General features: G+C 62.6%; 85 protein-coding genes, 2 tRNA genes and 1 rRNA gene (1 of these 88 only partly in view). 59 read left to right on the top strand and 29 right to left on the bottom strand.

Annotated features, from left to right (window positions below):
* Together rrf and EA462_RS12765 are read left to right on the top strand one after the other, a co-directional pair.
* Positions 1 to 103 (top strand): 5S ribosomal RNA (gene rrf, locus EA462_RS12770); the annotation flags it as partial.
* Between the two features lie 204 nt (positions 104 to 307).
* Positions 308 to 383 (top strand) — tRNA-Cys (locus EA462_RS12765).
* Between the two features lie 90 nt (positions 384 to 473).
* Here the strand turns inward: EA462_RS12765 and EA462_RS12760 are convergent.
* From EA462_RS12760 to EA462_RS12750, 3 genes are all read right to left on the bottom strand, one after another.
* Positions 474 to 737 carry a hypothetical protein gene (locus tag EA462_RS12760; protein WP_124178950.1) on the bottom strand — a complete coding sequence of 88 codons (264 nt, stop codon included), beginning with the start codon at positions 735 to 737 and terminating at the stop codon, positions 474 to 476.
* On the bottom strand, positions 715 to 1,317 hold the full coding sequence (locus EA462_RS12755) for a hypothetical protein (protein ID WP_124178949.1): 603 nt from the start codon (positions 1,315 to 1,317) through the stop codon (positions 715 to 717). The genes EA462_RS12760 and EA462_RS12755 overlap by 23 nt, the downstream gene beginning before the upstream one ends.
* Before the next feature lie 652 nt (positions 1,318 to 1,969).
* A complete protein-coding gene (locus EA462_RS12750) occupies positions 1,970 to 4,162 on the bottom strand; it encodes a VWA domain-containing protein (protein ID WP_124178948.1) in 2,193 nt (730 codons plus the stop codon).
* Positions 4,163 to 4,196: 34 nt separating this feature from the next.
* Between EA462_RS12750 and cobN the strand changes: the two genes are divergently transcribed.
* From cobN to EA462_RS12680, 14 genes are all read left to right on the top strand, one after another.
* On the top strand, positions 4,197 to 8,087 hold the full coding sequence (cobN, locus tag EA462_RS12745; RefSeq protein WP_124178947.1) for a cobaltochelatase subunit CobN: 3,891 nt from the start codon (positions 4,197 to 4,199) through the stop codon (positions 8,085 to 8,087).
* Positions 8,088 to 8,146: 59 nt separating this feature from the next.
* Positions 8,147 to 8,866 carry a precorrin-8X methylmutase gene (locus EA462_RS12740; protein WP_124178946.1) on the top strand — a complete coding sequence of 240 codons (720 nt, stop codon included), beginning with the start codon at positions 8,147 to 8,149 and terminating at the stop codon, positions 8,864 to 8,866.
* Positions 8,863 to 9,663 carry a cobalt-precorrin-7 (C(5))-methyltransferase gene (locus tag EA462_RS12735; RefSeq protein ID WP_124178945.1) on the top strand — a complete coding sequence of 267 codons (801 nt, stop codon included), beginning with the start codon at positions 8,863 to 8,865 and terminating at the stop codon, positions 9,661 to 9,663. The genes EA462_RS12740 and EA462_RS12735 overlap by 4 nt, the downstream gene beginning before the upstream one ends.
* Before the next feature lie 140 nt (positions 9,664 to 9,803).
* Positions 9,804 to 10,442, top strand: a complete 639-nt coding sequence (gene cbiT, locus EA462_RS12730) for a precorrin-6Y C5,15-methyltransferase (decarboxylating) subunit CbiT (protein WP_124178944.1) — start codon at positions 9,804 to 9,806, stop codon at positions 10,440 to 10,442.
* Positions 10,439 to 11,254, top strand: coding sequence for a cobalt-factor II C(20)-methyltransferase (locus EA462_RS12725; protein WP_124178943.1), 816 nt, complete (start codon positions 10,439 to 10,441; stop codon positions 11,252 to 11,254). The genes cbiT and EA462_RS12725 overlap by 4 nt, the downstream gene beginning before the upstream one ends.
* Positions 11,251 to 12,231, top strand: a complete 981-nt coding sequence (locus EA462_RS12720) for an SAM-dependent methyltransferase (RefSeq protein WP_124178942.1) — start codon at positions 11,251 to 11,253, stop codon at positions 12,229 to 12,231. The genes EA462_RS12725 and EA462_RS12720 overlap by 4 nt, the downstream gene beginning before the upstream one ends.
* A 2-nt stretch (positions 12,232 to 12,233) precedes the next feature.
* Positions 12,234 to 13,220, top strand: coding sequence for a cobalt-precorrin 5A hydrolase (cbiG, locus tag EA462_RS12715; protein WP_124178941.1), 987 nt, complete (start codon positions 12,234 to 12,236; stop codon positions 13,218 to 13,220).
* On the top strand, positions 13,217 to 14,113 hold the full coding sequence (locus tag EA462_RS12710; protein WP_124178940.1) for a precorrin-3B C(17)-methyltransferase: 897 nt from the start codon (positions 13,217 to 13,219) through the stop codon (positions 14,111 to 14,113). Before cbiG ends, EA462_RS12710 begins: the two co-directional genes overlap by 4 nt.
* A gap of 5 nt (positions 14,114 to 14,118) precedes the next feature.
* Entirely contained in the window at positions 14,119 to 15,006 is an 888-nt protein-coding gene (cobJ, locus tag EA462_RS12705) for a precorrin-3B C(17)-methyltransferase (protein WP_124178939.1), read from the top strand.
* A gap of 27 nt (positions 15,007 to 15,033) precedes the next feature.
* Entirely contained in the window at positions 15,034 to 15,300 is a 267-nt protein-coding gene (locus tag EA462_RS12700) for a ferredoxin (protein ID WP_124178938.1), read from the top strand.
* Entirely contained in the window at positions 15,297 to 16,013 is a 717-nt protein-coding gene (locus EA462_RS12695; RefSeq protein WP_124178937.1) for a cobalamin biosynthesis protein, read from the top strand. Before EA462_RS12700 ends, EA462_RS12695 begins: the two co-directional genes overlap by 4 nt.
* Before the next feature lie 89 nt (positions 16,014 to 16,102).
* Positions 16,103 to 17,329 (top strand): CbiX/SirB N-terminal domain-containing protein, encoded by a 1,227-nt coding sequence (locus EA462_RS12690; RefSeq protein WP_124178936.1) that lies wholly within the window; start codon positions 16,103 to 16,105, stop codon positions 17,327 to 17,329.
* Between the two features lie 31 nt (positions 17,330 to 17,360).
* On the top strand, positions 17,361 to 17,732 hold the full coding sequence (locus EA462_RS12685) for a DUF3209 family protein (protein ID WP_124178935.1): 372 nt from the start codon (positions 17,361 to 17,363) through the stop codon (positions 17,730 to 17,732).
* Positions 17,729 to 19,009 carry an outer membrane protein assembly factor BamB family protein gene (locus tag EA462_RS12680; protein ID WP_394341821.1) on the top strand — a complete coding sequence of 427 codons (1,281 nt, stop codon included), beginning with the start codon at positions 17,729 to 17,731 and terminating at the stop codon, positions 19,007 to 19,009. The genes EA462_RS12685 and EA462_RS12680 overlap by 4 nt, the downstream gene beginning before the upstream one ends.
* A 273-nt stretch (positions 19,010 to 19,282) precedes the next feature.
* Here EA462_RS12680 and EA462_RS12675 read toward each other — a convergent pair whose 3' ends face one another.
* On the bottom strand, positions 19,283 to 19,807 hold the full coding sequence (locus EA462_RS12675) for a hypothetical protein (RefSeq protein ID WP_124178934.1): 525 nt from the start codon (positions 19,805 to 19,807) through the stop codon (positions 19,283 to 19,285).
* A gap of 551 nt (positions 19,808 to 20,358) precedes the next feature.
* Between EA462_RS12675 and glmM the strand changes: the two genes are divergently transcribed.
* The 6 genes from glmM to EA462_RS12650 all read left to right on the top strand — a co-directional run bounded on the left by glmM (position 20,359) and on the right by EA462_RS12650 (position 27,380).
* Positions 20,359 to 21,687, top strand: coding sequence for a phosphoglucosamine mutase (glmM, locus tag EA462_RS12670; protein ID WP_124178933.1), 1,329 nt, complete (start codon positions 20,359 to 20,361; stop codon positions 21,685 to 21,687).
* Between the two features lie 91 nt (positions 21,688 to 21,778).
* A complete protein-coding gene (locus EA462_RS12665) occupies positions 21,779 to 23,014 on the top strand; it encodes a sugar phosphate nucleotidyltransferase (protein ID WP_124178932.1) in 1,236 nt (411 codons plus the stop codon).
* Entirely contained in the window at positions 23,014 to 24,813 is a 1,800-nt protein-coding gene (gene glmS / locus EA462_RS12660) for a glutamine--fructose-6-phosphate transaminase (isomerizing) (protein ID WP_124178931.1), read from the top strand. The genes EA462_RS12665 and glmS overlap by 1 nt, the downstream gene beginning before the upstream one ends.
* 22 nt (positions 24,814 to 24,835) lie before the next feature.
* Positions 24,836 to 25,117 (top strand): hypothetical protein, encoded by a 282-nt coding sequence (locus EA462_RS17355; protein WP_165872063.1) that lies wholly within the window; start codon positions 24,836 to 24,838, stop codon positions 25,115 to 25,117.
* Positions 25,114 to 26,307, top strand: coding sequence for a DUF4350 domain-containing protein (locus tag EA462_RS12655; protein WP_165872062.1), 1,194 nt, complete (start codon positions 25,114 to 25,116; stop codon positions 26,305 to 26,307). The genes EA462_RS17355 and EA462_RS12655 overlap by 4 nt, the downstream gene beginning before the upstream one ends.
* Positions 26,304 to 27,380 carry an AAA family ATPase gene (locus EA462_RS12650; protein WP_124178929.1) on the top strand — a complete coding sequence of 359 codons (1,077 nt, stop codon included), beginning with the start codon at positions 26,304 to 26,306 and terminating at the stop codon, positions 27,378 to 27,380. The genes EA462_RS12655 and EA462_RS12650 overlap by 4 nt, the downstream gene beginning before the upstream one ends.
* A 7-nt stretch (positions 27,381 to 27,387) precedes the next feature.
* Here the strand turns inward: EA462_RS12650 and EA462_RS12645 are convergent, their stop codons facing one another.
* The 3 genes from EA462_RS12645 to EA462_RS12635 are packed head-to-tail and all read right to left on the bottom strand — an operon-like array spanning position 27,388 to position 30,446.
* The gene (locus EA462_RS12645; RefSeq protein WP_124178928.1) at positions 27,388 to 28,347 is read right to left on the bottom strand and encodes a hypothetical protein; all 960 of its coding nucleotides are present in this window, start codon (positions 28,345 to 28,347) and stop codon (positions 27,388 to 27,390) included.
* A gap of 15 nt (positions 28,348 to 28,362) precedes the next feature.
* Positions 28,363 to 28,938: a hypothetical protein gene (locus tag EA462_RS12640; protein WP_124178927.1), complete on the bottom strand. Its 576-nt coding sequence runs from the start codon at positions 28,936 to 28,938 to the stop codon at positions 28,363 to 28,365.
* The gene (locus EA462_RS12635) at positions 28,935 to 30,446 is read right to left on the bottom strand and encodes a DUF58 domain-containing protein (RefSeq protein ID WP_165872061.1); all 1,512 of its coding nucleotides are present in this window, start codon (positions 30,444 to 30,446) and stop codon (positions 28,935 to 28,937) included. Before EA462_RS12635 ends, EA462_RS12640 begins: the two co-directional genes overlap by 4 nt.
* 106 nt (positions 30,447 to 30,552) lie before the next feature.
* Between EA462_RS12635 and EA462_RS12630 the strand changes: the two genes are divergently transcribed.
* Both EA462_RS12630 and EA462_RS12625 read left to right on the top strand, forming a co-directional pair.
* Positions 30,553 to 32,844: a hypothetical protein gene (locus EA462_RS12630; RefSeq protein ID WP_124178925.1), complete on the top strand. Its 2,292-nt coding sequence runs from the start codon at positions 30,553 to 30,555 to the stop codon at positions 32,842 to 32,844.
* A gap of 93 nt (positions 32,845 to 32,937) precedes the next feature.
* On the top strand, positions 32,938 to 33,996 hold the full coding sequence (locus EA462_RS12625; RefSeq protein WP_124178924.1) for a DUF1616 domain-containing protein: 1,059 nt from the start codon (positions 32,938 to 32,940) through the stop codon (positions 33,994 to 33,996).
* A gap of 18 nt (positions 33,997 to 34,014) precedes the next feature.
* On the opposite strand, the gene EA462_RS12620 is transcribed toward EA462_RS12625, so the two are convergent.
* Positions 34,015 to 34,503 (bottom strand): metal-dependent hydrolase, encoded by a 489-nt coding sequence (locus EA462_RS12620; RefSeq protein WP_124178923.1) that lies wholly within the window; start codon positions 34,501 to 34,503, stop codon positions 34,015 to 34,017.
* Positions 34,496 to 34,942 carry a hypothetical protein gene (locus tag EA462_RS12615; protein WP_124178922.1) on the bottom strand — a complete coding sequence of 149 codons (447 nt, stop codon included), beginning with the start codon at positions 34,940 to 34,942 and terminating at the stop codon, positions 34,496 to 34,498. Before EA462_RS12615 ends, EA462_RS12620 begins: the two co-directional genes overlap by 8 nt.
* A 250-nt stretch (positions 34,943 to 35,192) precedes the next feature.
* Here EA462_RS12615 and EA462_RS12610 point away from each other — a divergent pair, with 250 nt between their 5' ends.
* From EA462_RS12610 to EA462_RS12595, 4 genes are all read left to right on the top strand, one after another.
* The gene (locus EA462_RS12610; protein WP_243641411.1) at positions 35,193 to 35,495 is read left to right on the top strand and encodes a PqqD family protein; all 303 of its coding nucleotides are present in this window, start codon (positions 35,193 to 35,195) and stop codon (positions 35,493 to 35,495) included.
* 12 nt (positions 35,496 to 35,507) lie between these two features.
* A complete protein-coding gene (locus EA462_RS12605; protein ID WP_124178921.1) occupies positions 35,508 to 35,990 on the top strand; it encodes a lasso peptide biosynthesis B2 protein in 483 nt (160 codons plus the stop codon).
* A complete protein-coding gene (locus tag EA462_RS12600; protein ID WP_124178920.1) occupies positions 35,987 to 37,876 on the top strand; it encodes an asparagine synthase-related protein in 1,890 nt (629 codons plus the stop codon). Before EA462_RS12605 ends, EA462_RS12600 begins: the two co-directional genes overlap by 4 nt.
* Positions 37,877 to 37,960: 84 nt before the next feature.
* Positions 37,961 to 38,104, top strand: coding sequence for a lasso RiPP family leader peptide-containing protein (locus EA462_RS12595; protein ID WP_124178919.1), 144 nt, complete (start codon positions 37,961 to 37,963; stop codon positions 38,102 to 38,104).
* Positions 38,105 to 38,206: 102 nt separating this feature from the next.
* Here the strand turns inward: EA462_RS12595 and EA462_RS12590 are convergent, their stop codons facing one another.
* The 3 genes from EA462_RS12590 to EA462_RS12580 all read right to left on the bottom strand — a co-directional run bounded on the left by EA462_RS12590 (position 38,207) and on the right by EA462_RS12580 (position 42,400).
* The gene (locus EA462_RS12590) at positions 38,207 to 39,148 is read right to left on the bottom strand and encodes a hypothetical protein (protein ID WP_124178918.1); all 942 of its coding nucleotides are present in this window, start codon (positions 39,146 to 39,148) and stop codon (positions 38,207 to 38,209) included.
* A 114-nt stretch (positions 39,149 to 39,262) separates the two neighbouring features.
* A complete protein-coding gene (locus EA462_RS12585) occupies positions 39,263 to 41,101 on the bottom strand; it encodes an ABC transporter ATP-binding protein (protein WP_124178917.1) in 1,839 nt (612 codons plus the stop codon).
* A gap of 66 nt (positions 41,102 to 41,167) precedes the next feature.
* Positions 41,168 to 42,400 carry a nucleotidyltransferase domain-containing protein gene (locus tag EA462_RS12580; protein WP_124178916.1) on the bottom strand — a complete coding sequence of 411 codons (1,233 nt, stop codon included), beginning with the start codon at positions 42,398 to 42,400 and terminating at the stop codon, positions 41,168 to 41,170.
* A gap of 384 nt (positions 42,401 to 42,784) precedes the next feature.
* Between EA462_RS12580 and EA462_RS12570 the strand changes: the two genes are divergently transcribed.
* The 3 genes from EA462_RS12570 to EA462_RS12560 all read left to right on the top strand — a co-directional run bounded on the left by EA462_RS12570 (position 42,785) and on the right by EA462_RS12560 (position 47,245).
* The gene (locus EA462_RS12570; protein WP_124178914.1) at positions 42,785 to 43,723 is read left to right on the top strand and encodes an NAD-dependent epimerase/dehydratase family protein; all 939 of its coding nucleotides are present in this window, start codon (positions 42,785 to 42,787) and stop codon (positions 43,721 to 43,723) included.
* Between the two features lie 63 nt (positions 43,724 to 43,786).
* Complete coding sequence (locus tag EA462_RS12565; RefSeq protein ID WP_124178913.1) at positions 43,787 to 45,250, top strand: flippase; 1,464 nt, start codon at positions 43,787 to 43,789, stop codon at positions 45,248 to 45,250.
* 783 nt (positions 45,251 to 46,033) lie between these two features.
* Complete coding sequence (locus EA462_RS12560) at positions 46,034 to 47,245, top strand: hypothetical protein (RefSeq protein ID WP_124178912.1); 1,212 nt, start codon at positions 46,034 to 46,036, stop codon at positions 47,243 to 47,245.
* Here EA462_RS12560 and EA462_RS12555 read toward each other — a convergent pair.
* The 8 genes from EA462_RS12555 to EA462_RS17350 form a co-directional block, all read right to left on the bottom strand.
* On the bottom strand, positions 47,242 to 47,997 hold the full coding sequence (locus EA462_RS12555) for a hypothetical protein (RefSeq protein ID WP_124178911.1): 756 nt from the start codon (positions 47,995 to 47,997) through the stop codon (positions 47,242 to 47,244). The genes EA462_RS12560 and EA462_RS12555 overlap by 4 nt on opposite strands.
* Positions 47,972 to 49,192: a glycosyltransferase gene (locus EA462_RS12550; RefSeq protein ID WP_124178910.1), complete on the bottom strand. Its 1,221-nt coding sequence runs from the start codon at positions 49,190 to 49,192 to the stop codon at positions 47,972 to 47,974. Before EA462_RS12550 ends, EA462_RS12555 begins: the two co-directional genes overlap by 26 nt.
* Positions 49,185 to 50,207, bottom strand: a complete 1,023-nt coding sequence (locus EA462_RS12545) for a DUF354 domain-containing protein (protein WP_124178909.1) — start codon at positions 50,205 to 50,207, stop codon at positions 49,185 to 49,187. The genes EA462_RS12550 and EA462_RS12545 overlap by 8 nt, the downstream gene beginning before the upstream one ends.
* Positions 50,204 to 51,277, bottom strand: a complete 1,074-nt coding sequence (locus EA462_RS12540) for a glycosyltransferase family 2 protein (RefSeq protein ID WP_124178908.1) — start codon at positions 51,275 to 51,277, stop codon at positions 50,204 to 50,206. The genes EA462_RS12545 and EA462_RS12540 overlap by 4 nt, the downstream gene beginning before the upstream one ends.
* On the bottom strand, positions 51,277 to 52,620 hold the full coding sequence (locus tag EA462_RS12535; protein ID WP_124178907.1) for a nucleotide sugar dehydrogenase: 1,344 nt from the start codon (positions 52,618 to 52,620) through the stop codon (positions 51,277 to 51,279). Before EA462_RS12535 ends, EA462_RS12540 begins: the two co-directional genes overlap by 1 nt.
* A 453-nt stretch (positions 52,621 to 53,073) precedes the next feature.
* Positions 53,074 to 53,147 (bottom strand) — tRNA-Lys (locus EA462_RS12530).
* A gap of 91 nt (positions 53,148 to 53,238) precedes the next feature.
* Positions 53,239 to 53,901, bottom strand: a complete 663-nt coding sequence (locus EA462_RS12525) for a DUF7119 family protein (RefSeq protein WP_124178906.1) — start codon at positions 53,899 to 53,901, stop codon at positions 53,239 to 53,241.
* A gap of 82 nt (positions 53,902 to 53,983) precedes the next feature.
* Positions 53,984 to 54,121, bottom strand: coding sequence for a hypothetical protein (locus EA462_RS17350; protein WP_165872060.1), 138 nt, complete (start codon positions 54,119 to 54,121; stop codon positions 53,984 to 53,986).
* Between the two features lie 502 nt (positions 54,122 to 54,623).
* On the opposite strand from EA462_RS17350, the gene rimI reads away from it, so the two are divergent.
* The 4 genes from rimI (at position 54,624) to EA462_RS12505 (ending at position 56,737) form a co-directional block, all read left to right on the top strand.
* A complete protein-coding gene (rimI, locus tag EA462_RS12520; RefSeq protein ID WP_124178905.1) occupies positions 54,624 to 55,100 on the top strand; it encodes a ribosomal protein S18-alanine N-acetyltransferase in 477 nt (158 codons plus the stop codon).
* Positions 55,101 to 55,179: 79 nt separating this feature from the next.
* On the top strand, positions 55,180 to 55,641 hold the full coding sequence (locus EA462_RS12515; RefSeq protein ID WP_124178904.1) for a DUF5810 domain-containing protein: 462 nt from the start codon (positions 55,180 to 55,182) through the stop codon (positions 55,639 to 55,641).
* Between the two features lie 25 nt (positions 55,642 to 55,666).
* The gene (locus EA462_RS12510) at positions 55,667 to 56,077 is read left to right on the top strand and encodes a DUF5809 family protein (RefSeq protein WP_124178903.1); all 411 of its coding nucleotides are present in this window, start codon (positions 55,667 to 55,669) and stop codon (positions 56,075 to 56,077) included.
* 57 nt (positions 56,078 to 56,134) lie between these two features.
* On the top strand, positions 56,135 to 56,737 hold the full coding sequence (locus tag EA462_RS12505) for an NUDIX hydrolase (RefSeq protein WP_124178902.1): 603 nt from the start codon (positions 56,135 to 56,137) through the stop codon (positions 56,735 to 56,737).
* A 27-nt stretch (positions 56,738 to 56,764) separates the two neighbouring features.
* Here the strand turns inward: EA462_RS12505 and EA462_RS12500 are convergent, their stop codons facing one another.
* A complete protein-coding gene (locus tag EA462_RS12500) occupies positions 56,765 to 57,451 on the bottom strand; it encodes an HAD-IIB family hydrolase (RefSeq protein WP_124178901.1) in 687 nt (228 codons plus the stop codon).
* 328 nt (positions 57,452 to 57,779) lie between these two features.
* Here EA462_RS12500 and katG point away from each other — a divergent pair, with 328 nt between their 5' ends.
* On the top strand, positions 57,780 to 59,924 hold the full coding sequence (gene katG, locus EA462_RS12495) for a catalase/peroxidase HPI (RefSeq protein WP_124178900.1): 2,145 nt from the start codon (positions 57,780 to 57,782) through the stop codon (positions 59,922 to 59,924).
* 7 nt (positions 59,925 to 59,931) lie between these two features.
* Here katG and glpK read toward each other — a convergent pair whose 3' ends face one another.
* Positions 59,932 to 61,470 (bottom strand): glycerol kinase GlpK, encoded by a 1,539-nt coding sequence (gene glpK / locus EA462_RS12490; protein WP_124178899.1) that lies wholly within the window; start codon positions 61,468 to 61,470, stop codon positions 59,932 to 59,934.
* Positions 61,471 to 61,769: 299 nt separating this feature from the next.
* Here glpK and glpA point away from each other — a divergent pair, with 299 nt between their 5' ends.
* The 5 genes from glpA (at position 61,770) to EA462_RS12465 (ending at position 69,789) form a co-directional block, all read left to right on the top strand.
* A complete protein-coding gene (gene glpA / locus EA462_RS12485; protein WP_124178898.1) occupies positions 61,770 to 63,491 on the top strand; it encodes an anaerobic glycerol-3-phosphate dehydrogenase subunit GlpA in 1,722 nt (573 codons plus the stop codon).
* Positions 63,492 to 64,802, top strand: a complete 1,311-nt coding sequence (gene glpB, locus EA462_RS12480) for a glycerol-3-phosphate dehydrogenase subunit GlpB (RefSeq protein ID WP_124178897.1) — start codon at positions 63,492 to 63,494, stop codon at positions 64,800 to 64,802.
* Positions 64,803 to 64,893: 91 nt separating this feature from the next.
* Positions 64,894 to 66,360 carry an anaerobic glycerol-3-phosphate dehydrogenase subunit C gene (locus tag EA462_RS12475; protein WP_124178896.1) on the top strand — a complete coding sequence of 489 codons (1,467 nt, stop codon included), beginning with the start codon at positions 64,894 to 64,896 and terminating at the stop codon, positions 66,358 to 66,360.
* 28 nt (positions 66,361 to 66,388) lie between these two features.
* Complete coding sequence (locus EA462_RS12470) at positions 66,389 to 67,552, top strand: Cdc6/Cdc18 family protein (protein ID WP_124178895.1); 1,164 nt, start codon at positions 66,389 to 66,391, stop codon at positions 67,550 to 67,552.
* Positions 67,553 to 67,713: 161 nt separating this feature from the next.
* On the top strand, positions 67,714 to 69,789 hold the full coding sequence (locus EA462_RS12465) for a hypothetical protein (protein ID WP_124178894.1): 2,076 nt from the start codon (positions 67,714 to 67,716) through the stop codon (positions 69,787 to 69,789).
* Positions 69,790 to 69,877: 88 nt separating this feature from the next.
* Here EA462_RS12465 and EA462_RS17745 read toward each other — a convergent pair whose 3' ends face one another.
* On the bottom strand, positions 69,878 to 70,012 hold the full coding sequence (locus EA462_RS17745; protein WP_279387011.1) for a DUF7503 family protein: 135 nt from the start codon (positions 70,010 to 70,012) through the stop codon (positions 69,878 to 69,880).
* 350 nt (positions 70,013 to 70,362) lie between these two features.
* Between EA462_RS17745 and EA462_RS12460 the strand changes: the two genes are divergently transcribed.
* The 4 genes from EA462_RS12460 (at position 70,363) to EA462_RS12445 (ending at position 75,310) form a co-directional block, all read left to right on the top strand.
* Positions 70,363 to 70,890, top strand: a complete 528-nt coding sequence (locus EA462_RS12460) for a winged helix-turn-helix transcriptional regulator (protein ID WP_124178893.1) — start codon at positions 70,363 to 70,365, stop codon at positions 70,888 to 70,890.
* Positions 70,891 to 70,990: 100 nt separating this feature from the next.
* Positions 70,991 to 72,250, top strand: coding sequence for a hypothetical protein (locus EA462_RS12455; protein WP_124178892.1), 1,260 nt, complete (start codon positions 70,991 to 70,993; stop codon positions 72,248 to 72,250).
* 4 nt (positions 72,251 to 72,254) lie between these two features.
* Positions 72,255 to 74,300, top strand: coding sequence for a copper resistance protein CopC (locus EA462_RS12450; RefSeq protein WP_124178891.1), 2,046 nt, complete (start codon positions 72,255 to 72,257; stop codon positions 74,298 to 74,300).
* A gap of 80 nt (positions 74,301 to 74,380) precedes the next feature.
* The gene (locus EA462_RS12445; protein ID WP_124178890.1) at positions 74,381 to 75,310 is read left to right on the top strand and encodes a branched-chain amino acid transaminase; all 930 of its coding nucleotides are present in this window, start codon (positions 74,381 to 74,383) and stop codon (positions 75,308 to 75,310) included.
* A 141-nt stretch (positions 75,311 to 75,451) separates the two neighbouring features.
* On the opposite strand, the gene EA462_RS12440 is transcribed toward EA462_RS12445, so the two are convergent.
* Positions 75,452 to 76,162 carry a DUF502 domain-containing protein gene (locus EA462_RS12440; RefSeq protein WP_124178889.1) on the bottom strand — a complete coding sequence of 237 codons (711 nt, stop codon included), beginning with the start codon at positions 76,160 to 76,162 and terminating at the stop codon, positions 75,452 to 75,454.
* A gap of 224 nt (positions 76,163 to 76,386) precedes the next feature.
* On the opposite strand from EA462_RS12440, the gene EA462_RS12435 reads away from it, so the two are divergent.
* From EA462_RS12435 to EA462_RS12410, 6 genes are all read left to right on the top strand, one after another.
* Positions 76,387 to 77,751 carry an aspartate aminotransferase family protein gene (locus EA462_RS12435; RefSeq protein WP_124178888.1) on the top strand — a complete coding sequence of 455 codons (1,365 nt, stop codon included), beginning with the start codon at positions 76,387 to 76,389 and terminating at the stop codon, positions 77,749 to 77,751.
* A 15-nt stretch (positions 77,752 to 77,766) separates the two neighbouring features.
* Complete coding sequence (locus EA462_RS12430) at positions 77,767 to 78,156, top strand: Rid family detoxifying hydrolase (RefSeq protein ID WP_124178887.1); 390 nt, start codon at positions 77,767 to 77,769, stop codon at positions 78,154 to 78,156.
* A 120-nt stretch (positions 78,157 to 78,276) separates the two neighbouring features.
* Entirely contained in the window at positions 78,277 to 79,554 is a 1,278-nt protein-coding gene (locus EA462_RS12425; RefSeq protein ID WP_124178886.1) for an amidohydrolase, read from the top strand.
* Between the two features lie 120 nt (positions 79,555 to 79,674).
* A complete protein-coding gene (locus EA462_RS12420; RefSeq protein WP_124178885.1) occupies positions 79,675 to 80,322 on the top strand; it encodes a hypothetical protein in 648 nt (215 codons plus the stop codon).
* Between the two features lie 404 nt (positions 80,323 to 80,726).
* Positions 80,727 to 82,343 carry a BCCT family transporter gene (locus EA462_RS12415; RefSeq protein ID WP_124178971.1) on the top strand — a complete coding sequence of 539 codons (1,617 nt, stop codon included), beginning with the start codon at positions 80,727 to 80,729 and terminating at the stop codon, positions 82,341 to 82,343.
* A gap of 128 nt (positions 82,344 to 82,471) precedes the next feature.
* The gene (locus EA462_RS12410; protein WP_124178884.1) at positions 82,472 to 83,842 is read left to right on the top strand and encodes an aminotransferase class III-fold pyridoxal phosphate-dependent enzyme; all 1,371 of its coding nucleotides are present in this window, start codon (positions 82,472 to 82,474) and stop codon (positions 83,840 to 83,842) included.
* 72 nt (positions 83,843 to 83,914) lie between these two features.
* On the opposite strand, the gene EA462_RS12405 is transcribed toward EA462_RS12410, so the two are convergent.
* Positions 83,915 to 84,460 carry a CDP-2,3-bis-(O-geranylgeranyl)-sn-glycerol synthase gene (locus EA462_RS12405; protein WP_124178883.1) on the bottom strand — a complete coding sequence of 182 codons (546 nt, stop codon included), beginning with the start codon at positions 84,458 to 84,460 and terminating at the stop codon, positions 83,915 to 83,917.
* A gap of 134 nt (positions 84,461 to 84,594) precedes the next feature.
* On the opposite strand from EA462_RS12405, the gene EA462_RS12400 reads away from it, so the two are divergent.
* Together EA462_RS12400 and gdhB are read left to right on the top strand one after the other, a co-directional pair.
* Entirely contained in the window at positions 84,595 to 85,773 is a 1,179-nt protein-coding gene (locus tag EA462_RS12400; protein ID WP_124178882.1) for a M24 family metallopeptidase, read from the top strand.
* A 30-nt stretch (positions 85,774 to 85,803) separates the two neighbouring features.
* Positions 85,804 to 87,117: a glutamate dehydrogenase GdhB gene (gdhB, locus tag EA462_RS12395; protein WP_124178881.1), complete on the top strand. Its 1,314-nt coding sequence runs from the start codon at positions 85,804 to 85,806 to the stop codon at positions 87,115 to 87,117.
* Positions 87,118 to 87,141: 24 nt separating this feature from the next.
* Here gdhB and EA462_RS17580 read toward each other — a convergent pair whose 3' ends face one another.
* The 4 genes from EA462_RS17580 to EA462_RS12380 are packed head-to-tail and all read right to left on the bottom strand — an operon-like array spanning position 87,142 to position 91,595.
* Positions 87,142 to 87,255, bottom strand: coding sequence for a universal stress protein (locus tag EA462_RS17580; RefSeq protein WP_243641410.1), 114 nt, complete (start codon positions 87,253 to 87,255; stop codon positions 87,142 to 87,144).
* A gap of 5 nt (positions 87,256 to 87,260) precedes the next feature.
* Positions 87,261 to 87,428: a hypothetical protein gene (locus tag EA462_RS17575; protein ID WP_165872059.1), complete on the bottom strand. Its 168-nt coding sequence runs from the start codon at positions 87,426 to 87,428 to the stop codon at positions 87,261 to 87,263.
* Between the two features lie 31 nt (positions 87,429 to 87,459).
* Positions 87,460 to 90,618, bottom strand: coding sequence for an FAD-binding and (Fe-S)-binding domain-containing protein (locus tag EA462_RS12385; protein ID WP_124178879.1), 3,159 nt, complete (start codon positions 90,616 to 90,618; stop codon positions 87,460 to 87,462).
* Between the two features lie 8 nt (positions 90,619 to 90,626).
* Entirely contained in the window at positions 90,627 to 91,595 is a 969-nt protein-coding gene (locus EA462_RS12380) for a D-2-hydroxyacid dehydrogenase (protein WP_124178878.1), read from the bottom strand.
* Positions 91,596 to 91,704: 109 nt separating this feature from the next.
* Between EA462_RS12380 and EA462_RS12375 the strand changes: the two genes are divergently transcribed.
* The 6 genes from EA462_RS12375 to EA462_RS12350 all read left to right on the top strand — a co-directional run.
* Positions 91,705 to 93,018 carry an amidohydrolase gene (locus EA462_RS12375; protein ID WP_124178877.1) on the top strand — a complete coding sequence of 438 codons (1,314 nt, stop codon included), beginning with the start codon at positions 91,705 to 91,707 and terminating at the stop codon, positions 93,016 to 93,018.
* On the top strand, positions 93,015 to 94,283 hold the full coding sequence (gene ilvA / locus EA462_RS12370) for a threonine ammonia-lyase (RefSeq protein WP_124178876.1): 1,269 nt from the start codon (positions 93,015 to 93,017) through the stop codon (positions 94,281 to 94,283). The genes EA462_RS12375 and ilvA overlap by 4 nt, the downstream gene beginning before the upstream one ends.
* 86 nt (positions 94,284 to 94,369) lie before the next feature.
* Complete coding sequence (locus tag EA462_RS12365; RefSeq protein WP_124178875.1) at positions 94,370 to 95,662, top strand: amidohydrolase; 1,293 nt, start codon at positions 94,370 to 94,372, stop codon at positions 95,660 to 95,662.
* A gap of 149 nt (positions 95,663 to 95,811) precedes the next feature.
* Complete coding sequence (locus tag EA462_RS12360; protein WP_124178874.1) at positions 95,812 to 96,495, top strand: hypothetical protein; 684 nt, start codon at positions 95,812 to 95,814, stop codon at positions 96,493 to 96,495.
* A complete protein-coding gene (locus EA462_RS12355; RefSeq protein ID WP_124178873.1) occupies positions 96,452 to 96,769 on the top strand; it encodes a hypothetical protein in 318 nt (105 codons plus the stop codon). The genes EA462_RS12360 and EA462_RS12355 overlap by 44 nt, the downstream gene beginning before the upstream one ends.
* 103 nt (positions 96,770 to 96,872) lie before the next feature.
* A protein-coding gene (locus tag EA462_RS12350; protein WP_124178872.1) for an adenosylhomocysteinase crosses the window boundary here: on the top strand, positions 96,873 to 97,399 show its beginning. The gene runs 763 nt beyond the window's last position; the window shows 527 of its 1,290 coding nt (coding positions 1-527); it begins with the start codon at positions 96,873 to 96,875; its stop codon lies beyond the right edge, outside the window.

Below are 97,399 nucleotides of genomic sequence, written 5' to 3'. Positions count from 1 at the left end.
GGGTTCCTCCCGTACCCATCCCGAACACGGAAGATAAGCCCGCCTGCGTATTCGCAACTACTGGAGTGGGAGACCCTCTGGGAACGTGGATTCGCCGCCACCACTCATACTTCATTTCATTACACTCCTCCGGAGAGCGCGGGCGCTCTCCGGGGAACTCATCCCCATACCCGAGTAGTGACTACGTCGGTCGCTCTCGGTACTCGCGGTGTGAACTCGAGACGGCAGTCTGTTCGTACGGGCGCTGCTCGTGGTGTGCGCCGGGGACCGTAACGGTTATGCGCGCAACTCGTCTACCAACGGGTGCGCCAAGGTGGCAGAGTCCGGCCGAACGCAGCGGCCTGCAGAGCCGCCCACCGCCGGTTCAAATCCGGCCCTTGGCTCTCACACGATACCCTAAAGCCCAAGAAGACTACGTCTTGGCAACGCTTCTTGTTTCGGCACGCTATGTATGGTTCTTGAGAGGAACCTGTCTACGTCGAGTCAGTGTCGGACTCGTCGCTCACTTCGAGAATCTCCGCCGCTACGTCTTTCACGTGCTGCTGGTGAGAAGCCGAAGTCTGGACGCTCTGGGCTGCGTCAAGCTGGTCGTTGACGACCGCGTTCTGCTGTGGCCCCCACGTATCTGGTGGCTCTGACTCGATGTACTCGACCCAGCGTTTGATGCCCTCGATGCGCTGCTCACGGTTGCGTTCGTGCTTCGTGTCGAGGTGTTCACGCGCGTTTGAGTCGCTCATATTCGGCTTCGACGTCGAGTCGCGTTACCCACTCTTCGAGGCGGAACACACTAAGACTTTCCTCGAAAAGGGTATACAGGTGGACCGCATCCTCGATGTCCTTCTGTGCTCTGAGGTGGAGTTTGTAGGCGATCTGGAGCTCCAACGGACCAATGGAGATCGCTTCGCCGCCGATTCGGGCCGTGATTGCGTTTTCGAGGGATGCGCGGTCGAACTCGTCGCGCGCGAACTTGACTTCGAGATGCGGCGTAACCTGGTCCTCTGGAGCGACCCAGATGTTGTCACCGTTGTCGAGCATCTCGTACATCGAAGAAAGCGGCATCGCCGGGCCCCAAAACCCTTTCTCGTCGAGTGTCTCTGCGAGTTCGTCTGCAGTCCCCTCGCCGATCTGTTCGATGAGGACATCGACGTCTTCGGTAGAGCGCGCCCGACCAGCGAGTATGGAAACGTATCCCGCGATGTAGACATGCTTAATGTCGAACTGACCGAGAGTTTCGGAGAACCCAATTGCCAGCTCGTCGAGCTGATTCGGTTCACGTTCGACGACGAGTGTGCCGTTCCGTAGCTCGATACCGCCCATAGAGGATCGTTTGCCGGTGGGCGCGCATAAATTGTCGGGCTGAGCAAACCGAAGGGATTTCGATGTACGGCGAGACCACGGCTGAACGAGCGTAGCGACATGGAGAAGTGGACTCGTTGGAAGTCGATGGTCTTTTGTCCCGCTCGAATACGGGATCAGTACACAGATTTCGGATGGTCTTTTCGTCGATGTTCATCTGTCGAGGAGTACTATGGACCTGAGGTCGTTTTGTTCCCTCGTCGTGTTGGTCACCACCGTCAACCGCCGTCCCCGTACCAGTAATATCGCACTCTTGGGTTGACCCGTATCAGGGCTTGTGATGGGCCTACCCGCCGAAATTAACCTCTTCTCAACTCTTGTACTATATAAAAAGCTGGCTTAACTCGGGCCCTTGGTTCTCAGACGTTACCCTAAAACTCGAGACGACTACGTCTAGGATCTTCTCATCTTTCGACTGCTGCGTCTATCAATACTGATAGATCAACGGGTACTACCTCGAACGACCTGATTTCGGGAACGCCCAAGAAGACCGTTCCACTCCGAATCGTCGTTAAACGTATCACTCGCTCCGTTGTTGGTCCTCGAGGACGAGTCCGAATTCGGTCGTGAGCGTCGATACGGATCGTGATGGGGCGGATGGGGCGACCGTGTGCTATCGATCGACTGCAGCAGCGTCGGTCGTGGAACGGACCGTTTCGACCGAAAGTGATGACAGAGGTACGCGCGTGCCACCGGTTTCGCGAGCCACGAGAGCCGAGAGGCCAGAACGGCTCTCGGTGCCGGCGTCGACGACGAGCACGTCCGAATCGGTTTGTGCGAGCCGACGAGCAGCATCTCGCGTTGCGTCGGTGGGACTGCCGCTGGATACGTTCGCCCGACCGTCGGTAACGAGGACGACGACGGCTGCGTCGGGTTCTGCACGTTCGATGACCGATCGAGTCGTCTCGAGGCCGGCGGGAAGCGGTGTCCGGTCGCCGGACGGGAGGTCCTTGAGGTGGCGTGCGGCGAGGGAGACGCTGTCCGTCGGCGGAAGCAAGACGTCGGCCCCGTCGCCCGCGAAGGCAACGAATGCGACTTCGTCGCGGTGCTGGTAGCTGTCGCGCAGAAGTTCGAGAACGACGCTCTTCGCCTCTCTCATCGCGGGCCGCATCGACGCGCTCGCGTCGACCGCGAAGACGATCGTCACTCGCGTTTCGCCGGCGCGGACGGACTGGCGAAGGTCTGCTTTCTCGACGCTCGTTCTCCCGTGAGCCGCGGCGGAGCGAACCGACGCTGCGGCGTCGATCGACCGTGCACCGGACGCGGGCTCGCTTCTGACGCGAGCCCCCCGGTTGTCGGCGCTTGGCGCCGCACTCGCTCGTGACCCGCCCGCACGGTCGCCGTCGGCGTCCGGGATATCGAGTTCCGGCGCGTTCGAATCACCGGGTTCGACCCGTCGATGGCCGGGAACGAGCGGTCGGGCGGTGTTGTCCTCACCGGCTTCGTCCGACGGTCCCTCTCGGCAGCTCGCGTCGTCGTGTTCGCCGTCGGACGTCTCGGGGTCTGTCGTGTCGACCGAAGCCGACGTCTCGTCCGCGTTCGGCTGGCGTCCGCTCGCGGATGTTCCGAATTCCGGTTCGGAGTCGGTCTCGTCGGGAGGCTTCGATTCCCCGTCGCGGCTGCCGCTGCGTTCGTCCGGCTCGTTCGGATCGCAGCACTCGTCGCCGTTACCACCGTGCTCGTCCCCGTCTCCGGGTTCGGCTTGTCGTTCGCTCTCGAGTCCGTCCGCGCTCGACTCGTCGGAGCCGCCGTTACCGTCGCTCTCGTCGGACGAATCCCTGTCGAACCGATCCTCGAGCAGTTCGTCGAGATCCGGTTCGTCTTCGAACGGCGCGCTCCGGAGGCGGTGGGGAAGCGCGTAGGTGGCCGCCTTGCGGACGTCGGATTGGATGACCGTCGTTCGGCCCTCGAGGGCGGACAGGGTCACGGCGGTTCGTGCCGTCGCGACGTCGCCGCGGTGGCCGTCGACGTCGGCTTCGAGGCACAGTTCAGCGATCTCCGCTTTGAACTCGGTGGGGAGGACGACGCGGGATAGTCGGTCGGTCGCATCGGCTACGGTCTCTCGGAGGCGTTCGACGTCGTCGACGTAGGCTGTGGTCGGGTCTCGGTCGTTGTGTCGCTCGAGGGCTCGATCGATGATCTCGATGCGGTCGTCGACGTCTCGACAGCCCTCGACGCTCGCACGGAGTGCGAACCGATCCCGAAGCTGGGGGCGGAGGTCGCCCTCCTCGGGATTCATCGTCCCGATCAGCGTAACGTTTGCGGGGTGGGAAACGCTGACCCCGTCGCGTTCGACGGTGTTGACGCCGCTTGCCGCTGCGTCGAGGATGACGTCGACGAGGTGGTCCTCGAGCAGGTTGACCTCGTCGACGTAGAGGATCCCGCGGTTCGCGCGAGCCAACAGTCCAGGATCGAAATCCGCCTCGCCAGCCAGCGCGTCCTCGATCGAGAGGGTCCCGAGGACTCGATCGCGGGTCGCTCCCAGCGGAAGCGTCACGAGAGGGACCGGCCGCGTCTCGATCGGAAACTCCTCGGCGTTGCGCTCCCGGCAGTCGGTACACTGCAGGGTCGGATCGTCGGGCGAGCAGCCGAATCGACAGTCGGCGACGACCCGCTGTTCCGGGAGGAGATCGACGAGCGCCCGCACGGCGGTCGATTTTGCGGTTCCCTTCTCACCGACGATCAGCGCACCGTCGAGTGCGTCGTTCGCCGCAACGACGAGCAACACGCGCTTGAGATCCGCCTGTCCGACGATCGCCGGAAACGGGATCGACGACAGCTTTTTGCCTCCAGCGTCTGCAAACATACTTGCTCTAATACAACAGAGATTTAAAAACACGATGACACGGATCGGTTTCTACACCGCGACGGAGAACGAACTCGGCTCGATCGGGCGGGCGGCCGAGCGCCTCGAGGGCGTCGAACTGATCGTGCGATCGGAGAGCGATCTCGAGGACGAGGCCGCGCTCTCTGAGTTCGTCGAAGAGTTACACGACGCCGCGGCGGCGATCTTCTGGCTTCACGGGGCCGAAGACAGCATGCCGGGCTACGACTACGCGACGGGTTCGCTCGAGGAGGCTGGCGTTCCCCTGATCGTCAAGGCCACTGGTGACGCCTTCGCGTTCGAGGATACGACGGTCTCTGCGTCCCATCGCGAGGCTGCCTACGATTACCTGGAGGGGGGCGGAACGATCAACGTCGAAAACCTGTGTCGATTCCTCGCAGCCGAGTACGAGGGCCGCGATATCGAGTACGACGAGCCGATAGCATTGCCGACGGAGGGGGTGTACCATCCGGATCGTCCCGGAATCGAGTACGAGGATCTCCTCGCCACTCACGACCCCGAGAAGCCGACGATCGCGATCTGGTTTTACGAATCTCACTGGACGCACGAGAACACGCGATACGTCGACGCACAGATACGTTCCCTCGAGGAAAGCGGTACCGACGCTCTGGCGATCTTCTGTAATCCGGCGACCGACGCCGACGAACGGGAAGACGCCGAGTGGGTAACCGATACGTGGCTGACCGACGACGACGGGCGCTCGATCGTCGACACCGTCCTCTCTTCGTTCATGTTCTCACTCTCGATGGACGAGCGGGGTCGCAGCGCAGGCGACGAAGGGACCTCCGCCGAGGACGTCTTCCTCGATCGACTCGGTGTGCCGGTGCTTCAGACGGTGACGACGATGCGCTCGCGCTCGCGCTACGAGTCCAGCGACACGGGCGTGATGGGTTTCGAACTGGCCCTCTCGGTCGCGCTTCCGGAGTTCGACGGAAACGTCATCACCCATCCGATTTCGGGGAAAGAACGCACCGCCGACGAGGCGGGAATCGGCAGCGCACCGAAACACCACTTCCCGATCGAAGACCGGGTCGATCACGCGACACGGCTCGCGGTCAACTGGGCGAAGCTGCGATACACGCCGAATAAAGACAAGCACGTCGCGGTCGTGTTGCACAATTACCCGCCGAGTGACGACGGGATCGGGACCGCGTTCGGGCTGGATAGCCCCGAGAGCACGGTCAACCTGCTCGAGGAACTCGACGAGCGAGGATACGACCTCGGGAGCGAGATAGCCGAAGACGGACGGGCGCTCGTAGAGAAACTGACCGCCCAACTCACTCTCGACGATCGGTGGGTCGCCCCGGAAGACGTCCGCGACCTGTCCGTCGACGTGGTCTCTTCGGAGACGTACGAAGAGTGGTTTGTGGACGCCGACGAACGGTTTCAATCGAACGTCGTCGACGAGTGGGGTGAGGTTCCGGATCGTTCGTTCGCGATTCCCGGCGTCGAGTTCGAGAACGTGCTGGTCACCGTCCAGCCTCCGCGCGGGTTCGGGATGGATCCATCGAAGATCTATCACGACTCGGATCTCCAGCCACCCCACGACTACTACGCGTTCTACGGCTGGCTGCGAAACGCGTTCGAAGCCGACGCCATCGTCCACCTCGGAACCCACGGCAGCCTCGAGTGGTTGCCCGGCAAGACCGTCGGACTGGACGGCGAGAGCGCTCCCGATCAACTGATCGACGACGTTCCGAACGTCTACCCCTATATCGTGAACAATCCCGGTGAGGGAACCCAGGCCAAGCGCCGGTCGTACGCGGCAGTCGTCGACTACCTCACGCCGGTCATGCGGGCCGCGGGGACGTACGACGAACTCTCGGAACTCGAGGAACTGGCGAACCAGTACCGCGAGGCCGGGATGAAAGACGCTCGTGCCGACGACGGCGAACACGTCGAGACGCTTCTCCGCGAGAAGGTCGAGGAACTCGATCTCGCAGTCGAGTTGGGAATCACCGGGACGATCGACGAGAAGGCAGCGGTTCGCGGCCCTGATGAAGCCGGTTCGACGCTGTCTCAGGGGGACGTGACCGGTGATGACCTCGAAATCGACGAACTCGTCGAGCGCATCCACGAGTACCTCACGGACGTCAAGACGACCCAGATCCGGCTGGGTCTTCACACGATGTCCGAACCGCCGGCGGGGGAGCGGTTGGTCTCGTATCTGGTCGCGCTCACGCGTCTCGAGAACCCCGGCGCTCCGAGTCTGCGCGAGAGCGTGGCCGGCGTACTCGGCGTCGACTACCGGACGATGCTCGAGTCGCCCGGCGAGTACGACGAGACTCTCGGGATGACCTTCTCCGAGGCTGCCGACGAGGTCTACGAGACCAGCGTCGAACTGGTCGGCACGCTCGCTGAACACGACTTCGACGTCCCCGAATCCGAGCGAGAGACGGGTGCGGACGACGAACTCAACATGAACCTGCTCGTCGTCGACCTCGAGACGATCGGTGACGGACGAGCGAAATCCGGCGCACACGACGACCTCCGGGAGGTGCTCGCCTACATCTGCGAGGAGGCCCAGCCGCGCGTCCAGGGTGCCGAAGACGAGATCCCTCGAACCGCAAACGCGCTCTCGGGGGGGTACGTTCCACCGGGCGGCTCCGGTGCACCGACTCGTGGCGGCGTCGACTTGCTGCCGACCGGACGAAACTTCTATACGCTCGATCCGCGCAAGGTGCCGGCGAGAACCGCCTGGCGAGTTGGGCGCGAGGTCGCGGAGGGCGTCCTCGAGCGACATCGCGCAGAACACGGGGAGTATCCCGAGGAGATCGGCGTCGTCGCCTGGGGGACGCCGACCGTCCGAACCCGCGGCGAGACGATCGCTCAGGTGCTCGCGATGATGGGCGTCGAACCGCGGTGGACGGACGCCGGGCGGATCGACGACGTCGAGCCGATCCCGCTCGAGGAACTCGATCGACCGCGAATCGACGTGACGACCCGCGTTTCGGGACTGTTCCGAGACGCGTTCCCCGCGGCGGCGGGCGTCATCCACGACGCCGTGGATGCCGTCGTCGATCGTGAGGAACCCCACGAGATGAACTACGTCAAGAAACACGTCGAGCAGGATCGGGCCGCACTGGAAGACGAGGAGGGGATCGAGGCCAACGAGGCGCGAACGGAGGCGAAACACCGCGTTTTTACGACGAAACCCGGCGGATACGGTGCCGGAACGAACAAGGCCGTCGACGAGAGCAACTGGGACGATCGGTCGGATCTCGCGGCCGTTTACGTCCAGTGGGGCGGCTACGCGATGGGGTCGAGAGGGAACGTCTCGAGCGCTCACGACGTCTTCGAACGCCGTCTCTCGAGCGTGGACGCGACGGTCAAGATAGAGGAGACGATGGAACAGGACGAATTCGACTCTTCGGACTGGTATGCGTTCCACGGCGGTTTCATCTCCGCCGTGAGCGAGATTTCGGGCCAGGAACCAGCCTCCTACGTCGGTGACACTGCCGATCCGGAGAACGTCGACATCTATACGAACGAGGAGAAAGTTCGGAAGGCGATGCGAGCGCGCGTTCTGAATCCCGACTGGCTGGCGTCGATGGAAGAACACGGTTACAAAGGGGCGGGCGATCTCTCGACGACCGTCGACGTGGCCCTCGGCTGGGACGCGACGACCGGGGTCATTTCCGATACGCTCTGGGCGGACGTCGCTGAGAAGTTCGCCTTCGACGAGGACCGCCAGGAGTGGATGCGCGACGTGAACCCGTGGGCGCTCGAGTCGATCACGGATACGCTGCTCGAGGCGATCGAGCGCGGGCTCTGGAACGCCGACGACGAAACAGTCGATCGACTGCGCGATCTCAACCTCCAGATCGACGGCGATCTCGAGGCGCGGACGACCGACGACGCCCTCGAGGTGACGACCGATGACTGACGGATCGAACGGAGTGCGGTCGATGGTCGAGACACGCGACCGAAAGAGCGTGAGATACCATGAGTGACAGGAAATACGAACGAGAGTACGCGGACCTCGGAGCAACGACTCGAAGCGCCATGGACATCGCCCAGACGAGCATGGATATCGTCCGGCAGTTCGTCCCCGATGAGACGCTGGCCGACCGAATCCGACAGAAGTCGGTCCACTCGATGGGCGACATCGAGTTCCAGCATCTGATCTCGTTCACCGGGTGCGACCGGCAGGGAGACGACGACGATGCGCCGGTCCGCGCCGGCGCGCGGGCCGTCCTCGCGGAGGCACCCATCGTCACGGATATCACGATGTCGAAGGCCGGGATCACGAGTCGTGGCCACGGCTGTCGAAAGCGTACGGCGATCGGTAACGGAAGCGAGCTCGCAGAGGAGACGGGGATGACCCGGACCGCGGCGTCGGTTCTCGAACTCGACAAGCGGGGCGTCTACGACGGGGCGATCGCAACGATCGGCAACGCGCCGACGGCGGCCTTCGCCCTCGCGGACTGTATCGAGAACGGGACTCGTCCCGAGGTCGTCGTCGCGACTCCCGTCGGTTTCGTCAAGGCCGAAGAGAGCCGCGAGCGAATCCGCGACGTCAGCGAGGCGTACGACGTGCCGGCGATCACCAACGTCGGTCGTCGCGGCGGGAGCGGGCTCGCCGCCGCGCTGACGAACGAACTGATCCACGTCGCCAGCGACGTCCGAACCGGCGAACTCGAGCTCGAGGAGGTGGACGAATGACCGACGACTACGATCTCGACAGCGGGCCGGATCCGGCGACGTTCGCGGCGGCCGCCCCGGAGCCGACCGTCGACGAAACGGCGGCCGATCCCGTGTACGTAGTCGGCGTCGGTCCCGGACACCCAGCGTATCGAACGCCACGCGGTGAGCGAGCGATCAGCGAGGCTGACGTCGTCGTCGGCTTCGAGACCGTCGTGGAGCTCGTCGAGGACGTGACGGACGCCGATCTGTTGACCTGTGGCTACAGGGACGAGGCCGAGGCGCTCGCAGCGTTCGGAGAGCGTGTCGCCGCCGGCGAACGCGGAACCGCGGTCGCGATGGGCGATCCCAACCACTCCGGCTACCAGTTCGTCGGAAAGATCCAGGCTGCCGTCGAGCGCGAGGCCGATCGACGGGGGACGGACCCGAAGCCGATCCGCGTGATTCCCGGCATCTCCTCGCTGCAGGTGGCCGCGAGTCGCGCCCGAACGCCGATGGAAGAGACCGAGTTCGTTACGCTGCACAAAAGCGGCGATCTCGATGCCGACATGGATCGACTCGTCGCTGCGGTCGACGATCGGAACCTGCTCGTGTTACCACGGCCGTACGATCGGATGCCCGGCGACATCGCGGCGTTCTTGCTCGATCGCGGGGCGGATCCCACCCTCGAGGCCCTCGTCCTCGAGAAGCTGACCCACGCCGACGAGGCGATCCACCGCTACAGCCTGGCGGAACTGTCCGAACACGCCGGTGGTGATGGCAGCGAGGACACGCCGTTTTCGGATCTGGTCGTACTCGCCGTTCGACAGCCGGTGTAGTTTCCGATTTCGGGAGCGACTCGCTCCGTTCACGAGCGCCTAAACAAGTGTAGTTGTCCTACGGAATGTCGAATTGAGCAATACTACTTGTTCTACACCAAACAAAATTGTTTTAGGGCAGGGCGCCGTTCTCGTGTCTGATGGCACCCATCGCGCTTCCACACGATGCGAAGGCCGGACCGACGAAGCCGGAGGTCCGCGCCGTCGTCCGATCGAAGCTCGCGCTCACGGACGAAGATCACTTCGCGGAGGTCGGTTCCTGTACGGGAGCCGTAACGATCGAAGCCGCACAGCAAGCGGGGCGGGTGACCGCTCTCGAGCGCAAGCCCGGACGCCTCGAGACGACCGAACGGAACCTCGCGGCGAACGAGGAGTCGATACGTGCCGACGTCGAACTCCGTAACGCGGAAGCGCCCGAGGGGCTGCCGGACGACGCCGACGCGCTTTTTCTGGGCGGGAGCCGGAACTTCGAGGCCGTACTCGACCACGCCGTCGAGACCGAGATCGACCGCGTGGTGATGAACGTCTCCCGGCTCGAGACCGCCGGGAGGGCGCTCGAGGCCTTTCGGGACCGGAACGTACTCGAAGAGGTCGTCCAGTTCCAGGTGAGTCACGGCTACGAACTGGCTGGGGCGACGAGTTTCGACTCGGACAATCCGGTCTACACGCTGGTCGGCAGTGCAACGCCGGAGGACGGGAGCGAGAACGGCGGTGAAACAGCCGTCGCTGACGGCGGTCAGGTCACCGACGGAACGACGGCGGGAGGGAAACGCCGATGACGCTGTACGGCGTCGGACTCGGTCCCGGCGAGGCCGATCTCGTCACCGTTCGCGGGAAGGAGGTGCTTCGGAACGCGGATACGGTCTACTCGCCCGGCCGCCTCTCGCGAACCGTCGCGATCGAACACGTCGACGAATCGAAAATCGGGAATCTGGACTTCCCGATGACGAAAGACGAGGAGAAGCTTCGTTCGGCCTGGAAAGAGGCGGCAGCGGCGATCGCACCGAACGCGCTCGACGGCGACGTCGCCTTCGTGACGCTCGGTGATCCCAACGTCTACTCGACCTTCGGTCACCTGCGCCGGACCGTCACCGCCTTTCACCCGGATGTCGATCTCGAGATCGTTCCGGGCGTCAGCGCGGTGACGGCGTTTGCGACCGCACTGGACGTCGAGATCGAAGCCGGCGCGGGACTCTCGTTGCGAGAGGCGGCAAACGGTGTAAGCCCCGCGGGTCCGGATCGGATGATCCTGTTCAAGGTCACCGACGCGCCCGCGACCCACGAGGGACTCGTCGAGGCCGGCTACGACGTGACCTACGGCAGGCGACTGTTCATGGAACAGGGCGAGACGGTCGTTACTGACGATCCGGATGCGATCGACGAACGCGACTACTACACGCTGGCGTACGCCGAGAGGAACGATCTCGCAGAGCAGGCGACGGCCGTCTTCGGACGGGAGACGGGCGACTCCCCCGAGTCGACGAGCGAGGACAGTGCACCGAGCGACACGTCGGCCGCTGACGGCGGAACGGCGGTCGAACTCGAGCGTGCGGAGGGATGTGAACACGGTGATTGCGGGGGGCATCGATGAGAGAGTCCAACGCGAACGAGCCGACAACCGGGACGGACGAGAGAGAGGACTCCGTCGGGTCGCGGTCCGCGACGGCGTTGCGTTCCGACGGCGGCCACCCGCAGGAGGCGATCGACGCCCAGGGAAGCCGCCGTGGCGAGACGCTCGACGCTCGAATCTTCGAACACAACGCCGGCGACGACCAGGAGGGGATTCCGTTCGTCGGTGCCGGACCGGGCGATCCGGGCCTGCTGACGGTTACGGGTTCGAAACTGCTCGAGGACGCCGACCTCGTGGTCCACGCTGGCTCGCTCGTCAACAGCGAACTGTTAGAGGAGTACTGCGATCACGCGGAACTCGTGAATTCGGTCGGCAAGGATCTCGAGACGTTGGTCCCGCTGATGCGGGACGCCTACGAGGACGGTCGGGCGGTCGTGCGCCTGCACAGCGGCGATCCCGCCATCTACGGGGCCGCACTCGAGCAGATGGACGCCCTCGAACACGAGGGTGTGCCGACGTACTTCGTCCCGGGCGTCACGTCGGCGTTCGCGGCCAGCGCTACGTTGCGAACGCAACTGACGCTCAACGAGGTCTCGAACCACGTCGCGTTCACCCGACCGCAGGGAAAGACGCTGACCGAGGCGGACGATCACGTCTCCGACTTCGTCGGGATGGGCGATGTGACGACCTGTCTCTACCTCGGAACACACGCGGTCAGCGAGACGATGGACAGGTTGCTCGACGACGGCCACGATCCCGAGACGCCCGTCGCGGTGATCTACCACGCTTCCTGGCCGGACGAGGACGTGATAGTCGGCACGATCGACACGATCGGGGCGCAAGTCGAGGAGGCGGGATACCGGGCGTCAGCCGTGGTCGTTATCGGCGATGCCGTGACCGCCAGGGGGTACGAACGGTCGTACCTGTACGGCGACTGGGCGAACCGGGGCGACTCGAGCGAGGCGAACGACGCGGAAACGCAAGCTGACGGAGACTGATCATGAGTACGGACGACGCAAACGACGATTCGAGGTCGGACGCGGACGGCGGTCACTGTTCGACGGCCGACAGCGACGGCGAAGTCGCAACGGAGATCGCAATCATCGCGTTCGAGCGAAAGAGAGGGACCGCCGAGGAGATCACGGCGGAGCTCGACGACCGCTACGAGACGATCGACATCATCGAGTACCACGGCGACGTTTTCGAAGAGCACTGGGGCGAGTACGACTGCTTCATCGGCCTGATGGCGAGCGGGATCGCGATGCGAAAGACCGCTCACCTGTTAGAGGACAAGTGGGAGGACCCCGCCATCTGCGTCGTCGACGAGGAACTGACCTGGGCGATTCCGATCACCGGCGGTCACCACGGTGCGAACCAGGTCGCACGGGACCTGGCAACGATGGGTGCCGTACCGGCGATGACCACCGCGAGCGAAGCCGCGGGAAAACAGGGCGTCGAATCGCGCGCAAAGGCGATGGACGCCCACGTTGTCAACGGCGACTCGACCGTGAAGACGAACCTCGCCGTACTGGACGATACCCTCGGCCCCGTCGCCCGACTGGACGGTCCTCGTGCGGTACTCGTGGGTAACGACGTCACCGTCCTCAAGCGCAACAGCGACGACGGATGCGTCATCGGTACCGGGAGCGTCTCCGGCGCGAGCACGGAGTCCTTCATCGCCGCGTGGGAAACGGCCCTCGATCGGACCGAGTACGATGTCGGCGCCGTCGAGTTCGTCGCCACCGCGACCCGGAAAGAAGACGAAGAGGGCCTGCTGGCGGCCGTCGAGGAACTCGATCTCGGCCTGGTCGTCTTCGACAGGGAGACCCTCCTCGAACACGAGGGGCCAACGCCGTCGAAGTCGAAGGAACTGATCGGTTGGCCCGGCGTCTCGGAAGCCTCGGCGATCGCCGGCAGCGCCGAGCGGGAACTCGTCCTCGAGAAGATCGGCTACGAAAACGAGGTTACGGTGGCGATCGGTCGATGAGTTCCGACGCGGACCCGGCCGGTGAGAACGCGAGCACGGACGCGACACCGGGCGGAACTCCTGATGACCACGGGACGCTCTCCGTCGTCGGCATCGGGCCTGGCCTGCCGACCCACATGACGAGGCGAGCAAAGGAGGTCATCGAGTCCGCCGAGGTCGTCATCGCCTCGAGTCTGTACCAGAAATTCCTCCGAGCGGACGGCACACTGGCACCGAAAGCGGAGACGGGCGAGGACGGTATCGCCGTCCGCGACGACGGCGTCGAACAGGAGATCGTTCGCTCGACGATGGGCCGACAGATCGAACTCGCCCGAGCGGCCTTCGACCACGTTCGGGAGGGGAAAGACGTTGCCCACGTGTCCGGCGGCGATCCGTCGGTCTACGGCAAGTCCGACCTGATATTCAAGATGGCCGCCGAGGAGAACGCGACGGACGTGCCGATCGAAATCGTTCCCGGCCTCACCGCAGCGCTTGGGGGCTCGGCAAACGTCGGTGCGCCGCTGTGTAACGACTTCTGTACGATCTCGCTCTCGGACAAGTGGCGCGGCTGGGACGAAATCGAAGAGAAGTTGCGCGCAGCGGCGATCTCGGGGTTCGTGATCGTCCTCTACAACTGCTGGCGAAACTACGAGCGGGCGGTCGACATCGTCCGCGAGGAGCGGACCGACGACGCGTTCGTGGCGATCGTCAACGACGCCGGCCGCGAGGCCGCCGGTCGAAACGGCGAGAGCCAGTTCATCACGACCCTCGGTGAGGCCGGCGAACACGACGACAAGGTGTCCGGAATGGGGACCTCGCTGATCGTCGGAAACCACGAGACAGAGACCTGGAGCAACGACGATCGAACGTACCTCGTCACCCCTCGAGGCGGGCGTGACGTCGACGACTTCTGAAACCAATGACTGACACCAACGCGGACGCCGACGACGAATCGACATCGAACTGCGGCGCATCGAGCGCATCCGGGTCGACCCGAGAGACCGTCGGCGCGACGATCGAGGAGTTCGACGCCGAACCCGGTCAGCTGACCGCGGTCGGACTCGGTCCCGGCCACCCGGAGGGAATGACCGAACGTGCACGGACCGCCCTGCTCGAGGCGGAACACATCGTCGGCTATACGACCTACATCGATCTCATCCCGACCGAGATCACCGAGGAGGCCGATGAGCTGTACGATACGCCGATGTGCGGCGAGGTCTCGCGGACCGAAGAAGCGATCGACCGCACGCTCGCTGGCAACGACGTGGTGATCGTCGGGAGCGGCGATCCAAACGTCTACGCGCTCGCCGGCCTGGCCCTCGAGATCATAGAGTCGAAAGGCGCGACGGCGTCGATGGTCGACTTCGAGGTCGTCCCCGGCGTACCGGCGGCACAGTCGTGCGGGGCTCGCCTGGGTGCCCCCCTCGTGAACGACACGGTTTCGATCTCGCTTTCGGATCACCTCGTTCCGATGCCGGAGATCGAGTCAAGACTCCACGCCGTCGCGAGTGAGTCGTTTACGATCACGGTCTACAATCCCTGGAGCCGCAAGCGCAGGGAGAACTTCGAGAAGTGCTGTGAGATCCTGTTGACCCACCGCGAGGAAGACACACCGATCGGCATCGTCCACGGCGCGGGTCGCGAGGACGAGCAGGTGATGATCACCGAACTCGGTGAACTCGAGGAACTGGGCGAGAGCGAGATCATCGATATGACGACGACGATCGTCGTCGGCAACGAGGACACCTACGTTTGGGACGATCGGATGGTCACGCCGCGTGGGTACGAGACGAAATACGACTACTGACCGGCCGTTCGAATCAGGAGTCAAACAATGCCACGATACGAAGTTACCATCGAGAAGGACGCCTGTGACGGAGTGTTCGCCTGCCTGACCCGCGATCCGCGATTCGTCGAGGACGAGGACGGCCTGGCGACGATCGATCCGGGAGCGGATCCCGTCTACGACTGTGAGGGTGAACTCACGGAGACCGCAGAGCGCGTCGTCGCGACGTTCGACGACGATCGAATCGACGAGGCCAGACGGGCCGCGACGGCCTGTCCGACCGACGCGATCGTCGTCGACGAGGTGGACGAATGAGCGGCGAGCAAGCGACGGCTACGGAGGGTGGCCAACCGTCGAGGATCCAGGTGCCGGCGGACCCGCTCGCGGGTCACCCCGCGACGGCGTACTTCTGGGGCCACGTCGCCGGCAGCGGCGACGTTGCGGCCGATCGCCTCGCGGTCGTCACCACCGACGAGGCGTCGGCACGGGTGCTCGCCGCGGTCGCCGGCGGCGACGTCGAACGCGACGGGACGCGTCGAGAGTACGCCCACGATCGATCGATCACTCGGTCCGAAGACGAGTACACGCTCTCGATCACTCCCGGCGATTCCGCCGGCCTCCTCGGCCGAAACAGCGTGCTCGGGCTACCAGTCGACGGTCGAGGCAACTACCGGTTCGACGCCTTCGCCGGTCACGATCGGGAGCTCCTCCGGGGGCTGTTCGAGGGCTGCGGAACGATCTGTTTCAAGTCCTCGAGTGGGACGGTCGGCGTCTCGTTCGTCCACGACGATCCCGCCCTGCTCGAGTTCGGGCGAGCACTGATCGTCGAGTGTCCGGTAGCCGCTCCGACCGGAGACCTCTCGGAGACCGCGTCGGGCGGCTACTGGTTCGGCGTCGACGACAGTCGTGCGCCGGCGTTCGGACGCTGGCTCTATGAGGACTGCGAGGAGACCGGCCTGTTCGCTCCGAGCCGCCGTCGAAAGCTCGAGCGGAGTCTCTCTCAGGCCGACGCTTACGACGAGACGTAGCGATCGGAACCGAGCCGATCGATGCGATCCGACGAACCGCCACCCGATCACGAATCACGTCAACAGCCACGATCGACACTGAGCACACGATGACCACATCCCACGACACGTCGCCCACGACCGCCTTCGACGACGAGGCGATCCTCCTGATCGGCCACGGCTCCCGTCGAGCGAAGTCGAACGAACAGGTGCGGAAACTGGCGGCCGACCTCGAGACGCGACTGGAGATCCCGGTCGACGCCGCCTTTCTCGAACTCGCGGAGCCGGCGATCGACGAGGCCGTCTCCGAACTGGCGATGGTCACGAGTGAACTCACCGTCGTCCACTGTTCTCTGTTCGCCGCGAGCCACGTCAAAAACGACGTTCCGCTGGCGATCGAGCAGGCTCGTGCGACTCACGATCTGGCGATCAACAACGGCTCGCACCTGGGTATTCACCCGGCGATCATCGACCTGCTCGACGATCGGGCCGGAGCCGTCGAGCGAGAGCTGGGAGTCCGTCGCGATCGAGACGACGTCGCCGTCGTCGTCTGCAGCCGCGGCTCGAGCGATCCGGACGCGAACGGCGACGTTCACAAACTCTCGCGGCTGCTGTACGAGGGACGCGAGTTCGACCGGGTGGAAGCCTCTTTCATCGGGGTCACGGAGCCGACGCTCGAGGAGACGCTCCACGGGCTGTCGAAGCACCGACCGGACGCGATCGTCGTCCTGCCGTACATGCTCGGGGATGGCGTGTTGACACGGCGCGTTCGCGACTGGACCGCGGAGTTCGACGACGACTACCCCTACGTCGACGCTCTGGCCGGCGAGGCGCTCGGTACCGACTCCCGATTGCTCGACGTCTTCGCCGATCGGTGGCAGGAGGCACGAACGGGCAGCGTCGAGATGTCCTGTGACACCTGCAAGTACAAGGTTGACCTCGCGGGCTACGAAGAGGACGTCGGCGGTGCAAGGGCCATGCTGCGAGCGCTCACACACCAGGAATCACACGCCGACCGCACCGATCTCGACGACGAACCGCACGATCACGACGCGCCGAAGAACCACGTCGCCGTCTGTACGAACCGAACCTGTGCCGAGATGGGGTCACCGAGAGTTCTCGAGCGCCTTCGTCAGCAGGCTCGCGATTCCGACCACTGCGACGCGCGCATTACGCGCTCGTCCTGTCTCGGTCGCTGCGGCGACGGCCCCGTGATCGCGGTCTACCCGGACGGCGTCTGGTACGGCGACGTCGGGACGACCGACGCAAAGCGAATCGTAACCGATCACCTGGACCGGGGCCGAATCGTGAGCGAACTCGTCGATCAGACGCTGTGACATCGAACGACACTGAACGAATACGATACACATGAGCTGTCACGAAATCGAAGCGCTACGACTCGGACTGATGACCGTCCTCGGCGTCGGGGACGAGAGCACTCGCGAACACGCGGAGAAAGAACTCGAGGGCCACCTCGAGGGGCCGATCGAGGGGCTTGCAAACGCCGAAACCCTCTCGGAGATCCAGCGCCACCTCGATGCGGCGCTGGTCGATCTGGAGGAGGAAGTCGCGACGATGAACGACGACGATCCGGAGTTCGATTACACGCGCGGTCGACTGCTCGAAGTTCGCAACGGCGAGCGAGCGATCCAACGGCTTGTCACCCACGGCGAGAGCATCGTCGACGGGCTCGGAACGGCTCACGACACGCTCCACGAAACGTTTCCGGTAGAGGAGTGACCGTGCCCACGGACACACACGACGCTCGACGGTACTCCCTTGGCGAGATCGAGAGCGCTCGGAGCCGTCACATGTGGACGCGTTCGACCGTCCACGCCACCGCCGACCGGATCGCCGTGGGGGAGTGGGACGGGACCGTAACGACGCTCGATCCGAACTCCCTCGAGCCCCGGTGGTCGGTCGACCATCCGGACCACGCGGTCGGAATCGAGACGCTCGAGCCCACGGGTACGGTCGTCGTCGCCGGCCGCGGCGAAACCGGATCGATCGTGGCCTACGACGCTGAGACGGGAGAGAAACGGTGGCAATACGATACCGTCGAGGACGTCGGCAGGGCGATCGACGACACGATATTTTCCCAGCCGTACGTGGTCGCGATCGAAACCGACGACGGCGGCGACGACGTCGGCTGTTACGCGGCGGCTCGCCGGTACGAGCGCGACGGCGAGACGCGTCAGTGGCACAGCACCGTCTTCGCGTTCGACTCGGACGGAACCGTCCGATGGCGGTACGAAACCGACGGATCGTCGATATCGATCGATCTCGATGACACCGGCGAACGACTGGCAGTCGGCTACAACCGCTGTCCGGGCGGCCACGATCACGGCCTGGTCGTCCTCGAGACGGCGACCGGCGATCCCGAGTGGGCGTGGGATCCAGGTACGCCCGGCGACCGCCGAGTCGGTGACGTTTCTTTCGACGGCGACTCGATCGCCGCCGCGAGCCACGGGGACAAGCGCGGCTACCTGCTCGGACCGGGCGGGACAGAGCAATGGCGCGTGGACCTCGCGGTCGAAACCGAACTCGACGGAGAGACGCTATATGCGTATCCGAACCACGTGTACGCAAGCGACGGCCGCGTGGCGTTCGTCACCGGCAACACCTATGCGACGGAGAGCCGAGAGACCGAAAACCGTCACCCGAACGAACACCGCCTCATGACGTTCGACGCCGGTGGCGACCGTCTGTGGGACGCCGAGATTCGCGGATTCGCCCACGGTATCGACGCCGACGACGGAACGATCGTCGCCCCCTGCGCCCAGAACTTCCGAGTGCGCGACCCCGAGACACACGCCGTCCGCTGGTTCGATCTCGGAACCGGTGTCGGCGGCATCCAGCGACTAGAGGGTATCGCGACGGCGGCGGCCATCGACGGCAGAACGATCGCGACGATAGAAGAACCCGTCGAATACCACGATGAAACGTGTGTCCGCGGTGACTATGCGCTTCAGCTCACGCCGTTGACCGATCTTCCCGAACCGACTCCAACCCGGTAATGTCCGTCGGAACCGCGGCTGGTTCGCGTGTTCCCTCGAGAATACCGTTGATCTCCCCTTCCGGGTTCTCTGGACGGGGATACTCGAACCGAACTATCGACGACAATCCCCCACACGACCGCGTCGTTCAGCTCCGGTGTATCCGCGACCGTCCGAAGATTATGCCGATAAATCGGTGCTGGAGGCCGTCTCATACGGACTGCTGTACGTCATTTCCGGAGCGACCGGGCACCGTCCCGCGGTCGCTCCGGCAAACAGGTACGGCAATCCGTATCAGTCGTCGGGATAACTCGAGGCAGTGCCGACGTGGGTCCCCTTGTAGTAGAGTTTGACCGTCGCTTTGCCGTCGGGTGCCTTGACCCAGAAGGTTTCGGCGGTGGCGAGGGTATCCCGGACCGTTATCTTCCCCTTTTTGCCGGTCTCGCGGACCTTGTAGGTGAACGTTAGATCCTTGTCCTTCCCGTGGTGCAGGTAGAACTCGGCTTTGTGCTTGGCGGGCTTTGCACCCTCGAAATTGAACGCCACGTAGTTGCTGATATCGTGGCCGCGCTTTTCTTTCCCGTCTTTCTTACCTTTCCCGTCCTTTCTATCTTTACGACGTCCTTTTTCTTTCTTCTTTTCTTTTCGACGGTCTCTTTTGCCTTTTTTACCCTTCTTTTCGCTGTCGTATCCCTTTTTGTCGTTCTTGTCTGTGGCACTGGCTGAGTTGACACCGAGGATGGAGCCGCCGATGAGTGCACTACTCGCTGCGATACCTTTGAGGCTCGTTCGCCGTGAAATTCGATTTTTGTCTGTCATAGCGATCCCCCCAACGCGAACGGTGTCACCGTCCGGATGGCGAGTACCAATCGCTCCACCAGATGTACGTTTTGTTATCAGTGAACTACCCGATTTAACGAAACTACTACGCGATGGACTATCCTCGAGCGACAACACTGATCGAAGGTGAAGTACAGACGCTGATTCCGAAGCTCCTCCTCTGAGAATAAAATCGCCGTCTACTCACGGTATACGGTGCCTCCTGCACCGTCGGAGGTTCTCCGAATCGAGTAGGGCCGCACTCGAGGAGTGCGATCGGTCATCGGTCACCGTCTCTCTAGGTGTACCACTTACCGCGGTCGAAGGCCCGAATTACGCGATCCGAGCGCTCGGTATCGACTGACTATCTGGACGAAACTCGGCGGGCGACGCTGGTGGGATGGAGTATCCGGTATCTATCCCATCGTAACGAGGGTGTACGGCGACGATCTCCGCGACGTCGGATGACTTTCGCCTCTCTACACAGTTTTTATTCTCACATCTCGAATGGAAATATAGTTATATATGTCCGGTCCATGAAGTGCCTGCATATGTTCGGTACCAGTGGAATTCGAGGGACGGTCGGCTCCGAGGTCACCGCGGACCGTGCGCTCTCGGTCGGTCGTGCGCTCGCCTCCGACGGCTACGACCGTCTGGTCGTTGGACGCGACGCTCGAGAGAGCGGTCGATTCCTGACGGATGCACTCACCGCCGGGATCAGAGAATGCGGCGGCGACGTCATCAATATCGGCGTGGCGTCGACGCCGACCGTCGCCCGGAGCGTCGCGCCCCTCGAGGCCGATGCCGGCGTCGTGATCACGGCGTCGCACAACCCGCCGGAAGACAACGGAATTAAACTCTGGCAGCCCTCGGGACAGGCGTTCGACGAGGAGCGACGAAACGCGATCAGCGAGCGCGTCCGCGAGGAACGAGTGTCGCTCGTACCCTGGAACGAGATCGGTGAGCGGACCCGACACGACGCAGAACGGGCACGCCGTCGACATCGGGCGGCGATCCGCGAAAGCGTCACCGCCGCCGGTCTCGAGGAGCTCTCCGTGATCGTCGACGTCGGGAACGGGACGGGCGGGATCACCGCTGACGTGCTGTACGAGCTGGGGTGTTCGGTTCGGACGCTCAACGGTCAGCCGGACGGCCGGTTTCCCGCGCGTCCGAGCGAACCGAACGAGGAGACGCTCGAAACGCTCGAACGAACCGTCGGGGCGACGGATGCGGACCTGGGAATCGCCCACGACGGGGACGCAGACCGAATGGTTGCGGTCGACGAGCGGGGGGAGTTCGTTCCGAAGGACGTACTGCTCGCACTGCTGGCTCGCGAAACGGCAAGCGACGGGGACCGGGTCGCAGCGCCGTTGAATACGAGCCTCGCACTCGACGACGCACTCGAGACGGTCGGTGCATCCGTCACGCGGACGCCGGTCGGTGACGTCTACGTGGCCGAGCGAGCCACCGAGGCGGACGTGGTGTTCGGCGGCGAACCGAGCGGAGCCTGGATCTGGCCCAACGAAACGCTCTGTCCGGATGGACCGCTTGCCGCCTGCAAGCTGGCGTCGCTGGTCGCTCGCCGCGGATCGCTCGGCGAACTCGCGACCGCACTCGAGACGTATCCGATCAGACGCGACTCGGTCCGTGTCGACGATCGAGAGGTGGTGATGGCCGCCGTCGAGGCCGCCGTTCGAGAGCGAGGCGAAGCGTTCGACGCGATGGACGGCGTTCGTATCGATCGCGACGACGGCTGGATGTTGATCCGACCGAGCGGAACCGAACCCCTCGTCAGGATGACCGCCGAATCACGCGATCCCGCTCGCGCGGACGCACTCTTCGAGGAAGCCAAGGAGATCGTTCTCGAGTCGACCCGATAGCAAATCCTTCTCCGATACCGGGTATAATACCAAACTCAAGGATACTAGTATGTACAAATTTAAGTAGTGATAAAAACTCATAGGTACTACCATGGAGTCGCTCTCTGCAGTCGTACTTGCAGCCGGTGAAGGACGCCGACTTCGCCCGTTGACTCGGAGTCGACCGAAACCGATGCTCCCCGCCGCGACGACGCCGGTCCTCGAGCGCGTCCTCGACGAACTGATCGATGCCGGGGTGACGGATATCACGGTCGTCGTCGGATACCAGCGCGAGCGTGTACAGTCTCACTTCGGGCCAACGTACCGTAACGTTCCCCTTACCTACGTACACCAGCGGAGTCAACTCGGCACGGGAGACGCACTCCTGTCGATCCGCGGGGTCGTCGACGGCTCGATGCTCGTCATCAACGGCGACCAGATCGTTGACCGCCGAATCATAGCCGACGTCGTTTCGGCCCACGAGCGAAGCGATTCCGTCGCCACGCTCGGGCTGTTACAGCGAAGTGAGGTCAGCACCTACGGTGGCGTTCTCGTGGATCGGGCTACCGACGAGGAGACGCCGACAGCACCCGTCGTCGAACTCGTCGAGCGACCACGCGACGACCGCGAATACCGACTGAACGCGGGCGTGTACGGTCTCGAGCCCGAAATTTTCGAGGCGATTTCCGAGACAACGCCTCGAACCGGTGAACACTCGTTGATCGACGCGATCTCCTATCTACTCGAGACGGGAAGCGACGGTGTTCCCCCGGTTCGGGGCATCGAGTCGGGAGGGCTCTGGGTCGATGCGACCTATCCGTGGGACGTCCTCGAGGTCGCGATCGAACTGCTCGATCGGGGTCGCGGTGACCGAACCACCAACGGACGAGAACGGCGAACGATCAGCCCGTCGTCGTCCATCCACGGGACGGCGATCGTTCGCGGACCGGTCGTCGTCGACGACAACTGCGAGATCGGACCGGGCGCGATCGTCGGCCCCTATGCCTGCCTCGGTGAGAACGTCACCGTCGAATCAGGAGCAGTCGTCGAACGCAGCGTCCTCGACACCGATACGCGTGTCCGAACTAACGCGACAGTCCTCGAGTGTGTGACCGGTCAGGCCGTCGAGATCGGTGCCGGGACGACCATCCCCGGCGGACCCGGAGACGTTCGCGTCGGTGACCGGATCTTCGAGGAAGCCGCCCTCGGCGCGCTGCTCGCTGATCGCGTTCGCGATGACGGCGGTGTGACGTACACGCCCGGATCGATCGTTGGACCGAACGCGACCGTCCGCGCCGGCACAACCGTTCGCGGGTCCGTCGCGGAGGGAACGGAGGTCCGGTCCTGATGTGCGGGATTATCGGCTACGTCAGCGGGGGGACAGTGGAGACGGACGTCATCGATGTCCTGATGGACGGTCTTTCCGGACTCGAGTACCGTGGCTATGACTCCGCCGGCGTCGCCGTGGCCAACTCGACGATTTCGGTACAAAAGCGCGAGGGAGACATCTCGGCGCTCGAGGCCGCACTCTCGGACAGGACCGTCGGCGGTGCGGCGGGAATCGGGCACACGCGCTGGAGTACGCACGGCCCGCCGTCCGACGGTAATGCACACCCCCACACCGACGAGGACGACCGCGTCGCCGTTGTCCACAACGGGATCATCGAGAACTACCGGTCGCTCCGTGACGAACTCGAAGCGAACGGGTACGTCTTCGAAAGCGATACCGACACCGAGGTCGTCCCTCACCTGATCGCGGATGCGCTCGATGCCGGGGCCGGAGTCGAGGAGGCGTTCCGTCGGGCGGTCGATCGCCTCGACGGAAGCTATGCGATCGCGGCGGTTTACTCCGGCAGTGAGACGGTGTACGCCGCCAGACAGTCCTCACCGCTCGTCCTCGGAGTCGGTGACGACGGCCACTTTCTCGCGAGCGACGTCCCCGCGTTCATCGAGTATACGGACCGGGTGATCTACCTCGACGACGGCGAGTTTGCGACGATCGACTCGACCAACATCGTCGTCACCGAACGCGACGGGACCGTCGTCGACACGTCGATCGAGACGATCGAGTGGGATGCCGAAGACGCTGGCAAGAGCGGCTACGATCATTACATGCTCAAAGAGATCCACGAGCAACCGACGGCGGTCCGCCAGTGTCTCCACGAGCGCGTCACCGAACTCGAGCGACGGATCGACGTCGAGGCGCTCGAGATGCTGTCGGTTCCCACTCAAGTCCAGTTCGTCGCCTGTGGCACTTCGTACCACGCGGCGCTGTATGGAGTGCGGTTACTTCGCGACCGCGGCGTTCCAGCAACGGCGTTTCTCGCGAGTGAGTACGACGCCGGCTCGACCCCCGTCGGCGACGAGACGCTCGTCGTCGGCGTGACACAGAGCGGCGAAACCGCGGATACGATGGGGGCGCTCCGGGGCGCAAACAGCGCTGGTGCGACGACGATCGCCGTGACGAACGTCGTCGGCAGTTCCGCGGCGAGGGAGTGTGATCACGTTATGTACGTTCGTGCTGGACCGGAGATCGGCGTTGCGGCGACCAAGACGTTCGTTTCCCAGCAGATCGCGCTGGTGTTGCTCGCAAGCGAACTCACGGGCGAGTACGACGACGACCTGGCCGCGGCGCTGCGCGATCTTCCCGGACAGCTCCAGACGGTACTCGACGATTCGTCGGCTCGCGAGATCGCAACGGAGTACAGAGGGGCCGACGCCTACTTCTTCATCGGGCGCGGCTACAACGCGCCGGTTTCGCTCGAGGGGGCCCTGAAGATGAAAGAGATCACGTACAAACACGCCGAGGGGTTCGCAGCCGGTGAGTTAAAACACGGCCCGCTGGCGCTCGTGACCGACCGAACACCGGTGTTTGCGCTCGTAACCGGCGGATCGAATCCGACGAAGACGATCGGCAACGTCAAAGAGGTCGAAACGCGCGGTGCGCCGATCGTCGCCGTGACCGACGGCAGCGCCGACGCCGGCCGACACGCCGATCACGTCCTCGAGATCCCCGCCACGCACCCGGCGATTGCACCGGTTCTCGGGAACGTCCAGTTACAGCTGGTCTCGTACTGGGTTGCGAACGAACTCGGCCGATCGATCGACAAGCCACGAAACCTCGCAAAGAGCGTGACTGTCGAGTGATCTCGGGAGGTGGCTCGCGCGGATGACCCTCAGCCGCCGGGATCAGTTCGTTCACTGGCAACTCGCCTGGATGCTCGCGACGGTACTCGCACTCTCGCTTTTCGGAGAGAGTTCTCTCGAGTTGTTCTTCATCTGTTCGCTGATCGGGCTGTTGGTCGTCACCGAACTGACCGCTCCGTTCAACGTGTCGCCGGCCTGGCGGATGCGGTTGCCGTGGCTTATTCTGTTCGGGTTCGTCGTCTTCGGGGCACTCGTCGTCAGGCGGATACTGCTGATCGTTCCTCCGGAGGTGCTGCCGGCGTGAAATCCGGTCCACACGGCCAGTCACCGGGCACGGATGGGGACGAATCCGATTCGTGGCCGGCCGCTGATCTCGCTCTCGAGATCGACTGGTCGCGGGTGCTGGTCTACGCGCTTGGAGCCGCCGTGGTCGCGACGCTCGCCGTCGGTGCTACGGCCTCGACGACGGCGTTCGGGCCGTTCAACTCGGAGTGGGACGGTGGGAGCGAGTTCCGCGAGCGTGTCGCTGACGACCCCGAAACAGACGGCGAGATCCTTCTCAAAACTACCGAGTACGAAGCGCTTTCGGATAGCGAGACGGTCGCCGTTGTCGTCGCACCAGAGGAGGCTTACGCTGACGCCGAGGCGGATCGCGTCCGCGGGTTCGTTGAGCGAGGCGGGACACTCGTCGTCTTCGATGGCGTCGACCACCACGGATCGGATCTCCTCGTGAACGTCGGTGCCCACGCGCGATTCACCGGCCAGCACCTCCGTGACGAGTATCGGTACGACCGTGGGCCGATGATGCCCATCGCCACGCCCGCAACGAATCACACCCTGACCGACGGCGTCGACCGATTGACCCTCAATCACGCGACTGCCGTCGATCCAGACCCGTCCAGTGACTCGGATCGAGCGAGCCGGAACGTAACCGTCCTGTTCGAGACCAGCGAGTTCGCTCGGCTCGAGGAGTCGCGGATGGACCGTGCATCCGAGACGCGAGCGGTGGCCGAACGGAACGACGAGTCTGGGCCTGGCCCGGTTTCTTCCGTCGGATCGTACCCCGTTGCGACCGTCGAACCTGTGGGTGATGGCCGCGTCGTGGTCGTCGGTGACCCAAGCATCACGATCAACGCGATGATCGACCGGCCGGACAACGACGACTTCCTCTCGAACCTCCACACCGGTACAGATCGGGTCGCTCTCGACGTTTCTCACGGAGAGAGTTTGCCCCCGCTCTCGAGTGCCCTCGTCACGCTTCGTCAGTCGCCATCGTTGCAAGCGTTCGTCGGTATCCTTGCCGTCGTCGCCGTCGGACTCTCGAGCGATCGCCGCGTTCGTCTGGCGTTCGAACGCCTGCGGCTTCGGCTGAGAGGACTCATCGAGCGAATCGTCTGGAACGGCGTATCCGGATCACGGGGTGCCCATGGACAGGGAGTAGCATCGAATGAACGGACTGCACGCGATCATCAACCGAGTAATACAGACGAATGAACGAAACGAACGCACCGCGATCCGATCGAACCGAGACTGAACAACGAGCAACGCCGAAACGTGTTTCCGAGACCCTCTCCGAAGAAATCGGGCGCGTTCTCGTCGGAAACGAGTGGATCGTCGAACGGCTCACGATCGCCCTGTTGACCCGCGGCCACGTCCTTCTGGAAGGCGTCCCCGGAATCGCCAAGACGACGATCGCGAACCTCTTTGCGCGGACGACGGGTCTCGAGTACAGCCGAATCCAGATGACGCCGGACGTTCTTCCAGCGGACGTCACCGGAACGGCCATCTACCGCGAAAACCGAGGCGAGTTCGACGTTCATCGGGGGCCCATCTTCGCGAACGTGGTGGTTGCCGACGAGATCAACCGCGCGACGCCGAAGACGCAGTCGGCGCTACTCGAGGCGATGGCCGAACGCCAGGTCACGATCGAGGACGATACCTGTCCGTTGCCGACGCCGTTCCTCGTCGTCGCGACGCAGAACCCGATCGAGATGGAGGGTGTCTTCGAACTGCCCGAAGCCCAGCGCGACCGGTTCCTGTTCAAACTCGAGGTTCCGCTGCCCGACCGTTCGACCGAACGCACGCTGGTGGATCGGTTCGATTCGCTTCCCACTCTCGGCCCGGAAATGGCCGATCCAGTCGTCACGACGAACGAGATTTTGCTGGCGCGTGAGCACGTCCGTGACGTCCACGTCGCACCGTCGGTCAAGGAGTACGTCCTCGATCTGGTTCGAGCGACGCGCACGCACCCGAACGCGACTCATGGTGGATCGCCCCGTGCGACGCTCGCGTTCGTCGACGCGGCGAAAGCCTCCGCCGCCATCGCCGGCCGGGGCTACGTTATTCCCGACGACGTCAAGCGGCTCGCGGAACCGGTACTCGCTCATCGGATCGTGTTGAGTACCGATGCTGATATCGGTGGCGTCGAACCGGCGGCGGTCGTCGCGGACGTCGTCGATTCGATCGAGCCACCGGGCGCTGACGTGATCGACGCTGAATCCGACGCCACGACGGCCACCGACGAGGGTACGAGGAACGGTGAGAACGAGCCTCACTCGACGTCGTGAATCCGACCTACGCGCTCTCGTCGGTCGATGGTCCGTCTCCACCGCGGTCGTCCCCCCATCGGCAGGTCACGAGCCAGTCCGTTCGCTCGCCGGCGTCGGTCACCTCGAGTGAGACGGGCTGCTCGAGCCCGATTGCGAGCCCGGCTGCGAGAAACGAGGCGATCGGATGATCGAATCGGTCGACGTTCCCGAACGCGCTGTCGGTGATCGCGAACGTGACGCGCCTCGAGTCCACGTCCGGTTGGACGCTTCTCGCGAGTTCGAACCCTTCGACGAGAGCGTCGGACAGCTGTTCTGAAAGTCGCTCGGGATCGCTTTCGAGCTCCGTCGTTAGCCCGCGTTCGAACTCCGAAAACAGACGCCTTCCGGTCGGCTCGAGGACCAGTCCACGGGCGTCTTCGTCCGTGACGATCGGTCCGTCGTCCGATTCGGGGACGGCGTACTCTTGATATCGGGGGACGAACAACCGACAGCGTGGAACAGCGTGTTCGGCTGGTGGTTCCGACCGGTTCGGTTCCGGGACGTAGAGTCGCTCGTCTCCGAGACCCAGTGATCCGACCATCGCGCGGTGGTTGGACGCGAGCGCGCTGTAAATTCGTTCACCCACGTCGGCGGATACGACCGTTTCGGGTGCAAGCGTGTAGATCAACACCGCACCGAACAGCCCCGTCGCGCCGAGTGCGACGAGGATGCTCCGGACGTCGGAGAAGACGACCGCGCCGCCGACTGCGATGAGACCGATGGCGACGAGCCCGAGTGCTCGCGTTCGATGCTGGGTCCGTTTCAGGCGGACGTATTCGCGCCGAAGGCGGTCGTTCTCCGTTTCGAGGCGCTCGATTCGGCCGGCGAGTTCGATCCGATCCGAACCCGGAGAACGATCTTCGGTTTCGAGGCCCGATGCGTGGCTGTCGCTCGCTCGCTCGCTCGTGATCGATTCGTCGGTCAGATCGAAATCGTTCGTGCTCATGATCAGTGTTCGTGTTTACGTCCGGTCGGACTCGCGGTCAGAAGCCGTACGGAATCCGTTCGAGTCCCGATCCGTCGCGTCGGTCTCGCCGTTGTGATCCTCGAGCGTCGCTGTCAGGCCGAGCCTGAAGCGCTCGTACCGGTGGACGACGGACGAGACCGTGATCCCGAACACCAGCGTCGCGACGCCCGCGATCCACAGCGAATCGGGCGCGAAGGTGACCGCGAGCCATCCGACTCCGGCGAGTCCCGCGACGGTACCGGATACGGTACGTCCGAACCGAAGCGGCGTCGGAGTTCGATATCCCGCAGCGAGCACCAGAAGTCCATACGCCAGGACGGGGACCCGTACCGTCCCCAGCTCGGCCGTAGACCCGCCCGCGGTGACGGCTGTGAGTCCGACGAAGCCGGCTGCGAGTGCGTACGGAACGCCGAAAGCGTACCACAGCACCGCAGTACCGCCGCCGATCACGCCGCCGACAGGTCCGACGGCGAACCACAGTCCGCCGATACCGATGACGAGCGCTATCACCTCCGGAACCGACCGCACGGACGCGTTCTCGCGTCCGGTCGGTTCGGGTTCGAGACTCACGTTCGATCGCCTCGAGGGCCACCGGCGGAACAGACGCTTGCGAGTCGATCCGGGGGATCGATTTCCAGCGCGCTCACGTCGCTCATCTGCGCGAGATCACGGCGGACGCGTTCGAACTCGCGATAGCGCTCGACCGCGGACTCGCGTTCTAAGACGTCACCGTCTTCGGAGAGGACGCTGGATGCGAGAAAGACCAGCACCTCGGTACCGCGTTCGCGAGCGACCGACACGGTCTCCCGGAGTTCGCTGGGTCGCGAGGCATCCGTAAAGATCGCGATCCGCTGGCGTCGGTGTTTTGCTCTCCGGACTGCTCTTGCGCCGATCGAAAGAGACGTCGCTGCGATTCGGTCGGTTCCACTTGCCCGCGATTCGTAGAGCGGGGCAAGCGTCTCGACGAAGGGATCTTCGCGCGTCTGGGTCGTCGATCCGGTACTCACGAGGTCCGCGAGGCGCTGTCGTGCCTCGTCGCCAGTGAGCCGTCGGTTCGGTTGCGTTCCGACCGGCGTACCGTTCCCGTTTTCGTCCCCGTGTGTCGGCCCGGCTTCGATACCGCGTTCCGTGGCGACCTCGAGGTCGAGCAATCGTCGTCTGAGCGTCCGATACCCGGCTCCTTCGGTCGTCCGCTCTATGAGCGTGCTGATACCCTCGTCGTCGATACAGACGAGCCCGATCGGGTCGCCGCGGCTCACGGCGCGTTCGGCCAGCGAGAGTGCCACCTCGCGAACGTGGTCGAACTGTGTCGATCCGGCCGGTCCGGTGGCGAGCGTCGTTCGGTGGTCGACGATCAGCGTCGTCTGGTGATTCGTCTCCGTTTCGTACTCCCTGACGTGCGTCGTTCCGAGACGAGCCGTCGTTTTCCAGTCGATCGCACCGGCGGTGTCTCCGGGGACGTACTCACGGGGTTCCGCCGGCACCGCTCCCGATCCGAGTCGGCCACGCTCGTGTTCTCCGAGGGCCGTTCCGATCCGTTTGCCGCCGACTCCGATGTGGGTGTCATTGCCCTTCCGTGGCGTGACGGTTACCGTCACCGGATCGTCCACCGGAACGACCTCCCGAAACCGCTCGTCCATTGCAGTGACGGTCGGGTCGTCGAAGTCGTGCTCTCCCGAGATCGGCCATCCGATCGGACGCGAAATCGTCGCTTCCCGTGCGCCGGGCTCGAGCGTTACCGAGAGCGGCGTTGCCGATCGACTGTTGCCGGCGGACGCGACAGTCGGTACGCCCCCGTCTATCGTCAGCCGCAGTTCGGACGGCTGGTCGAGCGTTGCGGTGAGTTCGACCGAGACGGTGTCTCCGGCCTGAACTCCCGCCCGCTCGAGTCTCCGTGTGACTGACAGCGAATCGATCGTTCGCTCGAGTTCGGCCGCAAACGTAACCTGCCACGCGACGATCCACCCCCAGACTGCAATCGCACCGGCGAGTAACAGCGGCTCGTCGATGACGACCGCGAGAGCGACGAGGACGATGGAGAGCGCACCGCTCGACACGAGTGTGGGTCGTGGATACATGTGATCACTCCGTAGGCGGGGCCGACGTGCGGCCAACAGTGTACATGACTGAGTCATCGTTGGTTCGATTCAATAGCTTTTTGATTTTATAGAGAATAGATAAAATGTGAACACGGAGACGTCGGGACTAATACTGTGCGTCGTCGTTTCGGTCTGTCTCCTCGCGGGTGTCGGTCTCGCCGATCCGACAGCGGCGACATCGACGGGCACTCCCGAGGTGTCGTCCGACCGCCTCGTCCCCTCCTCGATCGCGCCGGCGGACTCGAGGTCGGGCGACGTAAACGGGACCACGTCAGAACCGGGGACCGAAACCGAGCCGCAACCGGACGCCCACGTCAACCCCGAGGAGTACGACGAGCCCGGCGACCGCGAGGAGATCCGAGCGTGGTTGGCGGAGTCCCTCTCGAACGAGTTGCGACAGTCCCTCGTTCACCTCGAGCGAGGGGAGTATGACGCCGCAACCGATCGCGTCGATGCCGAATATCGAGACCGCGCTGAGCAGTACGAAACGATCGTCGACGAGACCGGTGGCTCCGACCGTCACGAAGGGACGCTCGACGACTCGATGCCGCCATCCGACGCAGCGTTCGATCGAGCGGGAACGTCCCAGCGGGAGCTGATCGAGGCGGTCGAAACCTACGGCGAACTCGAGCGGGAGTACGAGCGATCGATCGACGCCGGTGACGAGGATGCGGCGCTCGAGTACGCACGCCAACTCGACGTTCTGGCGGCGAACGTCTCCGGGGCGAACGAGAGTTTGCACGTCCAGTTATCGGCTCTCGAAACCGTATCCGACGTCGATACCGAGGCGATGTCATCGCTCGCCGGAGCGATCGATCGGCAGATAGAACGCGATCAGGCCGACGTGAGATCGGATCAGTTCGTCCGGACGGCAGTGACGGCCGAGGCCGCCGACAATTCGGCTACTGTACTCGAACCGGTCGAGATAACCGGAACGGTCCACGTCGAAGACGGAAACGAGAGCGACGACACCGAATCTGGCACCGTCTCCTGGCCCGACGACGAGCCGATCAGAATCGACATCAACGGCGAGGAACACGTCGCCCGTGACCACGAAGACGGCAGATTCTCCGTCGACTACCGACCGGACCCGCTCGCACCGGCGGCCGACGAACTCGAGGTTCGGTACCGTCCGGCACCCGGCGTCGATCACCTCGGGAACGACACGACCGTGCCGGTCTCGGTCGAACCGATCGAGCCGTCGGTGGCCGAACTCGAGGTCGGCGACGAGGTCGCCTACGACGAATCGATCTCGGTCTCCGGCGAACTCCTCGCCGGGGACGTTCTCGTCGACGGCGCCCCAGTTATCGTCTCGATCGGTGGGACTGACCTCGAGACCATCGAGACGACCGACGGTCGCATAGATGGCGACGTCGAAATGCCCGCTTCAGTTCCGGACGGCGACCGCGAACTGACGCTCCGCGTTGACGTCGACGACCGTGCGATCGAATCGACGACCGACCACAGCCGAATCGTCGTCGCTGAGCGGGAGACGGTGCTTTCGATCAGGGCGACGCCGGACGACGACCCTCGTGTGGACGGCGTCCTGATGACTGCTGACGGAACGCCCGTGGCCGATCAGCCGATCGAACTGTCCGTCGGCGGCGAGACCGTCGTCGTAACGACCGCTCCCGACGGTCTGTTCTCCGAGACCGTCTCCACTTCACCGACCGACGAGGAGGTGACCGTCACCGCGACCTACCAGGGGGACGGCTCCAACCTGGCTTCGACAGCGGCGCGTACGACTGCCGGCGGGAACGCCGGTTCCATTTCGTTTCCCGTTTTCGACCGGCGAACGGCTCTGATCGGGTCGGTGGTCGCGCTCGCCCTCGGTGTCGTCTCCGTCGGCGCGTGGCGTCTTCGAGGACGCGTTCGTCGTTGCCGACCGGACCCGGGCTCCGTCCTCGAATCACGCTCACTGTCCGACTCTGACGGATCGTCAGTCGCCGACGGTGACGAACCTTCGTCGGGAGCCGTTTCCGACCGATCCGCGTCTCGTACTCGTTGTGTAGCCGACAGCTCCGGTTCGTTCGATGGTGATCCGGTGACCGAACTCCTCACGCGAGCTTCCGATCATCTCTCGGCCGGCCGACCGAACGACGCCGTCCAGTCGGCATACGTCGCGGTTCGACTGGAACTACAGCCGACTGTCGAGGACGGCCACACGCTCACCCACTGGGAGTTCCAGCGACGCTACACGGGCTCACAGACTGCCGATCTCGAGACCCTCACCGAAGGATACGAACGCGCAGCATTCGGCTACGAACCGTTCTCCGAGGAGACGGCTTCGGACCTACTCGTGGACGCCTACGCGCTGGTAACATTCGCTGACGAGGACGCTTCCGCCGATCTCGACGATATCGTCCTCGAAATCTGAGCATTCGTCTCGGTCACGCGCTGACTATTCTCCGAAGTATCGTACTTCCCATAATCACTTAATTTTTGTATTTGCGCGGAAAACTTTCCGAATATGAACGACGATAGATCTCCGTGGCAGATACTTCCTCGCAGCGTTCGGATCGTTCCTGCTGATCTCACAGCTGTTCTCGCGATAACGGTCGTAACGAACGTCGTCGTTTTCTTTCCGTTCGTCCGAGAATCTCCGCTTCGTCACCTCTGTGGTCTCGTCTTCCTTCTTTTCGTTCCTGGATATACACTCGTTTGCGCGCTGTTTCCAGAGGCGTCCAGGACGGCTGGAAACCTCCGGTCTGATCGATACCTGCGAGACGAGCGGGACGTCCCTCGAGGGGCGGGCGGGATCCGGTCACGGGCTGGAATCGACCTCGTTGAACGCATCGCGCTTTCGGTCGGCAGTAGCCTCATGATCGTTCCCGTGCTCGGATTACTCGTAGACGTCTCTCCGTGGCCACTCGGCCTCGAGTCGATCATGTTCAGCGTCACCGGATTCGTCGTCTGTTCCGGTGGCGCCGCTGCAGTTCGACGCCTGCAACTGCCGCCGGACGCTCGGTTTCGTCCCCGCCCGATCTCCTGGTCGGTAATCCGCCGGAGCAAGCAAGATGAACCCGAGACGAGAACGGATACGCTCCTGAACCTTCTGTTGATCGCCTCGATCGCGTTTGCGGTCGGAATCGTTACCGTTGCCGTCGTTGCACCGGCGGGCGGAGAAGAGTTCTCTTCGCTGACTCTCCTGACGGAAGACGACGACGGTGACCTCGTTGCCGGCGACTATCCGTCCGAGATCCAACGGGATGACGGCGCACCGTTCGTCACCGGTGTTACCAACCAGGAGCACAGAACGACGGCGTACACCGTCGTTGTCGTCGAGCAGCGGGCCCAGCGTACCGAATCGAACGGAACCGTCGTCACAGACCAACGGGAACTCGAGCGCTTCGAAACCGAACTCGGACACGGAGAATCGTGGTACCACGAACACGAGATCAGCCCGACGATGACTGGCGAGGTGCGCGTCGTCTGGTTGCTGTATCCGGGCGACGTGCCGGCCGAGCCCTCCATCGAGAACACCGAGTACCGCGTCCACCTGTGGCTGAATGCGCCCCCTTCTGACTGACCGGCTCCGTGTGATCGTTCACCGTCCTGCTCGTCGTCGAACCGCCCAGAGTACCGCGGCTGCCGTCAGAGTGGCGAGCGCGGGCCAGCGGTCGCTACTCCGAAAGAGACCACCCGACGGCGGCCGATACTCCGTAACCGGCCAGAGAACCGGGAACGCCTCGCCGGACCACGTGATTACCAGCAAATCCAGAAACAGATGGGACGTTGCACCGATCGCGAGGAGCGCGATTACCCGTCTCCGATGACCCGGCGCGACGAGCATCGATCCGAGAAGAATTATCACGACCGATCCACCGACGGTGTGGATCGCCATCCATCCCCACGGAATTCCGAGCAAATCCGAGACCGTTGCGTCGCTCACCAGAAGGTTGATCTTCTTGAAATCGGGAACGAGTGCTCCGATCATAACCATCGTCACGTGGGGCGATCCGGCCCATTCACACCGGAGAACGACGATCGTTCCAATGATGTAGCCGACCAGTACGTGCGTCAGCAGATCAGGCATCCTCGATCCCACGACCGGTCGTGTTCCGCTCCTCCTGTGCAGATCCGGCGGTTTCGGCTTCGCGCTCCGATTCGCTCGCGACGGTTGCTCGTCTGAAAACCCCCGCCGGGGCACACTGGTCTGATCGCGGAACGAACGCGACCCGCTCCCGGTCGAACCGCCAGCCCAGCACGAACCGACTGGCGACCCAGATCCCGGCGACACCGGAGATACCGTACATGTAGTACCGTTCCCACGGCTCCCGCGAACCCGGCCACTCGTCGACCGGAAACGCGTCCTCGAGAACCGGCGTTAGCTGATCGGAGCCTCCGCTCGAGACAACCCCTCCGATCGACGGTCTGCTCGATCCGAACCAGAGGGGAAGACAGACGAACGTCCCGATCAGCACTGCGACGACGAGGAGCCTACCTCGCTGACCGAGCGGTTCCGTTGTCGACATCAATTCACATTACTTTCCGTACGATTATGTGCCATTCGATATCGATCACGAGACAGAATGCGATAATTTAATGACTACTGCTTCCGACCAATACGTCGATATCCGATCGAGTCTCTGGTACCGGTCAGCGGTCGCTCCCGCTCTCGAATCCGGCTGCTCTCTCGCTCGCGCGAGAACGAACTATTCAAACAATAGGAAAAGAAATAAATATTTATACCCGAATAATGTATTCCACACTACTGGAGAAACTATGTCCGAACAGATGCTTTCTGATTCGATGACGGTCGTCGCAACCGACGACCACCTTGCAACGAGCATCGAGTGTGAGACCGTCATTTTGCAACTCGAGTCGGGTACGTACTACGGACTCAACGAGGTCGCATCACACCTCTGGGATCTGCTTCAGGAGCCACGAACCGTCGCGGAACTCCACGACGAACTCTGTACGACGTACGACGTCTCTGCCGAGCGATGTCGCCGGGACGTCGAATCCACGCTGACCAATCTGGCCGATATCGACCTCGTCGAGCTCGAACCGGAACGCAGTGTCTAGCACGTCCTATCAATGGGTCGCTTATCCGGATTCCTGTCGATTTCCGCCGGGGACAAAGTCAGAGTCGTGGTGGCGGCGACGCTCCTCCTGATCGTCCAGTTTGGCTTCGCCTTCGTTTCGTTTTCCTCTCTCAGACGCGTGTTACTCGGTGTGTCAACCACTCTCTCACGGATCGTTCCCGGAATTCCAGCGCCGATTCGCATCGCGTGGGCAGTCGAGGCGACGGACCGAAACGTGCCCGGGAAACGAACCTGCCTGATGCGTTCGCTGACGTCGGAGACGATGCATCGGCTGTACCACCACGATATTATCCACCGCATCGGCGTCGACCCGTCCGGGACCGACGCCGACGATCTCGAGACCGTGACCGTTTCTCGTGGTACGTTCGAGGCTCACAGCTGGATCGAACACGAGGGTGAGATCCTCCTCGGTGATCTCGAGGATCTGTCCCGGTTCGAGCCGTTGCCGCCGTTGAACGGAGCCGATGATCGATGAGTGCGATCGTTGGCCTGTTCGATCGAACGGACGGTCGCGTCGACGTCGAGACGGTCGTACCGATGCACGACCGGCTCTCTCATCGGGGAGCGGACGGCGGCGGACGCTGGGCCGACGACTGCGTCGGGCTCGGACACCAGCTGCTGGCCACGACGCCGGAGGCCGCGTTCGACGACCAGCCAGCTCGGGACGGACGGCTCGTCGTCACTGCCGACGCTCGCCTCGACAACCGCTCTGAGTTACTGGACGCACTTCCCGTTTCGAAGCCTCCGGCAACGATTCCCGATAGCGAATTGCTACGCTCGGCTTACCGACGCTGGGGAGAACGGTGCGTCGAACAACTCGTCGGCGCGTTTGCGTTCGCGATCTGGGATATCGAGAACCGCTCTCTGTTTTGCGCTCGCGATCACGTCGGCGTCAAACCGTTTTACTACTGCCTGACGGACGAGCTGTTCGCTTTCGCAACGGAGCTCAAGGGGTTGTTTCCGGTACCCGGCGTCGGAGCCATCGACGAAACGAAGATCGGCGATTTTCTGGTCGGATCGTTCGACGACGAGACGCGATCGTTCTACGAGTCGATCGAGCGACTTCCCCCCGCTCATGCGATGACCGTTGGAACTGAGTCGGGCGACGTCGACGTTCGCCGGTACTGGGACCTCGACCCCACGCGGACGATCACGCTCGAGTCGGATGCGGCCTACGAGCGGCGATTTCGAGAGCTGCTCGAGGATGCCGTTCGCTGTCGACTTCGAACCGACGGAACCGTCGGCTCCGACCTCAGCGGCGGACTCGACTCCTCGTCGGTTACGGTCGTCGCCAGGGATTTGCTCGATGCCGAGATCGAACGGAACGGAGGTGTATCCCGGTCGCTACACACGTTCTCGAACGTTTATGAAGACGCACCCTCGAGCGACGAGCGTGACTTCATCGAGACGGTGATCGACCGGTTCGAAATCACACCGCACTACATCTTCGACGGTGCGGGTGCACTCGTCGACTATGAGACGATGTGGTCGTATTTCGACCGTCCCCCACACAATACGTTACACTTTGCGCGATGGGAGAAAACCAAACGCGCCAGCGAGATCGGCGTCGACGTGATGCTCGGCGGCGAACTCGGTGACAGCGCGGTCGGATACGGGCTCGGCCTCCTCCCCCAATTGCTACGAACCGGTCGGTTTCGACACCTTCACCGCGAACTCTCCTCGATGGGAACGCTCGTCGGTGCACCGGTGCGCCACCTCCTCGTTCGACACGCCCTGTTCCCTCTGATTCCGGATCCCATTCGGCGTCAGTACCGCCGACTTCGAGGGCGACCAGTACTCGAGGAGGCGTCTAATCCCACGCTCGACCCCGAGTTCGTCGATCGTATCGGTCTGCGGGCTCGATCCAGGCGACACGCAACAACCTCGACCGCGATCAGACGGATCGATCGTGAATGGCAGTATCGGTCCATCACCTCCGGGATGAACGCTGCTAACTTCGAAACGAGCGACCTGATCGCCGGCACGTTCGGAATCGAACCGCGCTACCCGTTTACCGACAGACGGCTACTCGAGTTTTCGCTCGCGATTCCACCCACACAGCGGCTTGCGGACGGGATGACCAGGTCGATCCTTCGACGGTCCGTCTCCGATCTGCTCCCCGCAAAAATCCGCGACCGCCCCTGGAAGACGATGATGAACGAGGCGTTCTACGATGCGCTCGCCACGGAAGACGCCCGGCTTCGAACGCTCGTTACCGATCCAGGACCGCTCGAGGAATACCTAGACGTCACCGCGATGGCGGCTTCCCTGGAACGCTTCGAGGCCGCACCCGCAAGTCGGGACGCCCGCGCGCTCTGGCGAGCCCTCTCGCTTGCGGCGTGGCTCGAGAATCACAGCTGAACAGGTGTGCCGACCGACGTAGAACCTAATAAAATATATTAAACAAGGAAAAATTTATATAATATAGAATTGTATGTTTAGTAGATGTCCGAAGAATCAAACAGCACGTACGAAAGTCCAGCTGTCACCGAATACGGTTCGGTCGAATCGATCACTGAGAACGACAAGCACGGAAACGGCGACGACCAGTACTCGTCCGCGACGTCGCTGACCGGTTCGATCGTATAGACCGATCGACGTTCGAACGACACACCACAATTTCACATATTTTGGGCCGAAATCACCGTGAGGATCTCGAATCGATGGAATCTACCGGCCGATCCGACTCGATCACGAACTCTCGGTAATCGGTGCCTTTTCGAGCGAGCGCAGATCCGCGACGACGAGATCGACCACCTCCGACAGCGAGCGATGCGTTTTCGGTCGTCGAAGCACGCGAAACGGCACCGTTTCCGCAACGGTCGAGCACTGTCGAAAGTTGACCCCCGTGGCGTCGGTTTCCCCGAGCATCCCACCTGTGTACGTCCGTGAGATTAACTGGAACACCCGATCCGGCGGTTCGAGTCGCCCGAATTCGAGGTGGTCCGCTTCCTCGAGGAGGTAACATGCCCCCAGCGGTATCGGCTCGGGGGCCACGTCGAGGTGTTTGTACCGTTTTTTCGAATCAGTATCGGTCTCCGGTTGCGTCGTTCCCGTCACACCGAGCGCATCCACCGCGTCGGGCAGCAATCGAAGCTGTGGAACCCCCGGCAACACGGTCGGCTGTGACTCCTCGAATCGGATTCCAACGACATCGTCTTCGAGGATGGTTCGGCCCGCCGCGTGAAAGGCGGCGGCAGTCGTCGACTTTCCAGCACCCCGTGGTCCGAGAAAGACTGCGCCCGTTCCCTCCACGCTGACTGCACTCGCGTGGAGGACCAGCGCGTTTCGTTGATGTAAGAGCACCCCCATCATCTCGTTTTGCAAGAGTCGTCGGACCACTTTCGGCGGACGTTCTCCCGGCCGTCTTTCGAAGGCTGGACTCGGATCGAACAGGACCCGTTTCCCTTCTTCGACCAGAAACGTCCCGATGGTTTCGTACGACAGTCGACAGACACTCGAATCCGCCTCGATCCGTCTTCCTCCCTCGCCGGGAACGGACGACGGAACCGGGTCGACGTCTCCGAACCGGATGACGACGTCGACCGAGGAATCGCCTCGAGCGCTGATCGGTAACTCCGGGAGGTCGAACGCCGACCGTATCGTCAGTCCGTACGCTGTGTAACAGGTCATCGGCCGATCTATCCACTAATTCATGCTCTTATTACAATTAGTTATCTATTTACAACTATCGCTCGGCTGAGTCGGCTCTCAGTCCGTCGGCGGGGCGATGAGTCGAGCAGGCTGCTACGTCGAGGGCGGCGTCTCGAGCTGTGATTCGTACAGGGATGCGTAGTGTGAGTCGGTGTCGATCAGTTCCCGGTGCGTTCCCGATTCGACGATCTCGCCGTCAACGACGGTGTAAATCCGGTCCGCGTCGCTGATAGCCGACAGCCAGTGTCCGATGACGACTGTCGCGTACTCACGCCCCGTCGCTTGGATTTTCGACCGGATCGCCGCCGCCGTCGGTGAATCGAGTTCACTCGTCGCTTCGTCGAGAATCAGGACGTCCGCTCCCGTTAGCAGCGCCCGTGCGATCGCGACGCGTTGACGTTGACCACCGGAAAGCCGAACCCCGTCGTCACCGAGCCAGGTGTCGAGTCCGTTCGGCAGATCCTCGAGGAACGGTGACACCTGACTGATCTCACAGACCCGTTCGATCGCGGCGTCGGTCGCCTCGGGGTTCCCGATCGCGACGTTGTACCGAAGCGTTCCGGTGAACAGGTACGGATGCTGTGGAACGACTGCCACACGCTCTTGCCAGGACCCGCGATCGATTTCAGCGAGCGACACACCGTTCGCGTAGCGCGCTCCATCGTCGGGTTCGTACGCGCCGGTCAACAACGACACGATCGTCGACTTTCCGGCTCCCGACGGACCGACGAGTGCGACCGTCTCGCCACGCTCGAGATGCAAGCTGACGTCGCTAACGCCGCTCGACCGATCCTCGTTTCCGTCCGCGTTTTCGTCTCCGTGACCGTAGCGAAAACTCACGCCGTCGAACTCGACGCTCGTGACCGGACTGGGTGCCTGCGCGCCGTCTCTGGGCTCGCTGTGTCGCTCGAGCGAGTCGATGAGCGTCAGCGTTCGAACGAGATGCGGGAGTGAGCCGTCGATCGAGTACAGCGTATTGTTGAGCCGGCTAATCAGCGGTGAGAGACGGAACATCGCGAACAGAAAGACACCGAGCGCGGCGAGTGAAAGCGAGAGGAACGAAACCGCGAGATAGACCAGGACGAATACCACGAACGCGTTGAGGAGTTGGTTGATCTTTCCCAACGCGACCCGATTTCGCTCGAGTCTGACCCTGGTATCGACGAGCCGATCGTGTGACCGTCGGTATCGGTCGGTCAGATCCCCGTTCATCGAGAACAGCTTCACCTCGCGGCGTCCTCGAACACCCGCGTTGATGAGCGACTGGATCTCCTCGTTGGCCGTCGCGATTTCGTCTCCGATCCGGTACCCTGGCGTGAGCACGTAGCGCGTGAGGAAGACGACGATTCCGAGCACGACGATCGTCGCCAGAGTCAACGATGGTGAGAGTATCAGCGCGACCGATGCGTAGGCGATCGCGAAGAACACGTTCTCGATTGCACCGAGTACGTCGGTGAGAACGCGTGCGGACCGCTGTGTCTCCGTGACAATCGTGTTCACGACTTCGTCGCCGTCGACGGCATCGACGTGGGAGACTTCCGCCGACAGCAGCGCTTCGTAGGACTGTCGCCTGAGTTCTGCCATGTACCCGGTGGTGAGCGATGCCTGCATCCACCCGAGGAGAAAACTCGTCCCGTACCGGATCGTCATCACGACGGCGAGACCGAAAAGCAGCGTCTCGAGGGTTGCGCTAACGCCGATCACGGCGTACGTGCGAACGAAGACGGCAACCGGACCCGTCCCTTCGCCCGTGAGTTCGCCGTCGGTCTGTGCCGTCTCGATGATCGGGAGGAGAAACGTCAACCCGATTCCCTCGAAGAGTGCAGCGAACAGCTTCAACAGGAGAATAACCGCGGCATACTTCGGTCGATAGCGGATCACCTCTTCTAGGGCGTGGAGCTTTTCCTCTAGTCCTACCTGGTTTTCGCTCATTCGAGTCTCGACCGTTCGTCTTCGAACCCGCGTTCGATCGTTCGTTCGACGATACCGGTGGCATCCTCACTCATTGCGTTTCTCTCCGCACTTCGTCGGAGTTAGAAGCCGATTCAGCGTCGCTCGCCCGATTCGAAAGCACCGAACGAGGGAGTAGAGCGGTACGAGTGGTCGTGGGAGCGAAAGGAGCTCTATCTCTCCCCGGTCGGGTTCGATCGCTCCTTTGATCCAGAACGCAACTCTGTCCCGACGTCGATCGAGCGTCCGCGCTTGATACCGTTTCGTGTCCAGATGCCAGTACGTGGCCTCGTCGAACAGACGATTACGAACGTGGCTGGTAAGCGAATCGATTACCGGGTCCCTGTCGATCGCTCGACGGACGGTCTCTGGAAGCCCGACGCCGAGCAGTTCGTCGGCGACCGCGAGTCCGAGGTATAGCATTCGTTCGCGGCTGTGCCGCCTGGCGCGCTCGAGAACGGTATCCCAGTCGAACGACTGCGTGTTTATATATGCACAGACGTCACACAGCCACATCAGCCGCTCCCATCGATGCCGGGTTCCGTGGACACAGAGCATCAGCAACCGGTCTTCGTGACCGAGGACGGGAACGTCCGTTCCTGCGACCGGAAGCGTCGACCGACGCTCCCAGACGGTGCCGAGGTCGATCGTCGACGGAAACCGCCGTGAAACCACGCGCCAATGTAGTTCAACCTCAAACGGTTCGGTCCGGTGAACGAAGGCGTAGTCGCGGCTGAAACGTGCGTAGGCCCACCGCTGATTCTCGGTCAGGTCGCCTGTCGTCTCGAGAACGTACTGGTGGTCGTATCCGCGCTCCAGAAGAACCGACCTGAGGTCCGGTATCGACTCGCGCGAGACGAGAAAGTCGAGATCACCGAACTCGCGTCGACCGACGGATCCGAAGATAACCTCGCCGGCGACCGGGCCCCGGTAGGGTATCGCGCTTATTCCCTCGTTCTGAAACGCAGCCGAGAGCGTCGCGACTTCCTGAAACAGTCGAAGGTTCCGTTGAGACACGTATTTGGTCCGGTTTTCCAACGTTTGAAGATGACTGTCGGGAACGTTCTGTACCGAGTGCGTCTCGATCGCTGAGACGATCAGAGAGCTGACCCCATGCTTCGTTGCAAGTGCCACGACTCGATCCCATTCCAGGTCGGCGTCGACCCAGTCGAAGCGGCCTCTTCGGTTCCCGATCGCCGCGCGCACACAGTCCACGACGAATCGCTCGGCCGTCCGACCCCGCTCATCTCTCGACCGGTGTTCCGTTTTGCGCTGATCCATGTGGTCGTTCTCACCACTCGCGCTGGGACGCTCGCGAGTCGGCAGCGAACCCCCTTAGTTTGGTTCTCTTTCGTCGATTCATCGAGAATCAGAAACTGGGTACGATACGACCCGTGGAACCCCACACTGTCGACAAACGAGTGCAGGCCGGTCCTTGTGGTGTCCGCGTTCCAACGGTGCGTCACAGTCCGGACAGACCGTTCCATCGCGTATCCTATCTATGTTCACTGTTTCACAACTAGCGCGCGCCAAAATAAATACACCGATAATTCTATTGAATCTACTATACAAAACCTTCTATCAATAACTATTTAGAAACATGCTATAGGAGTAAGTATTAGTGCAACCATAATATCTATAAAACAAAGAGGGGTTCTATCTCGTATGGACCTCTCTGATCGAACGATCCTCCTGACTGGTGGTGCAGGCCTCGTCGGTTCCGAGCTCGCTCGAGAACTCACCGCCGAAAACGACGTTCTCGTAGTCGATGACCTTTCGAACGGGGTTCGAGGATGCGTTCCGTCGTCTGCCGAATTCGTCGAAGGTGACATCTCCGCGGCCGAGACGCTCGAAGGTGTCGTTACATCCGATATCGACGTCGTCATACACTGTGCAGCCGCGGATAAGTACGTAAACAGCGACGAACCTCGTCGACAGTTCGAGTCGAACGTTGGAATGACGCACTCCCTTCTCGAGCAAGTGGACGACGTCGGTATTACTGACGTCGTCTTCACCTCTTCATCGACGGTGTACGGTGAGGCACCGCGACCGACGCCCGAGGATTACGCTCCGCTCGAGCCGATCAGCGCCTACGGTGCAGCGAAACTCGCGGAAGAATCGATACTCTCCGTGTACGCACACACTCGAGACCTCTCCGTCTGGAACTTCAGATTCGCGAACGTCGTTGCTCCTCGGTCCGGTGCTGGCGTTATTCCGGATTTCGTCGAAAAGCTCGAACGTGATCCGGACACCCTCACTATCCTTGGAAACGGTCGTCAGGAGAAGTCGTACATGCACGTCGAAGATTGCGTGGATGCGATTCGGCACGTGACCGAACGTGCACCCCACTCGGCGGGGCCAATGCAGACGTACAACCTCGGGACGAAGACGACGACGTCCGTCGATCGAATCGCCGATATCGTCAGCGAGGAGATGACGCTCGATCCCGCCTACGAGTATACGGGCGGAGACCGTGGCTGGGCCGGCGACGTCCCGAAGATGCGACTCTCGGTCGAGAAGCTTTCTGCGCTCGGCTGGCAGCCGGAATACAGCAGCGATCAAGCGGTTCGCCAGGTTGCGCGAGAGCTCGCCACTGCGCCCTAGCCCAGATACACGGGTTACACTGTCTATGATTCAAACAGTCCGTCGGTCGCTCCGGTTCGATCGATGACCGGAACCGGAACGTTGGTTTCGCGGTTCAAAATCGAGCTCCTCGGTCAACTAGTGGCCGCCGTTTCCGGCGCCCTGCTGTTGGTCTCTCTCGCACGGTTCCTCGAGCCGGAAGCCTATGGTCTGTTGTTCCTTTCGATTTCGATATTCACGATACTGATGGTCGCTACGAAACTCGGAATCGGTCGGTCCGCGGGTCGCTATCTCTCCGAGTACAAAGACACTGATCCAGCGCAGATCCAACACATTATTCTGACGTCGCTTCTGTTGAACCTCTCTACCGTCGTCGTCGTCGGACTCGGACTCCTTCTGGGATACCGTCTTCTCGCCGAACTTCTCGGGGAGCCGGAGTTAGCTCCACTTCTCGCACTCGGTGTCTTGTACGTGGTGTTTGGTACGCTCACGAAGTACGTTCGGTTGGTGCTTCAGGGCTTCGAGGCCATCGAATCGGCCGCGGCTATTCATGCAATCGATCGCGGCGGACGGCTACTGTTTGCTATCGGGCTCGTCCTGCTAGGTTACGGTTCGATCGGTGCACTTGGCGGATACATCCTCAGCTACGTAGTTGCAACGCTAGTTGGACTCGCCTGGATTTACAGCCGCTACTATCGCCCTTTCCGACGGGATGTTCCGATTGAATCCGGGCTTCGACGACGGATCGCGGAGTATACTCTTCCGCTGACGGCGACCAGCACGGCAAACGTTATCGAAAAGCAGGTGGATACGGTGCTGGTTGGGTTTTTCCTCACACCGGTCGCAGTCAGCTACTACGTGATCAGCAAGCAGATCGTCGAGTTCGTAGAAAAGCCGGCGACTGCGCTCGGATTTACGCTGTCACCGACACTCGGTGCCGAAAAAGCGGACGACAATCTCGATCACGCTCGAGACATCATCGAAGTGGCGCTCGAAAAATCCCTGTTACTGTACATTCCCGCCGCGGCCGGGTTGATCGTAGTCGCTGAGCCGACTGTTCTCCACCTTTTCGGAGAAAAATACGCAGATGCGATTCCCGTCCTTCAAATACTGGGTATCTATACTGTCTTTCGAGTCATCACAAATACCGTCGGTCACGGCCTCGACTTCATGGGCCGCGCTCGCGAGCGGGCGATCGTCAAGGGGATTACCGCTGCTCTCAATTTCGTATTAAATATCCTGTTGATCCCGCGTATCGGCGTCGTCGGAGCCGCAATCGCAACGGTCTCGACGTACGGTCTGTTTACTGTTGCGAATCTGTATCTCGTCCATACGGAACTCGGTCTCCGAACCGGCTACCTTCTGAAACAGTTTGTACTTATTAGCAGTATAACGCTCGTTATGAGCGCTATCGTCTTTTTTTCTCTCGCGTACGTCTCCGGGTTGCTAACGCTTTTATCCGTCATCGCTTTCGGCACGTTCGTCTGGGGAACGTTGTCGATCTCAGTTGGTCTTCTCTCTTCCAGAGAGATCCGTTCGCTGTACTAGTCAATACGCGCCTAAAGGACATACACGCCTACTGTCGTACCAACTGTAACGGTTTACATACCCCTCGCGTAGCCGTCGTGCGATCAGATATGCATCGACTATCAGGTGCTTGCTCCGTGCGAAATGAACTGACCTCTCGGATCTGATCTTCACCAATTCCGTAAAATTTACGATCTATAGAGTACGAACAATTGTATGAACTATCGTGGATTAGGGGATGACGAACTCTACAAAACACTAGTTGCGATTTGTTTTGTCCTCAGCGGAGTTGCCGCACTGCTTGCCGTTCGATATCCGGCGACCGGCTATGAACTCAGCGTTTACCGTTCGACCCCCCGCTCGTTCTGGATCCTCCTTTCGCTATCCGTTGTACTTTCTACGTATGTCTCTTTTTCACGCGTAGAGTCGAGCAAACAGAATCGATTGGGGCTCTTCGCGACGACGTATTCTGCCTCCCTCGTCGTTTTCCTCCCTCTCCTTCGCAACTATCACTTTCTCGGGGAGGGTGATATGTTAACCCATCTTGGCTGGACGCGCGAATTGCTGGCTGGAGGCAGAGCGTCGACCGATCTGCTCTATCCCGCAGTTCACCTTCTCGCGAGTATGATAACGCGGACTTCGAACCTGTCCGTTCGAACGTCTCTTATGCTTCTATCACCGATCTTCGTCGGTTTATTCGTTACCTTTGTCTCGCTTTTCGTACGACGAATAGACCACGAAACCGGGGCGACGACGCTGGGTGTTTTTTTTGCGCTTTTTTTGCTCCCGATCAACCACGTCACTTTGCACGTCGAACCCTCTCCCCGAAATCTCGCGTTGTTTGCGGTACCGTTCGTCCTCTTCGCCGTTTATCTCGTTCTGATCGAACAGACGATCCGTACTCGTCTGATCGCTCTGCTTGCATTTTTTGGCTTGCTCGTTTTTCATCCGATGTTCGCGGTCGTTCTGACCGCCTTCCTTTCGGTTGTCGCCGTCGCGATCTGGGTCTTCCAGCACCTGACATCGACCGACGAGTACCGTGCCGGGACGGTATTCCTCCAATCGCTCGTTCTCGGGGTCTGTACGTGGGCCTGGATCCGGTTCGAAAACGTCTTCACCACCTTCGTTTCCGGACTGATCTTCTACGCCCTCGAGGGCGCCGAAACTGCGGGTGACGTCTCTCAGCGCGGAGCTTCGGTCGCTGAAGTCGGCGGAACCCTCGGATCGCTCTTTGTGAAACTCTTCGTCGTCAGTTTGATCGTCAGTATCGTCGTCGCCGCGTACACCTCCGATCGAGCGGTCGCGTTGGTACGTCGAGGACGATCGATCGAGACACCCCACATTTCACGAGAAATCTTGTCGCTGAGTTTCGTATTCGCCCTCGTTCCGATCGGTGCGATGATGTTGCTTTTTCTCGTCACCAACCGAACGACCATGTTTTTCCGATTCGCCGGTTTTGTGATGGTGATTTTCACCATCGTCGGTGCCGTTGCAACGAGACGGTACGCCGTCACGGTCGTTCGATTGGACTCTCGGCTGGTTCTCCTTCCCTGTATTATCCTCCTTTTGGGACTGTCGCTTCTCATCGTTCACCCCTCTGGATACATCCACCAGGATACGGAGCACGTGACTGACGCGGATATGACTGGATACGAGTCGCTCTTCGAGTACGAACAGTTCGACGTTCGACACGATCACGTTCGTTCACATGCGAGTCGGTACGGACATGCGATCAACGGTCCTGCTGAACGCGACCGCCGAGAGTACTATCACGACGGATGGCGACGTGGGGGAGCGCCAGACAACTTTGCGTCCCAGGACCTCCCGACGGAATATCCCTCTGATACGTATCTCACCATCAGTAGTGCTGATGAACGACGCGAGAGTGACCTCTACAGCGGATTCCGATTCACCGACGACGATTTCGAATATCTCGATCGGGACACGGATATCCACAGGGTGCATACCACGGGCGAGTTCAGAACGTACTACGTAACCACCAGCAGGGCCGATTAATGATCAGCCGTAATTTCGGGCGCAATGTCAGTTAGATCCGGATGATCGAGGTAGTCGCGTGTCGATTCGGGCAGCGCTTGCACCGACGAACTATCCGCGATCTCTTTTCGTCGATTCATCCATTCTTCGTGTCTCACCAGTACCCGAACCGGGATCTCGTTCAACGAGAGCACTTTCGCTATGAACAGTCGATGGTTTCCGTTGCCGTTGAAAATAATCTCACCGTCCCTTCCGATGTTTACGCAGACCTGGTCGAGAGAATCGTCTTCACTGTACCCGTCCCCTTCAATGCTGGTATACAGTTCGTCTATCTCTTTGTACCGCCGACTGACGTCTGCTCTCGTCGTACAGCCATCGTAACTTCCGCCACGCTCGGCTAACTCCAGTATCCGATCGTATATTCCGGTTTCGTCCCAGGGGATCCCTTTTTCATACCTGTCAACGACCGCGGTATACTTCGGGAGATCCGTGACGCTCTTTTTGGCGTTGTCCCACCGTCCACCTCGAACCGTCGCCCCCGCGTAGTACGCGACGCTGAACGTTCCACCGTATCGAAACGGGTTGTTCGTAAACTGTCCGCCGTAATACTCGATCTCCGATGGATCAACGTCGATCGTTCTGTACGGATGAGGATAGTGGTCTTTCCAGAGGGAGACGCCGAGACGGACGTATCTGAGACTGTACATCGCCGCGATCGCCACGATCGCGGTACCGATCCGGAGGACCTCATTTTTCAACGTACCGGTATACATCGTATACCTCTTCGGCTATCTCGTTCCAGGTGTACCGTGTTCCGTACTCTAAGATCGTCTCTCGCTGCCACGTTTTCGAGAGCCCCTTTTGAAGTACCTCCACGAGCGCGTTTTCATCGTTCGGTTGACAGAGTAGCCCGTACTCATCACTGGTGATGATCTCGCTTACGCCACCGACGTTCGTTCCGACGTACGGTTTTCCACATCCTAATGCCTCGAACATGACCGTCGGATTGCCCTCCGACTCGCTAGCGAGTGCGAAAATGTCGCATGCGTTCAGCCAGTTCGCGAGCTCCTCGTCCGATATGAAACCGAGAACACGAATCTCGACCGATCCGTCGCTGTATCGCCTCGCCAGACGCTCCAGCTTCTTTCTCTCTTTCCCCCGCCCTCCAATCGCACAGACGATCGGCTCGTCGTGTTCTACGGCCGAGATCGCTCGAATCAATAACTTGAACCGCTTTCGCGGAATCAATCCCCCGAGCGAAAAGACGATTTTTGCGCCTTCGGAGATACCGATCTCTTCGCGAGCATTCGCGGCCTTTTTCAGCGGCAATCGATCCCGATCGTACCCGTTTGGAATCGCATACACGCTCTCGTTGAACTCGGAGAGCGTTTCACAGTCCTTTTCGTTTACTCTGATTATCGCATCGACGTTTCTCCACGTCCAGTAGAGCTCTTCGTTTCCCGACTGGAGTTCTTCTCTGAGTCGATCTTCGTTCTCGTGAACAGTCAGTACGGTGGATAGTCCGAACTCCTCTCCCAGTCTCGTCGCAACGTATCCTGCCGTCCAGCTAAAGTGTGCGTGGATGATATCGAACGATTCTATTCGCCCCCTGAGTTTGGCTTTCGTTGCCCAGTAGTGATGTTTTCCGAGCCGTTTGTACCACTGTTCGATGGGTGCATACGTAAGCGCCAATGGTACGATTTCGACGTTCTCCGGCGCGGAATCCGCTATCTTGAAATCCCGACCGTATTTTTTCAACGTGTCCCACTCGAGTATCCCGGAGAGATCGGTGACTCTGTTGTACCGGACGAGAACAAGTATTTCCTCGAAGGTATCTGCAATCGCGTCTATCTGTCCTTTGGTAAAGTTGCTGTAGTTGTGGGTGATAACGAGGAGTTTTTTGCCACTGGCGTACTGTTCCGCTGTCGTTGAGTTCCTTTCCGGAACGTCAGTTACTGTGTTACTCATGCTTTGTGATCTCTTGAATCATGTACTCCGTCGTGTCCACCTTCTCCGAAAGCAACCGCTCTCTTTTCCGCTCCCAGGTCTGTGCTGACGTATTCCGAAGTATCTCGAGCGCTTTCTCAATGCTCTTTGACTGCCTGTCCGCTCCGTTGTACTCGAATATCAGCCCGTACTGTTCACTGAGTTCGGTGACGTATCCGAGCTCGATCGAGGATGCGTATATCGCGGGCGTCCCGAGCACCGCACTTTCCGTTGCCATCGTCGGACTTTCACCGACGAACAGCTCCGAGTAGTACATCAGGTCGTGTATCTGACACGGCGAGATGTCGATCCGGTGTTGCTCGAGCGAGTTCGGGAGCGGACTTTCCGACGTAAGTAACACGCGTGCTCCCGTTCGTTCCAGTCGTGACACGACCTCCTGCGTCCGATCGAAACCGCTGTTTCCAACGTCGTGGGCTGCATCCCACGAAACGAGACGCATGACGACGAGCGACTCATCTTCTCGAGCGTCAATATCCGCTAAAACGTCCGGATTCGGTTCGAATCGATCCGGGTGGAGGTATGCAAGCTCATGGTACCCGGAATATCTGATCTGCTTTTCACCGATCTCGTTTCGGTAACACGTCGGCGTATACACTGCATCACAGAACGGAAATGCCAGTTTGTTCTGTAGCGTCGCGTGTTCCGTATCGGTAAAGATCAATCCGGTGCTCCCGACCACTGTGGCGACGTGAGCGACCCCAGGTTCGGCTATCGCGGCCATTACATCCGGTTCGATCTCCCTCGCTCTTCGCAGTAGCCGACTCTCGTAGATCAGTTGCGTATACGCCAACTCGAGAAACGAGTTCGTTGGTCCGGCTAACGTTTCGTACGGAATGCCGTACCCCTCGAGTAGTTCGGTCGCAACGTCTTTTTCTCTCACGAAGACCGTGACCTGATGGTGCTCCGAAAGCTGTCTCACTGCGTTTTTAAAGAAATGAACGTGAGCGGGATGTTGGATCGTAACTACGATCTTCATTCGAACACCGCCATCTCATCGTCTTCGCTTTCTTTCAGGTCGAACACCATCGCGAGCGTGATGAACATGCTGCCAATCGAAACGAGTAGCAAACTGGATGCTGTTCGCACGAACAACGGGTCGTTCAGGGCGTATTTTGCATAGAGGGTCCACGAGAATCCCAGCGCACCGACTCCGATCGTTCCCGCACCCAACAGATAAAATAGCGCTAACGGATGGAAGTCCAGAACGAGATACTTTGCTTTCAATCGCCAGAGGAAGTTTCGAAACAACATCGCGGAAACGTTCGGAACGTACCTCGTATAGGTTATGCTCGACTCTTCGTCACCGTAGACTGCCGGCATCGCCACGTCTGCTACCCGCATTCCGTTCACGTTCAGCTTGACGAGCAGATCGTTGCAGTAGCCGTAGTACTCGTACATGTTCTCTACGCCCACGGTGGCCAGCGCTTGATGAGATATCGCCGTATATCCGTTCTGGGGATCCATCGTCTTCCAGTAGCCGCTGGCGATCTTCGTCAGGAACGTCAGGATAGTGTTTCCGACGAAGCGAAACGTCGGCATCGCTCCCCGGTACTCGGGGTACAGCAGCCGGTTTCCCTTCGAATAATCGGCATCGTCGTCCACGATCGGATCGAGCAACCGGGACAGCTGTGAAAGATCCATCTGGCCGTCGCCATCGACGGTTGCCGTGACGTCCAGTCCGTCCTCCAGTGCCGCCAGATATCCCGTTTTGATCGCCCCGCCAGCGCCGAGGTTCTCGTGGTGTTGAATCGGCGTGACGCGACCGACCGCATCGTGTACCGTTGCCCGCCGCGCGAGCACCGATCCGCTCCCGTCCGTCGCAAGCGGTACGTCGCTCGATTGGGTGTCCCGTGGTGGCTGGCCGTCGTGCTGGTTGGAATCCACCCGAGCCGCCTCGAGAACGTCGTCCCAGGTGGTGTCGCTAGAGCAATCGTCGACCACGAAAACCGAATCCACGTACGCAGGCATCTCTCGAATGACGTCGCCGATGAACCCCGCTTCGTTGTACGCTGGAACGACGACGCCGATCGAGTGGTCCCTGTACATTAGAGCCTCCGATAAACGAACCCGTGTTCGGCCGCCTGGGATTCGAATACGCCGTCGATGTCGACCAGTACGGGATCGTCGCTCATCTCGAAAGCGAGGTCACCGAAGCTCAGCCCGTAGAACTCGTCGTGGACGGTCCCGATCAGAATTCCGTCAAACCCCACAGCGGAGAGTTCCTCCTGGATGTCGATGTTGAACTCGTCTTCCGTGACCACCGTTTCAGCACGCGGATCGAATCCCGAAACTGAGACGCCGTAGTCCTGTAGCGAATCGATCACGCCACCGATTTTGGACGTTCTGATGTCCGCGACGTTTGGTTTGTACGTCAGCCCAGCGACCAGCACACGACTGTCCCGTAATACGTTTCCGGCTTCGTTGAGTGCCTTGACCGTCATCTCCGCGACGTGGCTCGGAACGTACTCGTTGACCTCGCGAGCGGTTCGCATCAGTTCCGGTGAGAAGTCGTTTCGTTCGCTCTGGTAGATCAGGTAAAACGGATCGACTGGAATGCAGTGGCCGCCCACGAGACCGGGGCGATACTCGTGGAAGTTCCACTTCGTTCCGGCGGCTTCGAGCACCGCTCGAGTGTCGACATCGAGGTGATCACAGGCAACAGCCAGTTCGTTGACCAGCGCAATGTTGAGATCGCGCTGAGTGTTCTCCACGCACTTTGCGGCCTCTGCGGTTTCGATCGTCGGGGCTCGATGGACGCCCGCGTCGACGACGCTCTCGTAGAGCGAGGCGATTTCCGTGAGTGTCTCGTCGGTCAGCGCACTGACGATCTTGACGACGTTTCGCAGATCGTGTTTCTCGTCGCCGGGGACCATACGCTCTGGCGAGTATCCGACGCCGAACGATTCGCCAGCGGTCATCTCGGCGGTCGATTCGATCGCCGGAACGAATACCTCCTTGGTCGCACCGGGATAGACCGTCGACTCGAGTACGACAGCCGTACCGTCCTCGAGATGGGTGCCGACGGTCCGACCGACCGACTCGACGAGATCGAGGTTCGGTTTTTCGAGATCGTCGACTGGAGTCGGAACGGCGACGATAACGTACTCCGCGCTCGCGATCGCTTCGGCATCGCTCGTGAACTCGATCGAGCTTCCGTCGATCGCATCGTCACCGACGTCGCCCGTCGGATCGACTCCCGACTCGAGGCGAGCGATTTTGCTCGAATCGACGTCGTAGCCGCTGACCTCGTGTCCCGCCTCGCTAAATTCGTAGGCGAGGGGGAGGCCGACGTAGCCTAGCCCGACGACGCAGATACGGACGTGATCGATCGAGCGGTCCAATTCGGACTCGTGTTCGGATTCTGAATACAGTCGTTCGTGTTCCTTCATGAGTTTGTTGCGTAGCTGACTGGGGGTGTGCGTGCCGAGCCGGATGTGACATCAGCCGTCGTCGAACACCGCGGCTCGACGTCGAAGTGATTCACCTCGGTGTGTTCACCCGACTTCTCGGGAGATAATTTCACACTAATAGTAATATATCTATCGACTTGAAAAAACCATTCAATCACAAAATAAGTAACTACGATGACGAAGTCTATGAATATTATTCCGTGAGACCTATTAGCAGGATTGAACGGCTTCTACCGCTGCGCTCCCGTTCGAAGTCCGCTCCCCCAGCATCGCGGACACGTCGTCCTGAATCCCGGCTGACGTTCCACTCACACGTCTGTTCGTCGAAAATACGGGCCGGGCGCGATTTGAACACACGGTCGGAGCAAAGCTCCTCCCTGCGTTCAAATCGCAGAGCCGTTTTGTCACTCGCGAGTTTGCTCGTGGCAAAAGCGGGCCGGGCGCGATTTGAACACGCGACCGTCTGGTTAAAAGCCAGACGCTCTGCCGAACTGAGCTACCGGCCCTGTGACTCCTACTATCGGTGAGTGGTGGTTAAACGTTTTCTTTCGGTCGTCGAGAACCGTGTCCCTGTGCTGACGCGAGATGACGGAGCCGTCACTCGGTTTCGATGTACTCTTCGAGTGCGTCGGTGATGATCTCACCGGGTTCGATACCCTCGATCGACGCCTGCCGCCGGAGATCGCGGTACGCCGGCGGAGAGAGCGTGACCTCGAGTTGGCCTAGCGTGACGTCGAACTCAGCGAGGGCACGATGGATCGGAACGTCGTCGTTAATCGAACTCGCGACGCTTCTGACTTCCCGAACGGTGAGGCCGCCGTCGATGGCGGCCCAGGCGAGCAAGAGCCGGGCCTCGCCCGCAACGCGCGCGATGTGCTTTGCAGCGGTCGGTGCGATCGCTCCGAGCGCCACCTGCTTTCGCACCGAGCGGGGCAGATCGTGGACGCGCGCCCACTTTCGGATGAACGATACCGTAGCATCACTTCCCGCGCGCTCGGCTGCGGCTTTGTACGATCCCTCCCCACGAACGAGGGCGGCGCACGCGGCCGCCCCCCGAAGCATGTAGAGGTGATCGTCGTCGACCGCCCCTCCTGCGAACTGTCGGACCGTCTCCGCCGCCTCCTCGAGGCTTTCGGGGTCGTCGGGATCGAACTGGACCGCTTCGCGAGCGCGGGTACCGGTGACTGATTCGTCGCCCCGGATAACCGGCGCACCGACGGGGGATTCACGATCCGTCGGGATCGATCGATTGTCCGTCATGGCACCCGATAGGGGCCTCGGTATGAAAAAACTCGCTACTGAGCGATCACATTCATACGGACAACAACACGTCAGTTCCGTCTCACTCCTCGCGCTGTTCAGCGAGGTGCTCCCAGATTTCCGTACAGCCCGCACCCTCCTCGATGTCGTCGAAGTGTGCGTCGTCCCGTTCGTCGTCCTGCTCGTTCGTCGTGGCTCTACACTTGGCCGAGTCGGTCATTATCCTGCCTTTGAACCCTATCTGTATAAGTACCGCTTCGGCTGCAATGGCTACCACTGCTCTGTTTTACCGGATAGTGTCTCCGACATCTCTGACGAACGAATATCGGATGATCGTCCCTCCGTCGGACGATTTCACGCAAAACGTGTGTCACGAAACACCGGTCGAACGTCGAGCCTCGGCTCGAAGTGCGTCCGCGTGCAGTTGTGCGATGACCACGAGTCGACCTGAAATCGGGTCTGTCCCGTCGTCTGAGCGCCACTGACGTTCATCGCGCACAAAAATCGCGTCGGACAATGCGATTCGATCGACACCGATCCGTTCGCTGTCGGCGACGTTCACTCGCTCGAGATTGCCAAATTCGGTGGATAGGTCGAAGATAACCGATCGTCTCTCGCCGGAGATCCTGCAAAAATAGCCGGTACATGGTGCACGCCATCGCCTCCTCGTGTTCGAATGCAACGACGGTACTCCTTTTAGCATCGGTGACCAATCCTACGGTGTGACGACGGACGCGTCACCGGACCGCAAGCGCGACGTATCGATCCGACGCGCAGAGCGTGTCGATCTGCTGGCGGTCGTCCGTATCGAAGACGAGTCGTTCTCCCAGCCCTGGCCGTACGACGCGTTCGATCGGTTTCTGGGTGATCCCGGTTTTCTCGTCGCCGAACACGGCGGCGAGATCGCCGGCTACGTCGTCGCTGACGTGAGCCACCGGTTCGGCCGACGGCTCGGTCACGTCAAGGATATCGCCGTTCACCCGGACCGCCGAGGTGCTGGCGTCGGTTCCACGTTACTGTCTCGAGTGACCGCCGTGCTCGCAGCCCAGGGTGCCGATTCGATTCGACTTGAGGTCCGGCGTTCGAACGACGATGCCAAACGTCTCTATCGTCAGTTCGGCTTCGAACCGCTCCGGCGCGTCTCTGGCTACTACGACGACGGCGAGGACGCGATCGTCATGGTCCGAAAACTCGAGTAGCCCGCGACGGCGGCCACGCTTCTGTGATATCCGGTGTCCGTTGCGTGGACGTTTTATCGGGGGCCGCCTACCACTACACATGGGATACGCCTGCCCGGTCTGTGACGCCGAACAGGCCGACGCTGTTCACCTCGCGAACCACCTCGCAGTCACCGCCTCGGTCGGTCGAGAGGATCACCTCGAGTGGCTCGACGACCACGCCCCGGACTGGGCTGATCGTAGCCCAGCGGAGCTCGGAGCGATCGTCAGCGCCGAGGCACCCGAAATCGAGACGCCGTCGTTCGACGACTCCGGCCACGCTCACGGAGCTACTCACGAGCCTGGTCGACCGTCCGGCTTCGAGGACGGGCTCGCCGGTCAGCGCCGCGCGACCGAACGCGGCGATCTGACGACGGAGGCCGCCGGTGTCCTCGAGGAGGCTCGACGGCTGACTCGACGGATGGCGGCTTCGAGTGGATCCGACGATGGCGATCACGGCGAGTCGGAGACGGGCCGATCGACGGACGAGCCCAGCGAGGGGGACGGAAACGAAAACGCGTAACTATCCGCCCCTCGAGCGTCTCCGTATGCATACGGTGGGAACGTTCGATTTCGAGTCGCCCGAAGACGCACGCGCCGCCTACGAATCGATCGGACCCGCGGCCCAGACGGTCGTTCGGGAGGTCGCGCGGACGATGGAGTTCGACCGAGAAGAGTACGACGAGCGAGTGACGAGCGACGTCGTCGAGACCGCTCGAGACGCGCTCTTTGCCAGCCTGCTCGAAGTGACGGTGGGAAGCCGCGCGGAGTACGAGTCCTGGCTCGAGTCCACCGATCACGATATCACCGAGGTCGGCAACGAGAACGTCGACAACGTCGTCTGGCACGCCGGGCCCGACGAACGGGGGGTCGCGGCAACGTTTCAGGACGAGGAAGACGCGGCGGTGGCGACGCTTCGCCGGCAAGCGTTCGGACGACTGTATCGGGACGTTCTGTAGAGTCCGCGCTCGAGCAAAACGCCAGCTATTATCGACCCGCGCGTCCAGCATTCCGGTATGACCGAGTCGACGGAGTGGACCCTCCTCGAGGAAGTGACCGAGTACGAGACGGGCTGGTACGACGGCGGCTACGACCTGCTGGAACAGCCCGACGGAACGGAGAAACGCTACTACTGGGCGTCGTTACCGCCCGCGGTCGTCGTCGTTGCCCGCGTCGATGGTGATCTCGTTCCGTCGGTCGACGGTGCTGTGAAAGACAGCGGCGACCCGGTGGACGGCGACCGTCTCCTGTTCGTCGAGCAGTATCGTCCGCCGATCCGGGAAACTCACCTCGAACTCCCCGCTGGCATCGTCGAGGACGGCGAGTCCTACACGACGGCTGCGGCGCGCGAACTCGAGGAAGAAACCGGCTTTCGTCCCTCGAGCACCGCGCTGTTACAGGAGTATGCCGTCGCAACCGGCGTGCTTCGTCACGACCGGGGAGTCGTCTACGCCGAGGATCTCGGACCCGGTCAGCGGCAACTTGATTCGAACGAGTTCCTCGACGTGACCACTGTTCCGGTCGCGGAGGCGCTCGAGCGCGCTCGAGCGCTGCCGGCGAACGACTCGACGCTCTCGGCACTGTTACTCGCAAAAGAGGACGGGCTGCTGGACGTGTAGCCGTCGATCACCCCGGTGTCAGACCGCTTATTCGTTCGTCCCTCGAACACGCTCGAGGACCGCGAGCGTCCCGTCTGCGTGGGACTGCTCGACGACCTCGTCGGCACCGGCCCGGGCGTCCTCGTCGGCGTTCGAAACGGCGAAACTACTGCCGACCACCTCGAACGTCGAGACGTCGTTGATCGAATCCCCGACGGCCACGGCGTCGCCCAGTTCGAACCCGACGTGGGCGGCGAGCCGGGAGACGCCGTCGCCTTTGTTGGGTTCCGGTTCCTTGACGTGGTAGGCGTAGCCGGTGTCGACGACCTCGAGTCCGTACTCGGCCGCGATCGCACGGAGGGGCTCGAGGGGCTGGTCGCGATTGACGGCGACTTCGCTCTCGCGCCAGCGGTTTACGGTATCGTCCGCGGGCCAGCCGAGCGAGTAGCCGGCCGCGCGGTACTCGTCTGTCACGGCCCTGGCTGCGTCCCGGTCGGCGGTAACGAAGACGTTCTCGCCGGTGTAGACGACGCCGCCGTTTTCAGCGACGACCAGTTCCGGAATCCCGGTAAAGTGACAGAGTGCGACCGGATAGGGAAACGCTTTGCCGGTTGCGATTACGACCGGGCTATCCCACTCGCGAATCGGATCGAGAACTCTCGGATCGAGCCCCCAGCGATCCGGGCGAGTCAGCGTTCCATCGATGTCGAGGACGATCGGCGGATCGGAACTCATACCCGGTCGTCTGCGGCCGTCGGCCTAAAGCGGTCGGATCTGTCCGAGGGGGTCTCGCCTCGAGCGCCGCTCGAGGATGGAATTTCTCTCCGAGTTCGGTTCTCCTGGTTGCTGATCGCTGTCCCGAACGGATCCGCTGTTTCTTGCAATCGGTGCGTTATCCCTCGCCAGCGACGTCGGTCACGGGGTATTCTCGGGGTGACAAACTGAGTTGAACGAGCATACCACAAACAAAAGTTCATAATTACGATATTCTTGTTGGGCACTCACGAAGACTTCCTTCCCGAAGTAGACAAGCTTAACACGCGAAAGCAGTAACTGTTGAGCAATGCCTGGCTCCGACCAAGACTGGTGGCCGAATCAGTTGAACCTGAAGGTCCTCGATCAGAACGCTCGCCCGGTCGATCCGATGGGCGAGGAGTTCGACTACGCCGAGGAGTTCGAACAGCTCGATCTCGAGGAAGTAAAAGCGGACATCGCAGAGGTGTTGACGACGTCGCAGGAGTGGTGGCCGGCTGACTACGGCCACTACGGGCCGCTCATTATTCGGATGGCGTGGCACAGCGCGGGCACCTACCGAACCAGCGACGGCCGCGGCGGCGCGTCCGGCGGTAGACAGCGTTTTGCCCCCCTCAACAGCTGGCCGGACAACATCAACCTGGACAAGGCACGCCGAGTGCTCTGGCCGGTCAAGCAGAAGTACGGCCGCAAACTCTCGTGGTCCGACCTGCTGGTCCTGTCCGGGAACGTCGCCCTGGAGTCGATGGGCTTCGAGACGTACGGCTTCGCCGGCGGGCGCGAGGACGATTTCGAACCCGACGAAGCCGTCGACTGGGGTCCCGAGGAGGAGTGGCTCGGATCCGACCGCCACGACGAGGAGGGCGACCTCGAGGGGGACCTCGCAGCCGACCACATGGGCCTCATCTACGTGAATCCGGAGGGGCCGGACGGAAACCCGGATCCGGAGGAGGCGGCGGACTACATCCGACAGACGTTCAGTCGCATGGCGATGAACGACGAGGAAACGGTCGCGCTCATCGCCGGCGGGCACGAGTTCGGGAAGGTCCACGGTGCTGCTCCCGACGATAATCTCGGTCCGGATCCGGAAGGCGCTCCTATCGAGCAGCAGGGCCTCGGCTGGGAGAACGAGTACGGCTCCGGCAAGGGTAACGACACGATCACCAGCGGTCTCGAGGGGCCGTGGACCGAGTCACCGATCGAGTGGAACCACGACTTCCTCGACAACCTGTTCACCTACGAGTGGGAACTTGACGAGAGTCCCGCCGGTGCGTCTCAGTGGTCGCCAACGAACGAGGAAGCGCAGGAAGCCGCGCCGGACCCACACGGTCCGGACGGCGGCCAGACGCCGATGATGCTCACGACGGATCTCTCTCTGAAGAAGGATCCGGACTATCGTGAAATCTCGAAGCGCTTCCACGAGAACCCGGAGGAACTCGAAGAGGCCTTCGCGAAGGCCTGGTACAAGCTGATTCACCGCGATCTGGGTCCGTCGGAGCGGTTCCTCGGTCCCGAGGTCCCCGACGAGGAGTTCCTGTGGCAGGATCCCGTCCCCGACGTCGATCACGACCTGATCGGGGAGGAAGCGATCGCCGACCTCAAACGGACGATCCTCGAGTCTGAGCTGTCCGTCTCCCAGCTGGTCAAAACCGCCTGGGCGTCGGCATCGACCTACCGCGACAGCGACAAACGCGGTGGTGCGAACGGCGCTCGCATCCGTCTCGAGCCCCAGAAGAGCTGGGAGGTGAACGAGCCGGACGAGCTGGCGACGGTGCTTTCGACTTTAGAAGCGATCCGAGCGGAGTTCAACGGCTCGCGATCCGATGGGACGAGAGTCTCGCTCGCAGATCTGATCGTGCTGGGCGGCTGTGCAGCCGTCGAGAAGGCTGCGTCGGACGCCGGATACGACGTTGACGTTCCGTTCGAGCCGGGTCGGACCGACGCGGAGCAAGACCAGACCGACGTCGAGTCCTTCGAGTGGCTCGAGCCGGACGCCGACGGGTTCCGCAACTACCTCACCGACGGTGACGAGCAGGATCGATCGGCGGAGGAGCTGCTGGTGGACAAAGCGGATCTCCTGACGCTATCGACCGACGAGATGACGGCGCTCGTCGGTGGCATGCGCGCGCTGAACGCGAACTACCAGAACTCGGACCACGGCGTCTTCACGGACGAGCCGGAGACGTTGACCAACGACTTCTTCGAGGTCCTGCTCGACATGGGGTACGAGTGGGAAGCGATCGACGAGGACGAAACGGTCTTCGAGTTGCGCGACCATGACACGGGCGAGGTCGAATGGACGGGAACTCGCGTGGACCTCCTCTTCGGCTCGAACGCTCGACTTCGGGCCATCGCGGAAGTCTACGGAGCCACGGACGGCGAGGAGCAATTCGTACGCGACTTCGTCGATGCCTGGAGCAAAGTGATGACGCTCGATCGCTTCGATATCGAGTGAAAATCCGTCAGCGCTCGTCTCGAGCCCAGTCGCGCGATCGGTCGACGGCGTCCGTCCAGCGCTCGTGACGCTCGTCGGCGGCGACAGCATCCAGTTCCGGATCGAACTCGCGGTCGACACGCCAGTTGCTTCGTAGTTCCTCGAGGTCGTCCCAGTAGCCGACGGCGAGGCCGGCGGCGTAGGCCGATCCCAGTGCGGTCGTTTCGTCGACGACCGGTCGGACGATCCGCGTGCCGATAATATCGGACTGGAGCTGACAGAGGAAGTTGTTCTTGACGGCACCGCCGTCGACTCTCAGAGCGGTCATCTCGATTCCCGAGTCGCCCTCCATGGCCTCCGCGACGTCTCTTGTCTGGAACGCGATCGACTCGAGCGTCGCCCGGACGATGTGCTCTCGACGAGTGCCACGCGTCATGCCGACGATCGTGCCGCGTGCGCGCTGATCCCAGTGGGGTGCGCCGAGTCCGGTGAACGCGGGAACGACGTAGACGCCGTCGGTCGACTCGACGCTTCTGGCGAGCTCGGCCGTCTGCGCTGGGCTTTCGATCAGTGAGACGTCCTCGAGCCATTCGATGGCGGCTCCGGTGACGAAAATCGACCCCTCGAGGGCGTACTGAACGTCTTCACCCGACCGCTGGAAGCCGATCGTGGTGAGCAGGCCGTGATCCGACGTGACCGCCTCGTCGCCGGTGTTCATCAGGAAGAACGATCCGGTTCCGTAGGTGTTCTTGGCGTCGCCGGCGTCGAAACAGGTCTGGCCGAAGAGTGCGGCCTGCTGGTCACCGAGAGCTCCCGCGATGGGGACCTCGGCACCGAGAAATCCGTCGGGATCGGTCGTTCCGTAGGTCTCGTCGTCGCTCGAGGGGCGGACTTCGGGCAGCATTGCCCGTGGGACCGAGAACGTCTCGAGGAGGTCGTCGTCCCACTCGAGGTCGTGGATGTTGTAGAGCATCGTCCGCGAGGCGTTCGTGACTTCGGTGACGTGCTCGCCGGTGAGGTTATCGATGAGCCAGCTGTCGATCGTTCCGAACCGAATCTCGCCACGTTCGGCACGGTCGCGGACGTCTGCGGGACGAGCGCGCTCCATCTTGATCGGATCGGCCTCTTCGAGCAACCACTCCGCTTTGGTCGCGGAGAAGTACGCGTCGGGCTCGAGGCCGGTCTTTTCGCGAATGGTTTCGATCGCACCGTTTCGCTCGAGCTGTTCGATCCGATCGGTCGTTCGTCGGTCCTGCCAGACGATCGCGTTGTAGACTGGCGTTCCGGACTCCGCGTCCCACAGCACCGTCGTCTCGCGCTGGTTCGTCACGCCGATCGCCTCGAGCTGTTCGGGACCGATGCTCGCCTGACCGAGCGCTCGAGTGATTGCCGTTTTCGTGTTCTCCCAGATCTCGATGGGATCGTGTTCGACCCAGCCGGGTTCCGGATAGTACTGCTCGTGTTTCTCGTAGGCGTTGGAAACGACCCGGCCGCCGTGGTCGAACACGATGAACCGGGTGCCGGTCGTCCCCTGGTCGACGGCACCGACGTACGTCCGGTCCGTCATCCCCGATCACCCCTGGAGTCGACTCGAGGTATAGTTACTATCGGTCCCATATTACTGGTAAATGACTTCTACGATCGTTATAAACGTTGGCATACTGGCGACCCGGATGTCCTGACTCGAGCGAAGACGCCGATGTCGTCCACTATCCGTCACTCGGGCCGATCGTACCTGTACCTGACCGACCAACCGACCGGTCGTCCGAACTCGACCACTGATCCACCCGTTCCAGTTAATTATTATGGGTGGTCGTCCACCACCGATAAAATAAAGGACGGGGGCATCCAGGTATCGATAACGGGATGGCAACCGACACGGACGTCCTCGTCCTCGGCGGCGGCTCCACCGGCTGCGGTATCGCCCGTGATCTGGCGATGCGCGGCCTCGAGGTAACCCTCGTCGAGCGGGGCAATCTAACTGATGGAACTACTGGCCGAATGCACGGCCTCTTGCACAGCGGGGGACGATATGCGGTATCCGATCGGGCGAGTGCAACCGAGTGTATCGAGGAGAACGAGATCCTCCGGGAGATCGCCGGTCACTGCGTCGAGATGACCGGGGGGCTGTTCGTCCAGCGACCCGAGGACAGCGACGAGTACTTCCGGGAGAAACTCGAGGGGTGTCGCGCGTGTGACATCCCGGCTCGCGTTCTCTCCGGACGGGAGGCGCGGGAACGCGAGCCGTATCTCGCCAGCGACATCGAGCGCGCAATCTCCGTTCCCGACGGCGCTGTCGATCCGTTCCGACTCTGCGTCGCGAACGCGATCGACGCCGAGAACCACGGCGCACGAATCGAGACGCACGCCGAGGTGATCGACCTGTTGCGCGAGGGCGAGGACGTCTACGGTGTCCGGGTTCGACACGACTCCGGGCCCGGAAAACGCGTCCATCAATCGCCCGGCAGTACCGAAGCGATCACCGCCGAGTACGTCGTCAACGCGACGGGGGCCTGGGCCGGCCAGATCGGAGCGATGGCCGACCTCGACGTCGCAGTTCGCCCGTCGAAGGGAGTTATGACGATCATGAACGTCCGGCAGGTCGACACCGTCATCAATCGCTGTCGGCCGAAGGGCGACGCCGACATCATCGTCCCGCACGAAACGACGGCGATCCTCGGTACCACCGACGAGGAGGTCACCGACCCGGACGACTACCCGGAAGCCGAGTGGGAGGTCGATATGATGATCGATACCCTCTCCGATCTCGTTCCGATTCTCGAGGACGCACGCACGATTCGGTCGTTCTGGGGCGTCAGGCCGCTGTATGAACCCCCCGAAACGGGCACTCGGGATCCGACGGACATCACGCGGGATTTCTTCTTGATCGATCACGAAGACCGCGACGGCGTCACCGGCGTGAGCAGTATCGTCGGCGGCAAGTTCACCACGTATCGCGCGATGGCCGAGGAGATTTCGGATCACGTCTGTGAGAAACTCGGTGTGACCGCTCACTGTTCGACCGCCGATCGACCGCTGCCGGGGAGCGAGAACATCGCCGCGCTCGAGGAGGGAATGGACCGGTTCGGTCTTCGCTCCCCGGTCGCCCGTCGCAGCACGAAGCGACTGGGGAGTCGCTCTCGAGAGGTCCTCGAGACCGACGATCCGAATCCCGTTATCTGTGCGTGTGAAGGGGTCACCCGCGCGGAGGTTCGCGACGCCGTCTCGCAGTCCGGCTCGGACCTGAACGCGGTCCGAATCCGAACGCGCGCGTCGATGGGCAACTGCCAGGGCGGCTTTTGTTGCGTCGGGATGGCGAACGAACTCCACCCCGACCACGACGAAGCGACGGCTCGAGCGGCGCTCGACGAACTGTTTCAGGAGCGCTGGAAGGGGCAACGACACGCCCTCTGGGGGGAGCAACTCTCGCAAGCGATGCTCAACTACGCGTTGCACGCGACGACGATGAACCGGGATTACGATCCCGCGAGGTCGGAAGCCGATCGGGACGTCCGTCCCGGAGCGATCGGGTCGGGATCGACCGCAGCCGACCTCGAGTACGACGCATTCGACCAGGGGGATCGATAGATGGCAATCGAGGACGACGTCCTCGTCGTCGGCGGCGGGATCGCGGGAGCGACCGCTGCACTCGCCGCCCTCGAGACCGATCCCGACGCGCGGGTTCGACTGGTTACGCACAGACAGAGCACGCTCCGTCACGCGAGCGGGTTGATCGACGTGCTCGGTTATACGCCGGCGGGAGAGGGACCGCTCGCAGACCCGTTCGACGCGCTCGAGGCGCTCCCGACGGGTCATCCGTACGAGCGCGTCGGCACCGACGCCGTCCGCGAGGCGCTCGCGTTTTTCGATCGCGTCGTCGACGGGGCGTACGAGGGCGGCCACACCGACCGCAACGCGCTCGTTCCGACCTACGGCGGGACCGTCAAACCGACGGCCAGATATCCCGCCTCGACGGCACCGGGACTTGCGAGCGATACCCGCGAGACGCTGTTGGTCGGCTTCGAAACGCTGCCCGACTTCGACGCACCGCTCGCCGCGCGTCACCTCGAGGCAGCCGGCGTCCCCTTCGACGCTCGCGGCGTGACGCTCTCGTTCCCCGGAATCCGCAGAGACGATGCGAAGATCACGCGGTACGCCCACCTGCTCGACCGAGACGAGGTCGTCGACGCGGATTCCGGAGAGCGGTCCGCACGCGACGCGCTCGCCGCGAGCGTCGATACTCATCTCGAGGACGAATCCCGGGTCGGATTCCCCGCGATACTGGGAGACGACCGCGTCGAGACGGTCCGTGAGGAACTCGCGGAGGCGCTCGGCGTCGACGTCTTCGAGGTGCCGATGGGACCGCCGAGTCTCCCCGGAATGCGACTCGAGGGGCTGCTGTACGACGCACTCGAGGACGCCGGCGTTCGGCTGACGTCTGGCGTTCCGGTGGTCGACTACGAGACGACGGCCGAAACGGCGGGCGGGACGACCGATCGGATCGACCACGTCGTCGTCGATCGGAACGGGGCCGAGGTCCCTCATCGGGCGGACCAGTACGTCCTCGCGACGGGCGGGCTGGTCGGCAAGGGTGTCGACTCGAATCGAGAGCGGGTCTACGAACCGATCTTCGACTGTCACGTCTCACATCCCGCGGACCGCTACGACTGGTTCGTCGACGACGTTTTCGGTGACCAGCCCTACGCACGGTTCGGACTGGAAGTCGACCGTGACCTTCGTCCGCTCGCGGCGGACGGTGTCCCGGAGTTCTCGAACCTGTCCGCCGCCGGTGCCGTCCTCGGTGGCTACGACTTCGCGGCCGAGAAGTCGGGATCCGGCGTCTCGCTTGCGACCGGCTACGTCGCCGGAACGCGTGCGGCCGAGGTGGGTGGCCGATGAGCGACGACTCGCCGATGAGCGACGAACTGCCGGCGAGCGTCGATTCGACGACGCACGAACTCGCGGGCAAGCGACTGTTACGGGTGATATCATGAGTGACGCAGAGCAACCGATCGACGGCGGCGCACCGGACGAGGGAGACGACGAGTTCGAGCCGATCCAGGTCTTCCCCGAAGCCGAGGAGATGGATCTCAGGCCGGGTGCGGACGACTGTTACAAGTGTTCGACGTGCGATACGAACTGCCCGGTCGCCGCGGTCGACGACGAGTTTCCCGGACCGAAGTTCCAGGGACCCGAACAGTGGCGGCTCAAGCGCCAGGACGACCACGACATCGACGACTCGGTGATGAAGTGTTCGAACTGTATGCGCTGTGATAGCGCCTGCCCGTCTTCCGTGCCCCTTTCACAGATGCACAACACGGCTCGAGGCGAGTACGTCGAGCAGACCATGAGCAAACTTTCCCGGGAGTACCTTCGAAATCGGATGCTGGCGAACTACCGGCGGTTCGCTCCACTCGGTGCCACGTTCCCCCGAACGGCGAACTTCGTACTGGGGCTGTCGATAACCAAGTGGCTCGGTGAGAAGACCCTCGGGATCACGAGCGAGCGCGAGTTGCCCGCGTTCGCGACGGAAACGTTCCGTGAGTGGTGGGAAAAGCGAGGCGGCAACGCGGCCTCGAAACGGAGAGCGCAGGATGCGCGGGAAAAGCGAGGCGGCAACGCGGCCTCGAAACGGAGAGCGCAGGATGCGCGAGAAAAGCGAGGCGACAACGCGGCCTCGAAACGGCGAGGCGAGTCGAACCAACCGAGCGAAGACAAACGAATCGCGTACTTCCACGGCTGTTACTCGAACTACAACACGCCCGAGGTCGGAAAAGCGCTCGTGCGCGTCTACGAACGCTTCGGCTACGAGGTGTTGGTCCCGGACCAGCACTGTTCGGGCACGCCGATGTTCGCAAACGGCATGCTGGAGGACGCTCGACGGGCCGCAGAGACCAACGTCGCGGAACTCGCGGACGCGATCGAGAACGGCGCAGATATCATCGCCTCCTGTAGCTCCTGTTCGATGTCGATTCGCCAGGAGTATCCCGAACTGTTCGACTTCGAGGGAACCGAGGACGTCTCCGCGAACACCTGGGACGCAGTCGAGTACCTCCGCGTTCACGAGGATCTCGAGGCCGAACTCGAGGGAACGTCCGTCGGAGCGGAGTTCGACGACTTCGTCTATCACGCACCGTGTCATTCACGTAATCAGGGTCTCAATGGACAGACGATCGAAGTGATGGACGCAATCGACGGGATCGACGTACACGACGTGGGGGACTCCTGTTCCGGCATTTCGGGGACCTACGGCTGGAAGGCGGAGAACTACGAAACGTCCATGAAGATCGGCGAGGAGATGTTCGAACACATGGCCGACGCCGACGCTCGAACCGGTCTCACCGAGTGTCCGACCTGTTCCATGCAGATGGAACACGGGACGGGATACGAGATCACACACACTCTCGAGGTCCTCGAGGCGGCACTCGTCGGGGACTCCTCGGAAACGGACGGATGACCGCAGCCACGATTTCGGAGACGAACGAATGAACTTACACGAACGAATCGCTCGACGGCGGTCCGCCCACAAGGGACAGGGAATCGTCGTCGACCACGATCACCTCAGCCCCGTCGTCCACCGGCCGGAACCGGTTGGCCGCGGCCCCGTTCTCGAGCAGTTGCTCGATGCCCTCGAACCGGTGTTCGACGGTGACCTGCCCTCGCCCGTCGCGGTGGTCGGTCCCCCCGGTTCGGGCACGTCGGCTATCGTCGTCGCCCTCTTCGATGCGATGAACGACCGCCTCGGTGAATCGAGTCAGTCGATCCGGACGACGACGCGAGCGGGCAGTACCGAACCGACGACGTGGTTCGTCTACGTCGATGCTCGCCGCGTCCAGAGCGAGTTCGCGTTCTACCGGGCCGTGCTCTCGGTACTCTCATCGGAATCCGTTCCCGAGAGCGGTATCGGAACCGGAGCGCTTCACGATCGGCTTCGAGACCGTCTCGCTCGTCACGATCGCCAGGCTGTCGTCGCGATCGACCACCACCACGAGCCGGAGACGCTCGAGTACGAGCGAGTCTGCGAGTTGCTCGAACCCGTCGACTCGAGCGTCTCCACCGTGGCCGTTGGAAGCGCTGCGCCGACTGACTGGGCCGGCACGACGGTTTCCGTCCCGCCCTATCGACATCACGAACTCGTCGACGTCATTACGGACCGAACGTCGACCGCTCTCGCGCCGGGCGTCATCGATCACGAGTCCCTGAGAGATCTGGCGATGTGGGCCGACGGAAACGCACACGACGCGCTCGCGGCGCTGTTCGAGGCGGCGGCCTACGCCCGTCAGGACGAAAGCGACCGGATCGACCACCAGCACCTAGAGCGCGCCAAAGCGGACGTTCCCGAAGACGGGGTTCACGTCGACCGAGCTCTCGCCCTCTCGGAGACGCGCCAGCAAGTCCTCTCGCACCTCGTCTCTCTCGAGTCGGACGGACAGCCGATTCGCGACGTCGCCGAAGAGATCGCGACTCATTCGTCGCTGACGGCGGGAACGGTCAAGCGGTTCCTCTACGAACTCGCTGACAGGGGCGTGATCGAGCGGGTTCCGTTACCCGCGAACGGAACCGGCCGTCGGCCCAGTGCGATCGAAGCCCGGTTCCCGCCGATCACGTTCCAGTCGCTCTCCTCGACGACCGATGTGGACCTCTCCTGAAACTCTCGCTTCGTACGATGTGTCGTACCACTGTAGCGGCACAACCGCCGGGCAGTCGCTGGTGTACCGAACTAACCGGCAACGACCCGCATCGGCGGACGATTCGATGCGATCCTTTTAGTCAATGGAACCGTATTGGACAGTCAGCGACGCGAGGAGACATGACGATCGAACTCCAAGCAACGACCACCCCCACCGGATTCGAGGTTCACGACTCGATCGAGCAACGACACCTCCACGTCGGCACGTCGGGACCGGTCTCGCTCGATCCGACCGACACTGACGAGTTCCCGTTCCCGGTCGACACGTCGTCTCCGATCGAAACGGCCGAACTGCGCTTCGATCAGCACTACGCCGTGACCCTCCACGACAGCACGGGACAGGCGGCCGCCAACTTCGACGTGGGCGAGACGGCGACGCTCGAGGACGGAACCCAGTTCGTCGGACTGAGCGCCCCGATCAAACTCTACTTTCGAATCGACTCGGCGGGAACGATCGACATCGGGCTCACCTCCGTCCGGATCTCGCTCGAGGAGGAGACGACGGTCCAGCTCGGCGCTCGATCCCCGCACGACCGACCGGTCGGAACGATCACGACGCCGCCAGACATCGAATCGATGGCCGAGGCCGTCTCGATGCTTCCGTCGGCGCTGAAGACGACCTCTCCGGAACGAACGTGGCCGACGCTACGGGGACACCCGCCCCTGATCGAACTGGGTGACAGCTTCGACGTTCCCTCGGAGATCGATCCGCCGGACAGCGACGTCACGCTCACCGTCCCGCCGACGTACCGCTCTCTCTATCAGGCTGCGCCGCTCGCGTTCTTCCTCGGAGGGACGATCCGTCTCGGCCGGGAACCGACGCTCGAGACGCCGCGATTCGAACGATCGTTGACGGATCGCGGCGGGTTCAGCAACGAGGTCGCCAGCCTGTTGAAGCGATTTTTCTTGCTCGATTGTCTGGCCCGAACGGAGGGCATCTTTCAGTACGACTTGCTCGAGCGTTCGGTACTGGAGCGGACGCTCCCGTTCGATCTCGAAACGATCTACGACGAGCCGCTCTCCGCCCGACTGGAACAGTATCTCTCCGTCCCGTACGAGCGCCTGGAACCCCACGTTCCGCGGTGGCCGTTGACCGCACACGTTCCCGACGAATCGGAGGGAATCGAGGTGGTCCCGTTCGTCGTCAACGAACTCGGTATCGTTCGCGAGTCACGCGGACGGTCCCCGACGTCGGTTCCGCAACCGAACACTGGCGGCGCACAACTCGTTCGATCGGCAACGGAGTACCGTTCGTCGTCGTCGATCCGGAGCGAGTCGGCGTTCGTCGTCCCCGACGTCACCGACGAGTCGGTCGAACACGCCTGGTTCGGAGACTCCGTTCCACAGAAGGCGTCCAAGGCGACGATCGAGGCCTACCGGAGCCAACTCGACCGCGACGCCCGGAACGAATCGATCGAGATCCTGCTCGTCTGTAACGACGTCCGGATGATCGACGAACACGACCTGCTCGACGAGACGTACGGGAATCGCGACCAACTCCCCTTCGAGATCCACTCCGAGTTCGGCGTCGAGACGGATCAGTTCGCCTCGTTGCTCACCGACGGCGGCTACGACTTCCTCCATTACATCGGCCACGCGACCGAAGACGGCATCCGCTGTCCCGACGGCGATCTCGACGTCCGCACGCTCGAGTCGGTCGACCTTGGCGTCTTCTTCCTGAACGCCTGTCGGTCCTACGAGCAAGGTCTCGCGCTTACTCGTCTCGGAGCGTTCGGCGGCGTCGGCACGTACAGCGACGTCGTCAACGAGGACGCCGTCGAAGCCGGTGAGACGATCGCCAGGTTACTCAACCGCGGCTTCCCGCTCCGGGGAGCGCTCGAGATCGCCCAGGAGAACACCGCACTCGGTGACCAGTACCTCATCGTCGGTGACGGATCCGCGGATATCGCCCAGTCGGACGGCGGCGCACCCGGCGTCGTCGAACTCGATCCGTGCCCGGACGGTGAGTACGGGTTCTCCGTTCGAACATATTCCACCAAGGAGTACAAACTCGGAACAGCAAGCGCGTCGAACCTCGAATGTGTTGCGGACCGCCATCTCTCACCGGGAGTCACCCCGTCCTCGTTCGTCGACGGGGAGTCGATTCAGGAGTACTTGACGTGGACGGAGCTTCCGATACTGATCGACGACGGCCTTCACTGGAACGACGGCATCGGCCCCGCTATCCTCGAGTAGTCGGAGTTCGGATACGCCAGCGAGAAGAACAGTGTTGTTTCGCGTCGAATTTTCGCGTCGAACTATCGCGTGGATTCTGCCGCGTCGTTCACGGTCCCATCTGACTGTTGATTCCTGCCGCCGCCGTGCCCGCCTGACTGAGCAGGACGAACATGGTGAACAGGACGCCGATCATTCGTGGGTGCTTTGCGAGGTAATCTTTCATGCTGTCTTTGTCGGACATCACAATCCAATGGATGTACCCATTAGTAATATAATTATCTTATATTTACATAGGTATTTTTATTAAAAGATAGGGATGTAATTGAACAGATATAGCCCGAATCTAAGAAAATACTCACACTGGGGTACGATAGCACGCAAAATGTCGGATATATAACTACTATTGCTACTCGTTTGGAATTACGAGAAGTTCGGGGCGAAGCCCGCGCGTGGCGTTGACTGGTGAGCGGGTGGATCGAAAAACCGTTCTCACCGCCCGGGAACGATCGGAAGCCGTTATCAGCCCCGACTCACTAGCTGAGACTGGCCTTCGAAATCGACGACGCGGTCGGTTTCACCGAACGATCTCACATGAACGACACTCGAGGACAGATCAGAGCTCACGTCCGGGCGAACGCCGGCATTCACTTCAACGAACTGGTCAGGGAGTCGGAGTTCGCACCGGGACAGATTCAGTATCACGTCCGTCGATTGATCGACGACGACGATCTCGTGCGGCGCGAGTTCTACGGACGAACGCACTACTATCCGCCGACGTACGACGAGTGGGAACGAGCCGCACTCGCGTTGTTTCGCCGTGAAACCGCTCGCGAAATCGTGGTTTACTTGCTCGAGTCACCCTCGAGCGACCCCGGATCGATCTCCGCCGACCTCGGTATCGCTCGCAGCACGCTCGAGTACCACCTCGAGCGACTGGTCGGACAGGAAATCGTCGAAAAATCGTACGACGACCGAAATCGCGTCTCGCTCCGGCTCGTGGCCCCCGAACGAACGGCGACGCTGTTGTCCGTCGTCGAGCCGACCGTTCCCGATCGGTTGGTCGATCGATTTACCCGACTCGTCGACAGCGTTCTCGAGAGCAGTCCGGATCCCGACTGATCGATTCTGGTACCGAACCCGGGTGACTGCGGAGCGTCCTGAATATCTTTTCGACGAATGAACCAGAAATATAAAGCGTGGGAAAAACGTCGATCAGAACGTGACCACACCCGTCAAACGACGGCGTTTCGTACAGACTCTCGGTACCGGGACCGTCATCGCCGGTGCTGGCTGTCTCGGTGGAAGCGGAGACGGCAACGGAGACGGTAACGGGAACGGAAACGACGACCACGATCACGGCGATCACGAGAACGGAGACGACGACCCGGAGGGAGATGCCGAGGGAAGCGAGGGACTCGCCTACGCGTTCGCTCCGAATACGATTGCGATCATCGATCCGGAAACGGGCGACGTCGTCGACGAGATAACCGACGGAATCGACGGTAACGAGTGGGGCGATCCACAGATCACCCACGACCTCACACAGATCTTCGTCATCGAGGGATCGCTCAATCAGGTGCTCGTTATCGACACCGACTCGCGCGAGATCGTCTCCGAGGTGGATATCGGACCCGGTGCGACCCACATCTACCATCCGAACGACGACGAAATCTGGGCCCACGCGGACGACGAGGGAACCTTCTATGTCATCGATACCGACTCCCACGACGTCGTCGAGACGGTCGAGGCCGGGCTCGAGGGAGAGGGTCACGGAAAGCTCCTCTATCACGAGGACTTCGGCTCAATGGGCTATGCGACGAACGTCAACGACCCCGTGGCACACGTCATCGATCTCGGGGAGTACGACCGACCCGACTCGATCGAACTCGGTGAGGACGGCGGGACGCACTACAAAGCCTACGCCCCGCAAAACGGTCTCGCGTACTTCGAGTACAGTGACGTGACCGCGGCCGTCGACGTCGACGCCGACGAGGTCGTCGACGAACTCGAGTTCTCCGGCGGCATGTATCTCACGCCCGACGAAGAGCGAATGGGCGTATTGGACGGCGACGAGATCCGGTTCATCGACGTCACCGACGAGGAGAACGAAGAGATCGGTTCCGTCACGGTCGACGGCGGTCCCGACGCTTTGCGCTACTACGAATCCGACGGAACCCTCTACGGTTTCACGGCCAACACGATGACGCCCGAGTCGGTCGTCATCGACGTCGACGAACTCGAGGAGGTCGGTCGACTCGACGCGGGCGATATCGAACGCCCGGACGGTGCACACCACCTCCATCGCTCGGGCGTCTCGGGCGACGAGTACTTCTTTACTCCCGCCGAAGCGGACGGAACCGTTGCGGTGATCGATATGGCCGAACGGGAGCTGATCGGAACCGTCGAAGTCGAAGACGGCGTCGGTACGGTCCAGTACGTCGGCGATACCGGAACCGGCTACACCGGCGGCATCAGATAGTCCTATGACCGCGCGTGCGCCTCGATCGACGGATCGTCGCCCCGAGACGCCCACCCGGTCCCGAGCGGTACGACTGGCGTTTTGGCTCGTTCTCATCGTCGCTGCTGCCGGACTCGTCCTCGGCGCGCTCGCGACGCCGGTCGACGCACACGCCTATCTGAGCGACTCGGATCCGTCGAACGCCGAACAACTCGAGGACCGTCCCGAGCAGGTTACGCTCTCGTTCTCCGGTGATGGGGTACAGGTCGCCGACGTGACCGTCACGAATCCCGACGGCGAGGTCGTCAGCGGTGAGTCAGAGATCGATCCCGACGACACACGAACCGTCCGGATTCCGCTGGAGGAGACGGCCGACGGAAGCGACGGCATGTACAGCGTCGACTGGGAGGTGCTTGCCGACGACGGTCACACGACGAGCGGGTCCTTTTTCTTCAGCGTCGGAGACGAACCGCTCGACAGAGACGCGGTTCTCGAGGCGTACGAGGACGGAACCGACGAACCCGACGAGGAAATCCCACCGATCGAAACGATCGCCAAGGGGCTGGTGCTCGTCGCACTCGTTGCACTCGTCGGCGCGCCGGTGACGGCCGCAGTCGCCGTTTATCCGCCCGTGGGTCGTACCGGTCCGGACACGCGGTCGGTCGACAGGTGCCTGAGTCGACTGCTCGTCGGTGCGACTCTCCTCCTCGTCGGTGCGGTCATCGCGCTCGGCCTGGCCCGAGCAGCGTCGCTCGGGCGGCTCTCGGCCGAGACACTGGCCCAGTACGCAGAGACCCCGCTCGGGCGCGCGTGGCTCGTCCAGATTGTCCTCGTTTCGCTTCTCGGCGGCGTTCTCGCCGTCCGCCGTCTGGGTATTCTCTCCCGCCGGCTCTGGCTGGCTGGGGTCGTTCTTGGATCGATCGCCGTCGCCGGTAGCGTGAGCTGGACCAGTCACTCCGCGACCGCGATCGACCGACTTCGGGGCGTCATCGTCGACTTCGGCCACATCGCCGGGGCCGGTCTCTGGATCGGCGGCTTGCTCGTCCTCGCGGTCGTCGTTCCGGCCGCACTCCGTCGGACCGATCCGGCAGCGCGATCCGCGGTCGCAGCCGGCGTCGTCCGCCGGTACTCGTTTCTCGCACTCGCCGGGGCTACGCTCGCCGGCGCGACCGGCCTCCTTCTCGCGGCCTGGCACGTGCCCACGCTGTCGGCCCTCTCCGAGACGCTCTACGGTGTGTCGCTCTCCGCGAAGACGCTACTGGTCTTGCTGGCGCTCGGCCTCGGCGGGCTCACCCGGTTCGCCCTCCTGCGCCGTCTCGAGTCTGAGCCGGGAGATCGAAATGAGCGGTCCAACGGTAGTGACCGAGACGAGCCGTCCGACGACTCGGTCTCGACGTTCGTCCGTGCGGTCCGTCTCGAGGTCGCCCTCCTCGTCGTGGTTGTGCTTCTCTCCGGACTGCTCACGTCCGTTCCGACGGCCGCAGTAGTCGGGGGCGGAGGCGACGACGGGCCCGGAGTCGCGTCGATCGAACGCGAGGGCGACCCGACCGTCGAACTGTTCGCGATCCCGGCCGAAACGGCGGAAACGGCCGACGATGACCGCTTGCTCGTCAGTGAGGGTGATCCGATCGTTTTCGAAGTCGGCTTCTCGAGTGAGTCCACAGCCGGCGAAGACACCGGCGATCGGATCGCTTCCGAGCGGACGGTTCGGATACTCGCGACCGCCGTCGACGGTGACACGACGATCGAGTTCGAACTCGAGGAAACCGCGGACGGGACGTACGCGACGGTCCAGACGCTGCCCGAAGACGGCCCGTGGGAGCTTCGGGTGACGGGTTCGCCCGACGGAAGCTTCCTCAGCGAGTGGTTCGATGCGACGGTCGTTCCGGCCGAAAGCGCCGATCACGACCACGACGACCACGATCACGGCGATGGTCACGGCCACGACGATCACGAGACGGACCCCGATTCACCGTTCGCCGTGTTCCTCCAGTTCGGTGCCGTCGCGGTGGCGGTCGTTGGCTCCGTCGCCGTCGCCGTCGAGGCTACTCGTTTCGGTCGGTCCGACTGACGCGAACTCGACCGCCGTTCCTTCGAATCGGACCCGAAAATCGCGAAAACTTAGTATGGTGGATTGCAACACACTCGATAATGGGATTCGACGAGATGGACGTCGACACGATCTGGATGGACGGCGAGTTCGTCGACTGGGACGACGCGCAGGTCCACGTTCTCACACACGGACTACACTACGGAAGCGGCGTCTTCGAAGGTGCACGCTGTTACGACACCGAGCAGGGCCCTGCGATCTTCCGCTGGGAAGAACACCTAGAGCGGCTCTACCAGTCGGCAAAGCCCTACGAGATGGAGATCGATCACACCATGGCAGAGCTCACCGACGCCACGCTCGAGCTCATCCACCGCCAGGAGCTCCCCTCGTGTTACATCCGGCCGATCGCGTTCTACGGCTACAACAGCCTCGGCGTGAGTCCCGCCGACTGTCCGACGAAAACCGTGATCGCCGTCTGGCCGTGGGGCGCGTACCTCGGTGAGGAGGCCTTAGAGCAGGGGATCGACGTGATGATCTCCTCGTGGCGCAAGCACGCCTCGAGCCAGATTCCGACGAACGCGAAGACGACGGGGCTCTACGTCAACAGCATGCTCGCGGGCGAGGAAGCTCGTCGGAACGGCTACGCCGAGGCGATCGTGTTGAACAAGGAGGGCAACGTCGCGGAGGGTCCCGGCGAGAACATCTTTCTCGTGCGCGACGGCGAGATCTACACCCCCGGTCTCTCCGAATCGATCCTCGACGGCATCACGCGCGACACCGTGATCACGCTCGCTGAAGATCTCGGCTATACGGTTCACGACAACGTGTCTATCTCTCGAGGAGAACTCAACACGGCCGACGAGTTGTTCTTTACCGGCTCCGCCGCGGAGGTGACGCCGATTCGCAAGATCAATAACGTCGTCATCGGTGACGGCTCTCGCGGACCGATCACCGAAGACGTTCAGTCACGCTTTTTCGAGGTCGTCGAGCGCCAGACCGACGAGTACGACGAGTGGTTCACCTACGTCTAGTCGCTCCTTTCGAGCGAACGCTCACTCCGATTCCAATCCCGGTTCAGCGCCGCTCGAGTCCGCGTTCACGTCAACCGAGCGACTGTCTGTCAGTTCCGTCGACCCAACCGGTGGCGATCACCGTCCCCCGAGCGATTCGCCTCAGTCGTCGTCGGCGTCCGCCTTCTCGCTTTTCGTTCCGGCGGTCGCCTCGTCGATGACGTCGATGGAGACGCCCGCGTCCATTCCACGCTGTCTGTCCGCGTCGCCGAACCCGGCGCTCAGGACGCGCGTGAGTGCGTCTTCGACGTCTTCATCCAGCTCTTCGACCCGGTCCGACTCCACTTCGATGACGAACCCCGTCGTGATATTCGGTGACGTCGGTAAGAACAGAACCTCCCGGCCGTCCTCCGTGACTTTCCCCGTTTTGAACGCCGTCATCCGAAGCCCCTCCCAGACCTCGAGTTTGACGGGCGTCTGGAGCGATTCCTGTTCACCGAAGGCGGTTTCGGCGGCCATCTTGGAGGCGTTGTAGACCACCCGCATCACGGGAACGCGGTTCGCGACGTTGTCGACCAGCCGTTCGACCAGGCCGCCGACCGTCGTCCGCATGAGGTAACCGACCGAGAGCGTGAGGATCGTAAAGACGGTCAGCGTGACGACGACCCGGAGGAACTGCGCGAGCTGTACGCGGGTCTGTTGGGCCTGGTCGCTGTCGCCCGGAACGAACGGCTCGAGCGCTTCGGCCTCGAGGATCAGCCCTGGCGTGACTCCGGCGACGAGCCCGTAGATCCAGTAGATGACGTAGAGAGTAATGAGAATCGGGCCGAGGACGATCAGCCCGCTGGCGAAATCCCGCTTCCACGATGCCATATTCAGTGACTCACACTATGGGCTAATGAGCCCTTCCCTTTACCGTCCGAGAACGGCACGCAGGGTGAACCGAGGGGTAGCCGTCCGTTCCGTCGCACGCCCGTAGACGTACGCGGATATTCGATTCGCCCGGTTCTCCCGCCCGATGCGAGTTCAATATCTGTATATTCTGTGTATGGATACTGTGGACAAGTTATTAGTATCTGTTTCGCCTGGGCCTAGTCATGACGGCAGGACCGCCGATAGCGGAACTCCACTACGAGGATGCACCGAACGTCGACTCCGTTCCCGGACCGAACACCCGAGCGCTGCTCGAGAAACAGCGCGAGATCGACAGCAGCGCCGTTGCCTATCCGGAGGACATTCCGATCGCGTTCGATGAGGGCAAGGGTGCGACCGTCCGGGACGCGGACGGCAACACGTTCATCGACATGTTCGCCGGTATCGGTGTTCTGAACGTCGGACACGCCAACCCATACGTTCTCGAGGCCGTTCACGAGCAGGCGGATAAGTTCGTCCACTCCGTGGACTTTCCGACCGAAGCCCGTCTCGAATTGATCGAGAAACTCGACGAGATCGCACCCGACGGACTCGCGGGCGAAAACCGCGTCGTCTTCGGCGGCCCGACCGGCAGCGACGCGATCGAGGCGTCCATCAAACTCGCGAAGTACAACACCGGCGGAACCGGCCTCGTCGCCTTCCGGGGCGGCTACCACGGCCCGACGTCGGGTGCGATGAGTCTCACCTCGAACAAGAGCTTCAAGGAACACTACACGCCGTTACTGCCCGACGTCGTCCACGCGCCGTACCCGCACCCGTTCCGACAGGATAAATCGCCCGCGGACGCCGTCGATCACGCACTCGAGGAAGTGCAGGCGATCCTCGAGGACCCCTACGGCGGGCTGGCCAATCCGGCCGGAATCGTCGTCGAGCCGATTCAGGGCGAGGGGGGAATCGTCACGCCACCGGAGGGCTTTCTGCAGGGACTTCGCGACATCGCGGACGACAACGACGTTCCGCTCGTCTTCGACGAGATCCAGAGCGGGCTCGGCCGCACCGGCGAGTGGTGGGCGGCGGATTGGGCGGGCGTCACGCCGGATATCATGACCTCCGCGAAGGCGCTCGGCGGTATTGGCTTTCCGCTCTCAGCGACAATCTATCACGAGGATCTCGACACCTGGGGACCGGGCGATCACGCCGGAACCTATCGCGGTCACGTCGTCGGCATGCGCGCGGGAACCCGGGCCATCGAGTACATCCAGGAACACGACCTGCTCGCTCACGCCCGGGATCTCGGTGAGTACATCCGGCGGCGACTCCGGGAGGCACCCACCGACCGGCTGGGCGACGTTCGCGGAACCGGCCTGTTCATCGGTGCCGAGTTCGTCGACGAGGACGGCGAACCGGGCGGTGACTTCGTCGACGCCGTCCAACAGTATTGCTTCGAGCACGGCGTCCTCGTCTGGACCGCCGGCCGTCACGGCAACGTCCTTCGATTCCTCCCTCCGCTCGTGCTCACCCACGACCTCGCGGAGACGGCTCTGGACGTCGTCCTCGAGGCGATCGAGCACGCTGACGGTGCGGTATAACGACTCGCGAGACTCATGTCAGATACGCATCCTATCGAAACCGACGACGCACCGAGCGGCGACAACCCCTACTCTCAGGGAGTTCGGACCGACGGTACGCTCTACGTGTCCGGCTACGGACCGGTCGATCCCAAAACCGACGAGCCCGTCGACGGCGATATTCGATCTCAGACCGAGCAGGTCCTCGAGAACGTCGCCGCCGTCGTCGCGGCGGCCGGCGGTGACGGGCTGACGGACGTCGTCAAGGTAACCGTCTATCTCACCGACCTCGAGACGTACGATCGGGTTAACGAGGCCTACGGTGAGTGCTTCGAGGACGACCCACCGGCCCGCGTCTGCGTCGAGGTCTCGAGGCTTCCCGGAGACGTCCGCGTGGAAATGGACGCCATCGCCTCTCTCGATTAATTCGACCCGTCTCTATCCTGGTCCGACCGTTCCTTCGGCGCGAAAATAAACCGATCGTGACCGTCGAATACACGAATATCGACCATCGTTAAGTAGTTCCTCTCCATAGCTCCGGGACGAATGTCCGACGTCCGACACAGGTTGAGCGAGCTCAGACGGGAATTTCACCGCCATCCCGAACCAGGTTGGCGCGAGTTTCGGACGACCGGCCGAATCGTCTCCGAACTCGAGCGTATCGGCGTCGACGAGATCGCGATCGGTCGGGACGCACTCGAGACCGACGCGCGAATGGCCGTCCCCGACCCCGAGGAACTCGATCCGTGGCTCAATCGCGCACGCGAGGCGGGCGTTCGACCGGACGTCCTCGAGAAAACCGCGGACGGCCACACGGGTGTCGTCGCCGTCCTCGAACGCGGTGAAGGTCCCCGTGTCGGTCTGCGCGTCGATATGGACGGTATCTCGATGCGCGAATCTGCGGACCCAGACCACCGACCGACAGCCGAGGGGTTCCGATCGGAACACGACGGCTACATGCACGCCTGCGGTCACGACGGTCACATCGCGATCGGTCTCGGAACGCTCGAGGCGATCAAAAACAGCGAGTTCACGGGAACGTTCGTCGTCTTCTTCCAGCCCGCAGAAGAAATTTCCGGTGGCGGGAAGGCGATGGCCGAGGGTGGTTATCTCGACGGCGTCGACTACCTGTTCGCCGCACACCTCGGGTTAGATAACCCGACCGGGACCGTCGTCGCCGGCATCGAGAAACCACTCGCGATGGCGCACCTGACGGTGACGTTCGAGGGCGCAAGCGCGCACGCGGGAAAAGCGCCGAACGAGGGAGCAAACGCGATGCAGGCGGCCGCGACCGCGATACAGAACGCCTACGCGATCCCTCGCCACAGCGACGGAATGACTCGCGTCAACGTCGGACGCATCGAGGGCGGAACCGCCAGCAACGTCATCGCCGAGGAGATCACGCTCGAGGGCGAGGTTCGCGGCGAGACGACGGCGCTCATGGAGTACACGCGAACCGAACTCGAGCGCGTACTCTACGCCGCAGCGGAGATGCACGACTGCGACGTCACGCCGCGAGTCATCAGCGAATCCCCGCGCGTCGACAGCGATCCCGCACTCAGAGATCTCGTCGGAGCGGTCGCACGAGGTCTCAACGGCGTCGACAGCGTCGTCGAAAGCGTCGAGTTCGGCGTCAGCGAGGACGTCACCTACCTCATGGAGCGCGTCCAGGAGGACGGCGGCCTGGCGTCGTACCTCCTCGTCGGCACCGATCACCCGACCAATCACCACACTCCGACGTTCGACATCGACGACGAGAGCCTCGAGATCGGTGTCTCCGTGTTGAGCGATGCCGTCCTCGAGTGCTCCCGGCGACGACCGTAAATCGCTCGCCGGCGTTCGTTCGCGGTCCCTCGGGACGCTATTCCGACGGACCAATTACCAGAACGAAATCACGTCTTCCGGATCAGAAGCGTTAATTTCGGGGCTCCCCGTGTACCCTGTATGAGCCAGGACGACGTGCCGGAGTCCCTTCGCGCCGCAGCGGACGCTGACCGGCCGCGCGGAATTTTGACACCCTCCGATCGCGACTTTCTGCTCGGTCGGAAGACGGACTACACCGATCACTCGAAAAAGCAAAAGCGAAATCGCATCCGTCGTCGCGTTCGAAACGCGGTCCTCGATTTCAGTATCCTCTTTGAGTACATGGAAGAACGGGACCGAAACACCGTTTTCGACCCTGACGACGACGAACGCGACGCCTACACTCAGGGGATCACCGACATGCTCGCTTTTCTCCATCTCGGGACGATGGGCTATCACACGCCGTTCAAGGACATGCTTTCGGAAGGCGTCGGCAAGGCCGAACAGCGACTCGCGGGCTCGAACTACCGGATGGTCAACGTCGAGTTCAACGTCGATCCCGTCGGCCAGATCGACGTCGACGAGGTCGTCGCGAAACTCGAGAACGAGGAGTTCGCACAGCTCACCGACGAAGAACTCCGAGCGTTCGTTCGGCTGCTCACGATGTCCGACGAGTTCTCGCCCGAAGCCAGTCGCGAGGAGATCAAAGACCGAGTCGACGAATACACGGAGCGCGTCACCGAAAGCGAAGCGACTCGCGATCGTAAACTCGAGGAACTGACGAACTGACGGCTCCATCCAGTCGTCCTCTTCTCCCGTCGCTCTCGGCCGACTGCGCCGATATCCGAACGACCTGTCAGGGAAAATCTATTACCTGATAGAAGTTGAACACAGTCTATGTTTTCCATTTGTATTTGGACCTTATCCTATAATATCCAAATATAATGGTTTATGTACATATGTGTCGTGTCACCATCCATCGAGAACCTATAAACACAATCTGTGTATATCGGTTACGAAAAAGAAATATTTATACTGGTTCCTCACAACGAGTTCGGTATGCCATTGCAACGCATGGCAGAAGACGGACGGGGTTGGTGTAGTCAGAAAACGTTCGAACGGTCGAGCACTGAAATCGATACGCAATCTTCGATCAACGGTGGTGTTCGCTCGTGAGCGACGGCGAACACGGAATGGTCGAGCGATTTTTCGACGAACTGGATCCCGTGGTTTTCCTGTTCGGGGCGTTGCTGTCGGTCGGCGTGATCGTGGCGTTCTTCGTCGACCGCCAGGCCGTGGCGAGCGGAATCAGCACCGTTCACGACCAGACGCTCAGCTATCTGAGCTGGGCGTTACTGGTGATCGTGTTCCTGATCGTCGTCTTCCTGTTGTTCCTGATCGTCGGGCCCTGGGGCAAGATCAAACTGGGCGACGAGGATCCCGAGTACAGCTTCCTCTCGTTTTTCGCGATGCTATATTCGGCCGGATTCGCCGCCGGTGTCGTGTTCTGGGGACCAACGGAGGGGTTGTTCTACTACGACGACCCGAATCCTCTGTTCGGCGTGGCTGGCGGCTCGAGCGAGGCGATGTCGATCGCCGTCCAGCAGACGCTGTTTCACTGGGCGCTGCCCCAGCTGGCGGTGTTTACGATCATGGGGCTGGCGATCGGCTACTTCGCGTACAACTACGATAACGTTCCGTTGCGCGTGTCCTCGGCACTGACGCCGATTCTCGGCGCGGAGAACCTGGACGGACCGGTCGCGAAGGTGATCGACATCCTCGCGGTCTTTGCGACCATCGGCGGCGTCGCGACGTCGCTCGGCTTCATCGGAAGTCAGTTCGTTACCGGACTCAACTACCAGTGGGGGATCGACTTCGGTGATACCGGTATCCTGCTGGTCGTGACGACGATGACGATCCTGTTTACGATATCGATGGTACTCGGAATCGACAAGGGAATTCGCCGACTTTCGAACTTCAACATGGGGCTGTTCGTCGTCCTCATGCTCGCGACGTTCATCGTGGGTCCCACGATGTTCCTGTTGTTGCTCGGCTCACAGGCGATGGGCGGCATGATAAGCGATTTCGTCTCGATGAGCCTCTACACCGGCGCGGGTGACGAAGGTGGAACCGCGTGGGTCGAAGGCTGGACGGTCTTCTACTGGGCGTGGGCCCTCTCGTGGTCCCCGTTCGCCGGCCTGTTCATCGCCCGAATCTCGAAGGGGCGCACCGTTCGGGAGGTCGCTTTCACCGGAATCGTGGCTACCTCCGCTGCGACCATTCCGTGGTTTACCTTCGTCGGCGGATCCGCCATCTGGGCACAGCACAACGGGGTCGCAGACTTCGGTGAGGTCATCGCGTTCGAGGTCGGTGCCGAGGTGACCGGCTTCATCCTCTTCGATGCCTTCCCCGGCGGAACGGTATTCATGCTCGCGTTCCTCGTCCTCGTGACGACGTTCTTCATCACGTCGGCCGACTCCTCGACGCTCGCCGTCTCGATGATGACTACCGGGGGCAAGGAGAGTCCCTCGACGATCAACCGCCTCTTCTGGGGGATCGTCCTCGGACTGACCGCCGCGATCCTCATGATCCTCGGCGGCGAAGGCGGGACCGACGCACTCCAGCAAGCGGTCATCATTACCGGCGCACCGTTCGCGTTCGTCTGTCTCTTCGCTATGCTCTCGCTTATTCGACGGTTCGGCGTAGACCACGGCAAGGTGTTGCTCCAGGACGAGACGGTGCTCATCGGCTCGAGCGACGGACCAACCGACGACGAACCGACTGCCGCCGTCGATCCGGGCGACGACTGATCGGTTCCGATCGTCGGTCCCGGTCTCTATTCCGAGAACCACCCTCCCCCTCGTTTTTCGCGTCCGATTTCCGTACGGAACGCCCATCTATAACAAGTTTTAATGTACAACGTATACATTATCTGTGTATGGATAGGGACACGGCGGAACCCGACGTGGGGACGTTTCCCGGCCCGAACGGGCGCGAGTGGGTCGAGTTCCACGGGGCCAACGCGGCACCCAGCGAATACTCTCACGAGTTCGTCTGGGACATCACCCGCGAAGCCGACGGACCGTTCGTCACCGACGTCGACGGCAACGTTCTCCTCGATTTCACCTGTCACATCGGTGCGGCACCGCTCGGTTACAACAACGAGAAGATCCTCGGTAAGCTTCGGGAGTTCGACCTCGTCGAGCCGATGAAGATCGCCGGTCAGGACATGTACTTCGGGGCCGGACCGACGCCCGAGGAATCGTCCGTTCCCGGCTCGAGTCACCTGATGGAGAAACTGGTCTCGGTCTCGAGTCAGTACGGCATGGATACGGTCTTTCTCTCGAACTCCGGCGCGGAAGCCGTCGAGAACGCGATGAAGATCACCAACGACCACCGGGCACCGGCGAAGTACGGCGTCGCCTTCTCGGGGAGCTTTCACGGCCGCACGCTCGGAACGCTCTCGGTGACGAAATCGAAGGAGGTCTACACTCGACGCTACCCCGAAATCAGCGGAATCGAGACGGTTCCGTTCTGTGCGGATCGGACGTGCGATCCCGGCAGCTGTGACTGCGGATTCTTCGCGAGCGGCGGCTCGCAGCTTCGAAACGCGCTCTCACCGGAGGGCGGCTACGTCGACCCCGACGAAATCGCGTTCGTCGTCCTCGAGCCGATCCAGGGCGTCGGCGGCTACCGGTTCCCGAGCGAGGCGTTCATGCGGGAAGTCGGGGACGTCGCCGACGAGTACGACATTCCGCTGGTCGTCGACGAGATTCAGGCCGGAGTCGGACGAACGGGAGAGATCTGGGCGTCGGACCACTACCCGATCGAACCCGACGTCATCGCCAGCGCCAAGGCGCTTCGAGTCGGTGCGACCATCTCGCGTTCGGAGGTGTTCCCGACCGAAAAGAACCGGCTGGGATCGACGTTCGGCGGCGGCGATCTGCTCGGATCGATGATCGGCGCGTTCACGCTCGAGGCGATTCAGGAGTACGACCTGCTCGAGAACGCGACGAGCCGTGGTACGCAGGCAAAAGAGCTCCTCAGAGACGACGCACCCGAGTACGTCGAGGACGTTCGCGGAAAGGGGCTGATGCTCGCGGTCACGTTCGACACGGCCGAGCGACGCGACGCCGTCGTGGCGGAATCGATCGATCGCGGCCTGCTCACGCTGGGTTGTGGCGCGAAAACGATTCGCTTGCTCCCGCCGCTCGACTCGAGCGAGCGCGAGATCGAACTCGGCGTCGGAATCTTCCTCGAGGCGATCGAAGCGGCGATCACGACTGCGACTCAGCGCACTCCTCGGTGACGCCGGCCATCTCGACGGTGGTGCCGTTATCCGGGCCGAACCGGGATCGAAAACCGCGTCGTCCTGATCCGCTTACCAGGGCTCGTTTTTCAATCCCAACTTGTACGCGATTACGTTCGTCGTCACGTGCAGGATCGGCGTGAGCACGACGACGACGAGGATCACGCCCCAGGTGAACACCTCGAGGAACCAGCCGGTGGCGATCAGCGCGGTCAGCGGAAGCGAGACGACGACGAAATCGAGTTGATCGAGGCCGGGGAACATCGCACCGCGCTGTCTCCCCGTTCTGCGTTTGAGAAACGACGCGAAGATGTCACCGAGCATCGCCCCGGCCGCGAGCCCGAGCGCGGCGAGCGGCGTGAACGCGGGAACGTCGATCCCGATAGCGGCGCTGACGTCGTCGGCCACCAGCGTCAGGACGGCCGCGAGCGCGAGGCCGGCCGCGATCCCGGCGGCCGTTCCTCGCCAGGTCTTTCCATCACCGAGGAGCCGCGAACCGCCCCACGTGCGACCGCCGTCGATCGGCCGTCCGCCCCCGGCCAGCACCGCCGCGTTGTTGGGGACGTACGCCGGTAACATCGCCCAGAACGCGATCACGACTGTCTCGAGTACTGCCATATCGGCCCGAACGGACCGGCGTCTCTTAACCGCGCGGGTTCGCGGTCGCCGTGGTGATACACACTATCTGTTATCATTGTATACGAAGATTTTTGCAACTGGTGACCGATCGTTTCCACGGAGGTCCTGGTATCATGTCACGACACGTCTTCGACGAGGCGGAGTACGAACGGCGGGTTCGCAGGACGACAGAACGGTTGCGCGAGGCGGAACTCGACGCGATCGTCGTTGCCGATCCGGCGAACATGAACTACCTGACGGGGTACGACGGCTGGTCGTTTTACGTCCACCAGGCCGTCGTCGTCACCGCAGAGCGCGACGAACCGGTCTGGATCGGTCGGGAGATGGACGCAAACGGCGCGCGGGCAACGACTCGACTCGAGGACGCGAGCATCCGATCGTACAGCGACGATCACGTTCACTCGCCGTACGATCTGCATCCGATGGACTACGTCGCGGGCGTTCTCGAGGAACTCGACGTCGCGGACGGCCGGATCGGTCTCGAGATGGACGCCTCTTATTTCACCGCCAAATCCTATACGCGACTGCAACGGAACCTTCCCGAGGCAGACTTCGAGGACGCGACGCTGCTCGTCAACTGGGTTCGCATCGAGAAGTCGGACGCGGAACTCGAGTACATGCGCCAGGCCGCCCGAATCTCCGAGAACGCCATGCGAGCAGGTCTCGAGGCGATCGAGGAGGGCGTGCCGGAGTACGAGGCCGCGGCCGCGATTTACGACGCCCTCATCACCGGAACCGACGAGTACGGCGGGGATTACCCCGCGATAGTTCCGTTGATGCCCTCCGGCGATCACACCGGCACTCCCCACCTGACGTGGACGGACCGTCCATTCGAAGCGGGCGACCCGGTCATCATCGAGCTGTCGGGCTGTCGAAACCGGTATCACTCCCCGCTGGCGCGCACGACGTTCGTCGGTGACCCGCCCGCCGAACTCGAGCGAAACGCCGAGATCGTCGTCGAGGGGATCGAGGCCGCACTCGAGGCCGTAGAGCCGGGCGTCACCTGCGAAGCGGTCGAGGAGGCCTGGCGCGAGACGATCGCACAGTACGGCCTCGAGAAGGAAGATCGCATCGGCTACTCGATGGGACTCGGCTATCCGCCCGACTGGGGCGAGCACACCGCGAGTATTCGACCCGGCGACGAGACCGTTCTCGAAGAGAATATGACGTTCCACATGATACCCGGTATCTGGACGGAAGACATCGGCGTCGAGATCAGCGAAACGTTTCACGTAACCGGGCGTGGGGCGGAGCCACTCGCTGACGTTCCTCGTCGACTGTTCACCAGTTGAGTTCCACTGTGACGACGATTTACCCTTTCCATGACAACGAATTCGACGGACGACGCGACCGGTACTGACGCACCGACCGAAGCAACGACCGACACCGCCGACGTCGACTCGGCGCTCGTCACCGCCCGTCGCCAGCTCGAGCGTGCCGCGACCCACGCGGACGTCGATTCGGGCGTCGTCGAGCGACTCAAGCATCCGACGCGCGTCCAGCGGGTGTCGGTCCCGCTCGAGCGAGACGACGGGACTGTCGAGGTGTTTACCGGCTACCGCTCACAGCACGACGACGTTCGCGGCCCATACAAAGGCGGCCTCCGCTATCATCCTCACGTCAACGCCGAGGAGTGTATCGGTCTCTCGATGTGGATGACCTGGAAGTGTGCCGTCATGGACCTCCCCTTCGGCGGCGGTAAGGGCGGGATCGCGGTCGATCCGAAGGCGCTGAGCGCCGACGAGATCGAGCGCCTCACCCGCCGGTTCGCCGAGGAACTTCGTGACATCGTCGGTCCGACGCGGGACGTCCCCGCACCGGACATGGGGACCGACGCCCAGACGATGGCCTGGTTCATGGACGCCTACTCGATGCAACAGGGCGAGACGATCCCCGGCGTGGTCACCGGAAAGCCACCCGTCATCGGGGGCAGTTTCGGACGCGAGGAGGCACCCGGTCGATCCACGGCGATCATCACCCGCGAGGCCGTCGATCACTACGGTCGTGACCTCTCCGAGACGACCGTCGCAATTCAGGGCTTCGGCAGCGTGGGTGCAAACGCCGCCCGGCTGCTCGAGGACTGGGGTGCAACCGTCGTCTCCGTCAGCGACGTCAACGGCGCGATCTACGACCCCGACGGGCTCGACGTCCAGTCGATCCCGACGCACGACGAAGAACCCGAGGCCGTCCTCGAACAGGACGCACCCGAGACGCTTTCCAACGACGAGATCCTCGAACTCGACGTCGACGTCCTCATTCCGGCCGCGATCGGGAACGTTCTCACCGCCGACAACGCCGACGACGTCGGCGCGGATCTCGTCGTCGAGGGCGCGAACGGTCCGACCACCTTCGCCGCGGATGCGATCTTCGAGGAGCGCGGGGTTCCGGTGATTCCGGACATCCTCGCCAACGCCGGCGGCGTGACGGTCAGCTACTTCGAGTGGCTCCAGGACATCAACCGCCGCCAGTGGACGCTCGAGGAGGTCAACGACGAACTCGAATCGAAGATGCTCGACGCCTGGAACGACGTTCGGTCCGAGGTCGAATCGAAGGACCTGTCGTGGCGCGATGCGGCCTACGTTGTCGCGCTCTCTCGCATTGCCGAGGCGAAGGCGGTTCGCGGCCTCTGGCCCTGAAACTGCCGGGTGCGTCGTCTCGGATCAATACTCGTCCGCGTTGATCGTGACGACCGGAACCGGCGACGATCGGACGACTCGCTCGGCAACGCTTCCGATCAGTTCTCGAGACGTCCCCGTCCGGCCGGCGGTTGCCATGACGATCATGTCCACGTCGGTTCGACGACATACTCGAGGACTTCTTCGTGAGGAACGCCGCGATCGATCGACGTCCCGACGTCGTCCAGTCCGGACCGCTCGGCACGGTCCGCCGCGTCCGCGACTGCCCGGCGACCGTCCTCGAACAGCGAGCCGTGGATTTTCTCGGACATATCGGCGAGAAGAAACGAGATGGCGAAGAGGTTATTTCGAGAGCGCGGCGGCGACGCTCTCGATTGGATGTGGCGGCGCTCCACAGCCGTCGTACTCCGAGAGCTGCGCCCGACAGGAGGCACCCGGTGCCACGACCGTTTCGCCGTTGCTCGCTTCGACCTGCTCGAAGAGGAGTCGTCCGATCGCCCGGCTCAACGAGTGGTGTTCCGCCTCGTAGCCAAAGGAGCCGGCCATCCCACAACAGCCGGAGTCGAGCGCATCGACCTCGTACCCCGCCGCCTCGAGTACGGTGGCCGCGTGGCCCTCCTTCTTCGTCGCTTTCTGGTGGCAGTGGCCGTGATACGTCAGTCGCTCGTCCGGGGCCGACAGCGGGAGTTTCGAGGTCAGATCGAATCGGTCGAGGTACTCCATGACTCCGTAGGTGTTCGCGGCGACCGATTCGACATCGTCGCCGGTCAGCAGGTCCAGATAGTCGGACTGGAACATGACCGCGTCGGAGGGCTCGACCAGGACGACGTCCCAGCCGTCGTCGACGGACGGAGCCAGCGCTTCGACGTTCGTTCGCGCACGCTCGCGCGAGACGTCGAGAAAGCCCTTCGAGTGCGCCGGCCGCCCCGTCGACGTCACGCCGTCGGGAATCCGGACGTGGACGCCGGCCGTCTCGAGCACCTGAACCGTGGCTTTCCCCGCCCGCGGATGATTGTAGTTCGTCGACGTATCCGGTACGAGCAGGACCTGTCGGGTGGATTCTCCGAGCGGGATGCGCGAGCCGCGGGAGTCGAACCAGTCTTCGAAGCTCTCGCCTGCGAACGTCGGAAGGTCGCGCTCGCGAGCGATGCCGATGGTTTTCTCCGCGAGCAGTCCGGATCCCGGCAGGGAGGCCATCCAGTTCGAGACAGGTGCGAGCGCCGAACCGATCGCGTTCAGTCGGTCGACGTTCGCAAAGAGCCGATCCCGGAGGGTCGCACCGTGTTCTCGATGGTGTGCATGCTCGACTTCGGCTTTCAGTTTCGCCACGTCCACCTCGCTCGGACAGTCCCGCGCACAGCCCTTGCAGCCGATACAGAGCTCGAGCACCTCCGCCATGAACTCCGTCTCGAGGGCGTCGGCCTCGAGGTCGCCGGCCATCGCGGCCCGGAGCATGTTCGCCCGGCCTCGAGTGGCGGTACTCTCCTCGCCGGCCGCCCGATAGGTCGGACACATAACGCCGCCGGTGGTCTCCTGGGAGCCGCGACAGCCGCCACAGCCGTGACAGAGCTCGACCATTCCCTGAAAGCCGTTCTCGTTTTCCCACTCGAGAGCGGGCTCGAAACCGGGGTCGTGGTGATAGTCGGGATCGAACCGCAGCCCTTCGGTCATGTCGTGATCGCCACAGACCGTTCCCGGGTTGAGCACCCAGTCGGGATCGAACGCGGTCTTGACCTCGCGAAAGAGCGACCAGACGTCCTCGCCGTAGAGCTTGCGGTTCCACTGAGTTCGCGCGCGTCCGTCGCCGTGCTCGCCGGAGACCGAGCCGCCGTACTCGACGACGAGGTCCGTTACCGCGTCTGCGATCCCCTCGAACGCCGCGAGGCCGCCGGCCGTCTTCGTGTCGACCAGCGGCCGCATGTGCATACAGCCCGGTCCTGCGTGGGCGTAAAAGCTCGCGAACGTGTCGTAGGACTCGAGAACCTCCCGAAAGTCCGCGACGTAGTCCGCGAGGTGTTCGGTCGGGACGGCCGTATCCTCGATGAACGAGATGTGCTTTACGTCGCTGGTTCGCGAGAGGAGGATCGGCGCGGCGCTCTTGCGTAGCTTCCAGAGCCGGGCGCGCTCGTCCGGGTCGTACGCTTCGAGGGCGTCGAACGCGCGGATCGGATCGTTACCACTCGAGCCGTCCGCTCCGTCGACCCAATCGACTTCACCGTCGTGATCCGGCTCGCTCGAGGGGAGCCGATCCGCCACCAGCGTCTCGACCTGTTCCCGGGCGTCGTCTTCGCCGTCGGCGTAGAACTCGACCAACAGTGCCGTTTCCGTTCCGTCGGGTAACATCGCCGCGACGTCGGCAAACTCCTCGGTGTCACGCGCCAGCGCCAGCAGGACGTCGTCGATGGCCTCGATCGCCGCCGGATCGTGGTGACGAACGATCGTGTCCACGTCGGCCATCGCCTCGAGCAGGTCGTCGTAGGTCAACAGCGCGACCGCTTTCGTCTCGGGAACGGGCTCGAGCGAGACGGTGGCTTCGGTGACGATCCCGAGAGTACCCTCGCTGCCGGCGAGAACGCGTGCGAGGTTGACCGTCGCCTCCGGATCCGGTTCGGCCTCGACCGTCACGGGGCTCCCGGCGCTCTTGTCGAACGCGTCCGGATCGCCGGACGCTTCCGCGACCAGCCGGTCTAAGTTGTAGCCCGAGACGTTTCGCTTGAGCTGGGGATACGCCTCGCGAATCGACTTCGCGTTCTCGTCGATCACCCGTCGAAGCGCCTCGTGAATTCGCTCGAGGCGATCGCCGTCGGGATCGACGCGTTCGCGCATTTCGGCAACGGTCGTCTCGCCGAACTGGGCGACGGTTCCGTCCGCGAGGACGACCTCGCAGGAGTCGATGTAGGCGTCGGTCTTACCGTAGGCCAGCGAGTGTGCACCCGTCGAGTTGTTGCCGATCGCGCCGCCGACGGTGCTGCGGTCGCCCGCCGCTGGGTCGGGCGCGAACTTCAGATCGTGCGAATCGGCCGCGGCGTTCAGGTCCGCGAGAACGGCTCCGGCCTGCACCGTCGCGAGCCCGGCATCGGGGTCGATTTCGACGACGTCGTCCATGTGGGCGGTAAAATCGAGCACGACCGCTTCGTTGACCGCCTGTCCCGCCAGACTCGTTCCGCCACCCCGCGGGAGCACCGGAACGTCGTTTTCGGCGCAGTAGCTGACGACAGCGACGACGTCCGCGGTCGACCGCGGCAGGACGACGCCGATCGGCGTCACCTCGTAGGCGCTTGCGTCCGTCGCGTACAGCTGTCTCGAGTACGAATCGAAGCGAACCTCGCCGTCGATGCGCGTCCGGAGGTCGTCGACGAGGTCGGGTCGGTCGACGTCGCCGCCGACGTAGTCGTAGTCCGTCCGCGGATCGACTGCAGGGTCGGCCGCCGGCGGATCGCTCGGGGATCGATCGGCGGCGGCCGAATCGGCTCCGTCGGCGGGAGCGTCGTTGGTTGTCATCGTCGAGATCAGCTCGAGTCGGGTGTGAGGACGACGTTTTCGAGGTCGCCGCCGCTTCCGAGGACATCGACGTTGTGGGCGACGATATCGGCGAGCCGATCCCAGTGATTTGGGGTGTATCCGCCGGTGTGTGGCGTAATCAGGCAGTTCTCGAGATCCCAGAGCGGGTGATCCGCGGGGAGCGGTTCGGGGTCGCTGACGTCGAGGGCGGCACCGCGAATCCCCTCGAACTGTAGCGCGGAGACGAGCGCGTCGGTGTCGATAATACCGCCGCGGGCGGCGTTGACAACCACCGCGTTCGGTGGCAGCGTCGCGAGTTCGGCTTCACCGACGAGACCGCGGGTGAGGTCGGTGAGCGGACAGGCGAGGACGACGTAATCGCTCCGGGAGAACGCCTCGTGGATGTCTTCGTCGTCGAACCCGAGCACCTCGTCGGTCGGACCGCCTTTCGATGGAGTGTAACGGATACCGATCGTCTCGACCTCGAAGCCCGCGAGTCGCTGGGCGGTCGCCCGACCGATCGAGCCGAGACCGACGATCGTGACGGTGCTGTCGGTAAACTCGAACGAAGGGAAGTGACGCCATTCGTCGTTTTGCTTGCGGCGCCACCCTTCGTGGAGGCGACGCGCGAAGACGAGCATGTTGCCGATCGCCTGTTCAGCGATGCCGGGGGCGTGAATGCCGCCGGCGTTGGTCACCATAACGCCGTGATCGGCCAGAGCGTCCATCGGAACGTGATCCGTCCCCGCGAAGGTACAGGCGAACAGCTCGAGGCGACCGGCGCGCTCTATGAGGTCTTCGTCGATCGTGATACCGGTGACGACGCGAGCGCTGGACGCGAGTTCGCGTTCGTCCTGCGGGGTCCGCGCGAGTTCGACGGTCGCGTCGGGGAGGCGCTCGCGGAGGGTTTCGGCGTACGATTCCATCGACAGCCCTTCCGTCCCCTCTCGGAGGACGACGACGTCTGGATCGGTCATCTCTCGATCGTTGATCGACGATTGTCACGGGATGACTTATCCCTTTTGTGTACCCGTCGTAAACGGCAATTGTGTATAATTAAGTCGGTGGAGTGCGTCAGTAACTCGCATGACCGAACCGATACGCGATCGCCTCGTGACGGTCCGACGACACCTCCACCGTCACCCCGAGCCCGCCTGGCGTGAGTTCTACACGACCGCCCGACTCGTCGAAGAAATTCGCGCGATCGGCGTCAACGAACTCGCTGTCGGCCCCGACGCCTACGATCCGGCCGATCGGATGGCCGTTCCGTCCGACGACGAGATCGACTTTTGGCTCGAGCGAGCCCGCGATCGTGGAGCCGACGACGCGCTCCTCGAGCGAATGAGCGGCGGCAATACGGGTGCCGTTGCCGTCCTCGAGCGTGGAGACGGGCCGGCGATCGGCCTGCGGGTCGACATCGACGGCCTGTTCGTCGAGGAGGCGACGGGTGATGGCCACGTGCCCGACGCGGAGGGGTTCCGATCGGAAATCGAGGGAACGATGCACGCCTGTGGCCACGACGTCCACATGACCTGGGGGCTCGCCGTCCTCGAAGCCATCGCCGAATCCGACTTCGCGGGACGGCTGGTCGTTTTCTTCCAGCCCGCAGAGGAAGTCGGCGGCGGCGGTTGTCCGATGGCGAGGAGTCGCTTCGTCGACGATCTCGATTACCTGCTGGCGGTACACGTCGGCCTCGATCATCCGAGCGGCGAGGTCGTCGCCGGCATCGAGAAACCGCTGGCGATGTGTCACGTCGACGTGACCATCGAGGGAACCTCCGCCCACGCCGGAAAATCACCGAACGAGGGCGACAACGCGATGCACGCGATGGGAACCGCGATCGAGAACGCCTACGGTATTCCGCGTCACGCCGACGGGATGACTCGCGTCAACGTCGGCCGAGCGGAGGCCGGAACCGCGAGCAACGTCATCGCAGAGCGCGCCCACCTGGAGGCCGAAGCCCGCGGCGAGACGACCGAACTGATGGAGTACGTAAAGGGGCGACTCGAGCGCGTCGTTCGGTCGGCCGCGCGGATGCACGGCTGTGACGCCGTCTTCGACGTGATAAGCGAGTCGCCTCGGGCCGACAGCGATCCGGAACTGGTGGACGTCGTCGTCGACGTCGCCACCGGCCTCCACGGAACCGATCGGGTCGTACCGACGGCCGACTTCGGCGCGAGCGAGGACGCCACGTTCCTGATGAACCGCGTCCAGGAGTCGGGCGGACTCGCTTCGTACCTGATCGTTGGCACCGATCACCCGACCAGCCACCACACGCCGACGTTCGACGTCGACGAGGACGCTCTCGATCACGGCGTCTCGGTGCTCGTCGAGACGATCGGAGAGCTCGAGCGCCGTCACCCCGTTTCGAACGCCGAAAACGCGGCGGAGGACGGATGAGCGGGAACGCCACGGCCGCCCCCGTCACGCTTTCGGACGTCGAACGCGCGCGCGAGCGACTCGACGGCGTGGTCCACCGGACGCCACTCGAGACGTCGCGTACGTTCGCGGAACTGACCGGTGCGACCTCCGTGGGGCTCAAACTCGAGAACCTCCAGCGAACGGGATCGTTCAAAATCCGCGGCGCGTATAACCGGATGGCTCAGCTGTCCGATTCGGAACGCGACGCGGGCGTTATCGCCTCGAGTGCGGGCAATCACGCACAGGGCGTCGCGCTCGCGGGCGATCTTCTGAGAATCGAGACGACCATCGTCGTCCCCGAGGTGACGCCGGCGGCGAAGATCGAGGCGACTCGCGGGTACGGTGCCGAGGTCGTCGTCGAGGGCGACATCTACGAGCGGTCCTACGAGTACGCCCTCGAGCGGGCAAAGAACACCGGAGAGACGTTCGTCCACCCCTTCGACGACGAGGCGATCGTCGCCGGTCAGGGTACGATCGGGCTCGAACTCGTAGAGCAGTACCCAGACCTCGATACCGTCCTCGTCTCGATCGGCGGCGGCGGGCTCATTTCGGGGATCGGAACCGCCCTCGAGGCCCGCGATTCCGATAGACGGGTCATCGGCGTCCAACCGGCGGGTGCACTCCACGCGAAACCGTCTCTCGAGCGCGACGAAATCGTCGAACTCGAAGACGTCGACACCGTCGCTGAGGGAATCGCGGACACCCGACTGCTCGAGACGACGTTCGCTGTCGCTCGCGAGGTCGTCGACGACGTCGTCGGCGTCACCGATCGAGAGATCGCGACGGCCGTCACGCTGCTTGCAGAGCGTGCCAAAACCGTCTCCGAGGGCGCGGGGGCGGCCCCGCTCGCGGCCGCACTCTCGGAGACGACGGACCTCGATCTGGCGGGCGAGCGCGTCGCGGTCCTCGTTTCCGGTGGCAACGTCGACCTCACCGAGCACGCGGAACTGACCCGGACCGGACTCGAGTGTCTCGGTCGCTACACCGAGCTTCGACTGGAGATCGCCGGATGGCCGTCGACCGTCGGGGACGTCGTCGCGGTGATCGAGTCACAGGGTGGCGAGCTCGACGTCCTCGAGCGGGCTCGGCGGCGTGGACTCGATCACCCGAACCGCGTTCCGATGACGATCGCGTTCGAAGGCAGCGGTCCGGAGCACCTCGAGCGAATCCGCGAGTCGCTGTCCGACCTTTCCGGCGTGACCGTTCTCGAAGACGAGACCGCTTCGACAGGGACGCGACGATAGTCCGTCGTCACCGACGCCAAACGGAGAGACGGATCCGGCCGACGCTCCGGCAGTATATAAGTCCACGCGGTGAGAACCCTCGTTCGATGACGACGCTTTCGATCACCGGCGGACGGGTGTTACTTCCCTCCGGGACGGTCACGAACGCGGACGTACTGGTCGACCAGGACAGCGGTCTGATCCTCGAGATCGGGGACGACCTCGCGGGCGACGAACCGCTCGACGCCTCGGGGTCGCTCGTCACGCCCGGCTTCGTTAACGGCCACTGCCACGTCGCGATGACGCTGTTGCGCGGCTACGCCGACGACAAACCCCTCGAGTCCTGGCTCCGCGAGGATATCTGGCCCGCCGAGGCCGAACTGAATCCGGGAGATATCCGCGTCGGCACCGAACTCGGCTTGCTCGAGATGATCAAATCCGGCACGACGGCGTTCGCGGACATGTACTTCGAGGTTCCGGAGATCGCCGCCGCGGTCGAGCAAGCGGGACTTCGCGCACGACTCGGCCACGGCGTGATCTCCGTCGCGAAAGACGACGAGGCCGCGCGCGAGGACGCACGGACGGGCCTCGAGGTGGCTCGAGAGTACGACGGCGCGGCCGACGGGCGAATCTCGACGGCGTTTATGCCCCACTCGCTGACGACCGTCGACGGCGAGTACCTCGCGGAGTTCGTCCCGGAGGCGCGCGAACTCGACGTTCCGGTCCACTACCACGCAAACGAGACGACCGACGAGGTCGATCCGATCGTCGACGAACACGGCGTTCGTCCGCTCGCCTACGCCGCAGAGAAGGGGATGCTCGAGCCCGGGGATTTCGTTGCCCACGGCGTCCACCTCGACGAAAGCGAGATCACCGCCCTGGCCGAGGCGGGGACCAGCGTGATCCACTGTCCCGCATCGAACATGAAGCTCGCGAGCGGGATGACACCCGTCCAGCGGCTGCTCGAGGCCGGCGTCACCGTCGGGCTGGGAACCGACGGCGCAGCCTCGAACAACGATCTCTCGATGCTCGACGAGGCCCGCGACGCCGCGATGATCGGCAAGCTGGCGGCCGATGACGCGAGCGCCGTTCCCGCGAGCGCCGTCGTCGAGATGATGACTCGGGGAAGCGCCGAGGCGATCGGCCTCGATTCCGGTCGACTCGAGGCGGGTGCTCCCGCCGATCTCGCGGTGATCGACGTCGACCGGCCGCATCTGACGCCGCATCACGACCTCGTGAGCCACCTCGCGTACGCCGCGGCGGCGGCCGACGTACGACACACCGTCTGTGACGGACGAGTCCTCATGCGCGATCGCGAGGTCAAAACGCTCGATGAGCCGTCGGTTCTCGAACGAGCGAGTCGGACGGCGGCGTCACTCGTCGACCGCGCCGACGATTGAAGACGCTATTTCCGTGCCGGATGAACGATTCCTAAACGCTCTGTACGGTCGGTAAACCGTAAAAACGATTCTGGCACCGTTTCTCTGTGAACAAACCGTCGAGAACTGCTGCCGGGGTTTATTCACCGTATTCTGAATGTCTCGACCGGATGACGAGGAAGACACTACTCGCGGCGATACTGGCCGCAGCGATGATCCTGTCCGCGTTCGCCCCGCTGGGCGTCGCGGCAGCGAACAGTGACGAACCCACCGACGAGCTGTCGCTGGTGGTCTCCGGGGACGGAGTCGTCACGGTAACGGCAAACGAGAGTCCGATCGAAAACGTGACCGTCGGAGTCTCGACAGATGACAACGAATCTTACGCGGGAACGGGCGAGTACTCGACCGACGTGAACGGAACGGTCGAACTCCCCGAGTCGAACGAGTCGGTTACGGTGACGATCACCGCTTCGACCTCGACCGATACCGTCGAGGCGACGGCCACGCTCGAGCCGGCCGACGAGAACGATGAGATCGACGACGGAGACGACGCTCCGTTCGGATCGCTCGTCTCCGCCTACGTCGACGAACAGCGAAACGAATCGAGCGGCCCGCTCGGCGTGCTGGTCGCGAACTTCGTTCTCGAGAACAACCCCGGAAACGCGTCCGATCACGCCGGTCCGCCGGACCACGCTGGTGGTCAGTCGAGCGATGACGAACACGATCAGGGACCACCGGATCACGCTGGTGGTCCGTCCGATGACGACGAACACGATCGGGGACCACCGGACCACGCTGGTGGTCCGTCCGATGACGACGACGGCGGACCGCCCGGTCAGGCCGGCCCACCGTAGCACCGACGACCTCTCATCCCACGTCTCGAGGGTCGACGCCGGTGGACGCGACGAACGACGTGTGTCAGAGGCACGGACCGTCCCCGGCGTCGAAGACGAGACCCCACGAACCACCCCGAACCGGCCGCTCGGACTCCGCTGGCGCATTCTCTCGAATCGGCCGAACGATCGTCGCGACGATCGATCCCCGGCGGGAATTCGCGGGTCCACTCGAATCGATGGACAGTTCGGACGACGAACCACCGCGTTCTCGGGGCCCGAACTCGAGGCGTGAGCGGCTTTTCTCGACACCGGTTCGGTAGCCTGTGGGTTCGGTGCGGTGGGCACTGTGGGATCGCTTCGGTAGCGTTTTGGCGGCGGTCCCTCTCTATCGATGTATGACCGACAGTTCGTATCCACCGATCAGCGAACAGCTGGACGATCTGGACGAGGCTCGAACGAAGGGCCGCCGGAAGATGGACTGGGCTGCCCAGCACATGCCGATCCTGGAACACGTTCGCGAGGAGTTCCTCGCGGACCAGCCCTTCGAGGGCGAGCGGATCGCGATGGCGATGCACGTCGAAGCGAAGACCGCGATCCTCGTCGAAACGCTTGCGGAGGGCGGCGCGGAAGTCGCCGTCACCGGCTGCAACCCACTGTCGACGCACGACGACGTGAGCGCGGCCCTCGACACACACGAGAGTATCACCAGTTACGCCAAACGCGGCGTCAACGACGAAGCGTACTACGACGCCATCGAGGCCGTCATCGCCCACGAGCCGACCGTAACGGTCGACGACGGGATGGACCTCGTCGCGGCGATCCACGAGGAGTACCCCGAGCTGATCGACGGCATCGTCGGGGGTGCAGAGGAGACCACGACCGGCGTTCACCGACTGCGCGCGATGGACGACGACGGCGCACT

Source organism: Natrarchaeobius halalkaliphilus (genome assembly GCF_003841485.1).
In the GTDB taxonomy this organism is placed as follows: domain Archaea; phylum Halobacteriota; class Halobacteria; order Halobacteriales; family Natrialbaceae; genus Natrarchaeobius; species Natrarchaeobius halalkaliphilus.
This window is presented reverse-complemented; position numbering and strand designations above follow the sequence as displayed.

Excerpts from the sequence above, each read along its gene's own strand:
- EA462_RS12760 (WP_124178950.1), bottom strand. The coding sequence starts at position 737 with ATGAGCGACTCAAACGCGCGTGAACACCTCGACACGAAGCACGAACGC.
- EA462_RS12755 (WP_124178949.1), bottom strand. The coding sequence starts at position 1,317 with ATGGGCGGTATCGAGCTACGGAACGGCACACTCGTCGTCGAACGTGAA.
- EA462_RS12750 (WP_124178948.1), bottom strand. The coding sequence starts at position 4,162 with ATGTTTGCAGACGCTGGAGGCAAAAAGCTGTCGTCGATCCCGTTTCCG.
- cobN (WP_124178947.1), top strand. The coding sequence starts at position 4,197 with ATGACACGGATCGGTTTCTACACCGCGACGGAGAACGAACTCGGCTCG.
- EA462_RS12740 (WP_124178946.1), top strand. The coding sequence starts at position 8,147 with ATGAGTGACAGGAAATACGAACGAGAGTACGCGGACCTCGGAGCAACG.
- EA462_RS12735 (WP_124178945.1), top strand. The coding sequence starts at position 8,863 with ATGACCGACGACTACGATCTCGACAGCGGGCCGGATCCGGCGACGTTC.
- cbiT (WP_124178944.1), top strand. The coding sequence starts at position 9,804 with ATGGCACCCATCGCGCTTCCACACGATGCGAAGGCCGGACCGACGAAG.
- EA462_RS12725 (WP_124178943.1), top strand. The coding sequence starts at position 10,439 with ATGACGCTGTACGGCGTCGGACTCGGTCCCGGCGAGGCCGATCTCGTC.
- EA462_RS12720 (WP_124178942.1), top strand. The coding sequence starts at position 11,251 with ATGAGAGAGTCCAACGCGAACGAGCCGACAACCGGGACGGACGAGAGA.
- cbiG (WP_124178941.1), top strand. The coding sequence starts at position 12,234 with ATGAGTACGGACGACGCAAACGACGATTCGAGGTCGGACGCGGACGGC.
- EA462_RS12710 (WP_124178940.1), top strand. The coding sequence starts at position 13,217 with ATGAGTTCCGACGCGGACCCGGCCGGTGAGAACGCGAGCACGGACGCG.
- cobJ (WP_124178939.1), top strand. The coding sequence starts at position 14,119 with ATGACTGACACCAACGCGGACGCCGACGACGAATCGACATCGAACTGC.
- EA462_RS12700 (WP_124178938.1), top strand. The coding sequence starts at position 15,034 with ATGCCACGATACGAAGTTACCATCGAGAAGGACGCCTGTGACGGAGTG.
- EA462_RS12695 (WP_124178937.1), top strand. The coding sequence starts at position 15,297 with ATGAGCGGCGAGCAAGCGACGGCTACGGAGGGTGGCCAACCGTCGAGG.
- EA462_RS12690 (WP_124178936.1), top strand. The coding sequence starts at position 16,103 with ATGACCACATCCCACGACACGTCGCCCACGACCGCCTTCGACGACGAG.
- EA462_RS12685 (WP_124178935.1), top strand. The coding sequence starts at position 17,361 with ATGAGCTGTCACGAAATCGAAGCGCTACGACTCGGACTGATGACCGTC.
- EA462_RS12675 (WP_124178934.1), bottom strand. The coding sequence starts at position 19,807 with ATGACAGACAAAAATCGAATTTCACGGCGAACGAGCCTCAAAGGTATC.
- glmM (WP_124178933.1), top strand. The coding sequence starts at position 20,359 with ATGTTCGGTACCAGTGGAATTCGAGGGACGGTCGGCTCCGAGGTCACC.
- EA462_RS12665 (WP_124178932.1), top strand. The coding sequence starts at position 21,779 with ATGGAGTCGCTCTCTGCAGTCGTACTTGCAGCCGGTGAAGGACGCCGA.
- glmS (WP_124178931.1), top strand. The coding sequence starts at position 23,014 with ATGTGCGGGATTATCGGCTACGTCAGCGGGGGGACAGTGGAGACGGAC.
- EA462_RS17355 (WP_165872063.1), top strand. The coding sequence starts at position 24,836 with ATGACCCTCAGCCGCCGGGATCAGTTCGTTCACTGGCAACTCGCCTGG.
- EA462_RS12650 (WP_124178929.1), top strand. The coding sequence starts at position 26,304 with ATGAACGAAACGAACGCACCGCGATCCGATCGAACCGAGACTGAACAA.
- EA462_RS12645 (WP_124178928.1), bottom strand. The coding sequence starts at position 28,347 with ATGAGCACGAACGATTTCGATCTGACCGACGAATCGATCACGAGCGAG.
- EA462_RS12635 (WP_165872061.1), bottom strand. The coding sequence starts at position 30,446 with ATGTATCCACGACCCACACTCGTGTCGAGCGGTGCGCTCTCCATCGTC.
- EA462_RS12625 (WP_124178924.1), top strand. The coding sequence starts at position 32,938 with ATGAACGACGATAGATCTCCGTGGCAGATACTTCCTCGCAGCGTTCGG.
- EA462_RS12620 (WP_124178923.1), bottom strand. The coding sequence starts at position 34,503 with ATGCCTGATCTGCTGACGCACGTACTGGTCGGCTACATCATTGGAACG.
- EA462_RS12615 (WP_124178922.1), bottom strand. The coding sequence starts at position 34,942 with ATGTCGACAACGGAACCGCTCGGTCAGCGAGGTAGGCTCCTCGTCGTC.
- EA462_RS12610 (WP_243641411.1), top strand. The coding sequence starts at position 35,193 with ATGTCCGAACAGATGCTTTCTGATTCGATGACGGTCGTCGCAACCGAC.
- EA462_RS12605 (WP_124178921.1), top strand. The coding sequence starts at position 35,508 with ATGGGTCGCTTATCCGGATTCCTGTCGATTTCCGCCGGGGACAAAGTC.
- EA462_RS12600 (WP_124178920.1), top strand. The coding sequence starts at position 35,987 with ATGAGTGCGATCGTTGGCCTGTTCGATCGAACGGACGGTCGCGTCGAC.
- EA462_RS12595 (WP_124178919.1), top strand. The coding sequence starts at position 37,961 with ATGTCCGAAGAATCAAACAGCACGTACGAAAGTCCAGCTGTCACCGAA.
- EA462_RS12590 (WP_124178918.1), bottom strand. The coding sequence starts at position 39,148 with ATGACCTGTTACACAGCGTACGGACTGACGATACGGTCGGCGTTCGAC.
- EA462_RS12585 (WP_124178917.1), bottom strand. The coding sequence starts at position 41,101 with ATGAGCGAAAACCAGGTAGGACTAGAGGAAAAGCTCCACGCCCTAGAA.
- EA462_RS12580 (WP_124178916.1), bottom strand. The coding sequence starts at position 42,400 with ATGGATCAGCGCAAAACGGAACACCGGTCGAGAGATGAGCGGGGTCGG.
- EA462_RS12570 (WP_124178914.1), top strand. The coding sequence starts at position 42,785 with ATGGACCTCTCTGATCGAACGATCCTCCTGACTGGTGGTGCAGGCCTC.
- EA462_RS12565 (WP_124178913.1), top strand. The coding sequence starts at position 43,787 with ATGACCGGAACCGGAACGTTGGTTTCGCGGTTCAAAATCGAGCTCCTC.
- EA462_RS12555 (WP_124178911.1), bottom strand. The coding sequence starts at position 47,997 with ATGTATACCGGTACGTTGAAAAATGAGGTCCTCCGGATCGGTACCGCG.
- EA462_RS12550 (WP_124178910.1), bottom strand. The coding sequence starts at position 49,192 with ATGAGTAACACAGTAACTGACGTTCCGGAAAGGAACTCAACGACAGCG.
- EA462_RS12545 (WP_124178909.1), bottom strand. The coding sequence starts at position 50,207 with ATGAAGATCGTAGTTACGATCCAACATCCCGCTCACGTTCATTTCTTT.
- EA462_RS12540 (WP_124178908.1), bottom strand. The coding sequence starts at position 51,277 with ATGTACAGGGACCACTCGATCGGCGTCGTCGTTCCAGCGTACAACGAA.
- EA462_RS12535 (WP_124178907.1), bottom strand. The coding sequence starts at position 52,620 with ATGAAGGAACACGAACGACTGTATTCAGAATCCGAACACGAGTCCGAA.
- EA462_RS12525 (WP_124178906.1), bottom strand. The coding sequence starts at position 53,901 with ATGACGGACAATCGATCGATCCCGACGGATCGTGAATCCCCCGTCGGT.
- EA462_RS17350 (WP_165872060.1), bottom strand. The coding sequence starts at position 54,121 with ATGACCGACTCGGCCAAGTGTAGAGCCACGACGAACGAGCAGGACGAC.
- EA462_RS12515 (WP_124178904.1), top strand. The coding sequence starts at position 55,180 with ATGGGATACGCCTGCCCGGTCTGTGACGCCGAACAGGCCGACGCTGTT.
- EA462_RS12510 (WP_124178903.1), top strand. The coding sequence starts at position 55,667 with ATGCATACGGTGGGAACGTTCGATTTCGAGTCGCCCGAAGACGCACGC.
- EA462_RS12505 (WP_124178902.1), top strand. The coding sequence starts at position 56,135 with ATGACCGAGTCGACGGAGTGGACCCTCCTCGAGGAAGTGACCGAGTAC.
- EA462_RS12500 (WP_124178901.1), bottom strand. The coding sequence starts at position 57,451 with ATGAGTTCCGATCCGCCGATCGTCCTCGACATCGATGGAACGCTGACT.
- katG (WP_124178900.1), top strand. The coding sequence starts at position 57,780 with ATGCCTGGCTCCGACCAAGACTGGTGGCCGAATCAGTTGAACCTGAAG.
- glpK (WP_124178899.1), bottom strand. The coding sequence starts at position 61,470 with ATGACGGACCGGACGTACGTCGGTGCCGTCGACCAGGGGACGACCGGC.
- glpA (WP_124178898.1), top strand. The coding sequence starts at position 61,770 with ATGGCAACCGACACGGACGTCCTCGTCCTCGGCGGCGGCTCCACCGGC.
- glpB (WP_124178897.1), top strand. The coding sequence starts at position 63,492 with ATGGCAATCGAGGACGACGTCCTCGTCGTCGGCGGCGGGATCGCGGGA.
- EA462_RS12475 (WP_124178896.1), top strand. The coding sequence starts at position 64,894 with ATGAGTGACGCAGAGCAACCGATCGACGGCGGCGCACCGGACGAGGGA.
- EA462_RS12470 (WP_124178895.1), top strand. The coding sequence starts at position 66,389 with ATGAACTTACACGAACGAATCGCTCGACGGCGGTCCGCCCACAAGGGA.
- EA462_RS12465 (WP_124178894.1), top strand. The coding sequence starts at position 67,714 with ATGACGATCGAACTCCAAGCAACGACCACCCCCACCGGATTCGAGGTT.
- EA462_RS17745 (WP_279387011.1), bottom strand. The coding sequence starts at position 70,012 with ATGTCCGACAAAGACAGCATGAAAGATTACCTCGCAAAGCACCCACGA.
- EA462_RS12460 (WP_124178893.1), top strand. The coding sequence starts at position 70,363 with ATGAACGACACTCGAGGACAGATCAGAGCTCACGTCCGGGCGAACGCC.
- EA462_RS12450 (WP_124178891.1), top strand. The coding sequence starts at position 72,255 with ATGACCGCGCGTGCGCCTCGATCGACGGATCGTCGCCCCGAGACGCCC.
- EA462_RS12445 (WP_124178890.1), top strand. The coding sequence starts at position 74,381 with ATGGGATTCGACGAGATGGACGTCGACACGATCTGGATGGACGGCGAG.
- EA462_RS12440 (WP_124178889.1), bottom strand. The coding sequence starts at position 76,162 with ATGGCATCGTGGAAGCGGGATTTCGCCAGCGGGCTGATCGTCCTCGGC.
- EA462_RS12435 (WP_124178888.1), top strand. The coding sequence starts at position 76,387 with ATGACGGCAGGACCGCCGATAGCGGAACTCCACTACGAGGATGCACCG.
- EA462_RS12430 (WP_124178887.1), top strand. The coding sequence starts at position 77,767 with ATGTCAGATACGCATCCTATCGAAACCGACGACGCACCGAGCGGCGAC.
- EA462_RS12425 (WP_124178886.1), top strand. The coding sequence starts at position 78,277 with ATGTCCGACGTCCGACACAGGTTGAGCGAGCTCAGACGGGAATTTCAC.
- EA462_RS12420 (WP_124178885.1), top strand. The coding sequence starts at position 79,675 with ATGAGCCAGGACGACGTGCCGGAGTCCCTTCGCGCCGCAGCGGACGCT.
- EA462_RS12415 (WP_124178971.1), top strand. The coding sequence starts at position 80,727 with ATGGTCGAGCGATTTTTCGACGAACTGGATCCCGTGGTTTTCCTGTTC.
- EA462_RS12410 (WP_124178884.1), top strand. The coding sequence starts at position 82,472 with ATGGATAGGGACACGGCGGAACCCGACGTGGGGACGTTTCCCGGCCCG.
- EA462_RS12405 (WP_124178883.1), bottom strand. The coding sequence starts at position 84,460 with ATGGCAGTACTCGAGACAGTCGTGATCGCGTTCTGGGCGATGTTACCG.
- EA462_RS12400 (WP_124178882.1), top strand. The coding sequence starts at position 84,595 with ATGTCACGACACGTCTTCGACGAGGCGGAGTACGAACGGCGGGTTCGC.
- gdhB (WP_124178881.1), top strand. The coding sequence starts at position 85,804 with ATGACAACGAATTCGACGGACGACGCGACCGGTACTGACGCACCGACC.
- EA462_RS17580 (WP_243641410.1), bottom strand. The coding sequence starts at position 87,255 with ATGGCAACCGCCGGCCGGACGGGGACGTCTCGAGAACTGATCGGAAGC.
- EA462_RS17575 (WP_165872059.1), bottom strand. The coding sequence starts at position 87,428 with ATGTCCGAGAAAATCCACGGCTCGCTGTTCGAGGACGGTCGCCGGGCA.
- EA462_RS12385 (WP_124178879.1), bottom strand. The coding sequence starts at position 90,618 with ATGACAACCAACGACGCTCCCGCCGACGGAGCCGATTCGGCCGCCGCC.
- EA462_RS12380 (WP_124178878.1), bottom strand. The coding sequence starts at position 91,595 with ATGACCGATCCAGACGTCGTCGTCCTCCGAGAGGGGACGGAAGGGCTG.
- EA462_RS12375 (WP_124178877.1), top strand. The coding sequence starts at position 91,705 with ATGACCGAACCGATACGCGATCGCCTCGTGACGGTCCGACGACACCTC.
- ilvA (WP_124178876.1), top strand. The coding sequence starts at position 93,015 with ATGAGCGGGAACGCCACGGCCGCCCCCGTCACGCTTTCGGACGTCGAA.
- EA462_RS12365 (WP_124178875.1), top strand. The coding sequence starts at position 94,370 with ATGACGACGCTTTCGATCACCGGCGGACGGGTGTTACTTCCCTCCGGG.
- EA462_RS12360 (WP_124178874.1), top strand. The coding sequence starts at position 95,812 with ATGACGAGGAAGACACTACTCGCGGCGATACTGGCCGCAGCGATGATC.
- EA462_RS12355 (WP_124178873.1), top strand. The coding sequence starts at position 96,452 with ATGACGACGACGGCGGACCGCCCGGTCAGGCCGGCCCACCGTAGCACC.